This is a genomic window from Streptomyces sp. NPDC005141, from assembly GCF_053599975.1.
Genome location: NZ_JBSFYW010000007.1, coordinates 82,601 through 197,088, shown reverse-complemented (window position 1 = coordinate 197,088; position 114,488 = coordinate 82,601). Strand labels below are relative to the sequence as shown.

At 70.6% G+C, this 114,488-nt stretch carries 94 protein-coding genes and 4 pseudogenes (1 of these 98 cut by a window edge); 50 read left to right on the top strand and 48 right to left on the bottom strand.

The annotated features are described in order from the left end of the window. Positions 1 to 243: the end of an electron transfer flavoprotein subunit beta/FixA family protein gene (locus tag ACWD68_RS08405; RefSeq protein ID WP_451805684.1), read on the top strand. It extends 543 nt beyond the left edge of the window; 243 of the gene's 786 nt are visible here — the last part of the coding sequence; its start codon lies off the left edge, out of view; the stop codon is at positions 241 to 243. 96 nt (positions 244 to 339) lie between these two features. Further along, positions 340 to 1,302, top strand: coding sequence for an electron transfer flavoprotein subunit alpha/FixB family protein (locus ACWD68_RS08400; protein ID WP_451805683.1), 963 nt, complete (start codon positions 340 to 342; stop codon positions 1,300 to 1,302). 73 nt (positions 1,303 to 1,375) lie between these two features. Here the strand turns inward: ACWD68_RS08400 and ACWD68_RS08395 are convergent, their stop codons facing one another. Further along, positions 1,376 to 2,269 carry an endonuclease/exonuclease/phosphatase family protein gene (locus ACWD68_RS08395; RefSeq protein ID WP_451805682.1) on the bottom strand — a complete coding sequence of 298 codons (894 nt, stop codon included), beginning with the start codon at positions 2,267 to 2,269 and terminating at the stop codon, positions 1,376 to 1,378. Between the two features lie 218 nt (positions 2,270 to 2,487). Between ACWD68_RS08395 and ACWD68_RS08390 the strand changes: the two genes are divergently transcribed. Then, positions 2,488 to 3,792: a DUF6986 family protein gene (locus tag ACWD68_RS08390; RefSeq protein ID WP_451805681.1), complete on the top strand. Its 1,305-nt coding sequence runs from the start codon at positions 2,488 to 2,490 to the stop codon at positions 3,790 to 3,792. 148 nt (positions 3,793 to 3,940) lie between these two features. On the opposite strand, the gene ACWD68_RS08385 is transcribed toward ACWD68_RS08390, so the two are convergent. Beyond that, a complete protein-coding gene (locus ACWD68_RS08385; protein WP_451805680.1) occupies positions 3,941 to 5,023 on the bottom strand; it encodes a LacI family DNA-binding transcriptional regulator in 1,083 nt (360 codons plus the stop codon). Between the two features lie 238 nt (positions 5,024 to 5,261). On the opposite strand from ACWD68_RS08385, the gene ACWD68_RS08380 reads away from it, so the two are divergent. From ACWD68_RS08380 to ACWD68_RS08370, 3 genes are all read left to right on the top strand, one after another. Continuing rightward, a complete protein-coding gene (locus tag ACWD68_RS08380; protein WP_451805715.1) occupies positions 5,262 to 6,215 on the top strand; it encodes an ROK family protein in 954 nt (317 codons plus the stop codon). A 355-nt stretch (positions 6,216 to 6,570) separates the two neighbouring features. Then, the gene (locus ACWD68_RS08375; RefSeq protein ID WP_451805679.1) at positions 6,571 to 6,768 is read left to right on the top strand and encodes a hypothetical protein; all 198 of its coding nucleotides are present in this window, start codon (positions 6,571 to 6,573) and stop codon (positions 6,766 to 6,768) included. 129 nt (positions 6,769 to 6,897) lie between these two features. Continuing rightward, positions 6,898 to 7,938, top strand: coding sequence for an NUDIX hydrolase (locus ACWD68_RS08370; protein ID WP_451805714.1), 1,041 nt, complete (start codon positions 6,898 to 6,900; stop codon positions 7,936 to 7,938). Positions 7,939 to 8,399: 461 nt separating this feature from the next. Here ACWD68_RS08370 and ACWD68_RS08365 read toward each other — a convergent pair whose 3' ends face one another. After that, positions 8,400 to 9,755 (bottom strand): M20/M25/M40 family metallo-hydrolase, encoded by a 1,356-nt coding sequence (locus ACWD68_RS08365; protein ID WP_451805678.1) that lies wholly within the window; start codon positions 9,753 to 9,755, stop codon positions 8,400 to 8,402. A gap of 176 nt (positions 9,756 to 9,931) precedes the next feature. Here ACWD68_RS08365 and ACWD68_RS08360 point away from each other — a divergent pair, with 176 nt between their 5' ends. Then, positions 9,932 to 11,212: a geranylgeranyl reductase family protein gene (locus ACWD68_RS08360; RefSeq protein ID WP_451805677.1), complete on the top strand. Its 1,281-nt coding sequence runs from the start codon at positions 9,932 to 9,934 to the stop codon at positions 11,210 to 11,212. Between the two features lie 103 nt (positions 11,213 to 11,315). Here ACWD68_RS08360 and ACWD68_RS08355 read toward each other — a convergent pair whose 3' ends face one another. Beyond that, a complete protein-coding gene (locus tag ACWD68_RS08355) occupies positions 11,316 to 11,765 on the bottom strand; it encodes a nitroreductase family deazaflavin-dependent oxidoreductase (protein WP_451805676.1) in 450 nt (149 codons plus the stop codon). Between the two features lie 227 nt (positions 11,766 to 11,992). Here ACWD68_RS08355 and ACWD68_RS08350 point away from each other — a divergent pair, with 227 nt between their 5' ends. The 3 genes from ACWD68_RS08350 to ACWD68_RS08340 all read left to right on the top strand — a co-directional run bounded on the left by ACWD68_RS08350 (position 11,993) and on the right by ACWD68_RS08340 (position 14,714). Further along, complete coding sequence (locus tag ACWD68_RS08350) at positions 11,993 to 12,721, top strand: TetR/AcrR family transcriptional regulator (RefSeq protein WP_451805675.1); 729 nt, start codon at positions 11,993 to 11,995, stop codon at positions 12,719 to 12,721. A gap of 95 nt (positions 12,722 to 12,816) precedes the next feature. Then, a complete protein-coding gene (locus ACWD68_RS08345; RefSeq protein WP_451805674.1) occupies positions 12,817 to 14,052 on the top strand; it encodes a sensor histidine kinase in 1,236 nt (411 codons plus the stop codon). Further along, positions 14,049 to 14,714, top strand: a complete 666-nt coding sequence (locus ACWD68_RS08340; RefSeq protein ID WP_451805673.1) for a response regulator — start codon at positions 14,049 to 14,051, stop codon at positions 14,712 to 14,714. Before ACWD68_RS08345 ends, ACWD68_RS08340 begins: the two co-directional genes overlap by 4 nt. Here ACWD68_RS08340 and ACWD68_RS08335 read toward each other — a convergent pair. Together ACWD68_RS08335 and ACWD68_RS08330 are read right to left on the bottom strand one after the other, a co-directional pair. Continuing rightward, a complete protein-coding gene (locus ACWD68_RS08335; protein WP_451805672.1) occupies positions 14,675 to 15,007 on the bottom strand; it encodes a DUF6332 family protein in 333 nt (110 codons plus the stop codon). The genes ACWD68_RS08340 and ACWD68_RS08335 overlap by 40 nt on opposite strands. Before the next feature lie 68 nt (positions 15,008 to 15,075). After that, positions 15,076 to 16,575: an MFS transporter gene (locus tag ACWD68_RS08330; RefSeq protein ID WP_451805671.1), complete on the bottom strand. Its 1,500-nt coding sequence runs from the start codon at positions 16,573 to 16,575 to the stop codon at positions 15,076 to 15,078. Positions 16,576 to 16,660: 85 nt separating this feature from the next. Here ACWD68_RS08330 and ACWD68_RS08325 point away from each other — a divergent pair, with 85 nt between their 5' ends. Then, positions 16,661 to 17,074: a MarR family winged helix-turn-helix transcriptional regulator gene (locus ACWD68_RS08325; RefSeq protein ID WP_451805670.1), complete on the top strand. Its 414-nt coding sequence runs from the start codon at positions 16,661 to 16,663 to the stop codon at positions 17,072 to 17,074. Positions 17,075 to 17,229: 155 nt separating this feature from the next. Here the strand turns inward: ACWD68_RS08325 and ACWD68_RS08320 are convergent, their stop codons facing one another. Then, positions 17,230 to 17,988 carry a maleylpyruvate isomerase family mycothiol-dependent enzyme gene (locus ACWD68_RS08320; protein WP_451805669.1) on the bottom strand — a complete coding sequence of 253 codons (759 nt, stop codon included), beginning with the start codon at positions 17,986 to 17,988 and terminating at the stop codon, positions 17,230 to 17,232. 314 nt (positions 17,989 to 18,302) lie between these two features. Here ACWD68_RS08320 and ACWD68_RS08315 point away from each other — a divergent pair, with 314 nt between their 5' ends. Next, positions 18,303 to 19,592, top strand: coding sequence for a tachylectin-related carbohydrate-binding protein (locus ACWD68_RS08315; RefSeq protein WP_451805668.1), 1,290 nt, complete (start codon positions 18,303 to 18,305; stop codon positions 19,590 to 19,592). A 582-nt stretch (positions 19,593 to 20,174) separates the two neighbouring features. Here ACWD68_RS08315 and ACWD68_RS08310 read toward each other — a convergent pair. From ACWD68_RS08310 to ACWD68_RS08300, 3 genes are all read right to left on the bottom strand, one after another. Next, a complete protein-coding gene (locus ACWD68_RS08310; RefSeq protein ID WP_451805667.1) occupies positions 20,175 to 21,362 on the bottom strand; it encodes an aggregation-promoting factor C-terminal-like domain-containing protein in 1,188 nt (395 codons plus the stop codon). Positions 21,363 to 21,474: 112 nt separating this feature from the next. Beyond that, a complete protein-coding gene (locus ACWD68_RS08305) occupies positions 21,475 to 21,648 on the bottom strand; it encodes a hypothetical protein (RefSeq protein ID WP_451805666.1) in 174 nt (57 codons plus the stop codon). 172 nt (positions 21,649 to 21,820) lie between these two features. Continuing rightward, positions 21,821 to 22,129, bottom strand: coding sequence for a hypothetical protein (locus ACWD68_RS08300; protein WP_451805665.1), 309 nt, complete (start codon positions 22,127 to 22,129; stop codon positions 21,821 to 21,823). A 161-nt stretch (positions 22,130 to 22,290) separates the two neighbouring features. On the opposite strand from ACWD68_RS08300, the gene ACWD68_RS08295 reads away from it, so the two are divergent. Then, a complete protein-coding gene (locus ACWD68_RS08295; RefSeq protein WP_451805664.1) occupies positions 22,291 to 23,286 on the top strand; it encodes a helix-turn-helix domain-containing protein in 996 nt (331 codons plus the stop codon). 262 nt (positions 23,287 to 23,548) lie between these two features. Here ACWD68_RS08295 and ACWD68_RS08290 read toward each other — a convergent pair whose 3' ends face one another. Both ACWD68_RS08290 and ACWD68_RS08285 read right to left on the bottom strand, forming a co-directional pair. Beyond that, positions 23,549 to 24,715, bottom strand: coding sequence for an MFS transporter (locus ACWD68_RS08290; RefSeq protein ID WP_451805663.1), 1,167 nt, complete (start codon positions 24,713 to 24,715; stop codon positions 23,549 to 23,551). 333 nt (positions 24,716 to 25,048) lie between these two features. Further along, entirely contained in the window at positions 25,049 to 26,494 is a 1,446-nt protein-coding gene (locus tag ACWD68_RS08285; protein WP_451805662.1) for a glyceraldehyde-3-phosphate dehydrogenase, read from the bottom strand. 469 nt (positions 26,495 to 26,963) lie between these two features. Between ACWD68_RS08285 and ACWD68_RS08280 the strand changes: the two genes are divergently transcribed. After that, the gene (locus ACWD68_RS08280) at positions 26,964 to 28,079 is read left to right on the top strand and encodes a GNAT family N-acetyltransferase (RefSeq protein ID WP_451805661.1); all 1,116 of its coding nucleotides are present in this window, start codon (positions 26,964 to 26,966) and stop codon (positions 28,077 to 28,079) included. Positions 28,080 to 28,517: 438 nt separating this feature from the next. Here the strand turns inward: ACWD68_RS08280 and ACWD68_RS08275 are convergent, their stop codons facing one another. Continuing rightward, complete coding sequence (locus ACWD68_RS08275) at positions 28,518 to 29,297, bottom strand: DeoR/GlpR family DNA-binding transcription regulator (protein WP_451805660.1); 780 nt, start codon at positions 29,295 to 29,297, stop codon at positions 28,518 to 28,520. Between the two features lie 122 nt (positions 29,298 to 29,419). Here ACWD68_RS08275 and ACWD68_RS08270 point away from each other — a divergent pair, with 122 nt between their 5' ends. The 3 genes from ACWD68_RS08270 to ACWD68_RS08260 all read left to right on the top strand — a co-directional run bounded on the left by ACWD68_RS08270 (position 29,420) and on the right by ACWD68_RS08260 (position 33,051). Next, complete coding sequence (locus tag ACWD68_RS08270) at positions 29,420 to 30,301, top strand: SIS domain-containing protein (RefSeq protein WP_451805659.1); 882 nt, start codon at positions 29,420 to 29,422, stop codon at positions 30,299 to 30,301. Positions 30,302 to 30,334: 33 nt separating this feature from the next. Beyond that, a complete protein-coding gene (locus tag ACWD68_RS08265; RefSeq protein ID WP_451805658.1) occupies positions 30,335 to 31,186 on the top strand; it encodes a class II fructose-bisphosphate aldolase in 852 nt (283 codons plus the stop codon). 632 nt (positions 31,187 to 31,818) lie between these two features. After that, on the top strand, positions 31,819 to 33,051 hold the full coding sequence (locus ACWD68_RS08260) for an MAB_1171c family putative transporter (RefSeq protein WP_451805657.1): 1,233 nt from the start codon (positions 31,819 to 31,821) through the stop codon (positions 33,049 to 33,051). A gap of 150 nt (positions 33,052 to 33,201) precedes the next feature. Here the strand turns inward: ACWD68_RS08260 and ACWD68_RS08255 are convergent, their stop codons facing one another. The 3 genes from ACWD68_RS08255 to ACWD68_RS08245 all read right to left on the bottom strand — a co-directional run bounded on the left by ACWD68_RS08255 (position 33,202) and on the right by ACWD68_RS08245 (position 35,796). Then, the gene (locus tag ACWD68_RS08255) at positions 33,202 to 34,599 is read right to left on the bottom strand and encodes an FAD-dependent oxidoreductase (RefSeq protein WP_451805656.1); all 1,398 of its coding nucleotides are present in this window, start codon (positions 34,597 to 34,599) and stop codon (positions 33,202 to 33,204) included. Positions 34,600 to 34,666: 67 nt separating this feature from the next. Beyond that, entirely contained in the window at positions 34,667 to 34,987 is a 321-nt protein-coding gene (locus tag ACWD68_RS08250) for a hypothetical protein (protein WP_451805655.1), read from the bottom strand. Beyond that, the gene (locus tag ACWD68_RS08245) at positions 34,984 to 35,796 is read right to left on the bottom strand and encodes a phytanoyl-CoA dioxygenase family protein (RefSeq protein ID WP_451805654.1); all 813 of its coding nucleotides are present in this window, start codon (positions 35,794 to 35,796) and stop codon (positions 34,984 to 34,986) included. Before ACWD68_RS08245 ends, ACWD68_RS08250 begins: the two co-directional genes overlap by 4 nt. Before the next feature lie 70 nt (positions 35,797 to 35,866). Here ACWD68_RS08245 and ACWD68_RS08240 point away from each other — a divergent pair, with 70 nt between their 5' ends. Then, positions 35,867 to 36,637, top strand: coding sequence for a helix-turn-helix domain-containing protein (locus ACWD68_RS08240; RefSeq protein WP_451805653.1), 771 nt, complete (start codon positions 35,867 to 35,869; stop codon positions 36,635 to 36,637). Here ACWD68_RS08240 and ACWD68_RS08235 read toward each other — a convergent pair. Continuing rightward, on the bottom strand, positions 36,627 to 37,769 hold the full coding sequence (locus ACWD68_RS08235; RefSeq protein WP_451805652.1) for a methyltransferase: 1,143 nt from the start codon (positions 37,767 to 37,769) through the stop codon (positions 36,627 to 36,629). The two genes, ACWD68_RS08240 and ACWD68_RS08235, sit on opposite strands and share 11 nt — an antisense overlap. Before the next feature lie 71 nt (positions 37,770 to 37,840). Between ACWD68_RS08235 and ACWD68_RS08230 the strand changes: the two genes are divergently transcribed. Then, positions 37,841 to 38,500: an alpha-ketoglutarate-dependent dioxygenase AlkB family protein gene (locus ACWD68_RS08230; protein ID WP_451805713.1), complete on the top strand. Its 660-nt coding sequence runs from the start codon at positions 37,841 to 37,843 to the stop codon at positions 38,498 to 38,500. A 141-nt stretch (positions 38,501 to 38,641) separates the two neighbouring features. Beyond that, positions 38,642 to 39,880 (top strand): ROK family protein, encoded by a 1,239-nt coding sequence (locus ACWD68_RS08225; RefSeq protein ID WP_451805651.1) that lies wholly within the window; start codon positions 38,642 to 38,644, stop codon positions 39,878 to 39,880. 3 nt (positions 39,881 to 39,883) lie between these two features. On the opposite strand, the gene ACWD68_RS08220 is transcribed toward ACWD68_RS08225, so the two are convergent. From ACWD68_RS08220 to ACWD68_RS08210, 3 genes are all read right to left on the bottom strand, one after another. Continuing rightward, entirely contained in the window at positions 39,884 to 40,807 is a 924-nt protein-coding gene (locus tag ACWD68_RS08220; RefSeq protein ID WP_451805650.1) for a phosphotriesterase family protein, read from the bottom strand. Continuing rightward, on the bottom strand, positions 40,801 to 41,385 hold the full coding sequence (locus ACWD68_RS08215) for a DUF4865 family protein (RefSeq protein WP_451805649.1): 585 nt from the start codon (positions 41,383 to 41,385) through the stop codon (positions 40,801 to 40,803). Before ACWD68_RS08215 ends, ACWD68_RS08220 begins: the two co-directional genes overlap by 7 nt. A gap of 118 nt (positions 41,386 to 41,503) precedes the next feature. Next, positions 41,504 to 42,079 carry a TetR/AcrR family transcriptional regulator gene (locus ACWD68_RS08210; protein WP_451805648.1) on the bottom strand — a complete coding sequence of 192 codons (576 nt, stop codon included), beginning with the start codon at positions 42,077 to 42,079 and terminating at the stop codon, positions 41,504 to 41,506. 288 nt (positions 42,080 to 42,367) lie between these two features. Here ACWD68_RS08210 and ACWD68_RS08205 point away from each other — a divergent pair, with 288 nt between their 5' ends. From ACWD68_RS08205 to ACWD68_RS08195, 3 genes are read left to right on the top strand one after another with little or no spacing between them, the layout of a single operon-like run. Next, a complete protein-coding gene (locus ACWD68_RS08205; RefSeq protein WP_451805647.1) occupies positions 42,368 to 42,673 on the top strand; it encodes an SHOCT domain-containing protein in 306 nt (101 codons plus the stop codon). Further along, the gene (locus ACWD68_RS08200) at positions 42,670 to 43,428 is read left to right on the top strand and encodes an ABC transporter ATP-binding protein (protein WP_451805646.1); all 759 of its coding nucleotides are present in this window, start codon (positions 42,670 to 42,672) and stop codon (positions 43,426 to 43,428) included. Before ACWD68_RS08205 ends, ACWD68_RS08200 begins: the two co-directional genes overlap by 4 nt. Continuing rightward, positions 43,425 to 45,986 carry an ABC transporter permease gene (locus ACWD68_RS08195; protein WP_451805645.1) on the top strand — a complete coding sequence of 854 codons (2,562 nt, stop codon included), beginning with the start codon at positions 43,425 to 43,427 and terminating at the stop codon, positions 45,984 to 45,986. The genes ACWD68_RS08200 and ACWD68_RS08195 overlap by 4 nt, the downstream gene beginning before the upstream one ends. Positions 45,987 to 46,048: 62 nt before the next feature. Here the strand turns inward: ACWD68_RS08195 and ACWD68_RS08190 are convergent, their stop codons facing one another. After that, positions 46,049 to 46,564: an ATP-binding protein gene (locus ACWD68_RS08190; protein ID WP_451805644.1), complete on the bottom strand. Its 516-nt coding sequence runs from the start codon at positions 46,562 to 46,564 to the stop codon at positions 46,049 to 46,051. Between the two features lie 212 nt (positions 46,565 to 46,776). Beyond that, positions 46,777 to 47,100, bottom strand: coding sequence for a hypothetical protein (locus ACWD68_RS08185; RefSeq protein WP_451805643.1), 324 nt, complete (start codon positions 47,098 to 47,100; stop codon positions 46,777 to 46,779). A 318-nt stretch (positions 47,101 to 47,418) separates the two neighbouring features. Here ACWD68_RS08185 and ACWD68_RS08180 point away from each other — a divergent pair, with 318 nt between their 5' ends. After that, positions 47,419 to 48,543, top strand: a complete 1,125-nt coding sequence (locus ACWD68_RS08180; protein WP_451805642.1) for a PLP-dependent cysteine synthase family protein — start codon at positions 47,419 to 47,421, stop codon at positions 48,541 to 48,543. Positions 48,544 to 48,797: 254 nt separating this feature from the next. Here ACWD68_RS08180 and ACWD68_RS08175 read toward each other — a convergent pair whose 3' ends face one another. After that, positions 48,798 to 49,277 carry an SRPBCC family protein gene (locus ACWD68_RS08175; RefSeq protein WP_451805641.1) on the bottom strand — a complete coding sequence of 160 codons (480 nt, stop codon included), beginning with the start codon at positions 49,275 to 49,277 and terminating at the stop codon, positions 48,798 to 48,800. A gap of 192 nt (positions 49,278 to 49,469) precedes the next feature. Beyond that, the gene (locus ACWD68_RS08170; RefSeq protein ID WP_451805640.1) at positions 49,470 to 50,300 is read right to left on the bottom strand and encodes a DeoR/GlpR family DNA-binding transcription regulator; all 831 of its coding nucleotides are present in this window, start codon (positions 50,298 to 50,300) and stop codon (positions 49,470 to 49,472) included. A 282-nt stretch (positions 50,301 to 50,582) separates the two neighbouring features. Between ACWD68_RS08170 and ACWD68_RS08165 the strand changes: the two genes are divergently transcribed. Continuing rightward, complete coding sequence (locus tag ACWD68_RS08165; protein ID WP_451805639.1) at positions 50,583 to 52,967, top strand: hypothetical protein; 2,385 nt, start codon at positions 50,583 to 50,585, stop codon at positions 52,965 to 52,967. Here the strand turns inward: ACWD68_RS08165 and ACWD68_RS08160 are convergent. From ACWD68_RS08160 to ACWD68_RS08145, 4 genes are all read right to left on the bottom strand, one after another. Continuing rightward, complete coding sequence (locus tag ACWD68_RS08160) at positions 52,937 to 55,366, bottom strand: right-handed parallel beta-helix repeat-containing protein (RefSeq protein ID WP_451805638.1); 2,430 nt, start codon at positions 55,364 to 55,366, stop codon at positions 52,937 to 52,939. The two genes, ACWD68_RS08165 and ACWD68_RS08160, sit on opposite strands and share 31 nt — an antisense overlap. 171 nt (positions 55,367 to 55,537) lie before the next feature. Next, positions 55,538 to 56,143 carry an Rv1733c family protein gene (locus tag ACWD68_RS08155; RefSeq protein ID WP_451805637.1) on the bottom strand — a complete coding sequence of 202 codons (606 nt, stop codon included), beginning with the start codon at positions 56,141 to 56,143 and terminating at the stop codon, positions 55,538 to 55,540. Between the two features lie 184 nt (positions 56,144 to 56,327). Beyond that, positions 56,328 to 57,152, bottom strand: coding sequence for an MOSC domain-containing protein (locus ACWD68_RS08150; RefSeq protein ID WP_451805636.1), 825 nt, complete (start codon positions 57,150 to 57,152; stop codon positions 56,328 to 56,330). A gap of 44 nt (positions 57,153 to 57,196) precedes the next feature. Continuing rightward, complete coding sequence (locus ACWD68_RS08145) at positions 57,197 to 57,625, bottom strand: DUF6643 family protein (protein ID WP_451805635.1); 429 nt, start codon at positions 57,623 to 57,625, stop codon at positions 57,197 to 57,199. 292 nt (positions 57,626 to 57,917) lie between these two features. On the opposite strand from ACWD68_RS08145, the gene ACWD68_RS08140 reads away from it, so the two are divergent. Continuing rightward, a complete protein-coding gene (locus ACWD68_RS08140) occupies positions 57,918 to 59,255 on the top strand; it encodes a TerD family protein (protein ID WP_451805634.1) in 1,338 nt (445 codons plus the stop codon). A gap of 18 nt (positions 59,256 to 59,273) precedes the next feature. Here the strand turns inward: ACWD68_RS08140 and ACWD68_RS08135 are convergent, their stop codons facing one another. Further along, positions 59,274 to 60,449 (bottom strand): glycosyltransferase, encoded by a 1,176-nt coding sequence (locus tag ACWD68_RS08135; protein ID WP_451805633.1) that lies wholly within the window; start codon positions 60,447 to 60,449, stop codon positions 59,274 to 59,276. A gap of 58 nt (positions 60,450 to 60,507) precedes the next feature. Between ACWD68_RS08135 and ACWD68_RS08130 the strand changes: the two genes are divergently transcribed. Together ACWD68_RS08130 and ACWD68_RS08125 are read left to right on the top strand one after the other, a co-directional pair. Then, positions 60,508 to 61,293 (top strand): glutamate racemase, encoded by a 786-nt coding sequence (locus ACWD68_RS08130; protein ID WP_451805632.1) that lies wholly within the window; start codon positions 60,508 to 60,510, stop codon positions 61,291 to 61,293. 211 nt (positions 61,294 to 61,504) lie between these two features. Continuing rightward, positions 61,505 to 62,050, top strand: a complete 546-nt coding sequence (locus tag ACWD68_RS08125) for a hypothetical protein (RefSeq protein WP_451805631.1) — start codon at positions 61,505 to 61,507, stop codon at positions 62,048 to 62,050. A 20-nt stretch (positions 62,051 to 62,070) separates the two neighbouring features. Here the strand turns inward: ACWD68_RS08125 and ACWD68_RS08120 are convergent, their stop codons facing one another. Then, a complete protein-coding gene (locus ACWD68_RS08120) occupies positions 62,071 to 63,135 on the bottom strand; it encodes an O-antigen ligase family protein (protein WP_451805712.1) in 1,065 nt (354 codons plus the stop codon). Positions 63,136 to 63,376: 241 nt separating this feature from the next. On the opposite strand from ACWD68_RS08120, the gene lnt reads away from it, so the two are divergent. The 4 genes from lnt to ACWD68_RS08100 all read left to right on the top strand — a co-directional run bounded on the left by lnt (position 63,377) and on the right by ACWD68_RS08100 (position 68,405). Further along, on the top strand, positions 63,377 to 64,990 hold the full coding sequence (gene lnt / locus ACWD68_RS08115) for an apolipoprotein N-acyltransferase (protein ID WP_451805630.1): 1,614 nt from the start codon (positions 63,377 to 63,379) through the stop codon (positions 64,988 to 64,990). A 55-nt stretch (positions 64,991 to 65,045) separates the two neighbouring features. Next, on the top strand, positions 65,046 to 65,519 hold the full coding sequence (locus tag ACWD68_RS08110) for an NUDIX hydrolase (RefSeq protein WP_451805629.1): 474 nt from the start codon (positions 65,046 to 65,048) through the stop codon (positions 65,517 to 65,519). A gap of 60 nt (positions 65,520 to 65,579) precedes the next feature. Next, positions 65,580 to 66,380, top strand: coding sequence for a 3-hydroxybutyrate dehydrogenase (locus tag ACWD68_RS08105; RefSeq protein ID WP_451805628.1), 801 nt, complete (start codon positions 65,580 to 65,582; stop codon positions 66,378 to 66,380). 99 nt (positions 66,381 to 66,479) lie between these two features. Further along, complete coding sequence (locus ACWD68_RS08100; RefSeq protein WP_451805627.1) at positions 66,480 to 68,405, top strand: helix-turn-helix domain-containing protein; 1,926 nt, start codon at positions 66,480 to 66,482, stop codon at positions 68,403 to 68,405. 46 nt (positions 68,406 to 68,451) lie between these two features. Here ACWD68_RS08100 and ACWD68_RS08095 read toward each other — a convergent pair whose 3' ends face one another. From ACWD68_RS08095 to ACWD68_RS08075, 5 genes and pseudogenes are all read right to left on the bottom strand, one after another. Further along, positions 68,452 to 69,837 (bottom strand): MFS transporter, encoded by a 1,386-nt coding sequence (locus ACWD68_RS08095; protein ID WP_451805626.1) that lies wholly within the window; start codon positions 69,835 to 69,837, stop codon positions 68,452 to 68,454. A gap of 910 nt (positions 69,838 to 70,747) precedes the next feature. Continuing rightward, positions 70,748 to 70,879 carry a hypothetical protein gene (locus ACWD68_RS08090; RefSeq protein WP_451805625.1) on the bottom strand — a complete coding sequence of 44 codons (132 nt, stop codon included), beginning with the start codon at positions 70,877 to 70,879 and terminating at the stop codon, positions 70,748 to 70,750. Beyond that, positions 70,876 to 71,163: pseudogene (locus ACWD68_RS08085) on the bottom strand (transposase); the annotation flags it as partial. The gene ACWD68_RS08090 and the pseudogene ACWD68_RS08085, both read right to left, overlap by 4 nt. 550 nt (positions 71,164 to 71,713) lie before the next feature. Next, positions 71,714 to 72,055, bottom strand: coding sequence for a peptidoglycan-binding domain-containing protein (locus ACWD68_RS08080; RefSeq protein ID WP_451805624.1), 342 nt, complete (start codon positions 72,053 to 72,055; stop codon positions 71,714 to 71,716). 2,025 nt (positions 72,056 to 74,080) lie between these two features. Then, complete coding sequence (locus tag ACWD68_RS08075; RefSeq protein ID WP_451805623.1) at positions 74,081 to 74,221, bottom strand: hypothetical protein; 141 nt, start codon at positions 74,219 to 74,221, stop codon at positions 74,081 to 74,083. 55 nt (positions 74,222 to 74,276) lie between these two features. Here ACWD68_RS08075 and ACWD68_RS08070 point away from each other — a divergent pair, with 55 nt between their 5' ends. The 3 genes and pseudogenes from ACWD68_RS08070 to ACWD68_RS08060 all read left to right on the top strand — a co-directional run. Next, entirely contained in the window at positions 74,277 to 74,531 is a 255-nt protein-coding gene (locus ACWD68_RS08070; protein ID WP_451805622.1) for a calcium-binding protein, read from the top strand. A gap of 1,893 nt (positions 74,532 to 76,424) precedes the next feature. Beyond that, entirely contained in the window at positions 76,425 to 77,537 is a 1,113-nt protein-coding gene (locus ACWD68_RS08065) for a catalase family protein (protein WP_451805621.1), read from the top strand. Positions 77,538 to 78,070: 533 nt separating this feature from the next. Further along, positions 78,071 to 78,258, top strand: a pseudogene (locus ACWD68_RS08060) (SpoIIE family protein phosphatase); the annotation flags it as partial. Between the two features lie 641 nt (positions 78,259 to 78,899). Here ACWD68_RS08060 and ACWD68_RS08055 read toward each other — a convergent pair. Next, a pseudogene (locus tag ACWD68_RS08055) lies at positions 78,900 to 79,127 on the bottom strand (alpha/beta fold hydrolase); the annotation flags it as partial. Positions 79,128 to 79,502: 375 nt separating this feature from the next. Here ACWD68_RS08055 and ACWD68_RS08050 point away from each other — a divergent pair. The 5 genes from ACWD68_RS08050 to ACWD68_RS08030 all read left to right on the top strand — a co-directional run bounded on the left by ACWD68_RS08050 (position 79,503) and on the right by ACWD68_RS08030 (position 84,753). After that, a complete protein-coding gene (locus tag ACWD68_RS08050; RefSeq protein ID WP_451805620.1) occupies positions 79,503 to 80,702 on the top strand; it encodes an acetyl-CoA C-acyltransferase in 1,200 nt (399 codons plus the stop codon). 109 nt (positions 80,703 to 80,811) lie between these two features. Then, positions 80,812 to 81,438 carry an HAD family hydrolase gene (locus ACWD68_RS08045; RefSeq protein WP_451805619.1) on the top strand — a complete coding sequence of 209 codons (627 nt, stop codon included), beginning with the start codon at positions 80,812 to 80,814 and terminating at the stop codon, positions 81,436 to 81,438. A 190-nt stretch (positions 81,439 to 81,628) separates the two neighbouring features. Further along, the gene (locus tag ACWD68_RS08040) at positions 81,629 to 82,321 is read left to right on the top strand and encodes a TetR/AcrR family transcriptional regulator (RefSeq protein WP_451805618.1); all 693 of its coding nucleotides are present in this window, start codon (positions 81,629 to 81,631) and stop codon (positions 82,319 to 82,321) included. Between the two features lie 379 nt (positions 82,322 to 82,700). Continuing rightward, entirely contained in the window at positions 82,701 to 83,969 is a 1,269-nt protein-coding gene (locus ACWD68_RS08035; protein ID WP_451805617.1) for an acyl-CoA dehydrogenase family protein, read from the top strand. Position 83,970: 1 nt separating this feature from the next. Further along, on the top strand, positions 83,971 to 84,753 hold the full coding sequence (locus ACWD68_RS08030; RefSeq protein ID WP_451805616.1) for an SDR family oxidoreductase: 783 nt from the start codon (positions 83,971 to 83,973) through the stop codon (positions 84,751 to 84,753). A 228-nt stretch (positions 84,754 to 84,981) separates the two neighbouring features. Here the strand turns inward: ACWD68_RS08030 and ACWD68_RS08025 are convergent, their stop codons facing one another. Both ACWD68_RS08025 and ACWD68_RS08020 read right to left on the bottom strand, forming a co-directional pair. Further along, on the bottom strand, positions 84,982 to 85,638 hold the full coding sequence (locus ACWD68_RS08025; protein WP_451805711.1) for a TetR/AcrR family transcriptional regulator: 657 nt from the start codon (positions 85,636 to 85,638) through the stop codon (positions 84,982 to 84,984). 5 nt (positions 85,639 to 85,643) lie between these two features. Then, positions 85,644 to 86,939 (bottom strand): PucR family transcriptional regulator, encoded by a 1,296-nt coding sequence (locus tag ACWD68_RS08020; RefSeq protein WP_451805615.1) that lies wholly within the window; start codon positions 86,937 to 86,939, stop codon positions 85,644 to 85,646. Between the two features lie 188 nt (positions 86,940 to 87,127). Between ACWD68_RS08020 and ACWD68_RS08015 the strand changes: the two genes are divergently transcribed. From ACWD68_RS08015 to ACWD68_RS07990, 6 genes are all read left to right on the top strand, one after another. Continuing rightward, entirely contained in the window at positions 87,128 to 87,886 is a 759-nt protein-coding gene (locus tag ACWD68_RS08015) for an ABC transporter ATP-binding protein (protein ID WP_451805614.1), read from the top strand. Further along, positions 87,883 to 88,698: an ABC transporter ATP-binding protein gene (locus ACWD68_RS08010; protein ID WP_451805613.1), complete on the top strand. Its 816-nt coding sequence runs from the start codon at positions 87,883 to 87,885 to the stop codon at positions 88,696 to 88,698. Before ACWD68_RS08015 ends, ACWD68_RS08010 begins: the two co-directional genes overlap by 4 nt. Continuing rightward, entirely contained in the window at positions 88,695 to 89,576 is an 882-nt protein-coding gene (locus tag ACWD68_RS08005; protein ID WP_451805612.1) for a branched-chain amino acid ABC transporter permease, read from the top strand. Before ACWD68_RS08010 ends, ACWD68_RS08005 begins: the two co-directional genes overlap by 4 nt. After that, positions 89,573 to 90,721: a branched-chain amino acid ABC transporter permease gene (locus ACWD68_RS08000; protein WP_451805611.1), complete on the top strand. Its 1,149-nt coding sequence runs from the start codon at positions 89,573 to 89,575 to the stop codon at positions 90,719 to 90,721. The genes ACWD68_RS08005 and ACWD68_RS08000 overlap by 4 nt, the downstream gene beginning before the upstream one ends. A gap of 5 nt (positions 90,722 to 90,726) precedes the next feature. Then, entirely contained in the window at positions 90,727 to 92,004 is a 1,278-nt protein-coding gene (locus tag ACWD68_RS07995) for an ABC transporter substrate-binding protein (protein WP_451805610.1), read from the top strand. A gap of 333 nt (positions 92,005 to 92,337) precedes the next feature. Further along, positions 92,338 to 94,758, top strand: a complete 2,421-nt coding sequence (locus tag ACWD68_RS07990; RefSeq protein ID WP_451805609.1) for a SpoIIE family protein phosphatase — start codon at positions 92,338 to 92,340, stop codon at positions 94,756 to 94,758. 151 nt (positions 94,759 to 94,909) lie between these two features. Here the strand turns inward: ACWD68_RS07990 and ACWD68_RS07985 are convergent, their stop codons facing one another. Both ACWD68_RS07985 and ACWD68_RS07980 read right to left on the bottom strand, forming a co-directional pair. Beyond that, positions 94,910 to 96,526: a sodium/solute symporter gene (locus tag ACWD68_RS07985; RefSeq protein WP_451805608.1), complete on the bottom strand. Its 1,617-nt coding sequence runs from the start codon at positions 96,524 to 96,526 to the stop codon at positions 94,910 to 94,912. Then, on the bottom strand, positions 96,523 to 97,020 hold the full coding sequence (locus ACWD68_RS07980) for a DUF485 domain-containing protein (RefSeq protein ID WP_451805607.1): 498 nt from the start codon (positions 97,018 to 97,020) through the stop codon (positions 96,523 to 96,525). Before ACWD68_RS07980 ends, ACWD68_RS07985 begins: the two co-directional genes overlap by 4 nt. A 272-nt stretch (positions 97,021 to 97,292) precedes the next feature. On the opposite strand from ACWD68_RS07980, the gene ACWD68_RS07975 reads away from it, so the two are divergent. Beyond that, positions 97,293 to 98,300, top strand: a complete 1,008-nt coding sequence (locus tag ACWD68_RS07975; RefSeq protein ID WP_451805606.1) for an NADP-dependent oxidoreductase — start codon at positions 97,293 to 97,295, stop codon at positions 98,298 to 98,300. A gap of 220 nt (positions 98,301 to 98,520) precedes the next feature. On the opposite strand, the gene ACWD68_RS07970 is transcribed toward ACWD68_RS07975, so the two are convergent. Both ACWD68_RS07970 and ACWD68_RS07965 read right to left on the bottom strand, forming a co-directional pair. Continuing rightward, the gene (locus ACWD68_RS07970) at positions 98,521 to 98,745 is read right to left on the bottom strand and encodes a hypothetical protein (RefSeq protein WP_451805717.1); all 225 of its coding nucleotides are present in this window, start codon (positions 98,743 to 98,745) and stop codon (positions 98,521 to 98,523) included. A 774-nt stretch (positions 98,746 to 99,519) separates the two neighbouring features. Next, positions 99,520 to 99,672 (bottom strand): annotated as a pseudogene (locus ACWD68_RS07965) (CBS domain-containing protein); the annotation flags it as partial. Between the two features lie 261 nt (positions 99,673 to 99,933). On the opposite strand from ACWD68_RS07965, the gene ACWD68_RS07960 reads away from it, so the two are divergent. Next, the gene (locus tag ACWD68_RS07960) at positions 99,934 to 101,118 is read left to right on the top strand and encodes a type III polyketide synthase (RefSeq protein ID WP_451805605.1); all 1,185 of its coding nucleotides are present in this window, start codon (positions 99,934 to 99,936) and stop codon (positions 101,116 to 101,118) included. A gap of 169 nt (positions 101,119 to 101,287) precedes the next feature. Here ACWD68_RS07960 and ACWD68_RS07955 read toward each other — a convergent pair whose 3' ends face one another. The 4 genes from ACWD68_RS07955 to ACWD68_RS07940 form a co-directional block, all read right to left on the bottom strand. Continuing rightward, positions 101,288 to 103,441 (bottom strand): SpoIIE family protein phosphatase, encoded by a 2,154-nt coding sequence (locus tag ACWD68_RS07955; RefSeq protein WP_451805604.1) that lies wholly within the window; start codon positions 103,439 to 103,441, stop codon positions 101,288 to 101,290. A gap of 260 nt (positions 103,442 to 103,701) precedes the next feature. Continuing rightward, complete coding sequence (locus ACWD68_RS07950) at positions 103,702 to 104,253, bottom strand: GNAT family N-acetyltransferase (protein WP_451805603.1); 552 nt, start codon at positions 104,251 to 104,253, stop codon at positions 103,702 to 103,704. A gap of 155 nt (positions 104,254 to 104,408) precedes the next feature. Continuing rightward, positions 104,409 to 104,996 carry an aminotransferase class V-fold PLP-dependent enzyme gene (locus ACWD68_RS07945; protein WP_451805602.1) on the bottom strand — a complete coding sequence of 196 codons (588 nt, stop codon included), beginning with the start codon at positions 104,994 to 104,996 and terminating at the stop codon, positions 104,409 to 104,411. Between the two features lie 884 nt (positions 104,997 to 105,880). Then, positions 105,881 to 107,593: an MFS transporter gene (locus tag ACWD68_RS07940; RefSeq protein ID WP_451805601.1), complete on the bottom strand. Its 1,713-nt coding sequence runs from the start codon at positions 107,591 to 107,593 to the stop codon at positions 105,881 to 105,883. 271 nt (positions 107,594 to 107,864) lie between these two features. Here ACWD68_RS07940 and ACWD68_RS07935 point away from each other — a divergent pair, with 271 nt between their 5' ends. Then, positions 107,865 to 108,638 carry a TetR/AcrR family transcriptional regulator gene (locus ACWD68_RS07935; protein ID WP_451805600.1) on the top strand — a complete coding sequence of 258 codons (774 nt, stop codon included), beginning with the start codon at positions 107,865 to 107,867 and terminating at the stop codon, positions 108,636 to 108,638. A 181-nt stretch (positions 108,639 to 108,819) separates the two neighbouring features. Here the strand turns inward: ACWD68_RS07935 and ACWD68_RS07930 are convergent, their stop codons facing one another. Beyond that, the gene (locus ACWD68_RS07930) at positions 108,820 to 109,779 is read right to left on the bottom strand and encodes a TIGR03943 family putative permease subunit (protein ID WP_451805599.1); all 960 of its coding nucleotides are present in this window, start codon (positions 109,777 to 109,779) and stop codon (positions 108,820 to 108,822) included. Beyond that, the gene (locus ACWD68_RS07925; protein ID WP_451805598.1) at positions 109,776 to 110,822 is read right to left on the bottom strand and encodes a permease; all 1,047 of its coding nucleotides are present in this window, start codon (positions 110,820 to 110,822) and stop codon (positions 109,776 to 109,778) included. The genes ACWD68_RS07930 and ACWD68_RS07925 overlap by 4 nt, the downstream gene beginning before the upstream one ends. A gap of 380 nt (positions 110,823 to 111,202) precedes the next feature. Between ACWD68_RS07925 and ACWD68_RS07920 the strand changes: the two genes are divergently transcribed. Beyond that, complete coding sequence (locus ACWD68_RS07920) at positions 111,203 to 114,172, top strand: carbohydrate binding domain-containing protein (RefSeq protein ID WP_451805597.1); 2,970 nt, start codon at positions 111,203 to 111,205, stop codon at positions 114,170 to 114,172. Positions 114,173 to 114,488 lie beyond the last annotated feature (316 nt).

Genomic DNA, 114,488 nt, shown 5'->3' with positions numbered 1-114,488 from the left:
CAGTCGGGCGAGGCGCGTTACCCGTCCTTCAAGGGCATCATGGCCGCCAAGAAGAAGCCGGTGGAGTCCTGGGACCTGGAGGACCTGGAGATCGAGGCGGACGAGGTCGGTCTCGAGGGTGCCTGGACCAAGGTCGACTCCGCCGCTCAGCGTCCGGCGCGCACCGCAGGCACGATCGTCAAGGACGAGGGCGAGGGCGGCAAGCAGCTCGCCGAGTTCCTCGCGGGCCAGAAGTTCATCTAGTCGCCGAGGGTCCGGGCTCGCCCCCGGACCGTTGCAGCGGCCAAGGCCCACCCCGCTTACCGCCCCTCAGACTTCGCAATCCGCAGGAGCATTCCCATGGCTGAAGTTCTCGTCTATGTCGACCACGTGGACGGTGCCGTCCGCAAGCCCACCCTTGAACTGCTGACGCTGGCCCGCCGCATCGGCGAGCCCGTCGCCGTCGCCCTCGGCTCCGGTGCCGAGAACACCGCCGCCGCGCTCGCCGAGCACGGCGCGGTGAAGGTCCTCACGCACGACGCGGCCGAGTACGCCGACTACCTCGTCGTGCCGAAGGTGGACGCGCTCCAGGCCGCGTACGACGCCGTCTCGCCGGCCGCCGTGCTCGTCCCGTCCTCCCCCGAGGGCAAGGAGATCGCGGCCCGCCTCGCGGTCCGCATCGGCTCGGGCATCATCACCGACGCCACCGACCTGGAGGCCGGTGACGAGGGTCCGGTGGCCACGCAGTCCGCGTTCGCCGCCTCCTTCACCACCAAGTCCCGCATCTCCAAGGGCACCCCGGTCATCACGGTCAAGCCGAACTCGGCCGCCGTGGAGGCCGCCCCGGCCGCCGGCGCCGTCGAGGCCCTCGCGGTCTCGTTCTCCGAGAAGGCCACCGGCACCAAGGTCACCGCCCGCACGCCGCGTGAGTCGACCGGCCGCCCCGAGCTGACCGAGGCCGCGATCGTCGTCTCCGGCGGCCGTGGCGTCAACGGTGCCGAGAACTTCTCGATCATCGAGGGTCTCGCCGACTCGCTCGGTGCCGCCGTGGGTGCCTCGCGTGCCGCGGTCGACGCCGGCTGGTACCCGCACACCAACCAGGTCGGCCAGACCGGTAAGTCCGTCTCGCCGCAGCTCTACATCGCCTCCGGCATCTCCGGCGCCATCCAGCACCGCGCCGGTATGCAGACGTCGAAGACGATCGTGGCGATCAACAAGGACTCCGAGGCGCCGATCTTCGACCTGGTCGACTACGGCGTGGTCGGCGACCTCTTCGAGGTCGTCCCGCAGCTCACCGAGGAGATCAAGACCCGCAAGGGCTGATCGCTCAGTGCCGTACGAGGCCCCCGTGACCGCGCACCGGTCACGGGGGCCTTCGTTCGTCCCGGGCCCGGGTTCATCCCAGGGTCAGTGAGGCCTGCACGGGCAGATGGTCGCTCGGGAACTGGCCGTTCCGCGAGAAGGTGCTGATCGACGCCCGGTGCGTGGTGACGCCCGGCGTGGCGAGGATCCAGTCGATGCGTTCGCCGTCCGGCGTCAGCGGTCGGTAGCCGTGGAAGGTCGCGTAGAGCCTGCTCCGCGCGGCCGCCGTGTCCCAGGTGTCGGCGAGTCCGGCACCCAGCAGGATGTCGTAGGCCGCGTTCCCGTGCGCCGCCGCGTTGAAGTCGCCGGTCACCAGACACGGCAGGGACGCGTCGAACTCCGCGATCCTCTCGGCGATGAGTGAGGCGCCCCGCGTACGCGCGTACTGCCTCGCGTGGTCCAGGTGCGTGTTGAGGACGTGGAACTCCCGCCCGCCGTCCCGCAGATCGCGGAAACGCACCCAGGTGGCGATGCGGGGAAGCGTATTGCCCCAGGTCTTCGAGCCGATCTTTCCGGGCGTGTCGGAGAGCCAGAAGGTGTCGTGTCCGACCGGAGCCAGGCGGCGCGTGTCGTAGAAGATCGCGACGGACTCGTCGCGGCTGCCGCCCTCACGTCCGGTGCCGATCCACTCGTAGTGCGGTGCGAGATCCGACTCGATGTCGAGCAGTTGCTGGTAAAGGCCCTCCTGGGTCGCGAGGACGTGCGGCGTCTCGCCGCGCAGCAGCTCGCGCATCACCGGACGGCGCACCGCCCAGCTGTTGGGCTCGGCGGTGCTCGCGTAACGCAGGTTGAAGGTCATGACGTCCAGGCGGGGGCGGGCGCGCCAAGTGGCGGAGGCCAGCGCCGTGGTGAGCAGGGGCATGGCGAGCGCGGCGGCCACCACGGCGCCGAGCCCCACGCGTCGGGTCACTCTGCTGGAAACGGGCACGCGTGCTCCTTCTGTCGCGAGTCAGGATGGGGGTGGGCATCACCGGAGGGGAAGAAGGCGCCGAGACGGACTGCCCGGAGCGACCGAGTCGGGAGTGGCCGCGGTGGGGCGGCGGAGTGTCACGCGGTGCGAGAGGGTGTTGACCCGCAGGAAGCTCGCCGGATAACTTCATTCAACGGATTGTTGATTCCGCACTGCGGAAAACGGGAGGGTACGGGATGGGCCAGGGTCAGCAGGAGAAGGTGGCGACGAGCCTCGCGGGCGCCGTCAGTGAAGCGATCAGCGCCTCTCTCGCCCCCGTCGACGCCGAACTGGAGCGCCTCTATCCAGGAGACCCCGGCACCCGGCAGCCCGTCCACACCGTGTACGTCCCCGGAGACGCCTTCGCCGCCGACACCATCCGCACCTGGGGCGACCGCGCCCTCGCCGCCCTCGACGAACACGCCCCGGACGCCGCGTCCTTCGCCGCGGTCCTCGGTCTCACCGACGAACTCGCCGGGCCCGTGTACGACCGCGTCCGCGCCAAACTGGAGCGCGAACCCGTCGAGGACCTGCGCGTCGACTTCGAGGACGGCTACGGCCCGCGCCCGGACGCCGAGGAGGACGCGACGGCGGCCCGCGCGGCCCGGCTGATCGCCGAGGCGTACCGGAACGGCACCGCGGCCCCGTACATGGGCATCCGCATGAAGTGCATGGAGGCACCGGTGCGCGACCGGGGCATCCGCACCCTCGACATCTTCCTGACGGGCCTGATGGAGGCGGGCGGCCTGCCCGAGGGGCTCGTCCTCACCCTGCCCAAGGTGACCTACGCGGAACAGGTCACCGCGATGGTCCGGCTCCTGGAGGAGTTCGAGAAGGCTCGGGGCCTGGAGTCCGGCCGGATCGGCTTCGAGATCCAGATCGAGACCAGCCAGTCCATCCTCGCCGCCGACGGGACGGCCACGGTCGCCCGCATGATCCAGGCCGCCGAGGGCCGCGCCACCGGTCTGCACTACGGCACCTTCGACTACAGCGCCTGCCTCGGCGTCTCCGCGGCCCACCAGTCGAGCGACCACCCGGCCGCCGACCACGCCAAGGCGATCATGCAGGTCGCGGCCGCCGGCACCGGCGTACGCCTCTCGGACGGCTCCACCAACGTCCTGCCCGTAGGCCCCACCGAGAAGGTGCACGCCGCCTGGCGCCTGCACTACGGCCTCACCCGCCGCGCCCTGGCCCGCGCCTACTACCAGGGCTGGGACATGCACCCCGGCCACATCCCGACCCGCTACGCGGCCGTCTTCGCCTTCTACCGCGAGGGTTTCGAACAGGCCGCCGCCCGCCTCGCCCGCTACGCCGGCCACGCGTCAGGCGACGTGATGGACGAGCCCGCCACCGCCAAGGCCCTCAGCGGATACCTCCTGCGCGGCCTGGACTGCGGCGCCCTGGACATCCCCGAGGTGGCCCGAGCGACAGGACTGACCCGCAGAGACCTGGAGAACTTCGCCGGGCCGCGGCGGGGGGATCTGACGGTTTCGGGGCATTGACATCGCCCGGGCCCAAGGCCCGGGATTCCCGCCTGTTCCCGCACGGGGCTGCGGACGGGCCGGGTGCCGGGACACGGCTCCGCGGATGCGTGCGCGGAGCCGCAGAAGGGCATCGCCCAGAGCGCTCGGGGGTCGATGCGGCACCGGATCAGGGCGCCGGCGGCAGTTCCCCCGATCCCCGGGTGATCAGCCGGGTCGGGAGTTCGATGCGCTCCGGAGCGATGAGGTTGCCGTCGAGCTGGCGGAAGAGGCGTTCGGCGGCGGTGCGGCCGAGGGCGGCGGCGTCCTGGGCGACGACGGTGACGCCGGGCTCCAGGAGGTCGGCGAGCTCGATGTCGTCGAAGCCCACGAGGGCGACGGGGCGGCCGCGTTCGGCGATGACTCGCACGACGGTGACGGTGACACGGTTGTTGCCCGCGAAGACGGCGGTGACGGGCGAGGAGCCGGAGAGCATGTCCTCCGCCGCCTTGCGCACCCGCTGCGGATCGGTGACGCCGAGGGACATCCAGTCGTCCTCGACCGGTATGCCGACGTCCTCCATCGCGGCCCGGTAGCCGCGCAGCCGCTCGGCGGCGGTGTGGATGCGCGGCATGTCGCCGATGAAGCCGATCCGGCGGTGGCCGTGGGCGATGAGGTGGGCGACGCCGTCGCGGGCGCCGCCGAAGCTGTCCGACAGGACGACGTCGGCGTCGATCCTCCCGGCCGGGCGGTCCACGAAGACCGTGGCCACGCCCGCCTTGATCTCCGGCTCCAGGTAACGGTGGTCGTCGCCGGCCGGGATCACCACCAGCCCGTCCACGCGGCGCGCGCAGAGCGCGAGAACCAGTTCCTGCTCGCGGTCCGGGTCCTCCGCGCTGGAACCGTTGATCAGCAGGGCGCCGTGGGCACGGGCCACCTCCTCGACCGCGCGGCTCAGCGGGCCGTAGAAGGGGTCGGCGAGGTCCTCCAGGACCAGCCCGATGCTCGCGGTGCGGCCCTTGCGGAGCACCCGGGCACTGTCGTTGCGGCGGAAGCCCAGCGCCTCGATGGCCTCCTGGACGCGCCGCTCGGTGTCCGGGGTGACCCCCGGCTCACTGTTGACCACGCGGGAGACCGTCTTCAGGCCGACTCCCGCACGCGCCGCTACGTCCTTCATGGTCGGACGGTTTCCGTAGCGGTTATCGGATCGGCGGGCGGTCTCGGCCACGATGTGCTGTCCTGTCCTGTCGTCCACGGGGATGCGTAGGTCCATGGGGTTGTATGAGGATGTGGCGTCGAGCATAGAGCCTGGACAACGTTGTCAGATGCGGGAGACACTGTCCACCGCAATCTCCGGCCTGCGCCTTCCCCAGGGCGCACGGTCCCCGTCGTCCGCCGATGCCCTCCGCGCGGCGCGCGACAGGGCCCGATCCTGCCCGGTTCCCGGCCGGGGACCCCGGGTCCGCGGCGCGGCGGGCTCGTTTCGACATCCCATGGGAGACCTGACTCTGATGCACACCGACCTCGTGGCCGCGCTCGACATCGGCGGCACCAAGATCGCCGGAGCGCTGGTGGACGGCCACGGCCGGATTCTTCTGCGCGCGCAGCGCGCGACGCCCGCGCGGGAGGACGGCGACACCGTGATGCGCGCCGTCGAGGACGTGATCGGCGAGCTGGCGGTCTCCCCGCTGTGGAGCAGGGCAGGCGCCCTCGGTATCGGCAGCGCGGGCCCGGTGGACGCCTCCGCCGGTACGGTGAGCCCGGTGAACGTGCCCGGCTGGCGCGGCTACCCGCTCGTCGAGCGGGCCGCCGAGGCCGCGGGCGGACTGCCCGTCGAGCTGATCGGCGACGGCGTGGCCATCACGGCGGCGGAGCACTGGCAGGGCGCCGCCCGCGGCCACGACAACGCGCTCTGCATGGTGGTGTCCACCGGTGTGGGCGGCGGACTCGTCCTGAACGGACAACTGCACGCCGGCCCCACCGGCAACGCAGGCCACATCGGACACATCAGCGTCGACCTGGACGGCGATCTCTGCCCCTGCGGCTCCCGAGGCTGCGTCGAGCGCATCGCCAGCGGCCCGAACATCGCCCGACGCGCGCTGGACAACGGCTGGCAGCCCGGCCCCGACGGCGACACCTCGGCCGCGGCGGTCGCCAAGGCGGCCCGCGGGGGCGACCCGGTCGCCGTGGCCTCCTTCGAGCGGGCCGCGCAGGCCCTCGCGGCGGGCATCGCGGCGACCGCGACCCTGGTGGAGATCGACATCGCCGTCATCGGCGGGGGAGTGGGCAAGGCGGGCGAGGTGCTCTTCACGCCGCTGCGCAGGGCCCTGGCCGACTACGCGACGCTGTCCTTCGTCCAGCGGCTGACCGTGGCGCCCGCGCTGATGGGCACGGACGCCGGTCTGGTCGGTGCGGCCTCCGCCGCCCTCACCCGGAAGGCCCACGCGCCCGCCGCCCGCGTCTGACCCCGGTGGTCGCGCGGGTGGCACCGCGCCGTGGCGGCTCCCGGGGCGCCGTGGTGGACGCGCCCGCCAGGCCGCGTGTCCTGCGGTGCGGGGTGGCCAACGGTGCGGGCTTGTCAACGGTGCGGGGTGGCCACCGGCGCGGGGTTGCCCACCGTACGGTCCGTGCCGACGGTGCGTCCGTGCCGGTCATGCCAGGTCTGCCCGCCGTGTTGGTGTGCCCACCGCCGGGTCTGCCCGCCGTGTTGGTGTGCCCACCGCCGGGTCTGCCCGGCAGGCCCGGCGTCTCGCGCGCCAGGCCGGATGAAGGTGCCTGATCCACCCGTGACTCCGTCCGGCCTTCGTAGTTGAACCGGGCATGAAGAAGCGCAGCATGCTCGCCATCGCCTCCCTCGCCACCGGGTTCGTCGTCGCGGCGATCACCCCGTCCCATGCCCTGGGCACGGACGCCCTGAGCGATCTGAACGTCAACGACACGCTCAGCACCGTCGATCACATGCCCAGCAGCGACAGCCTGGCGGTGGACGACGGCGCCCTCGGCGGTCAGGAGAGCTGAAGGACCCGCACGCGGCGCCGGTGTCCCCGTCCGGGGCACCGGCTCCGCGCTGTCGGCGCCCTCATCAGCGGCTTGTTTCCGTGGCAGGGTGGAGCGGGCAAGCCTCAGGGGGCCAACAGAAGAGGGGGAATCGTGATCGTCTGGATCAACGGTGCGTTCGGTGCGGGGAAGACCACCACCGCACGGGAACTGATCGAGCTGATCCCGAACAGCACGCTCTTCGACCCCGAGGTCGTCGGGGGCACACTCACGCACCTGCTCCCGCCCAAACATCTCGCCGAGGTCGGTGACTTCCAGGACCTGCCGATCTGGCGCAGGCTCGTGGTCGACACCGCGGCCGCCATGCTCGCCGAGCTCGGTGGCGTGCTCGTTGTCCCGATGACCCTGTTGCGCCAGGAGTACCGCGACGAGATCTTCGGCGGGCTCGCCGCGCGCCGGATCCCCGTCCGCCATGTGCTTCTCGCCCCGGCGGAAACGATCCTGCGGGAGCGAATAGCCGGGCGCGAGGTGCCCCAGGACCTGCCCGACGGCGAGATGCGGGTGCGTCCGAGGTCCTACGACCACATCGAGCCCTACCGTGCCGCGCTCGCCTGGCTCACCGCCGACGCCCACCCCGTGGACACCAGCGCGCTCACCCCGTACGACACCGCCCTGCGCATCGCCGAGGCCGTACGCACCGGGGAGGCACCCGTGTGCGCCATCGTGCAGACCCCCGAACCCACCGCCGAGACGGTCGCCGCGGGGGTGCTCCTCTTCGACGAGAACGACCGTGTCCTGCTCGTCGACCCGACGTACAAGGCCGGCTGGGAGTTCCCCGGCGGGGTCGTCGAGGCCGGCGAGGCCCCCGCCCGCGCCGGGATGCGCGAGGTCACGGAGGAGACCGGCATCACCCTCGACGAGGTGCCCACGCTCCTCGTCGTCGACTGGGAGTCGCCCGCACCTCCTGGCTACGGCGGTCTGCGGCTCCTGTTCGACGGCGGACGCCTCGACGAGCAGGCCGTCCGGGGACTTCTGCTGCCCGGACCGGAGCTGCGTGGCTGGCGCTTCGTCACCGAACACGAGGCGGCCGACCTCCTGCCGCCCGTGCGCTACGAACGGCTCCGCTGGGCCCTGCGGGCCCGCGAGCGCGGCGCGGCGCTGTACCTGGAGGCCGGGGTGCCGCTCGGCTGACCCCGCGACCTTCGACGCAGGCATCCTTCACCAGCCCTGGCACGCGCGACGGGTGCGTACGGACCACGGGTCGCACCCGCGCGGGGCGTGGGTGCGACCCACCGGTCGGCCTGCGGAACCACGGGTTGACCCGCGCGACGGTGTTCTACCGACCTGCCGGTTGGCCCGCACGTCCGGCCAGTTCGCCTGCAACCGGTGTGTACGGATCACCGGTTGCCGCGGACCATCTGCGGGCAGGGCAGGGCAGGGCAGGGCAGGGCACGGCACGGCACCCACCGTCACCCGTGTGCAGCGGCGCGAGGGACGGGTGCCAGGGGTGCCCGGGGTGCCCCAGGCGTCCCGGGCGCTGGGGGTCTCCGGTGTCCCGGCGGGCGTCTCCCGAGGGACCTCCGCCGCGTTCGGGCACCGAACAGCCCAGGGGCCCACGTCCGACGACGTGGGCCTGCCGTGCTGAGGACGGATCAGCTCGCCGCGTAGGTCCGCAGGAACAGCGCCTCCGCGACCGACAGCCGCTCCAGCTCGTCCGGGGAAACGCTCTCGTTCACCGCGTGGATCTGCGCCTCCGGCTCGCTCAGGCCGATGAGCAGGATCTCCGACTGCGGGTACAGCGAGGCCAGCGTGTTGCACAGCGGGATCGAGCCGCCCATGCCCGCCGACTGCATCTCCTGGCCCGGGTAGGCGACCGCCATGGCCTCGGCCATCGACGCGTACGCGGGGCTGGACGTGTCGGCGCGGAACGCCTGGCCCTGACCGATCTGCTCGGTGCTCACCCGCGCGCCCCACGGCGTGTGCGCCTCGATGTGCGCCTGCAGCAGCTTCGTCGCCTGGCCCGCGTCGACGCCCGGCGGCACCCGCAGGCTGACCAGCGCACGGGCACCGGCCTGCACCGACGGCGTCGCGCCGACGACCGGCGGGCAGTCGATGCCGAGCACGGTGACGGCCGGACGGGCCCAGACGCGGTCGGCGACGGTGCCGGAGCCGATGAGCTCCACTCCGTCGAGCACCTTGGCGTCCTCACGGAACGCCTGCTCCTCGTACTGGAGGCCGTCCCACGCGGAGTCGCCCGCGAGACCGTCGACGGTCGTCGAACCGTCCTCGTCCCGCAGCGAGTCCAGTACGCGGATCAGCGCCGCCAGCGCGTCGGGCGCCGCCCCGCCGAACTGTCCCGAGTGCAGGTTCCCTTCGAGGGTGTCCACCTGCACCCGTACGAGGGTCATGCCGCGCAGGGTCGCGGTGACCGTCGGCAGTCCCGCACGGAAGTTGCCCGCGTCGCCGATGACGATGGCGTCTGCGGTCAGCAGCTCAGGGTGCTCCTCGGCGTACCGCTCCAGACCGCCGGTGCCCTGCTCCTCCGAACCCTCGACGATCACCTTGACGTGCACCGGAACGCCGCCGTTCGCCTTCAGGGCGCGCAGGGCCAGCAGATGCATGACGACGCCGCCCTTGCAGTCGGCGCTGCCCCGCCCGTACCAGCGGCCGTCGCGCTCCACCAGCTCGAACGGCGGTGTCGCCCAGGACGCTTCGTCCAGCGGCGGCTGCACGTCGTAGTGCGCGTACAGCAGGACCGTCTTCGCGCCCTCGGGTCCCGGCAGGAAGCCGTACACCGACTGCGTGCCGTCCGGGGTGTCGAGCAGGGCGACGTCCTGGAAGCCCTCGGAGCGCAGCGCGTCGGCGATCCAGTTCGCGGCGCCCTCGCTCTCGCTCCTGGGATATTGGTCGAAGTCCGCCACCGACTTGAAGGCCACCAGCTCGGTGAGCTCCGCCTTCGCCCGGGGCATGAGCGAGGCGACGGTCTCGGCGACCGGATTCGACGACATGGGCACGCTCCTCGTAGGTGCGACGTTGTACTTCTGTGTACAGATGATCGGGTGATGCGTACTGGTGTGCAGTGCGCATACGCTGCCGATCCTCCCACAGCGGCCTGCGGCGATGCCCGCCGTAGGATGCGGGAGACAGGTGCGGCAGACGGCTGGACTGGGAGCAGTAGACCAACGTGAGCAGCGAGAACTCTTCGGCGGACGACGGGCGACGTACGGCGGACGACGGGCAGCAGGTGTGGGACGTCGTGGTCGTCGGCGCGGGGCCGGCGGGCGCTTCGGCCGCCTATGCGGCAGCGGTCGCGGGACGCAGCGTCCTGCTGCTGGAGAAAGCCGAACTGCCCCGCTACAAAACATGCGGGGGCGGCATCATCGGCCCCTCGCGCGATGCCCTGCCACCGGGCTTCGAACTGCCCTTCAGGGACCGGGTGCACGCGGTCACCTTCTCGATGGACGGCAAGTTCGCCCGCACCCGGCGGTCCCGGCACATGCTGTTCGGGCTGATCAACCGGCCTGAGTTCGACCAGCAGCTCGTCGAGTTCGCGCAGAAGGCGGGCGCCGAGCTGCGTACGGGTGCCACGGTCTCGCGTGTCGAGCAGCACGGGTCGGCGGTGCCGGACCGGCGCACCGTCGCCGTCGTCCTGCAGGGCGGTGAGACGGTTCTGGCGCGGGCGGTGGTCGGCGCCGACGGCAGCGCCAGCCGGATAGGAGCGCACGTCGGGGTGAAGCTCGACCAGGTCGATCTCGGTCTGGAGGCCGAGATCCCGGTGCCGGCGACGGTCGCCGAGGACTGGCAGGGGCGCGTCCTGATCGACTGGGGCCCCATGCCCGGCAGTTACGGATGGGTCTTCCCGAAGGGGGACACGCTCACCGTCGGTGTGATCTCCGCGCGCGGTGAAGGTGCCGCCACCAAGCGGTACTTGGAGGACTTCACCGCCCGGCTCGGTCTCGCCGGCTTCGAACCGTCCATCTCCTCCGGCCACTTGACGCGCTGCCGCGCCGACGACTCGCCGCTGTCACGCGGCCGGGTGCTCGTCTGCGGCGATGCGGCGGGACTGCTCGAACCCTGGACCCGGGAGGGCATCTCGTTCGCGTTGCGCTCCGGGCGGCTGGCGGGCGAGTGGGCGGTCCGGATCTCCGAGGCGCACGACGCGGTGGACGCCCGCCGGCAGGCCCTGAACTACGCCTTCGCGATCAAGGCGGGGCTCGGCGTCGAGATGAGCGTCGGCAAGCGCCTGCTCGCGGCCTTCGAGCGTCGCCCCGGCATGTTCCATGCGGGACTCACCGGCTTGCGTCCGGTGTGGAAGGCCTTCACGGGAATCACCCGCGGCTCCACCACACTCGGCGAGATCATCCGGTCCCACCCGATGGTCGGACGCGCCCTGACCGCGATCGACCGCGGGCCGCAGGCTGCGGAGGCCGAGCAGGGCGAGAAGGCCGAGCAGGGCGAGAAGTAGGGGAGGTGGCCGCCGTCGACCGCACTCGATCGTCGGCCACACTCGATCGTCGGGCGCTTCGGCCGTCGACGGCTGGGGGAGGCGGCTGCTGCTGCGGTTGCCGTCAGCTCGTGACCCTGATCCGGAAGACCGGGTGGTCGGGAGCGATGCGCCGCAGTTCCTCGTCGGACGAGTCGGGGCCGACGCCACCGAAGAACACCCCGACCTCGGCCTTCCAGCGCTTGAGGTAGGCGCGCAGCAGCGAGACCTTGTCGTCGTCGGCGACCTCGACGGCGGTGAAGGTGTCGACCTTCTTGCCGAGGCGCAGCTCGCCGCCGCCGGCCGCCCGCATGTTGTGTGTCCACTGGACATGTCCGCGAGGGGCCACCAGGTACTGCTCGCCGTCCAGGATGAGCAGATTGACCGGCGTCGTACGCCACTGGCCGCTCTTGCGGCCCCGGACGGCCAGGACACGCGAGCCCCAGACGCTGATGCCGCGCCTGGTCATCCAGGCCACTGCGCGGTTGAAGACGTTGACGGTGAACCAGCCCGGCTTCTGGACGTGTGTGGACACGGTGACCTCTCGAGATCTGTGATGAGAGCGCCGATCTCTTTTGTGAGCACCGCTCTCGCTTGAGGAGAGTCTGCATCAGATCGGTGATCCAATGCAAGAGCGCTGCTCTCGTTTTTGTGCGCCGATCTCCTTAAGGAGCGCCGATCGCATAGTGGAGCACTGATCCATTTTCGGATCACCGCTCACTTTTGTGTGCACCGCTCTGGAAACGTGGAACACTGCTGCTCATGACTACCGCGCGAGGGGCACGTGCCCGAGCCAGGATCGAGGTCACCGCCGCCATCAAGGAAGAGGCGCGCAGACAGCTCGCCGAGGAGGGCGCCGCCAAGCTCTCGCTGCGGGCCGTGGCCCGCGAGCTCGGGATGGTCTCGTCCGCCCTCTACAGGTACTTTCCCAGCAGGGACGACTTGTTGACCGCGCTCATCATCGACGCCTACGACTCCCTCGGTGAGGCGGCCGAGTCGGCCCACGCCGGAGTGGCCGCCGCCGGCCCCCGGGAGCGCTGGATCACCGTGTGCGTGGCGGCGCGACGCTGGGCGCTGGGGCATCCGCACGAGTACGCGCTCATCTACGGTTCCCCCGTCCCCGGGTACACGGCGCCGCAGGAGACCGTTCCGGCCGCCTCCCGGGTCGGCCTGCTCCTGATCGGCATCGTCCGGGACGCGTATCGGGGCAAGGGGGTGGCCCGCACACCACTGCCCGCCGAGCTGAAGGCGGAGGCGCAGCGGATCTCCGCCGATCTCGCGCCCGATCTGCCGCCCGAGGTGATCGTGGCGCTGGTCGCCGCGTGGGCACAGCTCTACGGGTTGATCGGGTTCGAGCTGTTCGGCCAGTTCAACCGGGTCGTGGAGGACCGTGAACCGTTCTTCCGGCATGCCGTGGGCCGGCTCGCGCACGATGTGGGGCTCGTCCATCCGGAGACGGGCGCGACCGCCGGCGGGCGGCCTTCGTCGTAGTCCCGGCTCGCCGACGCCGTACTCCACGGGGAGTACGGGTGATCACCTCGCCCGGCGGACGCCCCCGCCGTGTCCGTCCGTCTAGCGTGACGGTCATGGAAGAGCAGCACACGCCCGCGGGCCCGACGGGGGGCGGTCCGCCGCGGCGGTGGCACGGGCCGCCCGGGTGGAACCGCTGGAACGACGAGGAGCGCCCCGCGCGCCGGCCGTGGCGTTCCACGCTGCTGCTGACCGCCTTCGTGCTCATCGGCTCCAACTTCGCGGCCCACGCCCAGCACGGCGACCGGCTCGCCCTGGACTTCTTCGCCAGGGCACTCCTCGTGGTGGGCTCCGGTCTGCTGTTCTGGCGGCAGCGGTACCCCGTGTTCGTCGTGTTCGGCACCGCCACCGTCGCCTTGGTCTATGTGGCCGCGGGATACCCGTACGGTCCGGTCTTCCTTCCCGTCGCAGTCGGCTGCTTCAGCGCCGTGGTCGCCGGACATCGCCGCGCCGCCTGGACGGCGGTCGGCCTCCTGTGGGCAGGCCATCTCGTGGTGGCCCACTGGCTGTACCGCGGGCTGCCCCCGACGGGCGACGGCCCCCCTTCCTGGATGCAGGAGATCGGCATCGCCACCTGGGTCGTGGCGGTGCTGGCGCTGTCGGAGCTGGTCCGCGTACGCCGTGAGCAGTGGGCCCGCGACCGTGCGGAGCGCGCGCAGGCCGCCCGGAGGCGCGCGGACGAGGAGCGGCTGCGGATCGCCCGAGAACTGCACGACGTGCTGGCGCACAGCATCTCGGTGATCAATGTCCAGGCGGGTGTCGGCCTGGCGCTGCTGGACTCCGATCCCGAGCAGGCGCGTACGGCGCTCACCACCATCAAGGCGGCCAGCAAGGAGGCGCTGGGCGAGGTCCGCCAGGTGCTCGACACGCTGCGCGCGCCGGGTGAGGTGCCGCGCGCCCCCGCGCCCGGACTCGACCGGCTCCCCGAACTGGTCGAGCAGGCGGCGGGTGCCGGCCTGACGGTCGAGATCGAGGGCGAGGTGCCGACGCCGGCACCCGGCACGGATCTCGCCGCGTTCCGCATCATCCAGGAGGCGCTCACCAATGTCGTACGGCATTCGGGCTCGCGCCGCGCACGCGTGCGGCTCGATCACGCGGAGGGCGCGCTGCGACTGCGGATCGACGACGACGGGCCGGCCACCGGCGCGGACGCGGGCGGCAGCGGCAACGGGCTCGCGGGTATGCGGGAGCGGGCGGCCGCACTGGGTGGCACGATCGAGGCGGGTCCGCGCGACGACGGAGGGTTCCGGGTGCTGGCCGTACTGCCGTGGAACGTCAAGGAGGACCGGTGATCCGCGTACTGCTCGCCGACGACCAGTCACTGGTCAGGGCAGGCTTCAAGGCGCTGCTCGACGCGCAGCCGGACATCGAGGTGGCCGGTGAGGCCGCCGACGGTGAGGACGCGGTGCGCATCGTCCGTGAACTGCGCCCCGACGTCGTCCTGATGGACATCCGGATGCCCCTCCTGGACGGTCTCGCCGCCACGCGCCGCGTCACCGGCGATCCGGACCTGAAGGACGTCAAGGTGATCATCCTCACCACCTTCGAGCTCGACGAGTACGTATTCGAGGCCATCCGTTCCGGTGCTTCCGGCTTTCTGGTCAAGGACACGGAGCCCGAGGAACTGCTGCGGGCGGTACGGGCGGTGGTCGAGGGCGACGCCCTGCTCTCGCCCGGGGTGACGCGTCGGCTGATCTCCGAGTTCGCGGCCCGTTCCAAGGAACCCGAGTCCGCCGCGTCCCTCGCCGAACTCACCGAGCGGGAAAGGGAGGTGATGGCCCTGGTCGGTATCGGCCTCTCGAACGACGAGATCGCCCGGCGCCTGGTCGTCAGCCCGCTCACGGCCAAGACCCATGTCAGCCGGACGATGGTGAAGCTCGGGGCGCGCGACCGGGCCCAACTGGTCGTGCTGGCCTATGAGTCGGGGTTGGTGAGACCGGGCTGGCTGGGCTGAGGCTCCGCATGGTTGTGGAAGCGGAACAGTACGGTGGCCACCCGTAGAGCGAAGAGGACGGCGGCCAGGCCGGCCCCCGCGGTGACGAGTGCCCGTTCCGCGCCGTGCGACAGGTCCAGGAAGAGGGCGGGCCCGCTGACGGCCCCGAAGGCGACCGCCGCGACGAACACCGCGCTGGCCAGGGCGTATCCGATCTCGACGGTGGCCGCGTCCCGCTGTGCCTGAGTGCGCCGAGCGCGCGTCCCTTCCGCGCGAGCGCTGTAACTGGTCCTGCTCTCCCCGTTGCTGCTCATGCGCCGAGTCAACAGGCTTGTGCCCGGCGGGGCAAGGACCCGCCGGGCGCAAGCATCGGAGGCGTCCACTAGTCGCGGACGGCGACACGCTCCGTCTCTGTCACCGACTGCGACTCCGTAACCTTCCGGCCGGACTGGGCGACGACGACGGACTCCTGCGGCCGTCGTGTCCGCAGGCCGGGCAGAGTGATCAGCAGACCCGCGAAGGCGATGCCGGTCACCACCATCAGGCCGGGCCGGTAGCTGTCGAGAACGTCCTGGGGCGAGGAGCCCTCGGAGGAGTTCGCGGTGACGACCGCCGTCACGACCGCGAGGAAGATCGCGCCGCCGACCTGCACGGAGGTGTTGAGGAGGCCCGAGACCATGCCTTGCTCGTGGTCGTCGACGCCGTTGGTCGCCTGGATGTTGAGGGAAGGGAAGACCAGGGCGCACGCGGCGCCGATCAGCAGCATGGTCGGCAGGATGACCGCCGCGTAGACCGGATCGAGGTCGACGCGCAGGAAGAGCGCGTACCCGACGACCATCAGCGCGAAGCCCGTCGCGATGAGCCGGGGCGTGCCGAATCGGTCGACGACGGCACCCACCTTGGTGGAGGACAGCGCCACCAGCGCACCGGCCGGCAGGAAGGCGAGCGCGGTGTGCAGGGCCGACCAGCCCAGCAGCGACTGCATGTACAGCGTCACCAGGAACTGGAATCCGACGTACGAGCCGAAGAACGCCATCGCGCCGAGCTGGGCCCGGATCTGGCTGCCGGAACGCAGTACGCCGAGCCGGATCAGCGGGCTCGGACTGCGTCGCTCGATACCGACGAAGACGGTGAGCAGTACGGCGACGGCGAGGAAGGAGAGCAGGGTGCGGGCCGATCCCCAGCCGGCCTCGGGTGCCTGGACGACGGTGAAGACGAGCAGCAGCATCGAGGCGGTGCCGAGGATGGCGCCCGGGATGTCGTAGCCGCGGTGGTCCTTCTCGCGCTCGCTGCGCGGGATGAGCTTCAGGCCCGCGAACAGGGCGGCGACGGCGATGGGCGCGGGAAGCAGCATGGTCAGCCGCCAGCTCGCCTCGGTGAGCAGACCGGACAGCACCAGGCCCATGGAGAAGCCGGTGGCCGCGCAGGTGGTGTAGATGGAGAGCGCGCGGTTGCGCAGCGGGCCCTCGGCGAACGTCGTGGTGATGATCGACAGGCCCGCGGGCGCGGTGAACGCGGCGCTCAGACCCTTGATGAAACGGCTGGCGATCAGCAGCGGGCCCGAGTCGACGAGCCCGCCGAGCAGCGAGGCGAGCGCGAACACCCCGAGGGCCACCAGGAAGACCTGGCGGCGGCCCAGCAGGTCGGCGGTGCGTCCGCCGAGGAGGAGCAGCCCGCCGTAACCCAGGATGTAACCGCTGACGATCCATTGGAGCGTCGAGGTGGAGAGGTCGAGTTCGGAGCCGATGGACGGCAGCGCGACGCCGACCATCGACACGTCCAGCGCGTCCAGGAACATCGCGGCGCAGAGCACGAGCAGGGTGCCCCACAGGCGAGGGGTCCAGCGTCCCTGGGGCGCGGGGTGGGTGAGCGGAGAGGTCATGCCTCAGACAGTACATGCACATGCATTCAATGCAAGTGCATTTAATGACGGTGCAACAATCTTGATTCTTTGCTACGGTGCGCGCATGGCGGCGAAGAATGCCGAGCAAGGGCTCGTGGACCAGTGGCGTGACATCCTCGCGGTGCACGCCCGCACCCTCTGTGAGCTCGACCGCGAGCTGCATCGACACGGCCTGGGCGCCAGCGACTTCGAGGTCCTCGACGTGCTGGCGGAGGGCACCGCGACGGACGGCGGCCCCTCCTACCGTGTCCAGGAGATCGCCGAGCGGGTCCACCTCAGTCAGAGTGCCTTGTCCCGGCTGATCGGACGCCTGGAGAAGGACGGTCTCGTGACACGCGGGATGTGCCCGGAGGACCGACGGGGTGTGCGCGTGTGCATCACGGCGAAGGGGAGTGAACTGCACGGCGAGGTACTGCCGTTGCAGCGCGCGGTCCTTACGCGGATACTGGCGGAGGGCCCGGCGGCGTCCTCCGAGTGACCGCAGGTCCCGCCGCCCGGCTTGCCCTGTTCAGGCCGCGCGCTGAGCCACGGGCTCGCCCTGTTCAGGCCGCGCGCTGAGCCACGGCGGTTCGTTCCGGGTGTCCCGGCCATGCGCCGGCCGTCTGTGGATGCCCTGGACTCCGGCTTCGCGCGTCAGCTCCAGGTGATGCCGGACTTCTCCCGCCACAGGCCGGCGAGTGCGGCGTCGCCCGTCACGCCCGGGAAGGGCGCGCGGTTCCACAGCGCCAGGTAGAGCCGTGCGGCCGGACCTGTCAGCTCACAGTCCACGTCCGCGCGCACGTCCGCCTGGGCGGGTTCGCCACGTTCGCTGAGCGGCGGCTGGGACGAGAGCCGTACGGTCCACACCGCGTCCGGGCGGTCGGTGGCACGCACCCGCAGCACACGTGGTTCCTCGGTGCGCACCCTGCTCTTCGAGCGCCCGTGGAACCCGCGCAGCAACTCGTCGATCCCGTCGACCGCGAAGTCCGGTGGGATCACGGTCGGCTCCCCGCCGAGCGCCGATTCGGCGTCGACCCGGTGCACGGTGGTCTCGTGCGCCTGCCTGCGCGCCCAGAAGGCGAGCGGCGAGGGAGCCGGAAGGAAACTCCAGCACCGCACATCGGGCGAGGCGCCGGCCAGGGTGTCCACGAGTGTTCGGTGCCCCTCCCTGAACCAGGTCAGCAGCTCGTCGTCGTCGAGATCCGGCAGTCCGCCGTCGGGGTGGTACGAGGTGTGTCCCTCGGCGACGAACGCGGTGGCCCAGCGGTGGACCATCCCCGTGTGCCGTACCAGATCCCTGACCTGCCAGTCGGGACAGGTCGCGACCTTGGCGTCGACGCCGGCCTCTTCGGCGGCCGCGGCCAGCAACCGGCCTTCCCGGTCCAGGGTTTCCACGAATTCCGGAATCTCCATGCCGCGAGTGTGCCGGATGCGGGGCGGTCGGGGGAGTACGGAGCAGACCAGGGCGTGCCGCTGTCCGGGGGTCGCGAGGCGGCAGGGGCACGCACGAGCCGTCCCCCCGGTGCTGCCGACGCCCCGTCAGGACGTAACAGGCCAAGGACGTTTGCGTCCATGCGGCTGCTCTTCCAACCCCCCTGACCTGCGGCGAAAGTAGTTCCTGCCACCGGGCGTCACACCCGAGACATCCTTCACAGCTGCACCTGCAGGGCAGCTGTTTGGGCCGGGGATGTGCTCGCCCGCTCGACTCACATGCCGCAGGAGACATCATGAAGCTGAGCCATGCCATCCGCCGTACCACCGCCGCCGCGGTCGCCGTCGGCGCGATGTCCGTCGGACTGGTCGCGATCACCGGCGGTGCCGCGCATGCCGTCGCCTCGTGCACCGGCAACGTGTCGATGTACGGCACGCTGTCCGACGGCCGGCTGACGTACTCGCAGATCGAGCCGAACACCGGCGACCGGGTCAAGACACTCATCGGCCCGAACCTCGGCTTCACGCCCAAGGCGATGGCGACCCTCAACTTCAACACCGTCCTGGTCACCTCGACCTCCGGAGACCTCTACCGGGTCGACGTGCAGACGAACAACACCTCCCTCGGGGTCGCGGGCGTCACCAAGATCTGGGACGGCGGCTGGACCTTCGACAAGATGGTCTACGACGGTGCCGGCCACCTCTACGGGACGGTCGACGGACAGCTTCACCAGTACTTGGTGTCGCAGGACAAGCCCGCGGGGTCGGCCCACATAGGTCAGCACGTCGTGATCGACACCGGCTTCGTCCTCAAGACGCTGGCCGCCGCGGGCGACGACCGCATCATCGCCTCGACCTCGGACGGCCGACTGCTCAGCTACAAGATCAACGGTGTGAACGACTGGGACCGTTCGGTCCTGAAGTCGAGCGGCTGGTCGGCGGTGGACTCACTCTCCTCGCCGGGTGGCGGCCTCTACTACGGCCGTACCAGCGGCGGCATGTACTGGTACCACGACTCGGACCCGACCGACGGTGACGGCAGCGACATCGCGTACCACCCCAACGACCCGGTGGACGCGTCCGGTTGGACCCAGTCCTTGCTGTCGGCGTACGCGGACAACTGCGCCTACGTGGCACCGGCCCCGCCGAAGTCCGTGCAGGGCGGAACGATCTACCGCAGCGAGGTCATGACCCGGGCCAAGGACTGGTACAACCGCAACGTCCAGTACAGCCAGAGCGCCTACGCCGGCGACGTCGAAGGCGACCACTCCTATCGCACCGACTGCTCCGGCTTCGTCTCCATGGCCTGGCACCTCACCACCTCGCTGACGACCCAGTCCCTCCCCAGCGCGAGCACGCAGATCTCCAAGGCCGACCTCCGACCCGGTGACGCGCTGAACGACAGCTCCGAGCACGTCGTCCTCTTCGCCGGCTGGAAGGACCAGGACGCGGGCACCTTCCACTACTACTCCGAGGGCAGCCCCTCCTCGGACATGAACTACTCGACCGCGAACGTCTACAGCGGCACCATCGACAGCCACCCGGCCTCGTCCTACGTCGCCCTGCGCTACGACAAGATCGCCTGACGCCCACCCACCGCCTCGAAGGCCCCGCCGATCCCCGGCGGGGCCTTCGAGGCGTCCTTGCGTCCTTGGCCGACCTCGGCCTCAGGAGCAGCAGAATCCTCACCACCGCGGCCGCCAGGCCGAGGTCGTACTCCCGGTGGCCGCGCCGGCCGGAGCGGCGCCGTACTCGGCAGACGGGCTCCACCAACTCCAACAAGGCTGGGCTACCACCGTCGCCCGCACCGCCGAGGCCACCGTCGCCCGCACTGCCGAGGCCACCATCGCCCGCATCGCTGAAGCCACCGTTGCCACGCCGCCGAGGCAGGCGTCGGCTTCCCGGCCTGTCGTGTGCTCAACGCAGTTGGTGGCGATGCTCAGGTCGTGCTGGTGGCCGTGCGCAACTCCTCCTCGGCCGGAACCGTTCGGGTCCGGCACCCCGGTTCGCGACCGACGCGAGCTGCTCGTCGTACAGCCCTGGGGATCCACGTCATGGAGGGTCGAACTCCCCTCCGCCCACGCCAAAAGGGCGGCGCCCCCTCGGTCCGAGGGGGCGCCGCCCTGTTCAAGTTCGCTGGCATCAGTACCAGTTGTTCGTCGTGTTCGTCAGTACCAGTTGTTCGCCTGCCAGAAGTTCCACGCGTTGCAGGGGGAGCCGTAGCGGCCGTCGATGTAGCTCAGACCCCACTTGATCTGGGTGAGGGGGTTCTCCTTCCAGTCGTCGCCCGCGACGTCCATCTTGGTGGCGGGCAGCGCCTGCGGGATGCCGTAGGCACCGGAGGAGGAGTTCGTCGCGTTCCAGCGCCAGTTGCTCTCGTGGTCCCAGAGTGTCTCCAGGCAGGCCCACTGCGCGGAGGTGGCCCAGGAGGTGTCCTTGTTGTTCATCATCTGCCTGCCGGCGGCCTTGACCGAGGTGATGTTGTCACGGTCGACCGTCTCCGTGGTGGTGGTGCAGGTGTACGTGACCGGCTGGGCGGACAGCAGTCTCTGCGTCCAGCCGCTGGTGTTGACCGGGTCGTCGAGGTGGTACGAGATGTCGGAGCCGGAACCGTCGGTCGGGTTGGCGTCCTTGTACCAGTACATGGCACCGGTGGACAGGCGGCCGTAGTAGAGGCCGGCGCCTGGCGAGACCAGCTGGTTGAAGCCGGACCAGCCGGAGGACTTGAGGGTGTTGCTCTTCCAGGAGCCTGCGCCCGCTACCGAGTAGTCGAGCAACCGTCCGTCCTCGGTGGTGGCGCTGAGTCGGTCGTCGCCGGTGGCGGTGAGGGTCTTCAGGACGAACCCGGTGTCGATCTCGGTGCGCGCGCCGATGTGCTGGGAGCCGGCGGGCTTGTCCTCGGTCACGTTGTAGCGCAGGAGCAGGCCGGCGGCGGTGGTGCCGTAGAGGTGGCCGTGACCGTCGTAGGTGAGCTTGTCGTGGGTCCAGCCGCTGTCGGCGATCTTCACCGGTGCGTTCAGCAGGGCGAGGCTGGTGTTGTTGGTCCTGATGTCGACGCGATAGAGGGCGCCGGAGGTCGAAGTCACCAGGACGGTGTTGAAGTTGAGGGTCGCCATGGCCTTCGGCTCGAAGCCGAGGTCCGGCCCGACGAGCACCTTGGCGAGGTCTCCGGTGGCCGGGTTGATCTGGCTGAACGTCAGTCTGCCGTCGTCGAGTACGCCGTAGATGTTGACTCCGCCCGAGCAGGTGGTGGCCGCTTCGGCGGTCGGGGCGGTCACCGTGAGGAGTCCGGTACCGAGAGCACCGGCCGTCAGCAGACCAGCGATTCTCCGGCCGTTCTTGCGGATGTTCTTCACTTTCGATCCCCCGGGGGCAGTTGTGGTCGGTCGATCGGGCGGACATAGGACGGTGGCCGACTGGCCGGTGAGTAGGCGTCGGCCGCAACGAGTGGCTGTCGGCGGCGTCGGTCTACTGCCAGCCGGCGTCGGCCGGGGCGACCTGCCAACCGGCGTCGACGGCGAGGACGGAAGAGGTCGGAACCGTGTCCGCCGTGGTGTGGAGCGTGACCACCGGGGCGGCGAGAGCCGCGGCGAGGACGAGGGAGGAGACCGCGGCGACCTTGGCGATTCGGGTGCGAAGCATGGTTGTTTTCGTTCCTTCCAGGAGGTGAGGTGCGATGTCCGGCCTGTCGTCGCGTCCCGCGGTGACGCTCGGCTCGGCCGGTGATCAATAGGTTCGTCGCAGCTCAGGTCCGTGAGAAGAGTTCAGGGATGGACGGAAAGGGCCTTGGACTGATGCGTCCACGCGGGCCGCTTCAGTCCACCGTCTGCGGTGCGAAGGCCAGCGGCATCAGCGGCACCCCCGCGCCCGTCAGTCTTGCCGTGGCCAACTGTGGTACGTCGCACAGCATTCGATGGCAGACCCGGACGGCCCGCTCCTCCGCCTCGTCCAGCGAACCGGCCAACAGATAGAAGCCGAGCGTGAGTTCGGTGGTCGAGACGGGGTGCACGGCAACGTGCTCGACGCGGTCGCGGGGGACGATCGCCGATCGCACCAACGCCCTGATGTTCTGCGGCAGTTCTTCGCCGGAGGGCAGTTCCAGATGCGTGTGGACCAGGTACATGCGCTCCAGAGTCTCAACGGAAGTCGTGAGCAAGTGGCCCTGGGATCTGGACGGTTGAGGCCATGGCCGGTTCCGTCCTGCCCCTGTGACGATCCCTCGCGCCTCTGCGAAGATCATCGTCGAACAGGGGACGCTTTGTGCAGAAAACTGGGGGGAACCAGATGCTGACCGCTCTTGGGCTCGACTCCGTCGCGGAGACGGTGTACCGCGCCATGCTCAGACACCCGGCCGCCGGGGTCGCGGCCCTCGCCGATGCCGTGGGGCTGTCCGGGGAAGAGGTGCGCGAAGCCCTCGACACATTGAGCGAGCTGGCGCTGGTGCGCCCGGCGGCCGGGGACGCGGGCCGGCTCCGGGCGGTCTCCCCGGACATCGGCATGGAGATCCTGATGGGTCGCCAGCAGGCCCAGCTGGCGGCCCATCAGCAGCGCCTCGAAGCCTCGCGGTCGGCCGCGGCCCAGCTCATCTCCGAGTACGCCGAGCTCCGTCCGGCCACCAGCCATCCCGGGGTGGAGCAACTGGTCGGCCTCGACCAGATACGCGACCGGCTGGCCGTGCTCACCCGCGAGGTGCGCGAGGAGTTCCTGACCTTCGCCCCGGGCGGGCCGCAGACCGCGGAGAACATGGCCGCCTCCCGGCCGCTCAACCAGGATCTGCTCGGCCGCGGGGTGCGCATGCGCACGATCTACCTCGACAGTGTCCGCACCAACCGGCCCACCGTCGAACACGCCACCTGGCTGGCCGGACTCGGTGGGCAGATCCGCACGACTCCGTCCCTGCCGACCCGGATGATCCTCATGGACCGGATGACCGCCATGATCTCGGTCAGCAGCGACGACACCGCCGCGGGCGCCGTCCTGCTGACCGGCCAGGGCACGCTCACCGCGCTGTGCGCGCTCTTCGAGAGCACCTGGGAGGCCGCCCAGCCGCTCGGCGAGGTCGTCCCCACCGACCCGAACGGGCTCACCGGCCAGCAGGCGACCGCCCTCCGTCTCCTGGCCGCGGGCCACACCGACGAGGCGATCGCGAAACGGCTCGGGGTGTCGCACCGCACGGCCCGGCGGATCGCCTCCGAACTGATGGACCGTCTCGACGCACGCAGCCGTTTCGAGGCCGGCGTGCGCGCCGTTCAGCAGGGCTGGCTGCCGGTCCGTCCCTGAAGCGCGGTCCAGGGACGAGGCAATGCGACGACTGCCGGGGTGGGATGAATGACCCCAGGAGTGGTTGTGGCAGTCGGGCGAGGTGCTGAACGGTGCTTCCTCGGTAGCCCGCTGAAGCCCCGGGACTGAAGTCGCGGGACTGAAGTCGCGGGAGTCACCCACGTGGTGGTCGCGGTCGGGGTCGTCGTGGACGACGCGGGGGTCCGAGACGTGGACAACGCGGCGGAGGCGCCGGCTGTGGCGACGGAGGATCCGCGTCCTCTCACCCCACCGCGGCCCGGCGCGTCGCGAATCCGATCAGGGCGGCCACGGCCGCCAGCGCCGCGACGCTGGTGAGCGCGGTCGGCAGGGAGTACCAGTCGGCCATGAACCCGATCGCGGGCGGCCCGAGCAGCATGCCCCCGTACCCGAGGGTGGAGGCGATGGCGACCCCGCTCGCTCCGGCGAGCGCCCCGGCGCGTTCGACCGCCACAGGGAAGATGTTGGCGAGGCCGAGCCCGGTGACGGCGAAGCCGAGCAGTGCGGCCCAGGTGGAGGGCGCGAGCGAGCCGAGCAGCATGCCTAGCGCGGCCGTCGTGCCGCCCGCCACCAACGTGCGGGTCCGGCCGAGGCGTTCGAGCAGTGCCGTCCCGTTCAGCCGGCCGATCGTCATGGCGAGGGCGAAACACGAGTAACCGGCGGCGGCGATCCCCGGGTGTGCGTCCAGGTCCTGCTCCAGGTGGAGCGCGCCCCAGTCCGCGAGCGCGCCCTCGCCGTACGCCGTGCACAGGGCGATCAGGCCGAAGACGACGACCAGACCACGGGTACGGCCGTCGAGACGCGCTCGCGCCGGGCTCCCGTCGCTCCGTGGGCGCTCCGGTGCCGTGGGGGCGTCCTGCCGCAGCAGCGCGCGTCCCGCGACGGCGGTCACCAGCAGGCCGATGACGGCGATCCCGAGCAGATGGCGCGTCGGTGACAGATGCGCGGCGACCAGCCCCCCGAGCCCCGCCCCGAGCATGCCGCCCAGACTGAACGCCGCGTGGAAACTGGGCATCACCGGGCGCCGCAGCGTGGCCACGAGATCGACGGCCGCGCTGTTCATGGCGACGTTCATACCGCCGTACGCGGCGCCGAAGACCAGCAGGACGAGGCCCAGAGCAGGTACCGAGTGGGTGAGCGGGGGCAGGACGACGCTCAGGGACAGCAAGACGCCGCAGACCACGGTCACGGGGTGGCTGCCGAACCGCCGGCAGAGTCGTCCCGTCAGCATCATGGTGATCACAGCGCCGGCGGAGACGCCGAGAAGGGCGAGGCCGAGAGCGCCGGCGGAGGCACCGGTCTGCTGCTTGATGGCGGGGATGCGGACGACCCAGCCGGCGAAGACGAAGCCGTCGAGGGCGAAGAACGCGGTGAGGACGACGCGGAGTCGGGTGAGGGAGCGGTCCGGCACAACGCTGTGCGGGATGGTTTTGTTTATTAGCGGCACAAACTCACGTTAGACGGGTGCCCCGCTCAGGGCAAGGGAAGCGTTGGGCGGGTGCCGGGTGCCGGGTGCCGGGTGCCGGGTGCCGGGTGCCGGGTGCCGGGCGGGGGCGAGGGGAGCGGTGGGGCGGCGCGCGCCGGACGGGGCACCACGAAGGAACGGGGCGACCAGGGCCCCGATGAGAGGGGATTCCCGGTCGCCCCGCGGCTCGGTGTTCGCCGTCCCGCCTGTCCGGACGGCGAACCACGCGGTGTTCGCCGACCTACCTGCCCGGACGGCGAACCACGCGCTGCTTCTGGCTCAGACCGCCGGAGCCGGGTACGTCGGGTACTCCACGCCGGAGACGTGCTGGACGACGCGGATGACCTGGCAGGAGTAGCCGAACTCGTTGTCGTACCAGAGGTAGAGGATCGCGTTGTCGTCCTCGACCTTGGTGGCGCCGGCGTCGACGATCGAGGCGTGACGCGAGCCGATGAAGTCGCTCGAGACCGCGTCGGGAGCGCTGATGAAGTCGATCTGGCGCTTGAGCGGCGAGGTCAGCGAGACGTTGCGGAGGTAGTCGAGGACCTCCTCGCGCGTGGTCTCGCGGCCCAGACGCAGGCTGAGGATCGCGATCGAGACGTCCGGCACCGGGACACGGATCGAGCTGCCGGTGATGGGCGCCTTGAGGTCGGGCAGCGCCTTGGCGACCGCGGAGGCGGCACCCGTCTCGGTGATGACCATGTTGAGCGGCGCGGAGCGGCCTCGGCGGTCGGAGCTGTGGTAGTTGTCCAGCAGGTTCTGGTCGTTGGTGAACGAGTGGACGGTCTCCACGTGGCCGCGCAGAACGCCGTACTCCTCCGCCATCGCCTTGAGCGGCGGCACGATCGCGTTGGTGGTGCAGGAGGCGCAGGACAGGATCTGCTCGTCCGGCTTGATCGTGTCGTGGTTGACGCCGTGCACGATGTTCGGGACGTCGCCCTTGCCCGGCGCGGTCAGGACGACCTTGTCGATGCCGGGGCGCAGGTGGTTCGAGAGGCCCTCGCGATCACGCCACTTGCCGGTGTTGTCGACGAGGATGGCGTCCTTGATCCCGTACGTCGTGTAGTCGACCTCGGACGGGTCGTTGGCGTAGATGACCTTGATCTCGTTGCCGTTGGCGATGATCGTGCTGCTCGCCTCGTCGACGGTGATCGTGCCCTGGAACTGGCCGTGGATGGAGTCGCGGCGCAGCAGTGAGGCGCGCTTGACGATGTCCTGGTCGCCGCCCTGACGGACGACGATGGCGCGCAGCCGCAGGCCGTTGCCGGAGCCGGTCTTCTCGATCAGCAGGCGGGCGATGAGGCGGCCGATGCGGCCGAAGCCGTAGAGGACGACGTCGCGTCCCTCGCGGCGCTCGATCTTGTTCTCGCCCGTGGCTCCGGCGACCGCCAGGGCGGTGAACTCCTCGACCGACAGACCGCGGTCATCGGCCCGGTACGTCGCGGCGAGCATGCCGAGGTCGATCTGGGACGGGCCGAGGTCGAGCGTCGTGAGCGCCCGAAGGAACGGCAGGGTGTCGGTGACCGAGAGCTCCTCGCCGGCGATCTGCCGGGCGAAGCGATGGGTCTTGAGGATGCTGACCACTGACTTGTTCACCAGGGAGCGGCTGTGCAGGAGGATCGTGACGTCCTGCTCCCGGTGCAGCCTCCCGATGATCGGGATCATCGACTCCGCGATCTCTTCGCGGGTCTTCCAGTTGGTGAACGCATCGTCGTTGACAGTCACAGAATCATCTTTCGAGCTAGGTGGCGCTCATATGCTAACCGGCCGTTCGTTCTCATCTTTCACGTGGTGCCCCCTTGTACGGAAAGCGGCGTCCGAGGGGGCCGTCGCGACCTCGGATTCCGACCCTCCGCGGACTCGCCGTCAGGCTCGCGGTGTCGGCCATCAGTACGACAAAGCCTTCGTCTTCCGACCTGGACGCATTCGTTGCGGTAGGCACCCTTGACAGCGTGCGTACTGTTTCGCGACGTTTGAGCCCCGCCGATTGGCTCGGATCTCGGTCCTCGACCGGGAGACGAGTCTCTGTGCGGCGCGGGACGGCAAAAATCAGAAGAGTGGCAGGACGCGGACAGCGCGTCATGGGGGGAGCTGTCGCCCATGCGATCCAGCAGCAAGGATCCACACGCCCTACTGGCCTGTGCTGTGACCGGTACGTTCCTCGCAGCGCCCACGGAAGGGTGGTTGATCTGAGGTGGAGATCACGATCCACAGACTCGACGGCTTGAGTGTCCCGCTGTGCGAGGCCTGGCACCGGGCGATGGACGAATCGCCCGAATACGCCAATCCGTTCCTGGCGCCGGAGTTCGCGACGGGGGTCGGCAGATACCGGAGCGGTGCACAGGTCGCGGTCCTGCGCGAGGACGGGGAGCCCGTCGGTTTCCTGCCGTACGAGCGCAACGTGTTCGGCGTCGGCAGAGCCATCGGCCTCGGACTCTCGGACTGCCAGGCCCTGGTGCACAGACCCGGGGTCACCTGGGACGCACCGGAGGTGCTGCGCGCCTGCGGGATGTCCATCTTCGAGTTCGACCATCTCGTCGAGGAGCAGAAGCCGTTCGGCAGATATGTGACGGGGACGTTCGCCTCCCCGGTCATCGACCTGAAGCCGGGGGACAGCGGCTACCCGGAGTGGCTGCGCAGCGCCTACCCGGGCCAGGCGAAGACGACCCTGAAGAAGGAACGGCGTCTCGCGCGTGATGTGGGCGAGGTGCGGTTCGTCTTCGACGAGCGTGACCCGCGGATGCTGAGCACGCTCATGCGGTGGAAGTCCGCCCAGTACCGCAGGACGGGACGCATGGACCGGTTCGCGCGGCCCTGGATCGTCGATCTGGTGAACCACCTGTTCGACGTCCGCGAGGAGCACTTCACCGGCGTCCTGTCCGTGCTCTACGCCGGGGACCGGCCGGTCGCCGCCCACTTCGGACCCCGGTCGCGCACGGTGCTCGCGGCCTGGTTCACCGCGTACGACCCTGAATTCCACCGGTACTCGCCCGGGCTGATGATGCACCTGCGGACCGCCGAGGCGGCCAGTCGGCACGGCGTGAGCCTGCTGGATCTGGGGCGCGGCGACAAGGAGTACAAGGACTGGCTCAAGACCCGCGAACTGCGCGTGGGCGAAGGGTTCGTGGCCCGGCCCCATCCGGTGGCGGCGGCCCACCGGTTGTGGCGCAGGCCCGTGCGCGGTCTGCGGAACACGGTCCTCGCCCATCCGACGCTGCGCGACCCGGCCGACCGGCTTCTCAAGACAGTGGGCACGCTCCGTGCGTCACGCCGCGCGGAAGCCGGCGGAGCGGGGCCCCGGGCACGCTGACCGAGCGGCGCGGCAACCCCGGGGGTGGGAGTTTTCGAGGCCGCCCGGCACGGGTGAGGAGACCCTCGGGCTCGCCCGCGGAGCAGCCGCGCCCATGGTGCTGCCGAGCCCGCGCCCGCAGGGCAGGAGCGGCTGGGCGGTGCGGTTCGGTGATACTTGGCGAGGCTGTCCGCTGGGGCGTGGCCCCTTTCGGCCGGAGAGGAGTCCGCCGGGCCTGCGCGTCCGCTCGCGGTCGTGGCCCGGTGCCAAGTCGGGCCCGGGGAGCGCCGAGACGCGCCGGCGGAACCGCACGCTGATGACGGGGCGCGGGGGATGGCCCCGAGGTCAGGGGATGGCCTCGAAGTCAGGGGATGGCCCCGAGGTCAGGGGATGGCCTCGAAGTCAGGGGATGGTCCAGAAGTCAGGCGACGGCCCCGAATCCGGGGGATCGGCGCGGCGTCATACGGCGATGACCTCGACCCCCGCCTCCTCGAACCGCCCGATCGTCTCCGGCCCGGCCGCCACGTCCGTGACGAGCGTGCCCACCGACTCGGCCGCGCAGATACGGGCGAACGCGCGCTGTCCCAGCTTGCTGGAGTCGGCGGCGACGATCACGCGCTCAGCCCGCTCGCACAGGAGGCGGTTGATCGCGGCCTCAGCCTCGTCGTGGGCGGCGGCGCCGTGCGTGGCGTCGAAGGCGACCACGCCGAGCACCGCGACATCCAGGGTGATCTGGCCCAGCACACCGTCCGCGAGAGGCCCGATGAGCTCGTAGGACTGGGGCCGCGCGACCCCGCCGGTCACCACGATCTTGAACTGGGGGCGCACGGCGAGTTCGTTCGCGATGTTCAGCGCGTTCGTGACGACGGTGAGTGCGGGGGAGCCCGAGGCCAGATCCGGGCGTACGGCCAGGGCGCGGGCCACTTCGGTCGTCGTGGTGCCGCCCGTCAGACCCACCGCCTCGCCGGGCGCGATGAGGTCGGCCACCGCCTTGGCGATGCGCTGCTTCTCCGAAGCGTGGCGGGCGGTCTTGTAGCGCAGCGGCAGTTCGTAGGAGACGCCGTGCACGACCGCGCCGCCCCGGGTGCGCACGAGCATCTGCTGCTCGGCGAGCTGGTCGAAGTCGCGCCTGATCGTCGCCGCGGAGACCTCCAGCCGCGTCGCCGCCTCCTCGACATCCAGGCGGCCCCGCTCCACCAGCAGTTCCAGCAGCGCCTTCCAACGGGCGTCGCGCGACATCCGCACCCTCCAGTCCTCGATCTTCCGCGACCCTAGCGCACCTCACCTCCGCTCAAATGCTTGATTGTGCTCGAAAACTCGCTATATCTTGCAAGAACAAGCATCCGTGGGAGGGGTACGGCATGACCCATGTCGAGGACGAGCTGAGCAGCCAGCCCGAGTGCTGGATCCGCGCCGCGCAACAGGCGGCGGTGCACGGAGCCGCGCTGCCCGCAGCGGGGGAACGGGTCGCGATCGTGGGATGCGGCACCTCGTTCTTCATGGCCCAGGCCGCGGCCGTACTGCGCGAACAGTCCGGGCAGGGCGAGACCGACGCCTTCGCCGCCTCGGAGTTCCCGGCGGGCCGGTCATACGATCGCGTGGTCGCCCTGACGCGCTCCGGGACGACCACCGAAGTGCTCGAACTCCTCGGGAGACTGCGCGGACACACCCGTACGACCGCCGTCACCGCCGATCCGCACACGCCCGTGATGGAGTCCGCGGACGACGTCGTCGTGCTCGACTTCGCCGACGAGCGGTCCGTCGTGCAGACCCGGTTCGCGACCACGGCGCTCACCCTGCTCCGGGCCCACCTCGGTCTGCACAGCGACGCCGTCGTCGCCGACGCGCGCACCGCGCTCGACACCCCGCTGCCCGAAGAACTCGTCGCCTGCGCGCAGTTCACCTTCCTCGGCCGCGGGTGGACCGTCGGTCTCGCCAACGAGGCCGGGCTCAAGATGCGGGAGGCGTCCCTCGCCTGGACCGAGGCCTACCCGGCGATGGAGTACCGGCACGGCCCCATCAGCATCACCACCCACGGCACGGCCACCTGGATGCTCGGCGAGGCACCCGAGGGGCTGGCCGAACAGGTCCGGCGGACCGGCGGACTGTGGGTGGACGGCGGCCTCGACCCGCTCGCCGAACTCGTCCGCGCCCAGCGCCTGGCCGTCGCCGTCGCGGCGGCACGCGGTCTGGACCCGGACCGGCCGCGCCACCTCACCCGCTCCGTGATCCTCAGCGACTGAACCGCCCCGACCACCCACGGAGAAGGAGGAGTTGTGCCCCTCGCAGCAACCGGTGAGCTGGTGGCCCGGGCCGCCCGGGCGCGGACCGCCGTCGCCGCGTTCAATGTCATCACCCTGGAGCACGTCGAGGCCGTCATCGCGGGGGCGGAGTCCGCCGGCGCGCCCGTCGTGCTCCAAGTCAGCGAGAACGTGGTCAAGTTCCGCTACGGCCGGCTGCTTCCGCTGGCCCGTGCCGCGACCACCGCCGCCGAACGCGCCACGGTGCCCGTCGCGTTGCACCTCGACCACGTCCAGAGCGACGACCTGCTCCGGCAGGCCCCGGGCGCCGGGTTCAGCTCCGTCATGTACGACGCGTCGCGCCTGCCCTACGAGGAGAACCTGACCTCGACCCGCGCCGCAGCCGACTGGGCTCACGCCCAAGGTCTGTGGATCGAGGCCGAGTTGGGTGAGGTCGGCGGCAAGGACGGTGAGCCGCCGCGGGACGCGCACGCGCCCGGCGCCCGCACCGACCCGAGCGAGGCCCGCGCCTTCGTGGCCGACTCCGGCGTGGACGCGCTGGCCGTGGCGATCGGCAGCTCCCACGCGATGACCACCCGCACCGCCGCCCTCGACCACGACCTGCTCAAACGTCTGGCCGCGTCCCTCGGCGTCCCTCTCGTCCTGCACGGCTCCTCCGGGGTCCCGGACGACGAGCTCCGGGCGGCCGTCGAGGGCGGTATCGCCAAGGTCAACGTCGGCACCGCGCTGAACATCGCGATGACGGGTGCCATCCGGGAGTTCCTCGCGGCCCGCCCCGAGGCCGTGGATTCACGGAAGTACCTCAGCGTGGGGCGGGAGGCGATGGCCCGAACCGTTGCGGGGCTCATCGGCGTGCTCCAGGGGTGAGCGTCAACTCCGCCCCGCAGCCGCGGTGTCGACCCGGTCGCTCCCGGGTCGGCTCCCGCCCGGCGGACAACCGGTCGGACCTCCGTCGCGGACGTCAAGGGTCCGCTCCGGTCCACTGACCCCGTGAACCCCCGCTTCGCTGAAAGCCGTTCGAGACGGTGGTCCTCCCGCCGGGCCGATCCGCTCGTCGTATACCTGCCTCTACAGCCCGATATGCGGGCCAAAGCGGTCACGCTGCCGGTGCCGGCTCCGTCCGGAGCCGGTCCCGACGCATGTGCTTTTGCACCCACGGCAGTTCGAGTGGGTGACAAGGTGGCTAGTGTGAACAAGTATGAGAAGGCCGAAAGGGCACGGCAGGCTCGCGGGCGAGACATCGACCCGAAGGCCACTCGGGCAGGCGTCCGTATGCCCCTTTGACGCGGGGAGCAGGGGTTGGCGGTGTTTTCGGGGCAGAGCCGGCGCTGGACCGGGCGCGGGACGGTGGAGGCCTTGAGCGGTCAACTTCTGGCTGGAACCAGCACATCGGAGCGCGGCTCGAACGCGTGCGCCCTGGTGAACATCGTGTTGTCCGCGACCGGTCCGCGCCCCGGCGCGCATCGAGACGTCCGCCGGCGATTGCCCCTGGGTCCGATGTGAACGGACTGATCTACTACCTGGCCGCGGCCATCCTGTGGATGGGACTCGCCGCTCAATTGCCGGACCTGCGTCGCCACTGGAGAGATCCGCTGAAGCGGTCCTTCTGCGCCGTCATCCTCCTGTCGGGCCTCTGCTTCGTGCTCGGCGCGCCGCCCACCGTCGCGCTGGTCAACAGCCTCACGGGCATACCGAACGTCGCAGCGCCCCTGACATACGGCGCGGTGACCGCCTTCGGGGCGGCGTCCCTCATCCTCATCGTGCACTGGCGGGGCAGCGACCCCGTCCGGGTACGGCGCACCTCCCGGGCGTGGCTGTTCAGCTACCTGGGAGTGATCGCCGCCGAGGGTGTCCTGTTCACGCTGGGCGACGCGCCGGTCGAGCGCCGGGCCGACTTCGACACCTACTACGCCTCGACTCCGTTCATCCGAGAGATGATCGTGCTGTACCTGGTGGCGCACATGGTGGCCGCGGTGATGACGACCCTGCTGTGCTGGCGCTGGACACGGAAGGTCAAGCGCTGGACGCGTGGGTCGCTGGCCCTGCTCGTGGTGGGCTGGCTGTTCACCAGTGCCTACAGCGTCGTCAAGGCCGTGGCGCTGACCGCTCACTGGCTCGGGCGCAGCTGGGACGGCCTGAGCACCAGCGTCGCTCCACTCGTGGCCGTCGGCTCCTGCCTCGCCTCGGCCGGCTACATCCTTCCTCTCATCGGTCCGCGCATCGACTCCGCCGTCACGTTCGTACGGCTGCGTCCGCTGTTCTGTCTGCTGGCGGGGCCGAACAGCCGTAGGCGCTGCGTCAGGGCACTGTCGTGGCGGACGATCGGCGACGTCGAACTCCAGCTCACCACGCGTGAGACCGCCATCCGGGACGGCCTCAGGCGACTGGCCGGACAACTCGACGACCAGGTGCGGCGCCGCGCCTACCGGGAGGCGCTCGCCGCCGGGTCCAGTGCGGCGGACGCCGAGGTGATCGGGCTGGCCGCGATGGTCGCCGTAGCCGCTCTCGCCGAGGCTCCGTCCCCCGTCGCGGAGACCGGCACCATCGGTATCTCGGTCGGGGACGTCGACGTGGTGGTCTCCGTCAGCGCGCGCGTACGACGTCCCGCCGCCGGTTCGCGGTCGTTGGACACGGGCCAGCCGTCACTGCTGAGCCTGTCCCGGGCGGTGCGGACCCCCATCGTGGATGCGGCGATCCAGTCGAGGAGAACGTCGGTGCGGCAGCTCTCCTGACCGCGCCCGCGGTGACCTTCGGACCGGCTGCCTCGACCGCCGCGCCGGACCCACGCCCGGAGCGCGGACCGCTGGAACGCGTTGAGCGCGGACTCTCGCCCGATCGCCCGGGGCGCGGACGTCGGGCCCGCGCTCGTACCGCGGACGCCGTCAGACGGGAACGGGGCCCAGGGCGTCGAGGAAGGCGCTCTCCTCAGGGGTCAGCGGCGGCCCGGACAGGGGCTCCATGACAGGTCCCTTCAGAGTGGCGAGCAGCAGCCTGGGGTGCACGAGACGGCTCGCGTCGGCCTGCAGTGTGAGGACCTCGCACATGGCCGCGGACACGGGATAGGAGGTGGTGGCCACGCGAGCCATCCGGCCCATGTAGAGGCTGAGGAGCCGGTCGACGAGCGTCGGAGCCCTGCCGATGACCTCCGGGAACCACTGGTCCTGCGAGGTGCTCAGGGTGTACGCGGCCGAGACGGACTTGGCGGCCGCACGCTGGACCCCGCGGGCGAAACCCGGTGCGGTGACATCGGCCTGCCGCAACCGCCGGCTCAGAGCCAGGGCTCCCAGGGCCGCGACGGACATGCCCTGCCCGTAGACGGGGTTGTAGGTGGCGACGGCGTCACCGAGCACCACCAGGCTCTCGGGCATGGCCGCCTTCTCGAAGTCGCGGCGCCTGTTGCGGGTGCTGCGGCTGAGGGACACCTCGCCGAGCGGCTCGGCACCGGAGATGAGCTGCCCGATGAGGGGGTGGCGCAGGCCGAGCGCGAAGCGGGTGAACTCCTCGGGATCAGCGGTGGGTTCGCCGCCGCGGGTACCCGCCAGGCTGACCAGCCAGCGGCCGTCCTCGATGGGCACCAGATTTCCGGAACGCCCCGGCCGGGAGTCGACGGGGTCCGCCTCGACCTGGGTCAGCGGGAAGTTCTCCGCGCCCGGCGGAACGCGGAAGACGCGGCTGGCGTAGACGAGACCCGAGTCGACCTCGTCGGTGGGTACGTCCGTCACGCCGAGCGATTCGAGCCAGTGCTCGACGCGTGATCCCCGCCCGCTCGCGTCGACGACGAGATCCGCCCGCAGGTCCTCCTCGGTGCCGCCGGCGAGGACGCGTACGCCGGTGACGCGCTGGGCGGTTCCCAGCAGGGACACCGCCTCGGCACGGCGGACGGTGACCGGGGTGGTGCCGAGGACGGCCTCGCGGACGGTCCAGTCGAGCAGGTCGCGGCTGCACAGGGTGAGCAGCAGTTCGTCGGTGAGGGTCGGCCAGCGCCGGAACCAGCCCTGCGGGCCGAAGCCCAGCATGCCGGTGAGGGACTGTTCATGAGCTCCCGACGCGAGCAGCCGCTCGCGTACGTCGACTCCGGGAAGCAGCTCCTGGATGGCGTCGCGTCCGCTGGGCAGGAGGATGTGAGCATGTCGTGCCTGCGGAATCCGCCTGCGTGACTGCGGTCCGTCGCGAAGCTCGTCGCGCTCCAGGACGGTCACCTCGTCCATGGACCGGGAAAGAGCCGCGGCGGCGAGCATGCCGGCCACGCTCCCACCGATGACGACAGCACGGCGCGACATGGTTCCCCCAGTTGTCATGGACGAGCGGCCACACTCTACGTTCGTACACGTGGGCGCATACGGGAGATCAGAAAGTGGTGCCGATCCTGTCTCTGGGCTCACTCCCGGGCTCGCTCCCGGCGTCGACCAGCCTCTCGAAGAAGAACTCGTGCTTGAGGAACGACACGTCGTACTCGTGCCCCGGATACGGCGGGATCAGCTGGGCCGCCTGGAACAGCCGCCAGCCGTCCTGTAGGGCGTGCACGCCCGACGTGTACGGGGGCTCGTCGCCGTCGCCGGTCGTGGGCGAGGTGCGGCCGGTGCCGTCGTAGAGCGACCAGCCCACCACGTCCGCGTCCAGCGCCGAGGTGGCCAGATAGAGGACGAGAACCTGCTGACGGAACGTCATGCGATCTTCCCCTCGGGACGGTTGGAGACCCGGGTCACCCAGTGGTCCAGGTCGAAGGAGTCGTCCCCGGTCAGCGAGCGCCACAGCAGGACGCGGTTGTAGACCTCCAGGCGGCCGGTGGCGGGCTCGTACCAGGGGAACGTGGTGGCGAGTTCCTCGGCGACACCCGGATCGGCGAGGTCCGAGGTGTCCCACAGCCGCCGTTGCCGCACCGTCGGGTTGAAGCGGATCTTGAACATGTAGCGCGCGCTGTCGCTGTCGTTGCGCCGTCCACCGTGCCACAGGCCATGGTGCAGAAACACCACGGTCCCGGCGGGGCAGACGAGCCGGTTCTGCCCGCGCAGGTTCTGGTAGCGGCCGGTGTCCGACTCGTTGGTGCGGCGCAGATGGCTGCCCGGCACGCTGAGGGTGCCGCCCATGTCGAGGGTGATGCCGTGCGGGTAGTACATCAACTGGACGTCGAAGGCGTCGGTGCGCACATCGATGATCGCGTCACCGTGCAGGGGCTGGGCCCGCCCCTCGTGCGGCTCGCGGATGTGGACCGCGTGGTGGTCGACGGCGGGGCCGGGGCCGACCAGACTCCGCAACGCGCCTGCCAGCACGGGGAGTTCGAGGAGGCGGCGGACGAACGAACCCTCGGTGTAGGCCTGAGGGACAGGCGTGCCGTACGGCACGGCGGGCAGGCCGTCGCGGAGCACCTCCATGGCCTCGGCGTTCATCTCGGGCGGCACCACGGCGTCCAGCCGCAATGAGCCGTGAGCCACGAAGTGCGCCATGCGCACCGAACTCAGAAGCTTGGCGTCGGTCATGGCCCCACCGTAGGAGCGGCGCCGTCCGCGGCGCGTTGGCCCCATTCACCATCACTGGTAATTTCTCACCATGCGTGAGACGCGCCTGCACCTCGGCGAGCCGCCGGAGGTGGCCGGCGCCGGAGTCGGTGTGCACGGGGTGGCGAATGCCACGGACGTCTTCCGATTGCCGGAACTGTGGCAGCTGCACCTCTACCGGTACGACGCCGAGCTGACCGTCGACGGCACGGCCCACGTCATCCGCCCCGGCCGTGTCAGCCTCGTACCGCCCGGTACCACGGTCCGCTACCGCTACCAGGGCCGTTCGGAGCACCTGTACGCGCACCTGCGCGTCGCCCCCGTCGGACCGTCGCGGACCGTCCCCGTCGTGCAGGACGCGGGACCCGAACTTCCCTTGCTGTCAGAGCTGTTGCTGCACGCCATCGCGGCGGCCCCCGGAGCACCCGAACGCACCAGGTCCGAGATCTGGACCGCGCTGTGGCGCATCGCCGACCTCACCCCGGCCCTCGTCACCCCGGGTCCGCACCCCGCGGTCGGCACCGCGATCGCCCACATCGAGGCCCGGCTGGCCGCTCCGCTCACCGTCCCGGAGATCGCCCGCGCCGCCGGGATCTCCCACAACCACCTCACCCGGCTCTTCCGCGCCGAGACCGGCACCACGGTCGTGGCCTACATCCGCCGCCGCAGACTGGAACGCGCCCACCACCTGCTCCGCGTCTCGACCCTGTCGATCCCGGCCGTGGCGGCCTCGGTCGGCATCCCCGACCTGCAGGCCTTCAACAAGGCATGCAGGCGGGAACTGGGTGCCCCGCCCCGTGTGCTGCGCGGGGCTACTGGCTGACGTCCTTCTTCACGGCTCGCAGAATCACGAACTTGGCGTCACCCGCGACCAGTTCACTGTTGCCGAAGAGCCGGCGCAGCTTCAGGTGGTAGCCCAGGTGGCGATTGCCGATCACCCACAGCTCGCCGCCCGGCCGCAGCGCGCGCCGCGCGTCCGAGAACATCCGCCAGGCGGTCGTGTCCGTCGTCGCCTGGTGGGAGTGGAACGGCGGATTGTTCAGGACGAGGTCGACGCTCCCGGTGGGGACGCCCGCCAGTCCGTCGGCGACACGGAACTCGGCGATCCCGTCGGCGTTCACCCGGTAGGTCGCCTCCGCCGAGGCCACCGCCTGGTACGACTCGTCGGCGAACAGCACCTCGGCGTCGGGATTGGCCAGCGCCATCGCCGTACCGACCACGCCGTTGCCGCAGCCCAGGTCCACGACCCGCTCGGCGCCCCGGCTGCGTGGCAGATGCTGGAGGAAGAAGCGGGTGCCGATGTCGAGGCGGTCGGCGCAGAAGACGCCCGCGTGGTTGACGACCGTGCGGCCGGACACCACACCGACGCCGTCAGGGAGCTCGTAGCTGTACGGCCAGGGGTTGGCTTTCCGGGCGATCCCCTGGAGCGGGGTGCAGAAGATCAGCCGGGCCTTCTTCTCGGCCAGCGAGGTGCGGGTCGGACCGAGGATCCGCTCGAAGAGGTGCAGCGTCGAGGTGTGGATCTCCTTGACCATCCCGGTGCCGACCACGACGGTGCCCTCGTGCACGCCGGGCGCCAGCCGGTGCAGCTGATCCTCCAGGAGGGCGAGGCTCCTCGGCACCCGCACGATCAGCACGTCGATCCGCTCGGGAGGCGGATCCTGGGTCGTGAGGAGCCGGACCGCGGACTCCTCGGCACCGGCCCGCGCCAGATTCGCGCGGGTCGCCTCCTGCGCCAGCAGGGAGTCGGTGATCTGCGTCGGCCGCCGGGACGACAGCGCCGTGGCGAGCGCGCCCCACCGGTCGCCGACGATCACGACCGAACCCGTCAGGGGGATCTCGCTCTCCGCGAGGTGCTGCAGCAAATAGGTGTCGGCGGCGTCCCAGGCGCGCAGCCGCTCGCGAGGGTCCTCGGGAAAACGGGCGAGATCGTAATCGCCCCAGGGTGTGGTCATACCGTCGTTCATCGTGGGTCCAGGCTATGCGACGCGGAGCGGCCCGGGTGCGCGAGGATGGGGGCATGTCGATGGACGCGGAGCTGTTTCCCCGCGGCCGGACGGAGATCGCTCCCGGCGCGGTGCACCTCCCGGACTGGCTGGACGCGGACCGTCAGCGGCGGCTTCTGGAGGCCTGCCGCGGCTGGGCCCGCCCGCCTGCGGGCCTGCGCACGGTCCGCACCCCCGGCGGCGGCACGATGACCTCCCGGCAGGTGTGTCTGGGCTGGCACTGGTACCCGTACGGCTACGCCCGCACCGTGGTCGACGGCGACGGTTCCCCGGTGAAGCCCTTCCCCGGCCTGCTCGGCGACCTGGCCCGGGAGGCGGTCGCGGACACCCTCGGCGCCGCCGCCCCCGGCACGGACGAGCCCGCCCCGTACGACATCGCCCTGATCAACTTCTACGACGCCGAAGCCCGCATGGGCATGCACCGTGACAGCGACGAATCGTCCGACGCCCCGGTGGTGTCGCTGAGCCTGGGCGACACCTGCGTCTTCCGCTTCGGGAACACGGAATCCCGGACACGGCCGTACACCGACATCGAGCTGCGCAGCGGCGATCTCTTCGTGTTCGGCGGCGCGTCACGGCTCGCGTATCACGGGGTACCGAGGGTGTACGCGGGGACGGCGCCTCCGGAGTTGGGACTGACCGGGCGGCTGAACATCACGCTCCGGGCCGGCGGCTTCTAGGGCGTGTCCGGTCCGGAGCCGTGTCGGACCGCATGGTCCAGGTGCGATCCGAAAGCCAGGCCCTGCGCCCGCGTGTCGCCTCGCGCGGGCCGCCGGGACCGGACGGGCCGCGCCGGAGCGGATCATGGGAGACTCGCCCTCATGAACGGCAAGGCGGGCCCCCGGACGGCGGGGGATGGGAACACACGGACACGGCTCGACCGGGGGCGCGGGGCGCTCGGCCCGGCGCTGGAGCTCGTGCACACCGGGCGCGCGCCGACGCGTGCCGTGCTCACCGCCGAACTGGGAGTCACCCGGGCGACCGCGGGAGCGGTGGCCGCCGAGCTGGAGGCGCTGGGGCTGATCCGGGTCGACGCGCGGCCCGGTGCCGCCGCCGGTTCCCAAGGGCGCCCCTCGCACCGGCTGGAGGTCGCCGAGGACGGGCCCGTCGCGCTGGCCGCGCAGGTGCACGCCGACGGTTTCCGCGCCGCGCTGGTCGGCCTCGGCGGTCGGATCGTCGCGACCGCGCCCGGCTGCGAGGCCGTCGACGCCGATCCGGCCAAGGTCCTCGGCTCGGTCGTCGACGCCGGCGCCGAACTGCTCCGCGAGACCGGCCGCCGCTGTGTGGGCGCCGGGCTCGCCGTGCCGTCGGCCGTCGCCGAACCCGAGGGGCTCGCCCTCAACCCACTGCACCTGGCCTGGCCCGCGGGCGCCCCCGTCCAGCAGATCTTCGCCGAACGGGTGCGCGCGGCCGGTATCGAGGGGCCGGCGTTCGCCGGCAACGACGTCAACCTCGCCGCCCTCGCCGAGCACCGGCACGGAGCGGGCCGCGGAGCCCGTGACCTGCTCTGCGTGGCCACCGGACACCGCGGCGTCGGCGGCGCCCTGGTGCTCGACGGGCGCCTGCACACGGGCAGTTCGGGGCTCGCCCTCGAAGTCGGCCACCTCACCGTCAATCCCGAGGGCCGCCCCTGCTACTGCGGCAGCAGGGGATGTCTCGACGTCGAGGCGGACCCGCTGGCCTTCCTCACCGCGGCCGGCCGCGCCCCGGGACCCGAGGTGTCGCTGCTCCAGCAGGCCAACGAGTTGATCCGCGACGAGTACGCCGATCCGTCCGTCCGTACGGCCATCGAGGCGCTGATCGACCGCCTCGGCCTCGGCCTCGCGGGCCTCGTCAACATCCTCAATCCGGACCGCATCATCCTCGGCGGACTGCACCGCGCCCTGCTCGACGCCGACCCGGACCGGCTGCGCGCCGTCGTCGCCGACCGCAGCCTGTGGGGACGGAGCGGCGGGGTGCCGATCCTCGCGTGCACCCTGGACTACAACAGCCTCGTTGGAGCTGCCGAGTTGGCGTGGCAGCCGGTGCTGGACGACCCGCTGACCGCACTGCCCGTCTGACGCTCATGAATGCCAGGCGACGGCGAAGGCGCACCCGGCGTTCTCGGTGAGAATCCGGTCCACCAGGTCCGTGCCCAGGGCGAGTTCGAGCCTCGGGCGGACCCGGCGCAGCAGATACGGCATTCCCGGGCCGCCGTTGACCGAGCGCGCGGCCGCGGTCGTCGTGTCGCCGCCGAGGAGCAGCCGGTGGCCGAAACCGGCGTCGGCGAGGGCGCGTACGGCGTCGGGCATATGCCAGTCCGTGGCGTGGTTGGCGCGCGAGGGGCCGTCGAAGGCGAGGAAGGCGCCCGACTCGGCTGCCTCGCGCTGCACCAGAAGGTCCGGCGAACGATTGACGTGCCCCAGAATCACCCGGTGCGGCGGCACGCCCAACTCGCCGCACAGCAGGTCGAGTACGTCGAGAGCGCCGGTGCCCAGCTCCAGGTGCACGGCGATCGGCGCGCCGGTGGCGTGATGAGCCTCCGCCGCGGCGGTCATCGTCCAGCGGGCGTGCGCGTCCAGGGCGTGGAAGCCGCCCGCGACCTTGATGAGCCCGGCCCGGACGCCGGACGTACCGATGCCCGACGTGAGTTCGGCGACGAAGAGGTCGGCCGCCCGCCCGCGCAGCCGACTCAGCAACTCCGGTGTGTAGTGCGCCGCTTGGTGCAGGCCGGTCGCCGCGACGACGTGGACCTCGGCGTCGCGGGAGATCAGCGGCAGATCCGCGGCCCGCCTGCCCAGACCGTACGGCGTCCACTGGATCACGGCGGCGCCGCCCTGCGCGCGGAACGCGGCCAGTTCGGCCCGTGCGGCGGACGCGTCGCGCAGTTCCTCGCCCGGGAGCCGGGGACTGCCGAAGAAGAGATGGTCGTGTGCGTCGCAGATCCCGAGGTGCTCGGGGAGCACGTCACCCAGGACCGTACGGACCGTGGCGACCGGGCTCACCACTGCCGCCCCCGCGGCAGCCGCTCGCGTTCCGGCTGGGACAGGTGCAGCACCTGGAAGATCTCACCACACGCCTTGGGCGAGTCGTGGTCCCAGAGTGAGAAGAGCACAACCTCCCAGTGGCGCGGATCGACGGCGGCGGCCGCGCCGACGGCCCCGTCCATCGCGGCCAGCCGCCCGGCCTCGCGCACCGCCTCCTCCATCGCCTCGGACAGCTCCACGCCCTCGTCGACGGGCTGCCGGCGGCGGACCGCGACCTTGGCCGGCGAGCCCGCGGCGGCGCCCTCCTCGTACGCGAGGCCGGTCCAGTGCTGCACGACGGGGCGCCCGAAGTCGTTCACCAGGCCCTGGAAAGCCCCTCCCCAGAGAAAGGAGTTCATGCCCTCGGTGGTGTTCCACAGATAGAACGGCGCGTACTGGTCGACCGGTGAGCCGTCCACCCCGCGCTCGCGGATCAGATACGCCTTGAACCCGAGGCCGTCCCACGCGTCGAGCAGATGGCCGATGCGGGAGACCCGATCCCGGATGACGGTCATGTCGTAGTCGGCGGGCAACGTCAGCTCGTACTGCATGGCGTGCATCGGAGGGTCCTTCCTCGAGCTTGCCGGGTCATTCTCGGAAAGCCGCGTCCGTGGCCGCGTCCCGCTGATCCTTCGCGGGGTCGGCGGACGCGCGCCCCGGGGGCTTTGGACGGCGGTGTCAGCGGGCGGGCGCCAGCAGGGCGAGCAGCCCCCGAACTCCCGCGTCGAACCCGGCCGGTGAACCGGAGGCACGCGCCAGGACGTAGCCGCCCTGGACGGTGGCGAGGATCGTCGCGGCGATCTCCGCGCCGTCCAGCGCGGCCGCGAACTGCCCCTGCTCCTTGCCCTCTTCCACGATGGCGGCCAGCCGCTCGCGCAGCCAGTCCAGCGTCTCGTCGACGGGTGCGCGCAGTTCGTCGCTCGCGATCACGTCCGGGTCCATCGTGAGCCGCCCGACGGGGCAGCCGCGCAGGACGTCGCGTTCGCGGCGCAGATAGGCCTCGATCCGCTCGTACGGCGATCCGGGCGAGCCGAGGACGGCCTCGGCGGTGGCCCGCATCTCCTCGGCGGTACGGCGGATCGCGGCGAGCGCCAGGTCGGGCTTGCCCCGGAAGTGGTGGTACATGCTGCCCTGCCCCGCGCCCGCGTGCTCCAGGATCGCCTTGGGGCTGGTGCCCACGTACCCGCGCTCCCACAGCAGCTCCCGCGTGGACTCGATCAGTCGGTCCGGAGTGCTCATGAAGCTACTGTACATACCAGTAGGTACAGAGGGGAGATCCCCTGCTGTCCGGACCGGGACGCAGGTTCCCTGCTGTCCGGGCCCGGACGCGCGGTGAGCGTGCCGGCCGCCGCGCCACCTGGGGGAGGGCCGCCGCACGAAGCAGCCCGTACCCCCCGGCGTACTCCCCGGGGGGTACGGGCACTGCCGCTGGCCGTACGACGACTCGGACCCCCTGCCTGGGCGACTCTCGAGGCATCGCAAAGAGGTCCCGCGAAGACGCGCGATTTCCACCCGCGATTCCCACCGAGGAGATGACTCGAGATGCAGACCCTGGCGAACTGGGACGGCGGCCCCGGCCCGTGGATCCTGTTCCTTCCGCTGATCTGGGCGGCCGTCGTGATCGGCGTCGTGACCGTGCTGCGGCGCACCGCCTGGCGCGGACGCCGTGGTCCGTGGCGTGCGACGGGCGGATTCGGCCCCGGCGGCGCCCTCCCGGCCGGCGACTCACCGATCGCCGTGCTCGGCCGCCGTTTCGCCTCCGGAGAGATCGACGAGGACGAGTACTGGCGCCGGCTCTCCGTCCTCGACGAGCAGTTCGGGCGCACGGGCAAGGGCGGTGCGGCATGACGGCCACGACCGCCCGCCGGGACGCCGCACGCGTCACCGACGCCGTGAAGGTGTACGGCAGCGGCGACACCGCCGTGAGGGCCCTGGACGGGGTGGGCGTCGGCTTTCCGGCCGGTCGCTTCACCGCGATCATGGGGCCCTCGGGCTCCGGCAAGTCCACCCTGATGCACTGCGCGGCCGGCCTGGACACGCTCACCTCCGGGGCCGCGTACATCGGCGACACCGAGCTCGGCACCCTCGACGACCGCCGTCTGACCCTGTTGCGCCGCGACCGGATCGGCTTCGTCTTCCAGGCGTTCAACCTCATTCCGACGCTCACCGTCGCCGAGAACATCGCCCTGCCCATGGACCTCGCCGGAACCAAGGGCTCCCGCGCATGGACCGACGCCCTCGTCGATGTCGTCGGTCTGCGCGACCGGCTCCACCACCGGCCCAGCGAGTTGTCCGGCGGACAGCAGCAACGCGTCGCCGTGGCAAGGGCGTTCGCCGGACAACCTGACGTCGTCTTCGCCGACGAACCCACCGGCAACCTCGACTCCCGCTCCGGTGAGGAGGTTCTGAACCTTCTCGGCAGGGCGGTGCGCCGGATGGACCGGACGGTCGTGATGGTCACGCACGACCCGGTCGCCGCCGCGCACGCCGACGAGGTGGTCTTCCTCGCCGACGGACGCCTCGTGGACCGGATGGAGAAGCCGACGGCCGACAAGGTCCTCGACCGCATGAAGGCCTTCGACGGCATGGGGGCACCGGTATGAACGCCGCACTGCGCCTGAGCGCCTCGTCGCTGCGCTCCCGCAAACGCCGCTTCGCGGGCACGTTCTTCGCGGTGCTCCTAGGCGTCGCCTTCCTGGCGGGCACCCTCGTCATGGGCGACACCCTGCGCGCCGGGTTCGACACGATGTTCGGCAACGCGACCAAGGGCACCGACGCCGTCGTCCGCAGCGCCGACACCATCACCACGCCGGGGGAGAGCCAGGGCGTCCGCGCGCCCGTCGGCACCGAGCTGGCGCGGACGATCGAGCGGACCCCCGGTGTCGCGGCCGCCGCGCCGGACATCCAGGGCGCCGGCCAGCTCATCGGCGCCGACGGCAAGCCCATCGGCGGCCAGGGCCCACCCACCCTCGCGGGCAACTGGATCGACGATCCGAAGCTCAACGCGTACCGACTCGCCGAAGGCCGCGCCCCGTCGAAGTCCGGCGAGGTCGTGGTCAACAGGGGCGCCGCCGAGAAGGGCGACCTGAGGATCGGCGACACGACGACCCTGCGCACGCCCGACCCCGTCCAGGTGACGATCGTGGGCCTCGCGACCTTCGGTGGCGAGGACGGCATGGCCCAGGTGACCTTCACCGGGATGACGCAGGCCGACGCGGAGAAATACCTGACCGCGAAGCCCGGCGAGGCCGCGAGCATCCGCGTGCGCGCGGGCCCGGGAGTCGGTCAGGACGAGCTCGTCTCCGATCTGACTCCCGTGCTTCCCAAGGGAGTCGAGGCCATCTCCGGACAGGAGTCCGCGCAGGAGAACACCGACATGATCTCCAGCCAGTTCCTGACCGTCTTCACCACGCTCCTGCTCGTCTTCTCCGGCATCGCGCTCCTCGTCGCGACCTTCTCCATCCACAACACCTTCGCGATCGTCGTCGCCCAACGCACCCGCGAGAACGCGCTGTTGCGCGCCCTGGGTGCCTCGCGCCGACAGGTCACCGTGTCGACCCTGGCCGAGGCGAGCGTCGTCGCCGTGACCGCCTCGGCCGTGGGACTCGTCGGCGGCATCGGTATCGCGGCCGGACTCCAGGCGCTGTTCCCGGCCATCGGGTTCCCCTTCCCCGAGGGCGACTTGGTGATCAGCGCTCTCTCCATGGTGCTCCCGCTCGGCGTCGGCATCGTGGTCTGTCTCGGCTCAGCCCTGCTGCCCGCCGCACGGGCCGGACGCACCGCGCCGCTCGCCGCGCTGCGCGAGACGGCGGTCGACGGCTCCGGCGCCTCCCGCGGACGTGCGGCCGTCGGCGGGGGACTGGCGGCCCTCGCGGTGGCCGTCACCCTGACGGGCGTCCTGCTGACTCCGTCGCTGTGGCTCGCCGGACTCGGCGCCGTGCTGGCTCTCGCCGCCTTCGTGGTCCTCGGTCCGGTCGCGTCCACGACCGCCGTACGGGTCCTCGGCGCGCCTCTCGACAAGCTGCGCGGGGTCACCGGCGGACTCGCCCGGCGCAACGCGCTGCGCAGCCCCAAGCGGACCGCATCCACCGCCGGCGCCCTGATGATCGGCGTCGCCGTCGTCTCGCTGTTCACGGTCTTCGGCGCCTCGCTCAAGGCCACCATGGACCAGACGGTCTCCCGCTCCTTCGCGGGTGACATCGCCGTCAGCACGCCGTCGTTCGGCGCGGGCGGCAGCGGCCTCAGCCCGGAACTGGCCCCGGCCATCGCACGTCAGCCGACGGTCGAGAACGCCGTGGGGCTCGGCAAGGGAGTCGCCGAAGTCAACGGAAGGGGCCGCGCGTTGACGGTCACCGACCCGGTCACGCTCGGCAAGGTGTTCGACCTCGGCGACGTGCACGGCTCGCTGAACGACCTCGGCACCGACGGCATCGCCATCACCCGCGGGGAGGCCGACAAGCAGCACTTGGTGACCGGTGACACGGCCCGGCTCGCCTTCGCCGACGGGCAGAAGGCCGACTTCACCGTCCGTGCCGTCTACGGCCGGTCGGAACTGGCGGGCGACTACGTCATCACCCGCGCCGGCTGGGCCCCGCACCGGGCCCAGGACTCCGACACAGTCGTCGCCGTCTCCTTCAAGGACGGCGTGAGCACCGCGGAGGGCAAGGCCGCGGTGGAGAAGGTCGCCGAGCGGTACGGCAGTCCCGAGGTGCAGACCCGGGACGAGTACGCGCAGTCCTCGGCGGGCGGCATCGACATGATGCTGACCCTGGTCTACGCCCTGCTCGCCCTCGCGGTGCTGATCGCGCTGCTCGGCATCGCCAACACCCTCACGCTCGCGATCCACGAGCGCACACGGGAACTCGGTCTGCTACGGGCCGTCGGACAGACCCGGGCGCAGCTGCGCGCCATGGTCCGCTGGGAGTCGGTCCTCGTCGCCGCGTTCGGCACGGCGGGCGGGCTCGCCCTCGGTGCCTTCCTCGGCTGGGTGCTCGTCGAGGCCTCCGACGGAGCGTCGGACAGCGCCTTCGCCTTCGCGATACCGCCGCTGCGGCTCGTGGTGGTGGCGCTGGTGGGCCTCGCTGCCGGAGCCCTCGCGGGACTGCGCCCGGCACGGCGGGCGGCGCGCCTGGACGTGCTGCGGGCCATCGCCACCGAGTGAGCCACCCGCGGCCGTACGGCGCCCGCGAACGAGCGGCGTACGAGGCGGGGGTCACCGCCCGGTCAGCCGGCAACGGCTGACCGGGCGGGAGCGTGTTCCGGCCTGCGCACGTCGGCGGTGTGCCTGAGAGTGGCCTCGCAGGCGATCTCGTACGGCGCACGGAGGGCGGCCGTCACCACGGGCGACGACGCCGGAAGCGTGAACCACACGACCTTGCCCGACTCGCCGTCGGGCTGTACGCCCCAGCTCTCGCTGACCGCCGCAACCATGGCGAGGCCGCGTCCGCAGGTGGAACCGGGGTCCGGCTCCCGCACCACGGGAAGCCGGGGGTCGTGGTCGTGCACCGAGACCGTGAGCCGGTCGAGCAGCAGCTCGATCTTCACGGTGCACAGTTTGTCCGGCTGGGCGTGCCGGTGAACGTTGGTCAGCAACTCGGTGACTCCGAGCGCGGCCCGGTCTATCAAGGGGTCCAGATGCCAGTAGCGCAACTGCGCAGAGACGATTCTGCGGACCTGGCCGATCCGCGACGGCAGGGCTTGGAGCTCCACCGTGCAATGCCTGCTTGGCTGGCTGATCACGGCTGCGACTCCCCGAATTGAGGTCCGGAAGAAGACGGAGATCGGATCCAGCAGAGCGGCTGAGTGGAACGGCCGCCTGCTGTGGTTGCCGGCGGGCTGGTTCGCAGCGTTATCGCCGGTAAACCCAGAGTGATGTGACATCAGAGTGACGCAGGGGGCGCGGTCCTGCAACTCGCGGCGCTCCACGAAAGGTAGCGGGCGTGGGGCGCACCTCAGCCGTTGCGTCCCGCCGCCCTGCGGACCGCCTCGATGAAGCGGCGTGCGGAGGGTGGCCCCGGCCGGCCGGGCGCTGGATCGTGCTCGCCGAGCGTGAGGGAGTAGCGCGTGCCGTTGACGTCCGCCGACGCCCGGTCCTCGTGCGCGAACCAGGGCTTCGACGCGCGCACCGCCTGCACCGGCGCGCTGTCGATCTCGCTGCCGTAGCTGGTGAGCAGTTCCAGCCTGCCGTCGCTGATCCGGACCTGTCCGGCCCGGGTGAGCGAGCGCAGCCTCTTTCCGATCCGCACGCCTGTGGCTGTGAACTCCGGCTCCGCCATGATGCCCCGCCCCCTTGTGCGCTCCGGCCGTGTCTTGACGTGACCCAGTGTGCATCCCCGCCGGGGGCGACCGCCCCGTGCGGTGCAGTCTGCCCGCGGGCGGCGTCGAGCACCAGTGCGTATGACGAGGTGGTGGGTGCGGCGGGAGCAAAGGCCGGGATGCGCCCCCTCCCTTCCGGTTCCCCTCCGTCCCCCCAGGGATGTCTTTGGGCTGCTCAAAGGTGTGTTTATGCAGGTGAGAAGCGTGTGGAAGGTGTTTATGATCGAGGCGTCCGACCAGCTGAAGCGGTGTCGGCGCCATGCGTTAGGAGCCTTCCCGTGAGCACTCCCCAGCAGTCCCGGACCGGCGAGACCCTCGATGTCGACCACACGGACGCGGAGTACCGGAGCTGGCTCAAAGAAGCCGTCCGCAAGGTCCAGGCCGACGCCAACCGCTCTGCCGACACCCATCTGCTCCGCTTCCCGCTGCCCGAGGAGTGGGGCATCGACCTCTACCTGAAGGACGAGTCGACCCACCCCACCGGCAGCCTCAAGCACCGCCTCGCCCGCTCCCTCTTCCTGTACGGCCTGTGCAATGGCTGGATCCGGCCGGGCCGTCCGGTGATCGAGGCGTCCAGCGGTTCGACCGCCGTGTCCGAGGCCTATTTCGCGGGGCTCATCGGCGTGCCTTTCATCGCGGTCATGCCCCGCACCACGAGCGCCGAGAAATGCCGCTTGATCGAATTCCACGGCGGGCAGTGCCATTTCGTGGACGACGCGCGCAAGATCTACGAGGAGTCCGCCGCCCTCGCGGTCGAGACCGGCGGCCATTACATGGATCAATTCACTTATGCGGAACGGGCCACCGACTGGCGCGGGAACAACAACATCGCCGAATCCATCTTCCGCCAGCTGTCGTTGGAGCGATTCCCGGAGCCCGCGTGGATCGTCGCCACGGCCGGCACCGGCGGTACCTCGGCGACCCTCGCGCGCTATGTCCACTACATGCAGGCGGACACCCGTATCTGTGTCGCCGACCCGGAGAACTCCTGTTTCTTCGAGGGCTGGACCACCGGCGATCCGGACGTCACCTGCGACTGCGGTTCGCGCATCGAGGGCATCGGCAGGCCACGCATGGAGCCGAGCTTCGTGCCCGGCGCCATCGACCGCATGATGAAGGTGCCGGACGCGGCGAGCGTCGCGGCCGTACGCGCCCTGGAGCAGGCCATCGGCCGCAAGGCGGGCGGCTCGACCGGCACCGGCCTGTGGAGTGCCCTGAAGATCGTCGCCGAAATGGTCGCCGAGGGGCGCAAGGGAAGCGTGGTGACGCTGCTGTGCGACCCCGGGGACCGCTATCTCGACAAGTACTACTCGGACGCGTGGCTGGCCGAACAAGGCCTGGACATCGCGCCGTACACCGCGGTGATCACCTCCCTGCTGGCGACGGGCGTCTGGCCGGCCTGACCCGCCCTCGGCGTCCGGGCATGCCTTTGGGCCGGGCTGTCCAAACCCCGCCCGGGGGAGCGCAGTTGTTCTGGTGGCCGGTGGCCGGATGCTGGACGCCGTCTCGGGGCAGGCAGGCGCCCGACCCTGTGTGGGGGCAGGTCAGACGCCGGGCGCCAGACCCTGTGAGATCAGGCCGGATGCCGGATGCCGGATGCCGGATGCCGGATGCCGGACGCGCCACGCGTGGGGCCTGATTCGGTGCGCCGGCGAATTCAGGCCGGCGCCGGTGTCAGCCGCCGGTCCAGTGCCGTGACCGCGCTGCGGAAGGCGCGACCCAGGCCGCCCCGCCCCACGGTGAGGGCCGCCCGGAAGAGAGCTGTTCCGTCGGCGGCGAAGGTCCACTGAACGCGGGTCCCCTTGCCCGCGGGTGTCAGCCGCCACTCCTCGACCAGGGCGCGTATCCCGGGAGCGTTCGTGACATCGACCCGGTACGTGTACACCTGGGAGGCCTCGGAGACAAGGACGGTCTCCTCGAAGCGTATTCCTCCGCGGAGCCGCACCTCGCGCCCGGAGCCGTCCGCGGTGGGCCGGGCGAGGGTCACGGCCGAGAACCACTCGCTCCAGCCGGACACGTCCTCGGCGAGCGCCGAGAAGACCGCCTCGGGAGGGGCGGTCACCTCCCGCGCGAACACCAGACGCACCGGAGCCGTCTCGACGAAGTCGGGCCCCACCGGACGCGGGCGACGTGCCATGAGCGAACCCCCTTGCGGGAACCGGGTCCTGGCTCCCGTACGTGTACGGAACGCCCGTGACGGGACCCGCCCGGCCGCTTCGCGGAACCGACCCCGGTCGGCGGCCGACGACGACCTGGTCGCACCCGCGCCACGGACGGCGCCGGCTGTGTCACCGGCGGCGCGGGCAGCGTCACCCTAGCTGGCGGACCGTCAGATGTCTGTATCGTCCTCGGGTTCACCGGCCACCACCAGGCGCCGCAGGTGCTCCGCGATCTCCGCGCGGGCCTCGGCGGGCATCCCGCGGTCGGTCACCAGCGTGTCGACCTGCTCCAGCGCGGCGAACGAACTGAGGCCCACCGTGCCCCACTTGGTGTGGTCGGCGACCACGACGACGCGCCGCGCGGACTGCACGAGCCGCCGGTTGGTCTCCGCCTCCGCGAGGTTCGGCGTCGACAGTCCCGCCTCGGCCGATATGCCGTGGACACCGAGGAAGAGGACATCGAAGTGCAGTGCCGCGATGGCCTGATCGGCCACCGGCCCGACCAGGGAGTCGGACGGTGTGCGTACCCCACCCGTGAGGACGACGGTCGCGGCGCCCGGACGCTGACCGGAGGTGCGCTGCGCCGAGTGGAACACGTCCGCCACGCGCACCGAGTTGGTGACCACGGTCAGGTCCGGGACGTCCAGGAGCTGATGGGCCAGCGCGTATGTCGTCGTGCCACCTGAGAGGGCGATCGCCGAGCCCGGCGCGACCAACTCGGCGGCGGCCCGCGCGATGTCCTCCTTGGCGGTCAGCTCCAGGCCCGACTTGGCCTCGAAACCCGGTTCGTGGGTGCTCGCCTCGATCACCGGCACCGCGCCGCCGTGCACCTTCTCGACGACACCCTGGCGGGCCAGCGCGTCGAGGTCGCGGCGGACCGTCATGTCGGAGACGCCGAGTCTTCGCGTCAGTTCGTTCACGCGGACACCGCCGCGTCGGCGCACCTCGTCGAGGATCAGAGCGCGACGCTGCTCCGCGAGGAGGTTCTGATTCTCACTCACGACCGCTCCGGTCCTTTCGCCGCTGCCTGCCCGACACTCCGTCCGAACCCACTCCCACGTGGACATTCTCCTTGTCCGAGGTCTGGAGGACGACCCATCCTCGCACGGGACACCGACAGCCGCGCCACTGCCCGCACGCCCACGGTGTCCCTTCCGTGCCGCCACTTTCACACGTATCGGGGAGATTCCGTGAGTTCGGGTGTGCGCACTGCCCGGAGCGCGCGATCCTTATGCCTGCACATGACACATGCGACGGGCGTGGCGCGGGGGAAGTGCGGAACAGTGGAACGTGCACGGGAACATGCCATCGACGGGGAGCCCGGCAGCCCTGTACAGCGGCCCGAAGCGGCCGGAACCGCCCTGGAACTCCTGGTCCACGGGGTCGGCGGCACCACGCCGGAGGACATGCTGGACGATCCGCGGACGGTCCGGATCACCGGCGACGCGACGGCGGCCGTCTTCCGGCGCGCCGAGGACGTCGACGCCGAGGACCGCCCCGGCGGGCCGGTGCGCGAGGCGTACGTGTGGTGCAACCTCACGTCCGGCAACGGCGCCCGCGCCCTATGGCTCCTGTTACTGCCCTTCATGGTGGTCAACCTCGCGCACTGGATGCGCCCCGCCTCGCTCGGCCGCGGGCGGGTCGTGCGCCTGTACGGGCTGCTCGTCCGCCTCGCCGGACTCACCCTCACGGTGCTGCTGGTCGCCGCCGCCTGCGAGGTCGCCCTCGACCTGGCCGCCTGGCAGTGCGCCGGCACCCGCGCGTGCGTGCGCAACCACTCCTGGCTCGGCTTCCTCTCCCCGGACCGCCCCGACGCGGGCTGGTGGAGCCAGCCGGGCCGCCGTCTCGCCCTGGCGTGCCTGGTGCCCGCGGCGCTCACCGCCCTCCTGTGGTACCTGTCGCACCGCACCTGGAGCGCGTACGAGTCGCAGCAGCCGATGTCCCGAGCCGCCGAGCCCGACGAGGAGACCGACGGCACCGGACTGGGCCGCCCCGGCTTCTGGTACGGGCGCCGTCTGGTGGCCCGGCTGCGCGCCGCGCACACCGCCGCGGGCTTCCTGACCGTCGCCGCGGCCGTCGGCTCCTCGGCGGCCCGCTACGACCGCAGGCCCGGCGGGCCGGTCGTACTGGAAGCGCTGGGCGGGCTCCTGAACGCAACCCTCGTGGTGGGCGGCGCCGTTGTGCTGGGGGTGGTCTGCCGTCGCGGCCGCAGCGAGAACCGGATCGACCGCGGTCGCGACCGGAGCCTGGTGCGGCGACTGCTGCTGGGCTCGGTCGTCCTGCTCGTCCTCGCCCTGGTCTACGCCGGCTGGTCACGGCCGGCCTGGCACTCGGCGGGGCGCCTGCCCGGCGACGCCACGTTCGGCGGCCTCGCCCTCGCGCAGGGCCTGCTCGTGATCACGCTCGGTGTGGTCGCCCGCGTCCTGTACCGCGCGAACCCCCAGGTCCCGGGCTCCGGAGCCGCGCCCGGCACCATCGACACACGCACCGCGATGCGGGGCTATGCGGGGCCCGCCGTCGCCATGCTCGCCTGCGCGCTGGGCGGGGTGATGTCCGGAGGAGTGTCCCAGCGCGTCGCCGACTGGCTCGACGGCACCCGCCACTCGATTCCAGGCCCGCCCGTCCTGCTGACCTGGCAGGCCTCCGCGATCCCTCCGCTGCTCGTCGTCCTGCTCGCCCTCATCGGCTGGCTCGCCCGGCGCACCTGGCAGCTGCGCCGCCGAGAGGCGGTCGCCGTCGAGCGCGACTACCCGAGCGAGGCCAAGGACACCGCCCGCACCCGCCGCATCGCGAGCACCCGCGCGATGGCCGCCCTCACCGACCGGGCGCCGCTCATGGTCGGAGTCATCTCGTCCGTGACACTGCTGCTCGGTGCCGGCGCCCTGGCCGGGGCCTTCGCCACCGGGGACGCCCCGAGCGCGGCCGCGCGGGGGACGTACGGCGTCGTCCAGGGCGCGGCCCAGACCGCGCAGGCACTCGGCTCCTGGCTGATCGGCCTCGGCTTCATCCTGTTCGTCACCTGGGGCCGCCGCGCCTACAGGGACCCCGCCGCCCGCCGCACCATCGGCATCCTCTGGGACGTCGGCACCTTCTGGCCACGCGCGGCCCACCCCTTCGCGCCGCCCTGCTACGCCGAGCGCGCCGTGCCCGACCTCACCTGGCGCATGGCCACCTGGATCCGTGCCACCGGCGGACGGCTCGTGCTCTCCGGACACTCCCAGGGCAGTGTGCTGGCGGCCGCAGCGGCCTGGCAGCTCAAGCCCGCGGTCCGCAAGAGGATCGCGCTGCTCACCTACGGCTCACCGCTCGAGCGCCTGTACGGACGCTGGTTCCCGGCCCACTTCGGCCCGGCCGCCCTGGCCTCACTGCACCGAGAGGTCGCCTGCTGGCGGAATCTGTACCGTCCGACCGACCCCATCGGCGGACCCGTGCGGCTACCCGGCGACTGCGGTCCCGAAGTCGACCACGAGCCCTTGAAGGACCCGCTCGCCTATGGCCGCACCGAGCGACAGCCGCTGCCCGCGCCGGTCCTCGGCCACTCCGACTACCAGGCTGACCCGGCCTTCGCCGACGAGCGGGAACTGCTGCTGGCCCGGCTGCTGCCCGAGGTGCCGGGCCAGCGTCCCCGGAAGGACGCTCACGGCAGCTCCGGCAGATCCTCCGAGTAGAGCAGGGTCAGGTCGTCCGTGCTCGGCTCGTCCACCTGGGCGACCCGGCCCGCGTGCCGCTCCACCATCGCCTCGAACGTCTGCCGTGCCGTGCGGCCGTTGCCGAACGCGGCCCCCTTCGGAATCGCCGTGAAGTACTTCAGGAGCGCCTCGGCCGCGCCCGGACCCAGGCGGTACTCGTGCTCCTCGGCCTGCTGCTCCACGATCCGCAACAGCTCGTCGGGGAGATAGTCGTTGAAGGTGATGGTCCGTGAGAAACGGGACGCCACACCGGGGTTGACCGACAGGAACCGCTCCATCTCGGCGGTGTACCCCGCGACGATCACCACCACCGCCTCCCGGTGGTCCTCCATCAGCTTCACCAGCGTGTCGATGGCCTCGCGCCCGAAGTCGCGGCCCGAGTCCTCCGGCGACAGCGCGTACGCCTCGTCGATGAACAGCACGCCGCCGCGCGCCCGGTCGAACGCCTCCTGGGTACGGATCGCGGTCGACCCGATGTGCTCACCGACCAGGTCCACCCGGGACACCTCGACCAGGTGCCCCTTCTCCAGCACACCCAGCGAGGCGAGGATCTCGCCGTACAGCCGGGCGACGGTCGTCTTGCCGGTACCCGGGGAGCCGGTGAAGACGAGATGGCGCCGGGCGGACGCCGCCTTGAGGCCCGCCTGCTGCCTGCGGCGCCCCACCTCGATCATGTCGGTGAGGGCCCGCACCTCGCGCTTGACGTTCTCCAGGCCCACCAGCGCGTCGAGTTCACCGAGGACGGCCTTCGATCCGCGGGCCGACTGCGCGGGCTCCGCGACGCCGACGAGCGGCTCCCGCTCGGTGCTGCGCTGACCGGGGATCGCCCCCAGCAGACTCGCCGACGAACCGGACGTCTCGACCGCCGTCTCGTGCGCCGGGGAGCGCAGTCCCGTGCTCTCGTCGCTGGCGCAGTCCTCGACGACGGGACCTCCGCCGGGCGCCCCGCCCGCGTCGGCGAACTCGTAACCTCCGCGCGCGCACCGCTCCGTACGGCACTTGCGCAGGGTCGCCCGGCAGCCGTCGATCACATGGAAGCCGTAGCCCCCGCTGTCCGCCACCCGGCAGTTCAGGAAACTGCCCCGCCCGTCGGCGGACACATAGAAACCGGCCTCGGCGGGCGAGGTGACCGTGCAGCGCTCGATCGTCGGATCGGCGCCCTTGGTGACGATCACTCCGGTCTGCGTGCCGTCCACGATGCAGCCGGACAGGTTGCCGCCGCTGCCGTGGTCACGGAACCAGGCACCCGTCGCGGCGTCCCGGATGCGGCAGTCGTCGAGCTGCACGGTGGCGCCGTCGCTCACCGACACCGCGGTGTTGCGCACCTGCGAGATGTCGCAGTCGACGACATCCGCGCGGGAACCCCGGTCCAGGACGAAGAGCGCGTCCGGCACGTCGTGCACCCGGCACGAGTCCAGCACCGCGGTCGCGCCGTCGCTCACCCATACCGCGGGGTAGTCGCCGGTGCTGTCGAAGATCTCGCACTGGTTGGCGTCCACGCGCGTGCCCGGGTCCCAGACCGAAAGGCCGTTGCGCCCGAACTGCCGCACGCTGGTACGTGTCAGTGTCAGCACCGAGCGCGAGCGCAGATCGACCGCGTTCTCCGGGATGTCGTGGATGCGGCAGTCGGCGAGCGTGAGCACCGCGTCCGTGTCGAGGGTGACGCCGTCGGCGGTCGTCCGGTGGACATCGCAGTCGGTGAGATGAGCCGTGGCCCGGCCGGTGATCTGCACCCCGGAACCCTTGACCTCGTACACCTCGCAACCCACCGCCTCCAGCGACGAGTTCTCGCCGGTCGCCGACAGGCCGGCGCCGGAGGTGTGGTGCACCCGGCAGCGCTCGAGGCGCGGATGCGCGCCCCCGCGGACCACGACCCCGGACTGACCGGCCGCGACGACCTCGCACTCCTCGAACACGCCGCCGCCGCCGTCCAGTACGGCGATGCCGACGCCCGCGGGGTTGTCGACCGTGCAGCGGCGCACGGTCGGGCGGGCGCCACCGCGCACCTCGATCCCGGCGGCGGACCGCGTGACGATCCGCACGTCCAGCAGCTCCGGTGTGCCCTCCTCGACGAGCAGCGCGGGCGCGGCGGAGTCCTGGCCCTCCACATGCAGGTCCTGGACCACGGCGGAGGCGCGCACGGTCAGCGGCACGCCGTCGACCGGCGCGATGCGCACGGAGCCGGGGGAGCCCTCGGGGCCGCGCAGCGTCACCGCGCGCTCCACCACCAGGTTCTCCCGGTAGGTGCCGGGGGCGACGGTCAGGACGTCACCGTCGGCCGCGGCCTCCAGGGCGGCGGCCAGCGATGCGTACTCACCCGTGCGGCGCCGCCACCGCGAGGTTCCGGTGTGCGTCACCTGGACCGTGCCCTGTGCCATGGCGCTGTCGTGCCCCCACCTCGTCGTACGCGGGTCCTGCGAGGTCGTACTGATGCCCCGTCGGTCGGGATCCCGGTCCCTGCCGGACAGCCTCTCACGACGGTGCCGAACAGTTCGGCCGGTCCACCGTAGCGTGCGCGGGGACGCCCGGTTGACCGGAGCGGTAAGGCGTCAGCTGCCGGTGCCTGCCTTGCCCCAGTCGGGACCCGCCTTGTCCCACGCCTGGTCCCAACGGGCATAGCGCCGACGGATCATGTGCCCCACGATCAGACGTCTGGCCGCCGCCACGAGTCCCGCCGACAGCACGGCCGCGCCGAAACCGGCCAGAACGGCGTGTGTGGCCGCGGTGGCACTGTCCAGCGGGCGGCCCACTATGCGGCCGTGCAGATCGGTCCAGATCGAGAAATGGTCCCCTGGACGGGGGGACTTGAGGGCGGCGATCACCGTGCCGTGCTGCCGGGTGCCGTCCGGCGCCGTCCAGTCGGCCACGACGCGGCTGCGGGTGTCCCGGGCCGACGACGTCTCGGGGTCCGGCGCCAGCGGGCCCCGGGAGAGCTTCTTGACAACGGTGGCCGCCACCTGGTGGCGGTCCTCGCGCTGGTCCCGTACGGACCGCAGCAGCGCCTCCTGGGCCGAGGCTCCTACGGCCGCTCCGACGAGGGGCGCTCCGACGAGGACGAACAGAAGGGCGGCCAGGGCCAGCCAGGCCTCCACGAGATCCGTCGTGCGGCGCAGCGGATTGTGCCGCCAGCGCCAAAGACCGATGATCGCGCGCACCGTCCCGCACCCCCTTCCGCGTCCGTGATAACCCGCAGCGGAGCCGTTCACTCGAGACGCGGGGGAAGAGAGAGCGAAATCACCCGTCCCCGAGCCCTGCGTGAACATCTCACGCCGACTCAACGATCCCACCCGGGGCCGGGGTTCCCCGTGCCCGGCCTCTGGCGGAATGTGATCGCAGAGGCTAGGCGAGGACCGTGACCGGGTCGCCGACGCGCAGTGTGCCGCGGGACTCGGGCACCAGGTTCTGCCCGAAGATCAGCCTGCCGGCGAAGCGGCGGTGGCGGGCGAGCGTGCGCAGCGGCTCCTTGCCGCGCGCGGCGGTGTCCTGGTCGGTCGTGGTGACGACGCAGCGCCCCGACATCTTGGTCACCCGGAAGGTGACCTCGCCGATGGCGATCCGCGACCAGTCGTCCTCGGCCCAGGCGTCGGTGCCGGAGACGACGACGTTCGGCCGGAAGCGGTTCATCGGCAGGGGACCCTCGTCGGCGTGGTCGCCCTGCGCGATCAAGGAGTTGAGCGCGTCCAGCGAACCGAGTGTGGTGACGAGCAGTGGATAGCCGTCGGCGAAGTTGACCGTCTCGCCCGGCAGGGCGAACTCCGGGTCGACGGGCCGGCGCGTGGCGGGATCGTCCATATGGACGAGGCGCACGTCGGCGCCCAGGTAGCCGCTGCACCAGTCGTGCGCGGCCGGATCGGCGAGGACCGCTTCCACCTTGTCGCCGAAGATCTGCACGGTCGTCGTGCCGAGCGGCTCGGGCACGGGAACGCTCACCGGCTCGCGGCCCTCGGCGGACAGACGAAGGCCGCCGCCGGAGAGAATCTCGGCGGCGGCCAGCGCCATACGCGGCTGCTCGCGTTGCGTGACGACCTTTCCCCCGTCGTCGATCAGGACCCAGCGTCGGTCTCCGGCCAGCCCCCAGGGCTCCACCTCGGCCTCCCGGGGTGACTGGCCCCGGAACGCCTTGACCGGATGGACGTGAATCGAGTGCAGTTGCGCGTTCCCCATGACCGCCATGGTGCCAGGAGCACCGACAATCCGGTTCGGGGCGGTCAGTACCCGCGGTACTGCTGCCCGTTGTAGGGGTCCTGGTAGGGAGCCGGGGCCGGCCGGGGAGCCGCGGGGCGCATCGCCTCGTAGCCCGTGCCGCTCGCCATCGGGCGGGGCTGCTGCGGCTGGGGGCCGGGATAGCCCCGAGGTGCGGCCTGCTGCGGGATGTACGGCGCGGGGGCCTGCTGCAGCGGCGAGGGCTGCTGGGCCTGCTGGTAGCCGTAGGAGGGACTCTGGTACGAGGGGCCGGCCGGCAGCGCGGGGAGCGCGGACGGCAGCGCCGGGAGGTTGCTACCCGAGTCGTAGGCGGAGGGGACCCGGATCGGGGCGATCTGCGGGGTACCCCGCTCGGCGACGAGGGAGTCGTAGATCGGGGTGTCCTGGAAGGCGGAGTAGTAACCGCCGCCATAGGTGGAGCGGGGGGAGGTCATGGCACATAAGTTAAGCCCACGATGTGCTGGTTGGGGAGACCGATAAGAGGGTTGTTTTCCGTGTCGGCAGTGACGCGGGATCCCCAATGCGAGCGAACTCGGCAAAAAAGGACGTCAAAGATGGTTGAGATCGTGTAAAGGCCGAGCTGCGGACGGGTTACCGGCGGTTGACCAGGATCTTCCAGTGCGAGTCATGGGAGTTCGACGGGCCGGGGGATTAGGTTTGGCGGGAACGGAGCCGGCGGTCCGCTCAGGACGCGCACCGGCGCGGAGACACGTGATGGGGGCGTACATGTCAATGCCTAAGGGATCGAATGTTCCTGTCCCGACGACCGCTCTGCGGGTGGAATTGGGGTGGCGTTCAGGGCCGGGGGTGCCCGACGTGGATGCCTCCGCCCTTCTGCTGGTGTCCGGAAAGGTCCGCTCGGACGCCGACTTCGTCTTCTACAACCAGCCGACGCACTCCTCGGGCGCCGTGCGTCACGAGGGGAAGCGCAACGACGGCGGTCAGGTGAGTGACGCGCTGCTCGTCGACCTCGCGCGCGCGGAGCCCGTCATCGAGACCGTCGTGCTGGCCGCCTCCTCGGACGGTGGCTCCTTCGGACGCGTTCCCGGTCTGTACATACGGGTGGTCGACGCACAGCACGGCACGGAGATCGCCCGCTTCGACAGCGCCGACGCGACCGTGGAGACCGCGTTCGTGCTGGGCGAGTTCTACCGGCGCCAGGGCGCCTGGAAGTTCCGTGCCGTCGGACAGGGCTACGGAAGCGGCCTCGAAGGACTGGCCACCGACTACGGGATAACGGTGGACGAGCCGCAGCACGCGGCACCGGCCGCCCCCGCTCCGCAGGGGCCCGCCACCCTCGTCCAGGGGCCGCCGCCCCCCGTGGCGGCGCCGGTCACCATGCCGCCGCCGGTCGCCCCGCCCGTGACCATGCCGCCGATGGCCCCGCCCTTGACTCCGCAGCCGCCCGCGGCCCCTCCGGCGCCGGTCCGCCTGACCAAGGTGACGCTCACCAAGGAGGCGCCGTCCGTCTCGCTCAGCAAACAGGGCGGCACTTCCGGTGCCATGCGCGTGAACCTCAACTGGGAGGTGCGCAAGCAGTTCAAGGGGTGGGGCAGCAAACTCGGCCGGGCGGTCGCCATGCACGCCGACCTCGACCTCGACCTGTGCGCGCTGTACGAGCTGTCCGACGGCCGCAAGGGAGTCGTCCAGGCGCTCGGCAACGCTTTCGGGGCGCTGCACCAGCCGCCGTTCATCCATCTCGACGGGGACGACCGCACCGGGGCCGTGACCAGCGGCGAGAACCTCACCATCAACCTCGATCACAAGCAGAGCTTCCGGCGCATCCTCATCTTCGTGACCATCTACGAAGGCGCCCGGTCCTTCGCCGACCTGCACGCCACGGTCACCCTCCAGCCGCTGAACGGCGCGCCGATCGACTTCTCGCTCGACGAGTGCACGGTGCCCTCCACGGTCTGCGCGCTCGCCCTCATCACCGGCAACGGCGGCGACATGATCGTGCAGCGCGAGGCGCGGTACCTGATTCCCGAGCGCGGCGTGAGCCCGCAGCGCACGGTCGACTACGCCTACGGCTGGGGCATGAACTGGACGCCCGGCAGGAAATGACCGTCGGGCCGCCGTCCCTCAGTTCTCGTCGAGGGCGGCGTCGGGGCGGGCGTAGGTGCGGCCCTTCCAGGCCGCACCGCGCCCCCTGTAGTGCTGCACCGCGGAATCGACCGTCATGAGGAGATAGAGGAACGCCGTGACCGGCAGCAGGGGAGCGAGCCACAGGGGCTGCCGGTAGTAGCGGAGCATCGGCAGATAGGTCGCCGTCATCAACAGCCAGGCGAGCCCTCCGGCCGCCGTCGCCCATGTGTTCCCCGCGGCGAGGCCCACCAGGAGGGCCACCGGCGGCACCAGGTACACCACCGCGAGCCCGGCGACCGTTCCGGCGAGCAGCGAAGGGCTGTGCCGCAGCTGGGCGTACGCACTGCGCGAGACCATGCGCCACAGATCGTGGAGCCGCGGATACGGGCGCACGCTGTCGACCCGCTCGGCGAGGCCGAGCCAGATGTGGCCACCGCCCCGCTTGACCGCGCGGGCGAGCGCCACGTCGTCGATGACGGCATGCCGGATCGCGTCCGGGATCCGCATCCGCTCGGCGGTGTCCGCGCGCAGCAGGACGCATCCGCCCGCCGCGGCCGCCGTCCGCGAGCCCTTCACCGCGATCCGGCGGAAGGGGTAGAGCTGCGCGAAGAAATAGACGAACGCCGGCACGACGAGCCGCTCCCACAGGCTCTCCACCCGCAGCCGCGCCATCAGCGAGACCAGGTCGAAACCACCTGTGCGCGCCGCCGCCACCAGTTCCCGCAGGCTGTCCGGCGCGTGCGCGATGTCCGCGTCGGTCAGCAGCAGATATTCGGGTCCCCGCGCGCGGGCGAGGCCGATGCCGTGGCGCACGGCCCACAGCTTGCCCGTCCAGCCCGGCGGCGGTTCTCCCGGCGAGCCGACGGTGAGCGGCAGTCCGCCGTGCCGGCGCGCCAGCTCGCGGGCCAGCTCTCCCGTGCCGTCCGAGCTCCCGTCGTCGACGAGGAAGATCTCGGCCCGCCCCGGATAGTCCTGGGCGAGAAGCGACGGCAGGCTCTCGGACAGGACGGCCGCCTCGTCCCGGGCCGGCACCACGACACAGACGGAAGGCCAGTCGGCCGGCTCGTGGCGGGCGGGCAGCCGCACGTCCGTACGCCAGAAGAAGCCCTGGCCGAGCAGCAGCCACAGCCACGCGGCCAGTGATCCGACAGCGATCCACACGAGGGCGCTCACCTCTCGCAGTCTGCCCCACCCCGGACTCCCGTCGAGAGGGATCGTCTATGGTGACCGGGTGAAGATCGCGCTCATGGACTCCGGAATCGGACTGCTCGCTGCTGCCGCCGCGGTGCGTCGACTGCGGCCCGACGCCGATCTCGTCCTCTCCTCCGACCCCGGCAGCATGCCCTGGGGGCCGCGCACTCCGGAGGACGTCACCGCACGCGCCCTCGCCGTCGCCGAGGCCGCCGCACTGCACCGGCCCGACGCCCTGATCGTCGCCTGCAACACCGCTTCCGTACGTGCCCTGCCCGCCCTCCGTGCCCGCCTGGAGCCGGATGTGCCCGTCATCGGCACCGTCCCGGCGATCAAGCCGGCCGCCGCGGGCGGTGGACCCGTCGCGATCTGGGCCACGCCCGCCACCACCGGCAGCCCGTACCAGAGGGGACTCATCGACGAGTTCGCCGACGGAGTGGACGTCACCGAGGTGGCCTGCCCCGGACTCGCGGACGCGGTGGAGCACGCCGATCAGGCGGCCATCGACGCCGCGATCACCGCGGCCGCCGCGCACACCCCCGAGAATGTAAGGGCCGTCGTCCTGGGCTGCACCCATTACGAGCTGGTCGCCGAGCGTATCCGCGCGGCCGTTCAGCGCCCCGGCCACCCGCCGCTCGTCCTGCACGGTTCTGCCGGGGCGGTCGCCGCCCAGGCGCTGCGCCGGATCGGCGAGATGCCGGACCCCGCGGCGCCGGCCGATTCCACGGTGACGGTGCTGCTGAGCGGGCGCGAAGGCACGCTGCCCGCGACCGCTCTCACCTACGAGGAAGGCCGCATCCTGTCGGCCGTCAGCCCCGCACGCTGAGCGACGACCGCACCTCCGCCTCTCCCTCGTCACGCCCGCCCGGCACGGCAAACGTCCGTCCCGCGGACACCGGTGGTGAAGGTACGGACACCCGGCGTACGGGCGCGACCGGTCCCCGCTCGGACTCCCTCGACGAGAAGCTCGTCCACCCGGCGGAGTGACGCTCCGCGACCCGGTGCCCGCGCAGCGGAACCTGAGTACTCTCATGAGCATGAGGGACCACCCCCACGGCGAAACCCCCCCGCACCCGGCTCTCTGGACCGGGCACGCGAGGAATCGCGTTCAGTTGCTGCCCGCCATAGGCGGCCTGGCCTGCCTGGCGCTCGGGATCGAGCTGGCCGTCGACTCCGGCTGGACGTCGGGAACGGTCCCGCTGATCATGTCCGTCATCGGATGCATCGCGGCCGGGCTGCTCATCCTCTTCGGCACGCTCGCGTTCGTGCATGTCGCCGTCACCGTGGACAAGGACTGCCTGGAGGTGCGCTGCGGCCACATAGGGCTGCCGCGCCGCCGCATCCCTCTCTCGACGGTCGTCGGCGCCGACTTCGCACCTCAGGTCACCCCGCGTCAGTGGGGCGGCTGGGGGTATCGCTGGCGGCCGGAGCAGGGAACCGCCGTCATCGTCCGGCGTGGTGAGGGCGTGGTGCTGCGCCTGGGCGACGGTCATACGTTCACGATCACCGTGGACAACGCCGAGGCGGCGGTACGGATCATCCGCGGTCATCTGCCCCCGGAGACGCCCGGTGAGGTGCGCTGACGTCCGACTCGGACGTCAGCTCATGACTCCAGGTGATCGTCCGAGCGCCGGGCCGGGACCTGGGCCGGGACGTCGTCCGGCTCGCCCGTGGTGAAAGGGCGTGCGGTCGCGAGTCCGGCCAGCAGCCCGGCACCCGCGGTCACCGTCATGAAGCTCAGCGCGTTGCCGATCGAGGCGATGGCGGCCAGCGCCGTCAGGGCCGCGCCCGTCGTCAGCGCGATCGGCGTGGAACGCGGCGAGCGCAACAGCGCGTACAGGACCCAGCAGAACGCCGCCGCGAGCAGGGCCACGCCGACAAGACCCTGCTCGGCGGCCTGCTGCAGGGGCGCCGAATGCGGTTTGCCGTCGGGCAGCAGCGACTGGGTGACCGTGGGACTGAGCCCTCCGTAACGCCCGGGCCCGACCCCCAGACCGGGATCGGCGCGGGCCATGCGCAGGGCGTCGTGCCAGAGCAGGACCCGATGCTCGGTGAGCTGGCCCTCCAGGGACGCGGTCAATCCGCCCGGCAGCGCGTCCTCGCCGATGGCCCAGGTCGCCCCGGTCACCAGCACCGCGGCTGCCGCCAGGCCCGTGAGCGCGAGGGCGCGGCGTCGCACACGGGCGGCGGCGAGCGAACACAGCAGCACCCCGACGCAGGTGACGAATCCGGTGGTCGACCCCAGGACCGCGGCCGTCACCGCGGTCCCGGCGGCCAGCAGCCGCAGCGCGAGCCGCAGGGCGGGCGGGCGTGCGGCCCAGGCGGCACAGCACGCGGCGCCGGTGGAGAGGGTCAGCAGGGCGGCCGTGGCGCCGCTGTGGCCGAGTTCCAGGCTGATCTGCGGGCCGGGTGTGGCGATCGCGAGGCCGAGTCCGGCCAGCGCGCCGACGCAGGGGGCGGCCACCGGCAGGAGTGCTCCGAAGATCCGCCCGGAGGCGTAACCCGCCGCCACGGCGAGCACCGCCAGCAGCATGCCCTCGGGCCGGCCGTCGTGCGCGGCCGCCGTGATCAGCGACCAGGCGGCACAGGCCGCGAGCACGACCACGCCGACGCCGTCCGCGCCGCTGCGTCTTTCGCCCGTGGCCGCCGAACCGGCCGTGGACACCATCCCCGTGGAACCCACCCCGTCGCCCCCCGACTCCGCCCTGACCCCGGGCGCCGTCACCGCATCAGGTCGCACGTCAGAGGCTCGGGCACACCGTAACGGGTGATGCGCCGGTTTGGGGACATGTTGTGCAGGAACGTTGCGGCAGATGCGTACGAATGCACCTGCCGGGCGGTGTTCCGCCCATCGGGACCCGGGCAGGCCGAGCTGTCGGCCCCCAGGTCAAGCGCCGTACACTCCCCAAGTGACCGCCACCGCAACCACCGTAGACGAGCCGGAACAGCTCGAACCCCAGGCCGTGCCCGCCCCGCGCGGGGCAGCCCTGGTGCGTCGCCTCGTTCCGGCCGCCGTCGCGGCGCTCTCCGGAGTGCTGCTGTACGTCAGTTTCCCGCCGCGGACCTTGTGGTGGCTGGCCCTGCCTGCCTTCGCGCTCTTCGGCTGGACCCTGCGCGGTCGCACCTGGAAGGCCGGTCTCGGCCTCGGCTATCTGTTCGGCCTCGGATTCCTGCTGCCGCTGCTGGTGTGGACCGGCGTCGAGGTCGGCTCCGGTCCCTGGCTCGCGCTCGTCGCGGTGGAAGCGGTCTACGCCGCGCTCGTCGGCGCGGGGATCACACTCGTCTCCCGGCTGCCGGGATGGCCGCTGTGGGCGGCGGCCATCTGGATCGCCGGAGAGGCGGCACGCGCGCGTGCGCCCTTCGGCGGCTTTCCCTGGGGCAAGATCGCGTTCGGGCAGGCCGACGGTGTCTTCCTGCCGCTCGCCGCTCTCGGCGGCACTCCGGTGCTCGGGTTCGCGGTCGTCCTGTGCGGCTTCGGGCTGTACGAGATCGTCCGCCTGGCCGTCGAGGCGCGCGGCACCCGCGTCCTGCGTCGCGGCGCGGCCGCGGTGGCGCTGCTCAGCGTCGCCGTCCCCGTCGTCGGGGCCCTGGCCGCGCGGACACTGGTCAGCGACAAGGCCGAGAACGGCACGACGACCGTCGCGCTCATCCAGGGCAACGTCCCGCGCGCGGGACTCGACTTCAACTCCCAGCGGCGTGCCGTCCTCGACTACCACGTGCGGGAGACCGAGCGCCTGGCCGCCAAGGTCAAGGCGGGCAAGGCCGCCCAGCCCGACCTGGTGCTGTGGCCGGAGAACTCCTCCGACATCGACCCGTTCGCCAACGCCGACGCGCGCTACGTGATCGACGGAGCCGCCAAGGCGATCGGCGCCCCCATCTCCGTCGGCGGGGTCGTCGAGAGGGACGGCAAGCTCTACAACGAGCAGATCCTCTGGGACCCGGCCAAGGGCCCGGTGGACACGTACGACAAGCGGCAGGTCCAGCCGTTCGGTGAGTACCTTCCGCTGCGCTCGCTGCTCGGGGCCATCAACAAGAACTGGACGTCCATGGTGCGCCAGGACTTCAGCCGCGGCACCGAGCCGGGCGTCTTCACCATGAACGGCACCAAGGTCGGCCTCGCCACCTGCTACGAGGCCGCGTTCGACTGGGCCGTGCGCAGCACCGTGACCGACGGCGCGCAGATCATCTCGGTGCCCAGCAACAACGCGACCTTCGACCGCAGCGAGATGACCTACCAGCAGCTCGCCATGTCCCGCATCCGCGCCGTCGAGCACAGCCGCACCGTCACCGTGCCCGTGACCAGCGGTGTCAGCGCCGTCATCATGCCGGACGGGAAGATCACCCAGAGGACCGGGATGTTCGTCGCCGACTCGCTGGTCCAGAAAGTGCCGCTGCGCTCCTCCGAGACCCCGGCCACCAAGCTCGGCATCATCCCCGAGCTGCTGCTGGTGCTGGTCGCGGCGGGTGGCCTCGGCCGGGCCGCGGCGACCGCGGTGCGCGCACGGCGGAACACCGGCGCGTAATACCTGGTCCGGGCCCGTGCCGAGGTGACGGCGTCGCGCCGTTAGGGTCGGGGCCATGGCTACTCCCGACTTCATCCGCGCGATCCGGGCCTCCGCGGGCCACCAGCTCCTCTGGATGCCCGGGGTGACCGCCGTGGTCTTCGACGACGAGGGCAGGATTCTGCTCGGGCAGCGATCGGACAACCACCAGTGGGCGCTCATCTCCGGCATCCCGGATCCGGGAGAGCAGCCGGCGGCCTGCGCCGTGCGCGAGGTGTATGAGGAGACGGCCGTGCACGTCGAGGTCGAGAGGGTCGTCCTGGTCAAGGCCGGGGGGCGGGTGACCTTCGAGAACGGCGACGTCTGCCAGTTCATGGACACCACGCTCCGGTGCCGCGCCGTCGGAGGTGAGGCGCGCGTCAATGACGACGAGTCGCTCCAGGTCGGCTGGTTCGACGTGAACGCACTGCCCGAGCTGAGCGAGCACGCCCTCTTCCGGATCAAGCAGGCGCTGGCTGACGCACCCACATGGTTCGAGCCTATGACCTGAGCCTGAAGTGTGTGCTCTGACCACATCGGTTGGGGCGTGGGTGCTGCCTAGGGTCGAGGCATGACCGCGCCCAGCGCCCTCCCGGGCCCCCACGCTTCCGCACTCGACCTCGGCGGCCGCACCGCCCTCGTCACCGGCGCCGCGAGTGGCATCGGCCGCGCCTGCGCGCTGCGGCTCGCCGCCGCCGGAGCCAAGGTGAGAGCAGTCGACCGGGATGCCGGCGGCCTGGAGACCCTGGCCGAGGAGATACACGGCCTCGCCGGCACCGTCGAGCCGCATGTCCTCGACCTCACCGACCTCGACGCCGCGGAACAGGCCGCGGCGGGCACCGATGTCCTCGTGAACAACGCCGGGTTGCAAATGGTCCGCCCCATCGAGGAATTCCCGCCCGAGGTGTTCCACACGGTGCTGACCGTGATGCTGGAAGCGCCGTTCCGGCTCATTCGAGGCGCTTTGCCCCACATGTACGGGCAGGGCTGGGGCCGCATCGTCAACATCTCCTCCGTCCACGGGCTGCGCGCCTCGCCGTTCAAGTCGGCGTACGTCGCCGCGAAGCACGGCCTGGAAGGCCTTTCGAAGACCGCGGCCCTCGAAGGTGCACCCCACGGAGTCACCTCGAACTGTGTGAACCCCGCCTATGTGCGCACCGCACTGGTCGAGAAACAACTGGCCGACCAGGCACGGACACACGGGATCCCGCGGGAGCGTGTCCTGACCGAGATCCTGCTGCGGGACAGTGCCGTCAAGCGACTCATCGAGCCGGCGGAGGTCGCCGAGGCGGTGGCCTACCTCTGCGGATCGCAGGCGGCTTTCATGACCGGAACATCGCTGACGCTGGACGGGGGCTGGACCGCGCACTGAGCGAGGCCGAAGCCCGCCCCGCATCGAGCCGTATCGGAGCAGGTCGTGAGTTATCCACAGGGCCGCGGCGCCGATCCGCGGATGCGCGATCCTGTTGCCATGTCCCGCGATCACCTGCCATCAGCCGAGCGCTCCGCCGACAGCGTGGAAGCGCCGTTCCTGGAACTCCTGGCCAGAGGAGCGAGCGCCGACGCGTACGAACAGCCGGTGCTGCTCGCCCGTGCCGAGGGCCTGCCCGCCGACCGCGTCGCCGCGCTCGAACAGGCCAAGCTGCTCGCCCTGCGCGTGCGCACGGAGATAGAAGGACGGCGCCGCCGCGAGGCCGAGCTCTCCGCGCTGTTCGAGACCGCGCACGACCTCGCGGGCCTGCGCGACCTCGACGCCGTGCTGCAGGCGATCGTGCAGCGGGCCCGGTCCCTGCTGGGCACGGACGTGGCGTATCTCAGCCTGAACGACACGGCCAAGGGCGACACCTATATGCGTGTCACCGAAGGCTCGGTCGCCGCGCGCTTCCAGCAGTTGCGGCTCGGCATGGGGGAGGGACTGGGCGGGCTCGTCGCGCAGACCGCCCGCCCCTATGTCACCGACGACTACTTCAAGGACGAGCGCTTCCAGCACACCCGCACCATCGACTCGGGTGTACGGGATGAAGGGCTCGTCGCGATTCTCGGCGTGCCGTTGATGATCGGACCCCAGGTCATCGGCGTGCTGTTCGCGGCGGACCGCCGGGCGCGGGTCTTCGAACGGGAACAGATCGCACTGCTCGGCTCCTTCGCGGCCCTGGCCGCGGCGGCCATCGACACGGCGAACGCCCTGGCGGACACCCGATCCGCCCTCGACCGCCTGGGCCGCGCCAACGACATCATTCGGGACCGCAGCGGAGTGATCGAGCGCGCCTCGGACGTCCACGACCGGCTCGCCGAACTCGTGCTGCGCGGCGGGGGAGTCCACGACGTCGCCGCCGCGGTGTCCGAAGTCCTGGACGGCACGGTCGAGTTCGCCGAGCCCGGCGACACACCGGCCAGCGCCCTGGAGGCCGCCCGCGCCGACGGCCACGCCGTGCGGCACGGGGAAGACTGGGTCGCCGCGGTGGCGGCCGGGGGCGAGCTGCTCGGCGCGCTGGTGCTGCGCGGGCATCCGGGCCTGGACCCCGTCGACCAGCGCACCCTGGAGCGCGCCGCCATGGTCACCTCGCTGCTCCTGCTCGCCAGACGCTCGGCTTCAGACGCCGAACAGCGCGTACGCGGCGAGCTGTTGGACGACCTCCTGGACGCCCGGGACCGCGACCCGAGGCTGTTGCGCGAGCGGGCCGCGCGGCTGCACGCCGACCTCGACGGCCCTCATGTGGTGCTGGCGGCCCGACTCGACGCCACGGCTGCCGACGCCGACCAGGAGGCGGATGCACGCAGACGACTGTGGTCGGCCGCGTCCCATCTCGCCACCACCCGCCACGGACTGGCGGCCGCCCGCGACGGCGGCACCGTCCTGCTGCTCCCCCTCCGCTCCGGCGACACCGCGACGACATTGGCCCGCCGAACGGCCAGGCATCTCGGTACCGCCGTCCACGAGGCGGTCAGCGTCGGGGCCTCCGCGCCCGTCGACCGGCTCGCGGCGCGCCCCGAAGCGGTGGCCTCGGCGTACGCGGAGGGCCGGCGCTGCCTGGAGGCGCTGCGCATGCTCGGCCGGGCCGGTGACGGCGCGGCCGCCGAGGACTTCGGGTTCCTGGGACTGCTGCTCGCCGGGGACCGGGACATCTCCGGGTTCGTCGACCGCACGATCGGCGGAGTCGTCGCCTATGACGAACGGCGTGGCACCGACCTGCTGCACACCCTCGACGCGTACTTCGCGAGCGGCATGAGCCCGGCGCGCACGAAGGATGCCCTGCATGTGCATGTGAACACCGTCGCGCAGCGGCTGGAGCGGGTGGGGCGCCTGCTCGGAGACGACTGGCAGAGCCCGGCTCGCGCACTGGAGATCCAACTCGCCCTGAGGCTTCACCGGTTGTCGTCCCATGCACCGCGCTGATCCCCGCACGCGGATCGCGTACGGGGATCGGGGGCGCGGGCGTTGGTCAAACGCTACGGGCGTCCGCCGGGGTCGCGGGAGCGGGCCGCTCGTCGGTCGCGGTCTCGACGTCGGACAGGTCGCGGCTGCGGGTCTCCTTCGCCAGGCCCACGGCGATCAGGGTCAGGACGACCGCCCCGATCACGTACAGGGAGATGGGAGTCGAGCTGCCGTACGAGGAGAGCAGCGCCGTCGCGATGAGCGGTGCGGGCGCGCCCGCCGCGACGGAGGCGAACTGGGCACCGATGGAGGCACCCGAGTAACGCATCCGGGTCGCGAACATCTCGGAGAAGAAGGCGGCTTGGGGTGCGTACATGGCGCCGTGCAGGACCAGGCCGACGGTGACGGCGAGCACCAGATTCCCGAAGCCGCCGGTGTCGATAAGGGAGAAGAACGGGAACATCCACAGGCCGATACCCGCGGCGCCGAACAGGTAGACGGGTCGGCGGCCGACGCGGTCGGAGAGCGCGCCCCAGGCCGGGATGACGGCGAAGTGCACGGCCGAGGCGATCAGGACGGCGTTGAGCGCGGTCTGCTTGGAGACGCCGGCGGAGGTGGTGGCGTACACGAGGATGAAGGCGGTGATCACGTAGTAGCTGATGTTCTCGGCCATGCGGGCACCCATCGCGACGAGCACGTCCCGCCAGTGGTGGCGCATGACGGAGACCAGCGGAAGCTTCTCCGGCTTGTCCGTCCCAGCCGTCTTGCGGGCCTCCGCCCGGGCCAACGCCTCCTTGAAGACGGGGGATTCATCGACAGACAGACGTATCCACAAACCGACGACGACCAGGACGCCGGAGAGGAGGAAGGGGATGCGCCAGCCCCAGGAGACGAAGGTGTCGTCCGACTGGGTGGCGGTGAGCAGTGAGAGGACGCCGGTCGCCAGGAGCTGGCCCGCGGGTGCTCCGGTCTGCGGCCACGATGCCCAGAAGCCCCGCCGCTTCGCATCGCCGTGCTCGGACACCAGCAGGACGGCACCGCCCCACTCGCCACCCAGCGCGAAGCCCTGCACCAGCCGCAGCATGGTCAGCAGCACGGGTGCCGCCGCGCCGACGGTCGCGTGCGTGGGCAGCAGACCGATCGCGAACGTCGCCCCGCCCATCAGCAACAGGCTCAACACCAGCAGCTTCTTGCGGCCGAGCCGGTCGCCGTAGTGCCCGAAGACGAGCGCGCCCAGCGGCCGGGCCGCGAATCCGACGGCGTAGGTCAGGAAGGACAGCAACGTGCCGACGAGCGGGTCGGATCCGGGGAAGAACAACTTGTTGAAGACCAGGGCGGCGGCCGACCCGTAGAGGAAGAAGTCGTACCACTCGATGGTGGTGCCGATGAGACTGGCGGCGACGATGCGCTTCAGGTTGGCGGGGGGTGGGGGAGCGGTGGTTCCGGAGGCCATGTGCGCCACTTCCTCGTGTGCGGTGGGGACGGGTACGTGTTGGCACACGGTAGGAAGACGCACGTCAGGGGCACATGTGGTGGGGCACCATAGTTCGAGGGTTGGCTATGCGTGCGGCCACCATGCCGGTTCGCGGACGGGCGGTTCAAGGGCTCGAAGGTGGTTGAAACGAGCGCCGTCCGGGACGCGTAGTTGGGGGTGATTTGACGGTGCGGTGCTGACTCCCGTGCTGGTTTGGTGTTGGGCTAGAAGCCCACGTCATCGCCCGTCTTCACCTCTCCCGTGCTGACTTGGTGCTGACTACGCTCCGTTGAACTCGGACATCTGGGGTTGATCGACTCAGAGTCGTTTGCGTGGGAGGTGACCGGACTGAGAGGCCGAGCCCGGCCTCGCCGCTCAGCCTCTGCGGACACAGGTCTTCGTACGGAGTCCGACTTTGCCATCCCGTCGCGCACCTTGAGCATCCTCGGGTGCGGATTCGTCCGTTCCGCGGCGCGAGGGAAGTGTCAGTGATGGCGCTTGTCGTGTGAGCACTGTCGAGTGGTGCGCTGTGCTGAGCGTGAGGTTGGGGAGTGGTGAATCATGGAGTCGCCGTGCTTGCCGTGGAGACGGTGGATCCTGCCGTTAGGAAAACGTCCGGAGGCGGACCGGTACGGCTGGCCGCTCTCGGCGCTGTTTGCCGGAGCCGCTCCTGGGCGGTCGTTGGCCGATGAGTGGGCCGTTCCGCTACTCGTCCTGCGCGGCGACCGGGGCATGGGTGGGTTCCACACCGACTGGCCAGGTGATCAGCTCCCTCACGCGATCTCGTACAGCCTCTCCAGACGCTCCCTCGTCCCATCGCTCTTCGGGGTGTACGTCACCATCCGGGCGCCCGCCTCGCTGCCCAGCCACAGGTCTGTGTGTTCCAGGGTCAGGTGGCCGCGTACGGGTTGAGGAACTCCTTGGTCTTGGTACGGCTGCCCACGACCTCGTAGCGCTCCCAGATTTCGCGGAACTCCGGTGGCTTTAGACCGTGTACTACGTGGTGAGGCGGACGAGTCACTTGTAGCAGCAGAGCGCGGCTGCCAGTCCGAGGAAGGCCAGGTAGTTGCGGGGATTTCGTTCGTAGCGGGGGCCCAGGCGTCGGTAGCCGCACACCCACGACATCGTCCGCTCGATCACCCAGCGGCGGCGCCCTAATCGTCCGCTGGATTTGTGGCTCTTGCGGGCGATCCGGACCCCCATGCGCTTGCCGCGCAGCCATCTGCGCAGGTCGGCTCGGTCGTAAGCTTTGTCCGCATGAAGGCGCTGCGGCTTGAAGTACCGGCCTCGGCGAGGGTCGTGTCTCCTTACATTGTTTCTGGGGTTGATTCCGGTCACTCGTAGGAAAGGAATCGAAGGCGTCCTTGGTGCTGTTGACGGCCTACCAAACCCCTGCTGCCCTGCGGGCGGGTCGGGAAAATCCGGCTCGCGACCTGGTTGAAGAACCGCAAGGTCCGTAACTCAAGCCACGCCGGCTGCCGGCCGCGTGTGAGGAACCACCGTTCGCTGTGCACCACGCCGCCTCGGCGGTGCTCGACGACCGGGAACCGTGGTCGGCTGGAGCTTGCGGGCCCAGGAGTTGCTCGGCTACCCGGAGCCCGCAGTGATCGGCTGTCCGGCCTTCGACTTCGTCGCCTTGGCCGAGGAGGTCAACTTCTCGCAGGCGGAGCGCAGACTGCACATGGCGGCCTCTCCGCTGAGCCCGCGGATCAAGGCTCTGGAACGCGAACTCGGGCACGAGCTCTCGACGAGACGCTGCGGGGTAGGTGGCGCCGACCCTGCCGCAGTTGGGGCGCGTTCCTGCAGTGGGACTGGCGCCGACGTTGATCCTGGTACACCGTCCTTCTGTCGCTGGCTATTTGGTCCGCAGCATGAGGGCAAAACGTGTGTTGTCGCCGTAGACCCCGGTCTCATCGCCGCGGATCCCGTACCGCTTCTGAAACAGGGTCACTGCCGCTCGGACCTCCGCGTCGTAGCGGCCGTCGATCGGCCCACCGTCGTAGATGCCGGGTATCTGCAGAAGACGCACCTGCAACTCGTAGACGCCATGGCCGCTGTCGTCTTGGCGCAGGACGCCCGTGCCCGGGATTTCGGGGAGCGGCGGGTCTGATGTGCCGTGCGGCGGGCGGTTCGACTGCCCTCCAGTCGGGAGGGAGGGGTCCTTCGGCGCGGGAGTCGCCGGCAGTGGGGATTCCATGTGCCGGGGAGGCGAAGAGGAGGTCGCAGGGTCGGCGTTGTGGTGGGTCAGCAGCCAAGTGGCGAGGATCAATCCGCTCGCCGCGCCCAGCCCGAAGATTCCGGTGATTCGCAGGTCCCTGCGGCTGGTGAATCGCCGCCGTCTGCCGCCGGTCTTGCTCCCGTGTGCGCGGGCGGATGGCGCAGATCCCCTTAAGGGCGCCGTGTCGAGCTGGTCGAACGGGACGGCAGGACAGTGGGGGACGTCCGACCAAGCGGTGTCCGGCCGGGGGCTCCTACTCGACGCGCTTTCCTGCCAGGGAGCCGGAGTTGGGAGAGCCACGGCTGGTGCGACAGCCTCCGGGTCCGGTCCACCGGCCGTCGGCGGCTTTCCCATCGACGGGGGCGGGACGGCCTCCAGCCCTCTGGGCAGCCCCGGTGGCTCCGCCACGACAGACTGCGGGGTGACCTGGCGCAGGCCGCCAGTCGGCAGCGATTCAGTGGCAGTTGGGCGGTGGGGCCCGGGACGCTCTGGTTGCGTGCCTGACGACACACGTCTGACTGGCAGTGCCCGGCCGGATGCGGAGGAAGCCGGGGTCGACGGGGACGAGGTCGGCTGGGGAAAGGGGGCATCCCCGGTCGGGTGACCGTGCCAGCTCTGGGGCTGAGAGGGGCCCTCGACGTGTTCCTGGTTCTCGTCGCGCAGGAGGTCGGCGCGTGCGGCATCCAAAGCGTCCAGCACGGCTTGGAAGGAGTCTCTGATCCCTTGCGCGATGTCAGGGTCCGAGCCGGGAGTCCGCTCAGGGTTGGCGTCGTTGCGACCCACCGGGTCCTCCTCAGTTTGTCTTGTTTCTGACGGCCCATTTCTTTCATCAGCGGCGGTCAGGTGCCAGGTGTGGGGTGGTGATCACTGCGAGGGCCGCTGCGCAGGGCGCTCCGGTGGCGGGTTTCCCTCTTCTTCTCAGGGAGGCAATACGTAGGCCGCGCGGCTTTGTCTTCATCCTGTGGCCGGTATGTAACCCACGCCTCATTCAGAGCCCGGGCGGTGGTACAGCCGCACATCTCGTTCTGCAGAGCCCCGAATTCGCCGAACTGTGGATCCGATCACCGCGTCCGCGCCTGCGACACGCCGTGGGGGAACTGCGCGACCCTTGGATCGGTTGGGTGACCATCACCCAAAGATGCTCGACCCTCACATTCACCGGATCACGCCCTCGTTGTGGCCACCACCGCACCGGGAACCGCCTCAGACGCTGCGCTCACCCTGCTTGCTCATGCCACCACCGGCTCTCACGGCCAGTGAGGTGCCGGCACATCACATACCGCGGCGCATACCTGGCCCGGTGAGGCCGCCGCAGTGGACCTGGAACCGGACGGCGAACAGAAGCGTCTCGGCCATCCGGCAGGGATGATGAGGCAGACGTGGTCAACACGCCGTCTCCCGGCCGTATCGGGAGGGACGTGGGCGACAGGCAGCCGATCGACGGCACACCGGAAGAAGGGGCAACCGTGGCAGTACCTCGGGGCTGCCCTTCGAACTGTCCCTGATCGTCACCGGCACAACGTCAACGAGGCCGCCGTCATACGACGCCTGGCCGAGCGCTACGGGTACGCGCTTAGGGGTGCACGAGGGCGGGCGGCTATGGGGATCGGCGCTGGCCGGTCCCCGATGGCCGCCTCACAGCGGCCGGCGAGGCTGCGCAGTGCTGCTGGCACGCGGTATTCCACTTCCCGAAAGCTGCCGTTGATCACCCTGCGGTGACCTTTCCACCGCCCGCCTCGTCTCACATGCCTGGAAAGATGGTCGGACACCACCTGGAGAGCGAGCGCCGGTGGGTCTCACGCCGCTCGCTCCAGGCGATGTCAACTGCCTGCGCACCAGGGCGGCCGACGGCGGGGCGACCGAAGCCGAGGGTGCGCCTCTGGCCGGCCAAGCCGCTGACGCGGGCGACGGCGGGGCTACAGGGCGGCGATGACGTCGGCAGAGCCCATCGGCAGCGAGAACATCGAGAAGTCGTAGGCGATGGCGTTGTCCTGCTCCTCCCTCCTACGAGGCGGCGGCGACGCAGTCGGTCAGAGTGATCACCCGGAAGCCGTGCTCGTAACCGGTGCGCATGGTCGACTCCACGTTCAGCGCGGCTTCCCACCCCGGCATGCTCGGGGTGCCCAGGCGGCCCAGTGGTGACACCGGCTGAGTGTGGGCACGGAGACGGGCGTTGAGGGGAGGCCATGGCTGAGGACCGGTGAAGGTTGCAAGGGCATTCAGACTGGCCGGCAACTACACCATCAACGGCAATGCCGGCAACGACACCCTCAATGGCGACGACGGCAACGACATCCCCACCGGAGGCAGCGGTAACGACACGCACAACGGTGGTGAAGGTAACGACACCCTCAACGCCATGGACAACCTAGTCTTCAATGACACCGTCGACGGCGGCCTCGGCTTCGATACCTGCAACCGTGACACAGGGGACGCGGCCGTCAACTGCCCCTGAACAATTGCCCTTCGACCGGCACCGCTGGATGGCCGGAACGTGCCGGGCAGTGCGGCTGCGCGGTCCGACCCCCTGACCCGGGTGCTCGCAACCTGGCCGCGTGCTGCGTGATCAGGGTGGTGTTCCGCAGTGTCGACGCTGATGCGACCGCTGTCGCCGCGTCGGCCCCGGCAGTCTGGCGCGCCTCACCTCCTTGCCGGTAAGTGCTCAATTCAGGGTGCCCTCTCGCGGTCTGGCAGGTCTCGAAGGTGGGAGCGGACTCGGCGGGCGCCAGGAATGAAGAAATTGCGCGCAGGGGACGTCGAGCCGTGGGAAGTGAGCAGCACTCGGCCCGGATCGAGCCGCAACCGTTCGGCTCGTACGCCGAGGCTGCCGCGCTGTCCCGGTCATCAACGTCCCTTCCAGCAGAGTTACATACCCCACTTTTCAGCCTGCGGGTGAGCGCTCATTCGATGCGCCCCGTTGAACCCGGTAACCGGTGACCCACCTGCAGACCGGTAAGTGAGGTTCGTACATGTCAAAGATCGGTCCGAAACAAACCAAGCGGCGTCTCCCCACCGCTGACTGCTGCCCGGGTTGGGTGCACCTTTGCTCCCGTCAACTCAAGGACTGAGGACGGTCGCTTCATGGACTACTGCATCCCGTGCAGCCGCACGCTCAACGGCGCCGTTACCTGCCCAGAGTGTGGGGCATACGACCCCGGCATGGCACAGCTGAGCGATCGGAGAGGCGGTGCTCCGGCCGTCGAGGTCGCGATGCCGGAGGTCCGCTTGAGTAGGGGACCGAGCTCCTCCGGGTCGCCCCTTCCCGGGTCACCGACTGCCTCGCAAGACCTGTCGGCTGACCGGTACGACCGTCCGGCGCGGCTGAAGAAGTATGCCGTCCGGTCTCTTGCCGCAGCCGCCTTCACCCTCCTCGGAGGCCTGGCCACCGCATCGGTGTTTCCCCAGTCGACGGCCCCACGAGCAGCCTCGATCCCGGAACAGCCGTCCCCCGAAGAGCCCGGGGTCCGCGTTCCCGATTCACAGGCTTCACCGGAGCGTGTGACCACGCATCCGGCCCGAAAGGGCGTCCGGGACCGAAACGGTGACGGGATCCGGCGTCCTCTGCCAGCGGCGACTCGCAGCACGTCACCGGTCTCTCGGCCTCCCGCCACCACCAGTGCACCGCCACCAGTGAAGGCGAAGCCGACCCCCCGAGCCTCCAGCGGTCGCCGCCCCAGCTCGCCCTCGCAGGCTGCAACCCCTTCCGCGAGGCCCTCCGCCAGTCCTTCCGGCAGCATCAGCGCCTCTCCTACCGGTTAGTGGCTCACCGAGCAGCAAAGGGGAAGACGGTGGCTGAAACACTGGCAGGGCTCCCCAGCACAGAAACCCCTGGTCCGCGCGCGGCATCCGTCTGATCGGCAGCGGGCTTGCCAGCGCCAGCAGAGGCCACAACCACGCACCCGTTTGCCGTCAACAACGTGCGGCACGTGGACTGTGACCAGGAGTTCGACGGTGGCGATGGCGTCACCCTCACCGGCCCGGGCACCGGTGACGAGGATGCGAACATCGGCAATTCTGAACGGTGATCGGCTGACGTGGTGGTGCCGGCCGGCCAGGATCGGCTTTCGAAGTGGTCCAGGCCCAGGCCGTGTTGAGTTCGCGGTAGTCGTGCTCGATGTGCCGGCGGACCTTGGCCGGACAGGCCAGGTAGTGACTGGACCGCTTGTGGGAGCCGTTCATCTTTTGTCCGTTGTCCCTCTGAGCCGCATCCCACGCACTGGACACCGACGAGTAGCCAGCACCGACGATTCGGTGCGGGGAACGTGCGATCGCCCACAGTTATGTTGTGCACAATCAAATTGCGTACTAGCGTCTGTGCGCAGTACACACACGAGAGGGAGGCGGCACAATGAATCCTGTCCGCTACGAGGACTACCGATCCACCGAACGCCCTTCCTACCAGGAGGAGATGGAAGCAGTCATTGCCCAGGTGGCACGTCGTACTCGCGCCTCGGTCGAGCGCGAGACCGTCGGCCGCGCTGTCCGCACGGCCCACGGCAAGACCTACGGCCTCCTCAAGGCCACGGTCACGGTTGGTGACAATCCTGGCTCCTACCGGCAGGGAATCTTCGCACGGCCGACCGAGTACGACGCCGTCGTCCGCTACTCGAACGGCTTGGGCCACGACCGCCCCGACCACCAGCTGGGCGCGGCTTGCGGAATGGGCATCAAACTGTTCGGAGTTGCCGGCCCCTCGCTGCTGGACGACGAACGAGACAGCGGCACCTTCGACCTCAACCTGATCAACAACGATGTCTTCTTCGCGAACACGGCCTACGACTACATGGTGATCGAGGATTTGTTCGCCGAATTGCCCGAGGCCCTCGTGGACCCAGCCCGCCGCAAGACCTGGATGGCGGATTTCCTGACCCGCCGGCTGACGCTCACCGATCCCGACAGCTGGCTGTGGGACGAACTGCTGGCCATGCTGTCGTTCACCGGTGTCCCGCGCAGGAACCTGCTGTCGTACACCTATAACAGCATGGGCGCCTTCCGGTACGGCGACCACATCGCCAAGATCCGCACCGTGCCGACCGCCGCGTCCCTGGCTTCCATCACGCAGCAGATCGTGGACGTGCGCGCGGACAATGAGGCATTCCGCCGCACCCTGGTGGCCGAGGCCGCGGAGCGAGACCACTCCTTCGAGCTCCAGGTCCAGCTCAACACCGATCTGGCCCGTATGCCGGTGGACAACACGTCCGTCAAGTGGCCCGAGGACCTGTCCCCCTGGGTGACGGTCGCCCGGGTGGATCTCCCGCGCCAGGCTATCGGCGGGTACGACAACCTGGCGGCCGCCGACGCCACGTCGATCACGCCGTGGCGTTCACGCGAGGACCACCGGCCCATCGGCGAGATTCAGCGGGTGCGGCAGGAGGTGTACCGGCGCTCATCCATCGAACGGCACCGCATCAACGGGCAAGAGCGGCGCGAACCGGCCGGCAGCGCTGAGCTGCTGGGCTGAGCTGCCTCGGTCGCGCCCGCCGCCGCGCAGGTCAAGTGGGCCCGGCACCGCCGTCCACCGGCCCGCTGGGCACCCAGGGGCGCGCGGCAGCCAGGTGGTGGCTGGTGGATTGGATGGCCGGCAGGTGTGTGGTGCCCCGTAGGCCGGCGCCGACTTCCGCGGCTCGGACCGGTTGAACCCGTGCACGAACCGCTCGTGCCCAGCATCCAGTTCACTCGCCCACAACCTGACATCAGCAAGGTCCCCATCCATGACCACGCATGTCATCTGCAAGCACCTGCGACTTCAAAACCCTGGGCGTCGACTTCGCAGGGCCGCCTGTCTTTGACCGGATCGGGCTCGGCCAGTCAAGTCTGACCTACGTAACTGGTACGGGACCAGGAGGGCCGAAGGTGGGTGCTGCGGTGCCCACCCGCTGGGTCGCCTGCTGGCGTCGGCGCACGACGTGGCCCGCGAGGCGCGGTTCTGGCCGCGCTGGAGGGCGCTGCCGTCTCAGCCTCGTGGATGCTCGGGCCGACCGACGGTCTGTAAGCGAGCAGGTCGTCGGCGCCACCTGCCTGTACTCCGTGTACGACCCGGTCTCCCGGCGCCGCTCCGTGGCTCGCGTCGGCCACCCGCCGCCGGTGGTGACCGCTCCGGATGCACGGGTGGCTCCGTCGACCTGCCCGCCGACCCACCGCTCAGCCTGGGCGGGCTGCCGTTCGAGGCCCGGGAGATCGACAAGCTGTGACCTCCAGCGGCCTCCAGATGCCCTTCCTCTCTGCCTCGAGCTCCCGTCCGCCGCCCCCGACCAGCACGGTTGAGCTTCGGTGCTCGGTGCGCGCTGACTCCATGGCCACCCATGAGGTAATACCGCAGGTCCTAGCTCCGATCGGATGAGTTGTCGTACCGCTCGACCTGATCGGCCCACAGCCGCTGCGCAGTACGCGTGTGGCAGGTCTCCGCCGCCGAGGAACTGACCACACCTCTTGCACAGTGGTCCCCATATTCACCCCCGACCCACTGCCCGCTCGGTCGGGATGCTCACGGCCGGGGCGTTCAGGTGGCGGCCGACGGTTTCGGCGATCAGGCGGACCGTGACGCCCTCACTGTCCTGCGGTCTTTCCGGCGTAGAGGTCGCGAAGCTCTTGGGCGTCGTGGGCGAGCAGGCGCTCTTCGGTCGTGGGTGTTTCGCGCCAGTCGATCATGTAGTGCGAGCGTTTGCGCTGATCCTGGTCGGTGCGCAGGGTGGTGGCCAGAGCGCCGGGGTGCGGGGTCGAGATGGTGTTCTTGGGCAGATTCCAGCTCGTTCCGCTCGTGCGAAACCGTCAGGGTGCGTACGCGGCCGGGGTGGGAGTGAGCGGTCCACCGAGCCACCGCGCCTCCCCAGTCATGGCCGACCAGGTCGAACGCCGCCCAGCCCAGTTCCTCGGTGATCGCGATCACATCGTCGACGAGAAGGCTGATGCGATAGTCCTCGGGCCGCTGGGTTCGGGCGCCGGGGGACTACCCGCGCCGGTCGGGTGCCACCACCCGGTAGCCGTGCGCGGCCGAAGCCGCGATCTGTCGTTGCCAGACCAGCCCCGTCTGCGGGAAGCCGTGCAGCAGCACCTGGCGGCCTCCGGGCGGACCCGCCACGATCGCGTCGAACACGCCCGCACCCGTGGAGAGGCTCAGGCAGGTCGCGATCCCCCTTCATACCGACTGGTCGGTAGCCTTCAGGTGAGATGGCGGCTGCTGTCAAGACCTGCCCGCCATTGAACATGACGCCGAATTCAACTATAACGATCGGAAGGTCGACTCCCTGTCGCCGCTGCGGCCATGACTCACGTCGAAGGCCGCTCAAGGAGACGGTCAATGAGCCATCTCCGCACGACAGTTGGCGTTCGGCGCCCCCTGTCGGCGATCGAGCCCGGCTCACGGCACTCGGAACCCCGGCCCCGAAGCTCCCGGACGAACCGGACCAACAGGAAACAGTGAGGCGACATGAGGGAAGCAGTCATCGTTTCGACGGCACGGACGCCGATCGGAAAGGCTTACCGCGGCGCGTTCAACGACACCCAGGCGCAGGAGCTTGCCGCTCATGCCCTTTCACACGCGGTGCAACGCGCCGGGCTCGATGGAGGTGAGGTCGAGGATGTGATCTTCGGCTGCGCCGTGCAGCAGGGGGCCTCGGGTTTCAATGTCGCGCGTCAGGCTGCTCTCCGTGCCGGACTTCCGGACGTCGTGTCGGGGATGACGATCGACCGGCAGTGCTCGTCGGGCCTGATGGCCGTGGCGACGGCCGCCAAGCAGATTGTCACGGACGGCATGCAGGTCGCTGTCGGCGGCGGTGTCGAGTCGATCTCCCTGGTGCAGAACGACCACATGAACACCCACCGCATGGAGGATCCCTGGCTGGTCGAGCACAAGCCGAGCATCTACATGCCGATGCTGCAGACGGCGGAGATCGTCGCCGAACGCTACGGCGTGAGCCGGGAGCGTCAGGACGAGTTCGCGCTGGTGTCACAGCAGCGCACCGCGGCGGCGCAGGAGGCCGGCCGGTTCGACCGGGAGATCGTCGCGCTCGCCGGCACCAAGAAGGTTCTCGACAAGCAGTCCGGGGAGGTGCGGGACGAGGAGTTCACCCTGGCCCGGGACGAGGGCAACCGCGCGTCGACGACGCTCGAAGGCCTGGCAGGGTTGGCCCCGGTGCTGCCCGACGGTCGGGTGAGCGCGCGTTCCAGCGTGACGGCGGGCAACTCCTCGCAATTGTCGGACGGGGCTTCGGCGTCGGTGCTGATGGAATCGAGGGAGGCCGAACGCCGCGGACTGGAACCGCTGGGTGTCTACCGGGGTATGACCGTTGCCGGATGCGGGCCGGACGAGATGGGCATCGGCCCGGTGTTCGCCATTCCGAAACTGCTGAAGCAGCACAACCTCACCATCGACGACATCGGTCTGTGGGAACTCAACGAGGCGTTCGCCTCCCAGGCGTTGTACTGCCGGGACGAACTGCACATCGATCCGGAGCGGTTCAACGTCGATGGCGGCGCCATCTCGGTCGGTCATCCGTACGGAATGACCGGTGCCCGGCTGGTGGGGCATGCCCTCGTCGAGGGGAAGCGCCGGGGCGTTCGGTATGTGGTGATCTCGATGTGTGTCGGCGGCGGAATGGGCGCAGCCGGACTGTTCGAGGTCGTCTGAGGTCCCCATCCCTGCTGGAGAACGTGGCTGCTGGAGAACGTGGCTGCCGTCGCATTGCACGGCAGTGGGCCGACCGTGAGAGAGAGGCGTGGAGACCGTGTCGAAAGTGGTGGCAAAGCCCCGAACCGCGATCCTGGTGGATTTCGGAGGGGTCATCACCTCCAGTGTGCTGCAGGCTTTCACCGACTTCGGCGCCTCACTCGGCGGCGATCCGCGCCTGCCGCTTGACCTCCTCGGCCGGGACCAGCGATCACGTACCCTCCTGGCCGATCACGAGTGCGGCCGTCTCGACGCCGAGGGCTTCGAGAAGGGATTCGCCGAACGCCTCCGCGTCCACGGCGCAGACGTACCGGCCGAGGGGCTCACGGCCCGGATGCAGGCGGGCATGTCGATCGACCAGGACATGCTCGCGCTGCTCGGTGATCTTCGAGCCGCCGGCCGTCCCGTTGCGCTCGTGTCCAATTCGTTCGGTACCGGAACCTACGACGGCGTCGACCTCGCCGCCGTTGCCGATGCGGTCGTGATCTCCGCGGAGGTCGGGATCCGCAAGCCCTCCCGGCGGATCTACGCGATCGCATGTGAACGCCTGGGCATCGACCCCGAGGAGGCAGTCATGATCGACGATCTGCAGCAGAACCTCGACGGAGCGGCACGGATCGGAATCGGGGGCGTACTGCACACCAGCGCCGCCGATACTCGCCGCCAACTCGCCGAACGCTTCGGGATCACCGCCTGATCGCTGATTCGGCGAGGATGAGACCCGCACGGCCACCTGCTCGCATCCTCGGCAGGCGCCGCCCACGATCAGCGATGTCGATCCTGCGTGCCGCCACGGGCCGTCACTGTCGACACCATTGCGCTGCGCGGCGCCAGGGGTCAGTCCCACGTTTGTGACTATGGCGTCGGATTCAAGTACCGTTTCCGGAATGGACACCACTGCGCCCGAGGAGATCGACGGCGAGTACGCACCCCCCATGGCGCCCCTCTCGAACCTTCGCGAGCCGCCTGCGACGAAGCGCGGAGCGCGGACACGGGCCGCATTGGTGAAGGCCGCGCGGAAGGTGTTCGAACGGGACGGCTATCTCGACACTCGCCTGACCGACATCACCAAAGAAGCTCAATGTGCGGCGGGATCCTTTTACACCTACTTCGCCAACAAGGAGGAGGTGCTCGCCGCCGTCCTCCTGGAGGCCCAGGAGGACATGATGCACCCCGGCATGGGCCGGGTGCAGGGTACCGACGATCCCTATGCGGTACTCGAGGCGAGCAACCGCGCGTATCTCGAGGCGTACAAGCGGAATGCGAAGCTGATGGCCCTTCTTGAGCAGGTCGCACAAGTGGAGCCGGAGTTCCGCGAGTTCCGAAGGCGGCGCGCTGACGCGTTCATCCGCCGCAATGCCCGCGGCATCGCCGACCTGCAGGCGCGGGAAGTCGCAGACCGTGGGGTCGATCCGGTGATGGCCTCCCGTGCCCTGTCGGGCATGGTCAGCGTCTTGGCCTACAACGCCTTCGTGGTCGGCGAACGGCAAGAGGAAGGTGCACCGGTGGACTTCGAGGAGCTCGTGTCCACGGTCACCCGTCTCTGGGCGAACGCCCTGCGGTTCCCCGGCCACCGCTGACCCCGGCAGCCTGGACCGCCTGGCTCACCGCACCCGGTATTTGCCGGGTGCTTCTCATTTCGCGTCTCCCTTTGTCGTCTCCTCCGCGGGAGGTGGGCGGTCCTCTTCGCGCGCTGCCGTGCGCCCTCACTGTTGAACTTGACGCCAGATTCAATTATAAAGTTCGACAAGAGCATGGTCACGCCGGCTCGCGGCCGTGCCCCGGCTTCGCACGCCCCGTCACGAGAGGGGTCGCTGTGACCGTTGCCCAAGGAGCGGCCATCGTCACCGGTGGTGGCGGCTGCATCGGCAGCGCGCGAGAGGTGTCGGAGCGAGTCCACGCCGTCCATCCGGGAAGCGCCGTCAGCGCAACTTCCCTTCCCACCCGTCAGGAGTCCAGATGTCCCTGTTCGAGATACGGGATCGCGCCAAGAAATACCAGGCGGATCTGCTCGAGTTCATGGATGCACACGTCCACCCCGCTGAGGCGGTGTACCACGTGCAGATGCGCGCGTCGGGTGACCCGCACTTCCACCCGCCGATCATCGAGGAACTCAAGGCGGAGGCGCGAAGGCGCGGACTCTGGAACCTGTTTCACCCGCACCCGGAGTGGGGCCCCGGGCTGACGAACCTCGAGTACGCGCCACTGGCGGAGATCATGGGGCGCAGTCACATCGCCCCCGAAGCGTGCAACTGCAACGCTCCCGACACCGGGAACATGGAGGTGCTCACGCTGTTCGGCAGCGACGAGCACAAGGAGAAGTACCTCAAGCCCCTGCTCGACGGCACGATGGCCTCGGCCTTCGCGATGACCGAGCCGCGTGTCGCCAGCTCCGACGCCACCAACATCGAGTTGCGGATGGAGCGCGACGGCGACGAGTACGTGCTCAACGGCCGTAAGTGGTTCGCCTCCAATGCCCTGCACCGCAACTGCAAGGTGCTCATCGTCATGGGGAAGACGGACCCTGGCGCTGCTCCGCACAGGCAGCAGTCGATGATGGTCGTCCCCATCGACGCCCCCGGGATTACGGTGATGCGCGGCCTGCCGGTGTTCGGCTACCAGGACCGTGAGGGGCACGCCGAAATCGACTTCGCCGACGTACGGGTGCCGGTCAAGGACCTCCTCAAGGGCGAGGGCGAGGGTTTCGCGATCAGCCAGGCCCGGCTCGGGCCCGGTCGTATCCACCACTGCATGCGGGCCATCGGCGCGGCCGAGCGGGCGCTGGAGCTGATGTGCCGGCGCGCGCAGTCGCGGGTGACATTCGGTAGTCCGGTCGCCGAACGGTCCAACATCCAGGACTGGATCGCGGAAGCGCGCATCGACATCGAGATGATCCGGCTGCTCACGCTCAAGGCCGCGTATCTGATGGACACGGTCGGGAACAAGGAAGCACGCACCGAGATCGCGGCCATCAAGGTGGCCGCCCCGAACATCGCTTTGAAGATCATCGACCGCGCGATCCAGGTGCATGGAGCAGCCGGTGTCACCGAGGACTTCCCGTTGGCGATGATGTACGCGCAGCTGCGGACACTGCGGCTGGCGGACGGTCCCGACGAGGTCCACAAGCGGGCCATCGCCAGGCAGGAACTGCGGCGGTACCGCGACGGGGCCACCACGGCGGCGAGCGGCACGGACACCCCCGGCGGCCACAAGGCAGGGGTGAACTGAAATGGCAGGGCTGGACCTCAGCGGTCGCACCGCCGTCGTCACGGGCGCCTCCCGCGGTATCGGGTTGGCGATCGCCCAGGCCATCGCCGCCGCCGGCGGAAACGTCGTCCTCACCTCCCGGTCCCAGGAGGCGGCGGACGCCGCCGCGGCCCAGGTCGGGGGCACGGCGATCGGCGTCGGTGTGCACGCGGTCGACGAAGAAGCGGCCCGGCGCTGTGTCGATCTGACGCTGGAGCGCTTCGGAAGCCTCGACATCCTCGTCAACAACGCGGGGACCAACCCGGCCTTCGGACCCGTCATCGACCAGGACCATGTCCGGTTCGCCAAGACCTTCGACGTGAACGTGTGGGCTCCTGTCCTGTGGACGGGGCTGGCCGTGCGGGCCTGGATGGGCGAGCACGGCGGCGCCGTCGTCAACACAGCCTCGGTCGGCGGCATGACCTTCGAGGCGAACATCGGGTTGTACAACGCGTCGAAGGCCGCACTGATCCACCTCACGAAGCAACTGGCCCTGGAACTCTCGCCCAAGGTTCGCGTCAACGCGGTGGCGCCGGGTGTGGTGCGCACGAAGCTGGCCGAGGCTCTGTGGAAGGACCATGAGCAGGCCCTGTCCGCCGCGACGGCACTCGGGCGCATAGGGGAGCCGGCAGACATCGCCTCGGCGGTCGCCTTTCTCGTCTCGGACGCCGCGAGTTGGATCACCGGCGAGACGATGGTGATCGACGGCGGCCAGCTCCTCGGTGACGCGCTCCCGTTCAGGCAGGGAGCCGACACCGGTGTCTAGCCAGGACCTGGCCGGCCGATCACGCCGCAGACGCAGCGCTGGACAGGCGCCGTCCCTTTCCTGCAACGGCCGGACAGGTCCTGGCCTGGACAGCGTCGTGATCGACGCCGAGGCGTACACCCCCGTGCCCGCTGTTGCCCTGAGGCGGCGCTCGGCGCGGGGTGTCCGGGGAGTGAGGCGTCGTCGTGCTGGGGCCGGTCCTGTCCCCTCAGCCCGGCGCCGGGCGTTTCAGCGGGGCGCTGCCGACAGGTGGATCAGGATGCCGCACACCTCGTCCACGATCTCCCGGGCTTCCGTCTCGTCGCCGCAGTCGCCCAGCTCGCGCGCCGTCCCTCCGATGACGGTGGTCAGCACGCTCACCCGGACCCGGCCGGCGCGTCGCCGCTCGTCGATCTCCAGGAGCCGGGCGTTGCGCCGTACCCATGCGCGGTCCCACTGGCGGCGCAGCGCGTCGAAGCCCGCGGGGCCGTCGTCTTCCACGAGGAGTCTGCCGAGCCTCCGGTGGTCCCAGGCGCCCTCCAGGTAGGCCCTGGCTCCCGCCACGAAGAGGGCGACGGGGTCGTCCACGCCACGGTTGCGCTCGGCGGACAGCGTGGTCGCGGTCAGACGCTCCTGCTCCTCCCGGAACTCCTCCCACAGGGCGAGGTACAGCCCTCGCTTCCCGCCGTAGTGCTGAAAGAGGCTGCCCACCGGGATGCCGCAGCGCGTCGCGATCTCGGTGAGACCGGCGTCGGCGTAACCGCGCTCGGTGAACACCTCCAGCGCGGCGTCAAGCAGCCTGCGCCGGAGGCTTCCGTCCTGCCCGGCGTATTCCTCGGGCAGACCCGTGCCCGCCTGCCCGGCGGGCAGCTGACGTGCCGCTTCGGTCCCGGCAGACTCCACCATGCCGCTCACTCGCATTCCCCACCTTCCTCGGCCCCGTCGCGGATGGCGAGGGCGACCAGTAGTTCCAGGAGGTCGGCGATCCGGCGCGGATTGCGGCCGGTGCGTTCCTCGATCCGGCGCAACCGGTAGTGCGCCGTGTTGTGGTGCACCCGCAAGCGCTCGGAGGCCAGCCGCAGGTTGAGGTCCGCCTCCGCGAAGGCCCGTATGGTGGCGGCCAGCGTGTCGCCACGTCTGCGGTCCTCCTCCAGCATCAACCGCACCCGGGGATCGACCAACTGGCGCGCGAGGTCGTCGGCGCGCAGCGCCAGGTAGTCGAACGGGGACAGCCGCGGCAGCGCTGCCACCCCGCCCCCGCTCGGCACCAGGTCGAGGGCGGCCCGCGCCTCCTGGTATGCACGCGGCAGTTCACCTGTGCCCTGGGCGACCGTACTGATCCCCATGGAGAGCATGGTCCCGGCCCGCGCGAGCCGCCGCTGCACGGTCTCGAAGTGGGCGCATATGTCCTCTGCGTCCATGCCGGCCCGGACCACGGGCACGGCCACCACCTCGCCGTGGCGCACGACGACCAGAGTTCTTCCGGCCCAGGGCCCGGCGACGCTGATCGACGCGCTGGCGGCATACCCGTTCTCGGCCGAGGTCGGGTCGCCGGTGCGGGTGTCGCCGACGCACACCGCCACGACCGCCATCATCGGCGAGCGCGGTCCGATGCCGTACGCCTGAGCCGCGGCCATCAGCGGACCGCGCGTCGGTGCCACCCCGGCCAGGAGCTGGTCCAGAAGATCGCGGCGCTCCCGGTCCGCGTCCGCCACCACGTGCTGCTGGTACTCGACGTATGCCTGCGCGGCATGGGTGCTGGCGTAGTCGACGTACCGCATCAGAGGGGTGACGAGGGACAGCGCGGCCTGCTGGGCCTCGGCGGACGTGCCCGCGCAGTCCAGCAGCGCGTCCCACAGCACCTGCCGGCCGACCCGGAAGGCACTGATCCAGTCCTCGAGGGCAAACCCCGCGCGTGCTCGGCGCAGCGCTGCCGCGCGGCTGAAGAGCAGGTCCTCGGGAGCCATGTCGCGATCGCCGGCCAGCGCCGCCAACTGCATCCGGTAGTGCTCGAGCACCTGGTCCCGTACGTCGCCGAAGAACCGTTCGTCCTGCAGCGCGTACGACGGGATCTCCGTGCGCATCACATCGACGGCGGTCTCCGCCACCTCCTCGACCCGGTCGTGGACGGCGTACAGGATCCGCCGCCGCTCCCGGCGGAGCGGTTCGGAGAGTCGGGGAGTGCCCAATGCAGGACCGCGAGGCATGGCGCCGATCGTCGCCGCACTCCTCGTGCTTCGTCAACAGGTTCGGCGTGAGACATCTCCCGGCACTTGTGCGCGGCGCACAGTTCGGCCACCGAGAAGTTGGGTGCCCACACCCAATGTGCGCCTGCAACGTCCCCACCTACTGTGACGCTCGCCCACCCCCCAGCACCTCGAAAGGGGCGTCACTCATGCTCGCGGTCGAAGACATCACCGTGCGCTTCGGCGGGATCACGGCATTGGACGGTGTCGCTTTCACTGTCGAGCCGGGCACCGCCGTAGGGCTCATCGGGCCGAACGGAGCCGGCAAGACCACCTTGTTCAACTGCCTCACCAGGCGCTGCACTCCCGACGGGGGAGAGGTGCGGTTCGAGGGCGAGGACCTGCTCGCCCTCCCTCCGCACGCCGTGGCGGGGCGCGGCATCGCCCGCACCTTCCAGAACCTGGGCCTGTTCCCGCAGCTCACGGTCCGGGAGAACGTCATGGTCGGCGCCCACAGCCGGGGGCGCACCGGACACCTCGCCGCGGCGCTCCGGCTGCCCCGCGTCCGGCGGGAGGAGAGGGCACTGCGTGACCAGGCGGACGACTTGCTACGACGGCTCGGCCTGGCGGACGTCGCCGACCATCCCGCCTCCGGACTGCCGTTCGGCACGCTCAAACGCGTCGAACTCGCCCGGGCTCTCGCGGTACGGCCCCGGCTGCTGTTGCTCGACGAACCCGTCAACGGGCTCAGCCACGGCGAGGTGGACCAATTCGCGGATCTGGTCCGCTCGGTGCGCCAGGAGTTCGACCTCACGCTCGTGGTGGTCGAACACCACATGGCCTTCGTGATGGGCCTGTGCGACAAGGTGGTCTGCCTCGACTTCGGCCGCAAGATCGCCGAGGGCACGCCGGAAGAGATCCAGCGCGACCCGGCGGTCGTCGAGGCGTACCTGGGGGTGGCCGCATGAGCGAGCCCACCACCGACAGCACCGAGGCCGCGGCGGGTGAGGGGCGGGACTTCCTGAAGGTCTCCGACCTGCACGCCGGATACGGCCAGGCCCGCGTGCTGCAGGGCCTCGACTTCTCCGTCGCCCGAGGTGAGGTGTGCGCGATCCTCGGACCCAACGGCGCGGGCAAGACCACGACGCTGCGGGCGCTGTGCGGCATGGTCCGCGGCCGCGGCTCGGTCACCCTGAACGGCACGGAACTCCTGGGCCGCTCGCCCGAGCAGGCCGCCAGGCTCGGCGTGGCGCATGTGCCCGAGGGCCGAGGCACCTTCAACGACCTGACCGTCGGGGAGAACCTGCGCATCGGCGCCCACCTGCGCACCGGCCCACGGAGGCGGGGCCGCACCGAGCGCGCGGCCGTGGCGACCGACCTGGAACGGATCTACGACTACTTCCCCAAGCTGCGCCAGCGGTCGCGGCAGGCCGCCGGGAGCCTCAGCGGCGGCGAGCAGCAGATGCTCGCCGTCGGCAGGGCGCTGATGCTGCGGCCCTCGCTGCTGCTCCTGGACGAGCCGTCCCTGGGGCTCGCGCCGCTGGTCACCCGCGAGCTCTTCGAGATCGTCCGTGCCGTCAACGAGGAGGAACGCACCACCGTGGTCGTCGTCGAGCAGAACGCCCAGCTCGCGCTGGATATCGCGCACAGGGCCCACGTACTCGAGGCCGGCCGCCTGGTGCTGTCCGGACCGGCCGCACAGATCCGCGAGGACGGGCAGGTCGCCGAGGTGTACCTCGGGGTCTCCGTCCTCTCCCGAAAGGCCGGGTGCGCGCCGTGACCGATCTGCTCCAGCAAGTGGTGGAAGGACTGGGCTCCGGCGCCGTGTACGCCAGCTTGGCGCTGGCCCTGGTACTGATCCACCGGTTCACGGGGATCGTCAACTTCGCGCAGGGCGAGCTGGCCATGCTCTCGACGTACGTCGCCTGGCAACTGATGGCGTCCGGGATGCCGTACTGGCTGGCACTGCCGGTCACCCTCGCGGTGTCCTTCGTCGGCGGCATGCTGCTCGAACGGATCGTCATCCGCTCCGTACAGGGCGCGCCCGAGCTGACGGTGGTCATCGTCACGGTCGGCCTGTTCATCTTCGTCAACGCGCTGGCCGGCCTGATCTGGTCGTTCACCGTGAAGGACTTCCCGCAGCCCTTCCCCGACGGCGGACTCGACCTGACCGGTGTGCGTATGGACTGGTCGACGCTCGGCATCATCGGTGTGGTGGCCGTCGTGATGGGCCTGCTGTACGTGCTGTTCCAGCACACCTCCATCGGCCTGGTGATGCGGGCGGTCGCCTGCAATCCGGCCTCCGCCCGGCTGTCGGGCATCCGGGTGGGCTGGGTGCTGATGCTCGGCTGGGGCCTGGCCGCGACGGTCGGCGCTGTGTCGGGCGTGCTCGTCGCCCCGGTGCTGTTCCTGGAGCCCAACATGATGGGCGGGGTGCTGATCTACGCGTTCGCCGCAGCCACCCTCGGGGGCTTCGACAGTCCGGTCGGCGCGGTCGTCGGCGGCCTGTTCGTGGGTGTCGCCGAGACCCTGACCGGGGCGTACGTGGACGTGATCGGCGCTGATCTGAAGGTGGGCGTCCCCCTGGTGATCATTTTGGCCGTGCTGCTGGTGCGGCCCCAGGGCCTCTTCGGACGGGCGGCGGTGGAGCGCGCATGAGCACCACCACAGCGGCACTCGGCACCGACCGGGTCCGGTGGCTGCGGGCCACGCTCACCGTCCTCGTCGCGGCGGCGGTCGCCGTCGGCGCACCGTTCTACCTCGCCCCCTTCCAGGTCTTCCAGCTGACCATGGTGCTCCTGTACGCCGTGGCGCTGTCCGGCCTGAACCTGCTGGTCGGCTTCGGCGGGCAGATCTCACTTGGGCACGGCGCGTTCTTCGCGGCGGGCGCCTACACAGCGGCGGTCATGCTCGACCGGTACGACACCGGCCACCTGGCCACGCTGCCGGCCGCGGCCGCCGGATGCTTCCTGCTGGGCCTCGGGTTCGGAGTGCCCGCGCTGCGACTGCGCGGGCTGTACCTGGCCCTGGTCACCCTCTCGTTCGCGGTGTTCCTGCCGCCCCTGCTCAAGCGGCTCGAGCCGGTGACGGGCGGCTCCATGGGGCTGACCGTGAACAAGCTGCAGCCGCCCGCGTGGAGCGGGCTGGCCGAGGACCAGTGGATGTACTTCGTCGTCCTCGCCGTCACCGCGGTGGCCCTGGTACTCGCCCGCAACCTGCTGCGGTCCCGGGTCGGCCGGGCACTGCTGGCCGTGCGGGACAACGAGAGCGCCGCCGAGGTCATGGGCGTGCGGCTGTCGCTGCACAAGACCCTCGCCTTCGCTTGGAGCGCGATGTTCGCGGGTGTCGCGGGGTGTCTGTACACCTGGGTGATCGGCTTCGTCTCGCCCGACTCCTTCAGCTTCGTTCTGTCCATCACCCTGCTGGCCGGCCTGGTGGTCGGGGGTCTCGGCTCGCTGTACGGACCCCTGTTGGGGGCGGCGTTCGTGATGTACGTGCCGAGCGTGTCCCAGGACGTCAGCGAGGCGGCACCGGGAGTCGTGTTCGGCCTGCTCATCATCACGGTGATGGTCGTGGCCCCGACGGGACTGGCCGGTCTGCCGGCCCATGTCCTGGGCGCAGTCACCCGTCGCCTGCCTCGCACCACCGCTGCCCTCGACCGGACGCCAGAGGCCGAATCCGCGCCCGATGCGGAGCCGGAGTCCCAGGCACTGTCCGCTCCCTCCGAGACCCACACTCCTGCGGACCCCGCAGTTGTCGACGCCGAACCCGTGGGCGCACCGCCCCGCACGGAAAAGGAATGAACCACATGCGCAAGACGACCGCTCTGCGGGCGGCCGCGGCCGCGACCGCCGCCCTGCTCACCGCGACCGCCTGCAGCAGCCAGCGAGGTCAGGACGCCCACGACACCACCGCCGGTGGCGCGTGCAAGGGCCAGCAGACCACCGGCATCACCGACAAGACCATCAAGCTGGGTGGGATCTACCCGCTGTCGGGACCTGCCTCCGCGTACGGCACGATCAGCAAGGGCGTGGCCGCCTACTTCAGTCACGTCAACGACAAGGGCGGCATAGACGGCCGCAAGGTCGAGTTCGTCGTCCGCGACGACGGCTACCAGCCGCCCAAGGCGGTCGAGGAGGCACGCAGACTCGTCGAGCAGGAGAAGGTCTTCGCGGTGTTCCAGACCCTGGGCACCCCGTCCACGGCAGCCGTGTGGGACTACCTCAACAAGCAGAAGGTGCCGCAGCCCTTCGTCGCCACGGGCGCCTCCGCCTGGGGCACGGGCGACCAGCACCCCTGGACCATCGGCTGGCAGCCCAACTACGTGGCCGAGGCACGCGTGTACGCCAAGTACCTCAAGGACGCGAGGCCCAAGGCCAAGGTCGCGGTCCTCTACCAGAACGACGACTTCGGAAAGGACCTGCTCGGCGGGTTCAAGAAGGCCGTCGCCGGCAGCGGCGTCAAGGTGGTCGCCGAGGAGAGCTACGAGGTCACCGACCCCTCCGTGTCGGCACAGATGACGAGCCTCGCACGCTCCAAGGCGGACGTGCTGCTGGATGTCGCCACCCCCAAGTTCGGCAGCCAGGCCCTGGCCGCCGACGCCAAGAACACCAAGTGGAACCCGCTGCACATCGTGAACAACGTGGCCTCGTCCGCCGCCGTGCTCAAGCCGGTCGGGTTCAAGAACGTCCAAGGAGTGGTCTCGGCCACCTACTTCAAGGACCCCGCCGACCCGCAGTGGGCCGCCGACCCGGAGATGAAGGCTTACAAGGACGCGCTGCACACGTACGCACCCGACGCCGACCCGGCCAACCAGTTCAACGCCTACGGCTGGGCCGTCGCCTCCAGCCTGCACCAGGCCCTGGACGCGATGAAGTGCCCGACCAGGGAAGGGCTGCGGGACGCGGTGCGCAGCCTGAAGGATGTGAAGGTGGGCATGCTGCTGCCCGGGGTCACCATGTCCACCGGGCACGGTGACGCTTTCCCGCTGGAGACGATGCAGTTGATGCGGTTCAAGGGCGAGCGGTGGCAGCTGTTCGGCAAGCCGGTCGACACCCGCAAGGAGTTCGGCCCGGCGGCGAAGTGAGCCGGCGGGGGCGGTCCGCGTCGAGGCCCCCGACGCCTGGGACCGCCCTCGCCCCGTCACGGGAGCCCGGAGCCGTGCGTGCCGGCCGGTACGTGGACGACCCGACGTCTGCCGGGTACGGCGGCGCGGGACCGGGCCGCCGGCCGTGGAGGAGGCCCTCGCTGTCCAGCGGACGCGAAGGAGCCACACCAGGCTCGGTGCCCGCGGGCCGCCGACAGCGGCCCGGCGGGCCTGCCGCGATCACCCGCGCCGGCCGCGGTCGGCGCGCGCGCGGCCCCACCGGGTTCACTAGGCTTAGGCGTATCAGCGGGTCAGCCGACTGTGGAGATGCGGATGACGGAGCTCAGCGGAAGCTACGACGATCCGTTCGCCCCGCGCCTCGCCGCCCTGGCGGTGCTCGACGACCGGGGCGCCGTGGTCGGATGGAACCGGCGGGCCGAGGAACTGCTCGGATATCCGGGCCCAGCCGTGATCGGTCGTCCGGCCTTCGAAGTCCTCGTCGATCCGCGCGATCTGCCGGCCGTCAGGGAGGCCGCGGCGAGCTGCCGGAGAGCCGGCGGCTGGTTCGGGGTGCTCAAGGTGCGGCACCGTGACGGACGGTTTGTGGAGATGGGTCTCAGGGCCCAGACGTTCTCCCGCGACGACAGAGTCCGTGAGTGGCTTGTCGCCGGGGCACTCGCGGCCGACGTCCTGGACTGGCAAAGGGACCGCGCGATTCTCGACGGGTTGTACCACCAGTGCCCGATCGGCCTCGTCGTCCACGGCCCCGACCTGAAAGTTCTCCGGGTCAACCGTGCCGTCGAACGCTTCACCGGCGTCCCGGCAGCGGATTTTCGAGGTCTGCCGACCGGCTACATGCTCCTTCCCGACGACGCGCGCAGGGCCGTGGACCGTGTGCGTCAGGTGATGGAGACCGGCAGACCGTTGATCTACTCCGAGCAGTTCGCTCGCCTCGAGGCGGATCCGGCACGAGAGCGGGTCGCGTTGGTCTCGGCCTTCCGGATGGAGGATCCCTCCGGACGCGTCCTGGGCGTGGCCGAGATGATCGAGGACATCACCGGACGCCACCGGGCCCAGCGCCGGCTCGCGCTCCTCGACCAGGCCGGCAGCCGTATCGGAACCACGCTCGACGTGGCGGAGACCGCCCGGGAACTCGCCGAGGTGATGGTGCCGCACCTCGCCGACCATGCGTCGGTGGACCTTCTTCAGCCGGTCACATGCGGTGAGGAACCGGCTCGGGCACTGGCGGGACCTGTGGTTCGAGTGGGGGCCCGCGGCATCGGAGCCCGGCAACCAGGCCCGCCCCACGGCCAGGGCGCGCCGGTGGAGTTCACACCCGGCACACCCCAGTCAAGATGCCTGGCCGAAGGGCGGCCCGTCCTGGAACCGGTTCTCTCGTCCGACTCGTTCTCGACCGAAAGCCGCCAGGGGGCCCACGTCCCGGACCTGGGCGCCCACTCGCTGATCGTGGTACCTCTCGCCGCACGTGGCCTGGTGCTGGGTGTGCTGACCCTGTGGCGTTCGAGCCGCCCCGATCCCTTCGAGGCGGACGATCTCACCCTCGCGCAGGAACTCGGCTCGCGCGCCGCCGTCGCCATCGACAACGCCCGGCGCTTCACCCAGCAGCAGCAGACCGCATTCACCCTGCAGAGCAGCCTTCTGCCCCGGACGGTTCCGGACCAGTCGGCCGTCGAGGTGGCCCTGCGCTACCTGCCGGCCAGCGCGGCCCCGGGCCTGGGCGGCGACTGGTTCGACGTCATTCCCCTGTCCGGGGCTCGGGTCGCCCTCGTCGTCGGCGACGTGGTGGGACGCGGCATCCACGCCGCTGCCACGATGGGACGGCTGCGTACCGCCGTACACACGCTCGCCAGCCTCGACCTGGAACCGGACGAGGTTCTCTCCCGCCTGGACGACCTGGTCACCCTGCTGGCGGCCGAACAGGAAGCAACCGGCGAACGGCCCGTGGGCGAGCAGGTCGTCGGTGCCACCTGCCTGTACGCCGTGTACGACCCTGTCTCCCGTCGGTGCTCCGTGGCCCGCGCCGGCCACCCGCCGCCGGTGGTGACCGGTCCGGATGGGCAGTCGGCCCTGCTCGACCTGCCCGCAGGCCCACCCCTCGGCCTGGGCGGCCTGCCGTTCGAGGCCCGGGAGATCGACCTGGCCGCGGGAAGCCTGCTGTGCCTGTACACCAACGGAATCATCGGCGAACGCAACATCGACGCGGACATCGGCCTGAGCAAGCTGTGCGCAGCGCTCACCCGCCCTGCGGACGAGCTGGAACGGACATGCCAAGCCGTGGTCGACTCGCTCGTGCCCGCACACCCCAGCGACGACATCGCGTTGCTGATCGCCCGCACCCGCATGCTGCCACCGGAGGATGTCGCCTCCTGGCAGCTGACGCTGGAGCCTGCCGGCGCCGCCCGGGCTCGGGCATTGACCTCGGCCAAGCTGACCGAATGGGGCCTGGAGCACTTGGCGTTCAGCACCGAGTTGATTGCCAGCGAACTGGTCACCAACGCCTACCGTTACGCCAGTGGCCCTGCGACCCTGCGGCTGATCCGCGAACGGTTTCTGGTGTGTGAGGTCAGCGACACCAGCCACACCGCACCACACCTGCGCCGGGCCCGTACCACCGACGAGGGCGGGCGCGGCCTGTTCCTGGTGGCCCAGATGGCCGAACGCTGGGGCACTCGCTACACCCGCGAAGGCAAAACGGTGTGGACCGAACAACCACTGGCCGGCACGTTCACCTGACCGTCGCCGGCCGTTGCGGTCGCCGCCTCACACAATGGCGCGCGTGTCGGCGTACCGCTGCCATGGGGCCCCGTGCGTGCGGGGCCTTGTGCCCCTGGGCGGACCGCGGCGGCAGCGAGGCCGCCTGCCCGGTCCGCCCCCGGCACCTTGCCTATTCGGCTGCGGCGAGCAGACGTTCCTCGCTGTCCTCGTACAGCCGTCGGCTCTCCCGGCTGTCAGCGGCGCGGCGCCTGTGGTCCAGACGGCTGCCCAGCCAGCCCGCCAGGTAACCGAACGGGATGGAGACCAGTCCGGTGGACTGCATGGGGAACCAGTGGAAGTCGGCGTTCGGGAAGACGGCGGACGGCGTGCCCGAGACGGCCTTGGAAAAGAGCATCAGCACCATCGCGCAGGCCGCGCCGCCATAGAGGGTGGCGAGCAGGCCGGTGCGCGTGAAACCTCTCCAGAACAGGGAGTAGGTCAGCGCGGGAGCCACCGCGGATGCCCCGATGCAGACGGCCAGAGTGGTCAGCACGCCGACGTCCCATTTTTGGACCACGGTGGCGAGCCCGATGGCCACGGTTCCCACGGCCACGCTCGTCCACGCCGCCACCGTCATCTCCGTATGCGGCTCCACCTGTCCCCGTCGCGCCGCATGGGCGAACAGGTCGTGGGCGAGCGACGAGGCCGCGGCCAGGGTCATCCCCGCGACCGAGGACAGCAGAGTGATGAACACCATTCCCGCCACGGCCGAGTAGAGAATCGTCGCACCCGCGGAGGCGGGGGCCCCGCCGAGCACCTGCGACAGCATGAGCACCGACGTCCTGCCGTGCGGGTCGGCCGCAGTGATGGACTGCGATCCCACCAAAGCTGCCGCGCCCGTACCCAAGATGATCACGAGCAGGCAGAAGGTGGTGACCGTGCCGACGGCCCATGACATGGAGCGACGCACGGCCGGTACGTCCTGCGCGGAGAACAGACGCATGGTGATGTGGGGCAGGCAGGCCACGCCGAGGACCACGGTGATCTGGAGACCGGCGAAGTCCAGTCGGTCGCCGGCCGAGGTGCCCAGCTGAAGGCCCTGCTGAAGGAAGGCGGGGCCCGTGCCGCTGCCGTGCTGGGCAGCCCGGAGCAGCTCTCCGGGGTTCCAGCCGAACCGGTGCAGGACCAGGGCGGCGACGACGACGCTGGTGCCGAGCAGGATGACAATCTTGATCATCTGAAGGAGCGCGGTTCCCCGCATACCGCCGAGCGCCGCGTAAATGATCATCAGGCTGCCGACGATGACGATGCATGCCGTCCTGGCGCCGGCCCCGTGCGGGATGTTCAGGATGAAGGTGAGCAGCGACCCGGCCCCGGAGAGCTGGACGACCAGAAAGGGCAGGGTCGCCGAAAGCGTCACGACGCAGGAAGCGATACGCACGGCCCGCCCGGGCATGGTGCGGGCCAGGACGTCGCCCATGGTGAACCTGCCGGCGTTGCGCAGAGGTTCGGCCAGCAGGAACATCAGCAGCACCAGGGACAGGGCGGTGCTGACCGTGAGGACATAGCCGTCGTATCCGGCGAGCGCGATGATGCCGCTGGTACTCAGCACGGTGGCCGCGGAGATGTAGTCGCCCGCGATGGCCAGGCCGTTCTTGAACGGGGTGAGCGAAAGGTAGCCGGTGTAGAAGTTCGTCAGGTCGTCGCGGTCCGGTCCCGTCATCACGCACATCAGCAGCGTGACGGTGACCAGGGCGGTGAAGAGGACGAGGACGGTGGCCTGCGACCCGGAGTCGAAGTCGGTCATCTCGCCACCCCCGCGGGCCGGCCGGCCGCGCGCTCCCTGACGCCGCGGGCCAACGGGTCCACCGAGCGTTGTGCGCTGCGCTCGTACGAGAAGACCGCCGCGAAGGTGACGACGAGCTGAAGGATGCCCAGGGCCATTCCCAGGCTCAGCTCCCCGGTGATCCTGGCCCCCATCAGCTCCGGTGCGTAGCAGGACAGCACCACGTACACCACGAAGGAGCCGAGCGCGGTGATCGTGGAGACCCGGCGGAGCACACGGTAGGCCGAGCGAAGGGCGGCGAGGTCGGCGCCGTGCTGGTGCGTCTCGTCCGCGTACGATTCCTGCCGGGCGGCTTGCCCGTACCAGTCGTACGGAGCGTCGTCGTATCCGGACGGGAAGGGCTCCTGCCCCGGATCCCGCCCGTACGACTCGTACCGAGGGGCACGGCCGTACGGCTCGGTCCGCGGCTGCGGCCATTCCTGCTGCGGGTAGCGGTCGTCATGGGGATATGTCATCGCGTGGCCTTCCGGCTCGGCTCGGTTCCGTGGAGGGCTGGGGGAGGGGTGTGGCGGCGCACGATACCGACTGGTTGGTATGCCGGATAGGCCTGTGGAGCGTCACGATTTGGGATCGACGTAACATCCGAACAGGTCGCTGCCGGTCGACGGCTCGACGGCCTGCGCACCATAGACACCTGAGGGGCGGAGTGGTCTGTGGTGAATGTCACGGCAGTCGACGTACCTACTGGTCGGTATGGTCGGGGGGAGAAGCGACGACAGGAGGCGCGATGTCCGCGACCAACCGCCAGATCCGTCTGGCAGCCCGCCCCGTGGGCGAGGTCGACCCCCATGACTGGGAGCACTGTGCGGGGCCCGTCGATGAACCGGGCCCGGGCCGGTTCGCGGGCCGCACGCGCGTCATTTCCCTGGACCCGGCGATGCGGGGCTGGCTGGACGACCGTCCCTCGTATCTGCCGCCGGTGGCCATCGGTGAGGTGATGCGCGCCGGATCGGTCATCGAGGTCACCGCCTCCAACCACCCCGACTTCCAGCCGGGCGATCACGTGGTCGGGACCTTCGGCGTCCAGGAGTACGTGATCTCCGACGGCAAGGGCGCCATGAAGATCGACACCTCCCTCGCCCCGCCCTCGACGTATCTGGGCGCACTGGGCATGCCCGGGATGACCGCCTACTTCGGCCTGCTGGACGTAGGGGCACTGAAGGACGGCGAGACCGTCGTGGTGTCGGGGGCGGCCGGCGCCGTCGGCACCATCGCGGGGCAGATCGCGAAGGCCAAGGGCTGCCGGGTCGTGGGCATCGCCGGAGGGCCGGAGAAGTGCGCGTTGCTCACCGACGAACTGGGATTCGACGCGGCGATCGACTACCGCGCCGAGGACGTCAGGAAGGCGCTGCGCCGGCACGCCCCCGACGGCATCGACGTCTACTTCGACAACGTGGGCGGCGACATCCTCGACGCCGCCCTGACCCGCCTGGCGATGCACGCGCGCGTCGTGGTCTGCGGTGCGATCAGTCAGTACAACAACGCCACCCCGGTCAAGGGCCCCTCGAACTACCTGTCCCTTCTGGTGCGCCGCGCCCGGATGGAGGGATTCGTCGTCTTCGACCATGCCGAGCGCTACCCACAGGCCGCGCAGGACATCTCCGCCTGGATCGCCGACGGCCGCATCAAAGTCAAGGAACACGTCGTGAGCGGGAGCGTGGACGACTTCCCCGAGACGTTGCAGATGCTCTTCCGTGGCGAGAACGTCGGCAAGCTCGTCCTGGAGCTGGCATGACGGCCGCCGGGAGCGGGGCCGCGCTGTAACGGTCGGCGAGGCCACTGCGGTGGCCTCGCAGCAGTTCGACTCTCTGCAGTGGTCAGCAGTCGGGCCGCTCACCCTGGTCGCGGACGGCTCGCTCACGCAACTCGGCGGGGTACTTCCAAGGCCGCGTAGTCAAGGCGAGTTCACGGTTGTCAGCGCCCCGGAGACGGGGTCGTGCCGGCAGCCGGACGTTTCACTCGTCGTCAAGCGCGCAGACGCCCCAGGCGATCCTGCGGAGGATGCCCCCGTGGACCCACCGGCCGAGTTCGGCACGTAGTCCGCGTTCGTCGTCCAAGCCGATCCCCAGGGCGATCTCGCAGGCGCGCCAGGAACGTGCCGGGTCGGTCCGCATCAACCGCAGCGTCCGCTCACGTCGACCCACCGGGGCCTGTTGACTCTGGTCCACGGTGATGGTCACGACGCTGATGCGGGCCGCGCCGAGGACCTGGGCCTGGTCCGGCGGTGACGCGTACCGGGAGGTCGGGCACTTGGCGCGGCGCGGGGCGATTCGCGGCCGACGCGACGGCAGCAGGTTCTCCGGAACCGCCTCTCCAATCCGGCCTGGTTCTCCGTCAGGCAGCACGCCCGCAGCGGCGATGACCTGGTCCTTGGCGGATTCCAGGGTGACGGTGAACGAGGTGCGGGCGGGTCGGTTCCGGGCCTCGATCCGGCAAACTCCGCCATGGTCCGAGGCACAGCCTGACAGGCGGCCAGGTGTGCTCGTAGCTCCTGCTGGACACCGGCCGGGTCCTGGGAGCGAGCCGGACCAGCAGCTGGGCGGGCGACCGACCTCGATCGGTGGGCCATCTCGACCATGTCCGAGGGCCTTTGCCCCTGTGGCCGAGAGGCCGGCCGACAGTAGGTGGGGCCGTGGGCTCATGCCCCGCGCAGCCAGTCGTCGGCCATTCCGTGTTCGGTCGTCCGGTGGCCTGTGTGTGCCTGTCGTCGAAGCGGTAGGTGAGGTCGTCCACGACGTCGACGAAACCGTCCAGCGGGCGCGTCGGACCCACCGCGACGGCGGCGCTGTGTCGGCTTCCAACTGCCCGGTGAGCGTGACCGCACCGTCGTGGACGGCGACTTCGGAGATCTGCGGGCTGGGCCGGAGCGCGTCGTCACACCTCACGTTGCGCGGCCTGCAGGATCTCCTCGGCCTGGCGCAGGAAGACCTGGAGCAGGTCGCGGCGGTGACGATGTCGACGAGCCGGTCTTTTGTGTCGACCACTGGGAGTCGTCCGATGCCGTGTCGCGTCATCAGCCGGGTGGCCTCCGGCAGGGCCGCCTCCGCGGGACCGTCACGGCGGGCGCCGGCACCAGCCCGCCGGCGGTGCGCGCCCGGACCAGGCAACCCCCCGGCTGACGGTGAGTCGGTCAAGACCTGTGGAACCGCTCTGATGGCCTCTCTGTTTCAGCGGTGTGTGCCGTATCACGCCCTCCAAAGCCCGCCCAAGTTGGGTTAGTCACAGCGGAAATGTCCCTTTCGCGTCCATGCTCGACCTGCACAGCGACTCCCGAAGTGGAGCCCATCGGCATGGGCGCGACGTTCCAAAGCGGCCCATGACGCAGCCCTCGTGACGTTCCTCCTTGTTCCCCTGGAAAGGTGCCCATCATGGCCGCTTACCTCTGTCCTCCTGCCGTGATCCACGGCGAGCACGCCGTGGAGACCAGCCAGATCGTGGCCGAGGTGCGCGACCGGCACCCGCATGCGGCGTGGGCGCCGCGGATCGACGGCATCGCGGCCAGTACGGGCATCGAGACCCGCGGGTGGATGCTGCCGCTGGAGACCGCCGTCGCGCCCGGCGACGGCAGCGGCCTGCAGGCTGTCGGCATCGGGACCGCCCAAGAAGCGCTGGCACGCGACGGGTTCACCCAGCAGGACGTGGACCGCGTGATCGCCGCCCTCGAGGCGATACCCGCGCCGCAGACCGTCCAGGAGCGCACCGCGCCGGCCTGGGAGGCCGTGCAGTCCTACGGGGAGCGTGCGGCGCGCGGGGCCCTGCAGATCGCCGGGCTCGACGCCGCAGACATCGACTGCCTGATCACCAGTCACTCCACCACCCCGGCGCTGCCCGGTCTGGACATCGCCCTGGCCAACAAGCTTGCGCTCCGCAACGACGTGATGCTGCTGCCGGCCACGCAGTGGGCCTGTGTCGCGGGGACCCGCTCCCTGGCCCTGGCGGCTGATCTCGTGGCCGCGGACCCCGATCGGGTGGTCCTGGTCGTGATCGCGGAGGCGCTGAGCACGACCTACCAGCCCGCGGACGACACCCTCGAGTCCCTGATCGTCCGGTTGCTGTTCGCGGACACCGCGGTCGCCGCGGTGGTCACGGGCCGCCCGAGGCGCGAGTCGGTGCTGCGGCTGGACGCGGCCTGGCACCACACCGTGCCCGACACCCAAGACCTGCACTGCCTGGAAACGCGGGCGGACGGCACCCACTTCGTGATGGACCGGCGCGGGCCGCGCGCCGTACAGGAGACGGTCACCGCGATGTGGGAGTGGCTGCGCCTCCGTTACCAGGACGACCCCGACTCCTGGCACCCCGACGTGCTGCTCGCGCACCCCGGCGGGACCCGGGTGCTGGAGTACATGGAGCAGACGATGCCCGACGCGTGGCCGTCCGGGCTGCTGGACTACAGCCGGGACAGCTACACCAGCGGCAACCGCGGAGGCGCCGCCGTGTTCGACATCCTGAGGCGGGCGCACGACGCCGGACAGAAGTCGGGCAGTCGCGCCGTCCTGTACGCGGCGGCACCGGGCCTCACCGCAACCGCCCTGGAAGGGGAGTGGCTGTAGTGCGAGCCCGCGCCACCCGTAGCAGCGAACGGGCCGCCCGCATCACCGGTCACGCCACCGGTACCGCTGAGGGCGCCGTCCGTACCGTCGGTGGCGCCGGCTGACGCGCACGCCGCCGCTGCCCTCGCCGCGCTCACTCGCGTACGCCCGGCCGCGCCCCGCAGCCGCTTCATCGTGCGACTTCCGCCCAGACCACCTTGCCGGTGTCCGTCCACCGCACCCCCCACCGGGTGGTGAGCCGGTGCACGATGTGCAGGCCACGCCCGCCGTCGTCGAGGAGGCCGCCCCGGCTCAGACGAGGCCTGCCGTTGCCGGTGTCGCCCACCTCGCACAGCAGGCCGTGGCCACCACCGGCCCTGATCAGCCGTATCGTGATGGGACCGGCGGCAAAGCGCACCGCGTTCGTGACCAGCTCGCTGACCAGCAGCGGCACGTCGTCCTGGGTGTCGCTCCTGGTGTGCCATTGCCGCAGCAGTGCGGAGACGTGCGCGCGGGCACGGGCGGGCGCGTCGTCGCGAGCGGGAAGCCGCCAGGTCGCGGTGTCCCCCTTGTGGTAGCCGATCATGCGCGCGAGCAGCAGGGTCACGTCGTCGCGCTGGCGCACGGGCGCCAGCGCGGAGACGACGTGCCGTGCGGCCTGCTGCAGGGCATCCCAGGGGTGCACCGAGGACACGGCATCGGCCAGCCTGCTGATGCCCTCGTCGATCGACAGGGCCGGATCCTCCACCAGGCCGTCGGTGTAGAGGGCGAGCAGGGAGCCCGGGGGCGCGCCGAACGTGTGCACGTCGAACGGCTCCCGCAGCGCGAACTCGGCGCCCAGGCCGGGGTGAGGGCGGACAGCGAGCGGGCCTGCGTGCCCGTTCGGAAGCACCAGGACCGGTGGGAGGTGGCCCGCGCTGGAGAGGGCCACGTGGTGGCTGACCGGGTCGTAGAGGGCGATGCAACAGGTGGAGCCGAGGGCGCTGTAGCCGGCCGCCAGCCCGGACTCCGCGTCGTCCAGCAGCGTCACGGTCTCGTCCAGGTGCTCCAGCACCTCGTCGGGTGCCAGCCCCGCGGACAGCAGCGCGCGGGCCTCCATGCTCAGCTGGCCCATGGTTGCCGCGGCTCCCAGGCCGTGCCCGACGACGTCACCGACTACCAACGCGGTACGGCCGTCCGGCAGCGGAAAACTGTTCACCCAGTCGCCGCCGACGCCCGCGCTGTCGGGGGTGGCGGGCTGGTAGACGCTGGCGATCTCGATGGTGCGGCCGCCGGTCCGGGGCAGCAGCCGGCGCTGCAACGCCAGCACCTGGGTGTGCTCGCGCTGGTGTTGACGGGCCAGGTCGACGTGATGGGCGGTCCTGGCCACCAGTTCCTGCAGGTCGAACAACTCGCTGTCGCGGAAGGGGCGGTCCGCCCGCCGCCAGATCTCCGCCACGCCCAGCACGACGGGTGGCGCGCCGTCCAGGACCAGCGGTACGCACGCCACACTCGCCGACCGGTCACCGGGCACCAGGGCACGGATCACTCGCTGACTGCCGAGAAGCCGCTCGACCGCCTCCCGGTCGGGTATGACGATGGGCTGCGGGGCATCGTCCCGCCGTACCGCCTGTGCCAGCAGGCGACTCGCGTCGCTCGGAAGATCGCCGCCCGGAGTCACGTAACCCTCGGGCCACGCCCGGTCCGGCACCAGGGCTGCCCGCCGTAGCCGGATGCGCCCCTGTGCCTGCTCGGTGACTCCCTCGCCCGTCCACACGGCGAAGTCGAGGTCGACGGCGGCCACGTCTCCCCAAGCCAGCAGGGACTCCGCCAGCGACTGTGCGGTCTCGCCGATGTCCAGCGAGGTGCCGATCGCGGTCTCGGCGGCGTACAGGTGCAGCCTCCTGGCCATGGCGATCACGGAGACGGTCAAGCCCTCCTGAGGTGCCGCGGCGGGCAGGATGCTCAGCGAGACCACCAGCTCCGACCCGTCGCCGCGCCGCAGGCGCTGGATCCGGGCGACGTGCGCCTCACCGATCTCCAGGACCTGCCGCAACCGCCGTGTGACCGTCGGTACGTCCCCGGCGGGCAGGAGATCGGCGAAGGGACTCCCGGCCACGGCGTCCAGACCCGCGAATACGGGAGCGTCCAGATTGCAGCGGGTGATTCTCAGATCCCTGTCCAGGTTGAGCACGCCGAGAATCTGATCCTGACGGTCGGCTGCCGGGTTGTCGGGTACGCGTTGGCGGGTGGTGCGGTCGCCCTGAGCGTTCACTGCCGCTCCGCCGCGCGGGATGTAGCGCCCCAGGGCACTGCTGACCAGGTCAAACGGTGAAGAGGGCGAGGGGGAGGGTGTGGAGTCCATGCGGCTCTCTCAGCAATCCCCGGCGCAGCGCCGGGGCTGTACTCGACCCGTGCGTCGGGGCACCGAGATCCCTGACCGCACACCTCATTGAATAACACCGCGGGTCGCTTCGCCCACACCAGCAGATCGCGCGGTGAACGCTGACCGTGAGGGAGTGCCGCGACCGGTGGGGCCGTGCTCACCTTGCCGCGGGCGTCGCCCGCCAGGATGCGACGACCACCGGGCGCCGGCGTGGCTCGCACCTTCCGGCAGTGCCTGGTTCACCGGCTCCGAGGGCTCTGGCGGATCTCGCCGGGTGCCCTGGCCACGTCAGGCGGGATGCGGAACTCGAGCACGGGACGGTCCCACATCACGGCGGGTGGGTTCGCGGACGCGGTCCCGGTGTGCACCGCGCCCACGCTGCGGTAGAAGCCCTCGGCGGGAGGGTGGGACACCACCCGGACGTGGTCGAGCCCGGCGGCGCGCGCCTCGGCCTGCATGTGCGCGACGAGCAGCCGTCCGATGCCACGTCCTTGCGCTTCATCGGCGACGAACAGCAGGTCGAGCTCCGGTGGGACGAGGACGAGCGAGTAGAACCCGAGGACACGGTTTTCGTGCCCGTCGGCGGCGACGGCCACGAAGACGCGGTGGGTCTCGATGTAGTCGGGACCGACCCGGTAGCCCGCGACCATGGCCGAGTACTGCCCTTCGTAGGCGCGTGAACCACGCACGAGCCGAGTGAGCCGTTTGGCGTCGCGCGCGACGGCCCTGCGTATCGTGGTGGGCCCACTCCGGGTCGTAACGCCTGAATCCATTGGGCGAGTATTACGCATACCGGGAAACATCGTCATGTGGGGCGGGTGCGGCTGAGTAGATCTGCCGTGGAAACGCCTGCCCCGGGGTCGCTTTTCGACGTGCCGCGTAAGCGCGCTCGGAAGGGCCGCGCAGAACCGGGACGGAGACGTCTCAGGTTCATGGACCGACTGGCTCAGTTCCCCAGGGACGACAGCGCCGCCGCCACCCGTTCGGACACCTCCGGCGGGGTCGAGGCATGTGGGGAGAACCTGAGTGAGTCGGTGCGCACCGTCGGTGTGACCCCCTCGGTGTGCAGCGCCTTCGCGACGACGGACGGATCGTGGTCCGGCATCGTGAAGGAGAGGATGCCCGCGCGGCGCGCCGGGTCGGTGGGGGAGAGGACGCGGCCGCCGTGCCTCTTGACGACCTCGGTGAGTTCGGCGATCCGCGTGCCGATGGCGGCCTCGATCGCCGCGACGGTGTGCCGCTCGACGAGGTCCAGCGCGGCCGCGAACGCGGCGGCCGTCACCGGGCTGAGATTGGTGATCGACCAGCGTTGCGCGTCCGCGGCGGGCGGGTGCTCCGCTCCGTCGAAAAGGCCGACGTCCTCGACGCCCGTCCAGCCGGTGAGGACCGGCTCGAGAGACTCCAGCGCGCGGTCGGACAGGGCCGCGAAGCCGGTGGCCCATCCCGCGCGCAGCCATTTCTGACCGCCCGCCACCACGACGTCGGCCGCGTCCCAGGACATCCCGGCAACACCGAACGCCTGAATGGCGTCCACGATCAGCAGCCGGTCCGGTCCCGATCGCCTCGCGCAGCGCCGCCAGGTCGGCGCGGAAACCGGTGCGGAAGTCCACGGCGCTGACGGACACGGCGACCACGTCGTCGGTCAGCGCGGAACGGACCAGGTCGGGCGTGACCCCGCTGCCGGGTGCCGGCTCGAGCCAGCGCGGTGTGGCCCGGCCCAGGTCAGCGGTGCGGCGCCACGGATAGTGGTTGGCCGGGAAATCGGTGCTCGGCGCGAGGACCACACCCTCCCGGATGCCGAGAGCGGCGTGGAAGAGGCCGGTGGACGCGTTCGGGAGCAGCACGGTGTGCCGGGCGTCGGTGCCCGCGAGGCGGGCTGCCGCGTCCCGTGCGGCCGACTCCGCGCGCATCAGGCCGTCCACGGTGGTGTGATCGGCGCGGGCGGATTCCTCCATGGCGCGCGCGGTGGCGGCCACGGCATCCCGCGACGGCGGACCGAGCCGTGCGAAGTCGAGGTACCCGGCGGGCGTGTCGAAGTGGGCTGCGTACGACGTGAGCACGGGGCTCGTCCTTCCGGGACGGAACGGGTCGGGGAGTGGGCCGGTCGGGCTGTTCGGGCGGGTCGGGCTGTTCGTGCGTGTGACGGCGGGTGCGCCGGGTGAGGAGCGCCGCGTGGACGAGGGACCGGCGTCCGCCTGTCGCCGCTACGCGCGTCTCCACCCGACCGCACGGTACGCGCTTCCCGCCCCGCGGCCCGGCCCGGGTGCCCACCAGGGATACCGGCCCGTAGCTGGTACGGGTGCCATCGCGGATGCCGCTCACCCCCGCTGAGGTGGCGCTGCTGGAGGGACGGGACGACCGGGCACCCGCTCGGGGGTGTCCGGCCGTCCTGTTCGCCGATGTCGGCGCTGCCGGGGCTCAGTGCCCGGTGGATTCCTCGGGGCGCGCGTGGCGGGGCAGGAGGAACGCGAGGAGGAAGGTCAGGGCGAGCATGCCGTCGACGATCCAGAGCAGCGTCTTCATGACGGAGCCGAACCCGCTCTGGAAGGCGGACGACGCGGTGGCCCCCAGCGCGGCGGAGATACGGGCGCCGGCCTGAGGCGAGGTCGCGGCGGACCGGGTGTCCTTCTCCAGGCGCGCGCAGGACGCCGGGGTCGCGGCAGGATCCTTGGCGACGGCGCGGTCCGAGGCGCACGTACGCAGGTCCGCCACGACTCGCTCCTGAGCCGCGGGCGAGACGTGCGCGGCGGCCAGCTGCCCCCGCAGGCCGTCCGAGCGGTGGTCGACGGCGGTGGCGATCCCGCCGCCCAGCAGACCGAAGAACACGGTGCCGAGGATGGCCACGCCGAAGGCGCCGCCGAGCTGCTGCACCGCGGTCATCGTGCCGGACGCCGAACCCGTCTCGTGCTGCTCGACGCTGGCGAGCACGATGTCGAAGAAGGGCGCCATGAGCAGGCCCATCCCGATGCCGGTGACGAGCAGCGACGGCAGGAGCTGCCAGGGGCCGACACCGGCTCCCACCTGGTCGAGGGTCAGCCACACGCCGAACACGCCGACCGCCATGACGAGCGCGCCCGCCTGAAGCACGGCGCGTCCGAACCGGACCACCCCCTGCGCTACGCCGAAGCCGACGATCATGCCGCCCGACCAGGGCACCATCACCAGTCCCGCCTTGAGCGGCGAGTAGCCGAGGCCGATCTGGGTGTAGAGGTTGAAGACCAGCATGAAGCCCTGCATGGTCGAGAAGAAGACCAGCCCGAGGATCATGCCGCCGCTGAAGCCACGCTTGCGGAAGAGGCTGGGAACGACCAGCGGGTCCCGGCCCGCCTTGCTGCGGTGCGACTCGTACCTGGCGAAGACGACGAAGGCGACCACCGCGGCGCCCATCATCAGGAACGTCCACACGGGCCAGTCGTACTCACGGCCCTGCACCAGCGGGAAGATGATCAGCAGCGCGGCCAGTGAGACCAGGAGCATGCCGGGGATGTCGAGGCGTGGCTTGCTGTCGGACCGGTTCTTCGGCAGATAGCGCACGGCACCGAGGAACGCCGCGGCACCCAGCGGCAGGTTGATCAGGAAGATCATGCGCCAGCCGGTGCCGAAGTAGTCGGCGTCCACCAGCCAGCCCGCCAGGATCGGCCCGCAGACCGCGGACAGACCCATGACCGGGCCGAACATGCCGAAGGCCTTCTGCGACTCCTTCGGCGGGAACATCTCCTTGATCATGCCGAGGCCCTGCGGCAGCATCACCGCGCCGAACAGTCCCTGGACGACGCGCGCGCCGATCAGCATCTCGGGCGACACGGATATCGCGCACAGCAGCGAACCCAGCGTGAAGCCGGCGGCTCCCACCAGGAACATGTTGCGGCGCCCGTGAATGTCCCCGAGCCGCCCTCCGGTGACGAGCCCGACGGCCATCGAGAGGGTGTAGGCGGCGGCGAGCCACTGCAGGGTGGAGGCACCGCCGCCGAGGTCGGCCCGCATGGAGGGACCGGCGATGTTGGTGACGACGGCGTCGAGGAGGTCCATCACCTCGGCCGCCAGGATCACGAAGAGCGCGGCCCAGCGCCACCGGTACGGCGCTGGCGAGTCGATGGGCGTCTCGGCGGACGCGACACCGGTGGTGGACATCGGAACTCCTCGTGAAGAGGCCGCGCCGCGGTGTGGACCGGCGGGCGCGGTGGGTGGATGCGACTGCCCGGCTCGCCGGCACGGAGCGAGAGACGGGCGACCAGACGATGGAGAACACTGTTCAATCTAACAGAACAGTGCTCACCGAGAGAACAGCGTTCATTAAGATATAGCGCAACTCGGCGGCCCGGACAAGATATATCGCGTTCGGTCGAAGTGAACGCCGCTCACCCAGAGAGAACACCGCTCTCCAGACGCCTAGACTGTCCTCATGAGCGACGCGGCCGCCGGCACCCCCGCACCACCTCCGCCGTCTCCCTGGGAGCGCGAGCGCCCCGTCCGCACCCGCGTCGCCCCCGACCGCGCACCGCTGTCACGCGAACGCGTCGTCGAGGCCGCCTTCATCGTGCTGGACCGCCAAGGGCTCGACGGGCTGTCGATGCGGCAGGTGGCGGCCGAACTGGGTGTCACGGTCTCCGCCCTCTACGCCTACGTCAGTTCCAAGGACGACCTTCTGGAGCTGATGTACACCCGGCTCTTCGACGGCTTCGCGATTCCCGAACCCGACCCGGAGCGGTGGCGGGAGCAGGTGCGGGACTACGCCCGTTCGTGGCGACAGCGCCTGTCGTCCCATCGCGACATGGCCAGGATCTCCATGGCCCACGTCCCCTTCACCGCCGAACTGCTGCCGCACGTCGAGGCGTTGCTCGCCGTGTTCCGCACCGCCGGACTGCCCGACCGCATCGCGGCCGAGGCCGGCGACCTCATCTCCACCTACATCGACGGGTTCGTCCTGGAGGAGGGCATGTGGCAGGACCGGGCCGCCCAGCACAGCGTTGACGGTTCCTCCCTGGCCCGTCCGGACTGGCGTGAGATGGCCGACGAGATGCAGAACTACTTCGCGTCCCTGCCCGCGGCGGACTTCCCCCATCTGCGCGCCCTGTCCGGGGTGATGGTGACGGACTCCTCCGACGAGAGGTTCGACATCGGTCTGGAGATCATGCTGCGCGGCCTGGCGAGCTATCTGCCTGACCCGGCGACCTGAGCGAACCTGACGCCCGTCGGGTCCCGGACCCAACGACGACCTGAGCGACCCCGGACGCCCGTCGGGCCCGGGCGCCGACCGATCCGCGACACCTCCGTCCGGGACGGCCCCGCCCCGGACGGCGCCGCGGAGCGCTGGGACGGGACAGGCCGCCGTGGACCTGCCTCGCCGGCCCTTGTGATCAGTTGTTCCAGCTCTCGTCGTACGGATCGCGCGGTGACGCGACCGGCCTGGCCGCGCTGACGTCGAGGAACGGGATGATGCCGCCGTTGACCGGGTCCTTCGCGCGCTTGCCGGTGTAGGTGCCGGTGACCTCGAGCCAGGTGTCGGGCCGGAGGACGGGAGGAATCCGCCCGGTCAGGCCGATCTTGACGGGTTGGGCGTCTGCCGCGCAGCAGTTGAGGGCCATGCGGACGAGATAGGGCCTACCGGCGTGGTCGAGTGCGAGGAAGCCGGTGATCTTCACGTGCCGGCCGCCGAGGGAACGGCCGTGGTCGTACGCCGCCCGGCTCGCGTAGTCGACCAGGCCGAGCTGGACCGGGTCGCCGGCGGGCAGCGCGGCGTAGCCGAAAGGCGCCTGCAGGGCCGTACCGGTGCGCATCGCGCTGTAGGAGCCGAGGGCGGGCGGGGCGACCAGGATGAGGGCGAGCAACGGGAGGACGAGGAGCCACGAGATACGCGGTTCGCGATGCGTGTGCGCGTGACCGTGCGCGTGGTCCGCAGTCCCTTCCCCTTCCCCGTGCCCTTCCTCGTGATCTTCCCCGTGCCCGTCCCCGCCTGCGTGCCCGGGCGCGGCCCTGTGCCCGTCCGTGTCGGCGTGCCCCTTCGCGTTCGAGTCCGTGGCCGCGTGCCCGTCAGCGGCCGCGTTTGCGTTCGCGTCCATGGCCCCGGGCCCGTCCTCCCGCCCGTGCGCTCGCTCGCCGTCCCGCTCGGCGCCGGCACGGTCGAGGGAAGCCGTTCGACGCTCGCGCACCTCGTACCAGACCGTGGCGAGGGCCGTGACGATCAGCACCACACCGGCCGCGAGCAGCAGGGGCTGCAGACCGGCCTTGACGTACCGCAGATAGAGGTCCGTGACGCTCGCGTGCAGCACCGCCGCCCCGACGAGGAAGAGCACGGCCGCCTGTGCCTGCCGGTTCACAGCAGCACCGCCCCGATGAGAACGGACATGAGGATCGCGAGGGCGAAGGTGGTGGGAGCGAACCGCAGCGCGAAGCCGCGGCCGAACGTGCCGACCTGCATGGCGAAGAGCTTCAGGTCGATCATCGGTCCGACGACGAGGAACGCCAGCCGGGCTGTGAGCGAGAACTGGGTCAGCGAGGCGACCACGAACGCGTCGGCCTCCGAGCAGATCGACAGCAGCACGGCCAGGATCGCCAGGGCGAGGATCGACACCACCGGATTCCCGGCAGCGGCGTGCAGCCAGCTCGCCGGGACGACGGACTTGAGGGTGGCCGCGGCCATCGCGCCCAGCACGAGGAACCCGCCCGCGTGCATCACGTCGTGCCGCACCGAGCCCCAGAACGCCGCCCCCTTGCCGAGGCCTTCGTGCGCGGGGCGGCCCGGCGGGCGCAGCCAGTCGGTGCGGCCGAGACGCTGCCACAGCCAGCCCATCGTGCAGGCCACGAGGAGACTCGCCACGAAACGGGCGAGGACCATCTCCGGGTTCCGCGGGAAGGCGACGGCCGTGGCGGTCAGCACGATCGGGTTGATCGCCGGGGCGGACAGCAGGAAGGCCAGGGCCGCCGCCGGAGTGACACCGCGGCGCACCAGCGCTCCGGCGACCGGCACGGAGGCGCACTCGCAGCCGGGGAGGATCGCCCCGGCCATTCCGGCGACCGGCACCGCGAGTGCCGGGCGCCGGGGCAGCGCGCGGGCGAAGAAGGACGGCGGGACGAACACCGCGATGACCGCCGACAGCAGCACACCGAGCACGAGGAAGGGCAGCGCCTGGACCACCACCGCGACGAACACGGTCATCCAGCTCTGCATCACCGGTGTGGACAGCGCCCCGCGGATCGGCCCCTGCGACGCGATGACCAGCAGCAGGAGCATCGTCAGGGCGAGCGGGGAGTTGATGTTCCAGCCCTGCCGGCCCTGGCGTTCGCCTCCGTCCTGCCGGCCCTGGCCGTCGTTCCCGGCCTGCCGGTGAACCGGGGGCGGGGCTGCCTTGGTCATGGTCACGCTTGAGGTACCTCCGGTCGGGGAAGGGCTCGGGCTCGGGCTGCTGATGCCCCTCCGCCTTGAATACGCCGGTTCGGCCACAGCTTCTCACCGCGTGTCGCCGGGATTGCCTCCGCCCGGGCGAATCTTGACCTGCGCAGGACCGGGGAGCCTCGGCTCACCCCCTTCGGCCGTCGTGAGCGGCCGGGCCGTCCTCGGTACGCGCGTGGGCGACCAGTACCACTCCTGCTCCGATTTCGCTCCGCGTTGCGGTCGTTGCGAGATCTCTTTACGTCGCTGTCATGTACCTGTAGCTTCCGGCTCCGCAAGGGCTTTCAGGAACTTGCCGGTTCCTCTTGCAATGCAACTCCCCCTCCCCGGACCCGCATTGGAGACGCCCCATGAGACGCAGACCCCAACGACCGCCGCTAAGACCGCTGGTGGCGCTCGTCGCGGTGACCGGACTGTTCGGACTGACCCCGCCGGACGCGGCCTCCGTCCCCATGGAGAGCACGGCCGCCACCTCCACCACGGCGACCGTCTTCTACTACACGAAGAGCAAGAACTGGCCCACCACATACCTGCACTACGCCCCGGACGGCGGCTCCTGGACCACCGTGCCCGGCGTCCGGATGGAAGCGGCCTGCACGGACTGGGTGAAGAAGACCGTCGACCTCGGCTCCGCCGCCGGACTGCAGGCCACCTTCAACAACGGAAGCGGCACCTGGGACAACAACGGCGGCAGCAACTACGCGCTGGGCACCGGCGCCATCACCGTCAAGGACGGAGTGATCGCCCACAGCGACCCGTGTGCCGACACCGGCACGGGCAGCGGCAACCAGGCCACGGTCTACTACTCGACCGCCACGTCCGGCTGGACCACGGCCAACATCCACTACGCCCCCACGGGCGGCTCCTGGACGACGGCCCCCGGCGTCGGCATGGAGACCGCCTGCACCGGCTGGTGGAAGAAGACCCTCGACATCGGTACGGCGGCCTCGCTCAAGGCGGCCTTCAACAACGGCAACGGCGTCTGGGACAACAACAACAGCGCCGACTACACGATCCCGGCCGGCACCACGACCGTGAAGGACCGGACCGTCACCGCCGGCGCCAAGGACCCGTGCGCCGCCGAAGAGCCCGACACCGAGGCGCCGACCGCGCCCACGAAGGTCACGGCGACCGCCACCAACACCTCGGTGGTGGTGAGCTGGGACCCGGCGACCGACGACACCGCCGTGACGAAATACCAGCTCACGCGGACCGGCGGCACGAAGGGAACCGTCGTCACCGACGTCGGCTCGACGGTGTACTCCGACACGGGACTCGAGGAGAAGACCAGCTACACCTACACGGTGAAGGCCGTCGACGCGGCCGGAAACACCTCTCCCGCCTCCGCCGGGGCCACCGTCACGACCGGGGAGAAGGCCCCCGCCCCGGCCTCCGGGACCCCGCTCGGCACCGACCCGCGCAAGGACCCGATCTACTTCGTCCTCACCGCCCGCTTCTACGACGGCGACAGCTCCAACAACCGCGGCGGCAGCCAGGACGTCAAGTCGGGCAACGCGGCCAACAACGACCCCATGTTCCGCGGGGACTTCAAGGGTCTCGTCGACAAGCTCGAATACATCAAGGCGCTCGGATTCTCGGCCATCTGGATCACCCCGGTCGTCCTCAACCGCTCGGACTACGACTACCACGGCTATCACGGCTACGACTTCTACAAGGTCGACCCGCGGCTGGAGTCGGCCGGCGCCTCCTACCAGGATCTGATCAACGCGGCCCACGCCAAGGGCATGAAGATCTACCAGGACGTCGTGTACAACCACAGCTCCCGCTGGGGCGCGAAGGGCCTGTTCACCCCGACCGTCTACGGCGTGCGGGACTCCCAGTGGAGCTGGTACTACGACGAGAAGAACGAGGGCTTCGAGTACGACGGCCTGACCGTCGAGCCCAAGTCCGGGAAGTCGTACTACAACGGTGACCTCTGGTCGACCGCCGAACCCACGGGGAACACCTGCCTCAACTGGGGCAAGCCCACCGGAGGAAAGAGCGCCGAAGGCTACACCGTGTACAACTGCCAGTGGCCCAGCCCTACTTCGGGCATGTTCCCGAAGGCGTACGACCACCAGTGCTGGATCGGCAACTGGGAGGGCGAGGACTCCCGTTCGTGCTGGCTGCACGAGGACCTCGCCGACTTCAACACCGAGAACGCCACCGTCCAGAACTACTTGATCGGCGCGTACGACAAGTACATCGACATGGGCGTCGACGGATTCCGCGTGGACACCGCCGTCCACATTCCGCGCGTCACCTGGAACCGCCGCTTCCTGCCCGCCATCTACGACCGGGTCACGCAGCGGTTCGGCACGGAAGCGGCGAAGAACTTCTTCGTCTTCGGCGAGGTGGGCGCCTTCGTCAACGACAAGTGGAACCGCGGCTCGGTGAACCACTCCGCGCAGTTCTTCACCTGGAAGGAACGCAAGGAGTACAGCGCGGACGACGTGACGGCGGCGATCGAGCAGTACAACTACGAGGAGCAGCTCGGCACCGGCAACCAGCCCACCTCCGCCAACGCCTTCCTCAGCGGGAACAGCTATCACACGCCGGACCGCAGCCAGTTCTCCGGCATGAACATCATCGACATGCGCATGCACATGAACTTCGGCGACGCGCAGAACGCCTACAGCAACGGCAAGGACTCCGACGACTCCGTCAACGACGCCACGTACAACGTCGTCTACGTGGACAGCCACGACTACGGACCGAACAAGTCGAGCACCCGCTACAGCGGCGGCACCGACACCTGGGCCGAGAACATGGCGCTGATGTGGACCTTCCGCGGCATCCCCACGCTCTACTACGGATCGGAGATCGAGTTCCAGAAGGGCAAGCAGATCGACTGCGGGCCGACCTGCCCGCTGGCGACCACCGGACGCGCGTACTACGGAGGCCATCTCGCGGGCAGCGTCACGGCCTCCGACTTCGGCAAGGTCGACTCCGCCGGCGGCGAGGTCGCGACGACCCTCGCACAGCCGCTGGTCAAGCACCTCCAGCGGCTCAACCAGATCCGCCGGGCGATCCCGGCCCTGCAGTCGGGCCAGTACTCGACCGACGGCATCAGCGGCTCGATGGCCTTCAAACGCCGCTACACCAGTGGCTCGACCGACAGCTTCGCGCTCGTCACGGTCACCGGCGGCGCTACCTACACCGGCATTCCCGACGGCACCTACACGGACGCCGTCACCGGTGACGTGAAGACCGTGTCCAACGGCACGCTGTCGGTGGCCGCGCCGGGGCAGGGAAACCTGCGGGTGTACGTGCTGAACGGGCCCGGCAAGATCGGAACGGACGGCCCTTACCTCAAGTAGCCACCGACTCGCACAGTGCTCGACTCAGGTGGCCCGCGACGGGTGCGCGGGTGTCAGGAGCGGCGGTCACCGTGGTCACGCCGGGCGCCTCACGCCCGAGCTTGACACCGTGATCGCCGTTCCGACACCGGGCACGACACCGTGATCGCCGCCTCCGGCCCCGGGCACGACACCGTGATCGCCGCCTCCGGCCCCGGGCACGACACGGTGATCGCCGCTCCCGGCCCCGGGCACGACACGGTGATCGCCGCTCCCGGCCCCGGGCACGACACGGTGATCGCCGCTCCCGGCCCCGGGCACGACACGGTGATCGCCG

What these genes read in the sequence shown, in the direction of transcription:
- ACWD68_RS08080 (WP_451805624.1), bottom strand. Translation starts at nt 72,055, where the DNA reads ATGGAATCCCCACTGCCGGCGACTCCCGCGCCGAAGGACCCCTCCCTC.
- ACWD68_RS08320 (WP_451805669.1), bottom strand. Translation starts at nt 17,988, where the DNA reads ATGGAGATTCCGGAATTCGTGGAAACCCTGGACCGGGAAGGCCGGTTG.
- ACWD68_RS08350 (WP_451805675.1), top strand. Translation starts at nt 11,993, where the DNA reads ATGACTACCGCGCGAGGGGCACGTGCCCGAGCCAGGATCGAGGTCACC.
- ACWD68_RS07950 (WP_451805603.1), bottom strand. Translation starts at nt 104,253, where the DNA reads ATGCGTAATACTCGCCCAATGGATTCAGGCGTTACGACCCGGAGTGGG.
- ACWD68_RS08175 (WP_451805641.1), bottom strand. Translation starts at nt 49,277, where the DNA reads ATGGCACGTCGCCCGCGTCCGGTGGGGCCCGACTTCGTCGAGACGGCT.
- ACWD68_RS08305 (WP_451805666.1), bottom strand. Translation starts at nt 21,648, where the DNA reads ATGCTTCGCACCCGAATCGCCAAGGTCGCCGCGGTCTCCTCCCTCGTC.
- ACWD68_RS08335 (WP_451805672.1), bottom strand. Translation starts at nt 15,007, where the DNA reads ATGAGCAGCAACGGGGAGAGCAGGACCAGTTACAGCGCTCGCGCGGAA.
- ACWD68_RS08380 (WP_451805715.1), top strand. Translation starts at nt 5,262, where the DNA reads ATGCACACCGACCTCGTGGCCGCGCTCGACATCGGCGGCACCAAGATC.
- ACWD68_RS08025 (WP_451805711.1), bottom strand. Translation starts at nt 85,638, where the DNA reads ATGGTGGAGTCTGCCGGGACCGAAGCGGCACGTCAGCTGCCCGCCGGG.
- ACWD68_RS08400 (WP_451805683.1), top strand. Translation starts at nt 340, where the DNA reads ATGGCTGAAGTTCTCGTCTATGTCGACCACGTGGACGGTGCCGTCCGC.
- ACWD68_RS07990 (WP_451805609.1), top strand. Translation starts at nt 92,338, where the DNA reads ATGACGGAGCTCAGCGGAAGCTACGACGATCCGTTCGCCCCGCGCCTC.
- ACWD68_RS07995 (WP_451805610.1), top strand. Translation starts at nt 90,727, where the DNA reads ATGCGCAAGACGACCGCTCTGCGGGCGGCCGCGGCCGCGACCGCCGCC.
- ACWD68_RS08160 (WP_451805638.1), bottom strand. Translation starts at nt 55,366, where the DNA reads ATGGCACAGGGCACGGTCCAGGTGACGCACACCGGAACCTCGCGGTGG.
- ACWD68_RS08250 (WP_451805655.1), bottom strand. Translation starts at nt 34,987, where the DNA reads ATGACGTTCCGTCAGCAGGTTCTCGTCCTCTATCTGGCCACCTCGGCG.
- ACWD68_RS08385 (WP_451805680.1), bottom strand. Translation starts at nt 5,023, where the DNA reads ATGGACCTACGCATCCCCGTGGACGACAGGACAGGACAGCACATCGTG.
- ACWD68_RS08375 (WP_451805679.1), top strand. Translation starts at nt 6,571, where the DNA reads ATGAAGAAGCGCAGCATGCTCGCCATCGCCTCCCTCGCCACCGGGTTC.
- ACWD68_RS08105 (WP_451805628.1), top strand. Translation starts at nt 65,580, where the DNA reads ATGACCGCGCCCAGCGCCCTCCCGGGCCCCCACGCTTCCGCACTCGAC.
- ACWD68_RS07975 (WP_451805606.1), top strand. Translation starts at nt 97,293, where the DNA reads ATGTCCGCGACCAACCGCCAGATCCGTCTGGCAGCCCGCCCCGTGGGC.
- ACWD68_RS08330 (WP_451805671.1), bottom strand. Translation starts at nt 16,575, where the DNA reads ATGACCTCTCCGCTCACCCACCCCGCGCCCCAGGGACGCTGGACCCCT.
- ACWD68_RS08145 (WP_451805635.1), bottom strand. Translation starts at nt 57,625, where the DNA reads ATGACCTCCCCCCGCTCCACCTATGGCGGCGGTTACTACTCCGCCTTC.
- ACWD68_RS08225 (WP_451805651.1), top strand. Translation starts at nt 38,642, where the DNA reads ATGAACGGCAAGGCGGGCCCCCGGACGGCGGGGGATGGGAACACACGG.
- ACWD68_RS08050 (WP_451805620.1), top strand. Translation starts at nt 79,503, where the DNA reads ATGAGGGAAGCAGTCATCGTTTCGACGGCACGGACGCCGATCGGAAAG.
- ACWD68_RS08230 (WP_451805713.1), top strand. Translation starts at nt 37,841, where the DNA reads ATGGACGCGGAGCTGTTTCCCCGCGGCCGGACGGAGATCGCTCCCGGC.
- ACWD68_RS07985 (WP_451805608.1), bottom strand. Translation starts at nt 96,526, where the DNA reads ATGACCGACTTCGACTCCGGGTCGCAGGCCACCGTCCTCGTCCTCTTC.
- ACWD68_RS08195 (WP_451805645.1), top strand. Translation starts at nt 43,425, where the DNA reads ATGAACGCCGCACTGCGCCTGAGCGCCTCGTCGCTGCGCTCCCGCAAA.
- ACWD68_RS08020 (WP_451805615.1), bottom strand. Translation starts at nt 86,939, where the DNA reads ATGCCTCGCGGTCCTGCATTGGGCACTCCCCGACTCTCCGAACCGCTC.
- ACWD68_RS07980 (WP_451805607.1), bottom strand. Translation starts at nt 97,020, where the DNA reads ATGACATATCCCCATGACGACCGCTACCCGCAGCAGGAATGGCCGCAG.
- ACWD68_RS08270 (WP_451805659.1), top strand. Translation starts at nt 29,420, where the DNA reads ATGACCCATGTCGAGGACGAGCTGAGCAGCCAGCCCGAGTGCTGGATC.
- ACWD68_RS07935 (WP_451805600.1), top strand. Translation starts at nt 107,865, where the DNA reads ATGAGCGACGCGGCCGCCGGCACCCCCGCACCACCTCCGCCGTCTCCC.
- ACWD68_RS08035 (WP_451805617.1), top strand. Translation starts at nt 82,701, where the DNA reads ATGTCCCTGTTCGAGATACGGGATCGCGCCAAGAAATACCAGGCGGAT.
- ACWD68_RS08040 (WP_451805618.1), top strand. Translation starts at nt 81,629, where the DNA reads ATGGACACCACTGCGCCCGAGGAGATCGACGGCGAGTACGCACCCCCC.
- ACWD68_RS08100 (WP_451805627.1), top strand. Translation starts at nt 66,480, where the DNA reads ATGTCCCGCGATCACCTGCCATCAGCCGAGCGCTCCGCCGACAGCGTG.
- ACWD68_RS08150 (WP_451805636.1), bottom strand. Translation starts at nt 57,152, where the DNA reads ATGGGGAACGCGCAACTGCACTCGATTCACGTCCATCCGGTCAAGGCG.
- ACWD68_RS08345 (WP_451805674.1), top strand. Translation starts at nt 12,817, where the DNA reads ATGGAAGAGCAGCACACGCCCGCGGGCCCGACGGGGGGCGGTCCGCCG.
- ACWD68_RS08000 (WP_451805611.1), top strand. Translation starts at nt 89,573, where the DNA reads ATGAGCACCACCACAGCGGCACTCGGCACCGACCGGGTCCGGTGGCTG.
- ACWD68_RS08255 (WP_451805656.1), bottom strand. Translation starts at nt 34,599, where the DNA reads ATGTCGCGCCGTGCTGTCGTCATCGGTGGGAGCGTGGCCGGCATGCTC.
- ACWD68_RS08390 (WP_451805681.1), top strand. Translation starts at nt 2,488, where the DNA reads ATGGGCCAGGGTCAGCAGGAGAAGGTGGCGACGAGCCTCGCGGGCGCC.
- ACWD68_RS08315 (WP_451805668.1), top strand. Translation starts at nt 18,303, where the DNA reads ATGAAGCTGAGCCATGCCATCCGCCGTACCACCGCCGCCGCGGTCGCC.
- ACWD68_RS08185 (WP_451805643.1), bottom strand. Translation starts at nt 47,100, where the DNA reads ATGGCGGAGCCGGAGTTCACAGCCACAGGCGTGCGGATCGGAAAGAGG.
- ACWD68_RS08325 (WP_451805670.1), top strand. Translation starts at nt 16,661, where the DNA reads ATGGCGGCGAAGAATGCCGAGCAAGGGCTCGTGGACCAGTGGCGTGAC.
- ACWD68_RS08215 (WP_451805649.1), bottom strand. Translation starts at nt 41,385, where the DNA reads ATGCACGCCATGCAGTACGAGCTGACGTTGCCCGCCGACTACGACATG.
- ACWD68_RS08015 (WP_451805614.1), top strand. Translation starts at nt 87,128, where the DNA reads ATGCTCGCGGTCGAAGACATCACCGTGCGCTTCGGCGGGATCACGGCA.
- ACWD68_RS08240 (WP_451805653.1), top strand. Translation starts at nt 35,867, where the DNA reads ATGCGTGAGACGCGCCTGCACCTCGGCGAGCCGCCGGAGGTGGCCGGC.
- ACWD68_RS08275 (WP_451805660.1), bottom strand. Translation starts at nt 29,297, where the DNA reads ATGTCGCGCGACGCCCGTTGGAAGGCGCTGCTGGAACTGCTGGTGGAG.
- ACWD68_RS08030 (WP_451805616.1), top strand. Translation starts at nt 83,971, where the DNA reads ATGGCAGGGCTGGACCTCAGCGGTCGCACCGCCGTCGTCACGGGCGCC.
- ACWD68_RS08110 (WP_451805629.1), top strand. Translation starts at nt 65,046, where the DNA reads ATGGCTACTCCCGACTTCATCCGCGCGATCCGGGCCTCCGCGGGCCAC.
- ACWD68_RS08065 (WP_451805621.1), top strand. Translation starts at nt 76,425, where the DNA reads ATGAATCCTGTCCGCTACGAGGACTACCGATCCACCGAACGCCCTTCC.
- ACWD68_RS08300 (WP_451805665.1), bottom strand. Translation starts at nt 22,129, where the DNA reads ATGTACCTGGTCCACACGCATCTGGAACTGCCCTCCGGCGAAGAACTG.
- ACWD68_RS07955 (WP_451805604.1), bottom strand. Translation starts at nt 103,441, where the DNA reads ATGGACTCCACACCCTCCCCCTCGCCCTCTTCACCGTTTGACCTGGTC.
- ACWD68_RS08205 (WP_451805647.1), top strand. Translation starts at nt 42,368, where the DNA reads ATGCAGACCCTGGCGAACTGGGACGGCGGCCCCGGCCCGTGGATCCTG.
- ACWD68_RS08210 (WP_451805648.1), bottom strand. Translation starts at nt 42,079, where the DNA reads ATGTACAGTAGCTTCATGAGCACTCCGGACCGACTGATCGAGTCCACG.
- ACWD68_RS08095 (WP_451805626.1), bottom strand. Translation starts at nt 69,837, where the DNA reads ATGGCCTCCGGAACCACCGCTCCCCCACCCCCCGCCAACCTGAAGCGC.
- ACWD68_RS08200 (WP_451805646.1), top strand. Translation starts at nt 42,670, where the DNA reads ATGACGGCCACGACCGCCCGCCGGGACGCCGCACGCGTCACCGACGCC.
- ACWD68_RS07940 (WP_451805601.1), bottom strand. Translation starts at nt 107,593, where the DNA reads ATGTCCACCACCGGTGTCGCGTCCGCCGAGACGCCCATCGACTCGCCA.
- ACWD68_RS08140 (WP_451805634.1), top strand. Translation starts at nt 57,918, where the DNA reads ATGTCAATGCCTAAGGGATCGAATGTTCCTGTCCCGACGACCGCTCTG.
- ACWD68_RS08010 (WP_451805613.1), top strand. Translation starts at nt 87,883, where the DNA reads ATGAGCGAGCCCACCACCGACAGCACCGAGGCCGCGGCGGGTGAGGGG.
- ACWD68_RS08245 (WP_451805654.1), bottom strand. Translation starts at nt 35,796, where the DNA reads ATGACCGACGCCAAGCTTCTGAGTTCGGTGCGCATGGCGCACTTCGTG.
- ACWD68_RS07960 (WP_451805605.1), top strand. Translation starts at nt 99,934, where the DNA reads ATGGCCGCTTACCTCTGTCCTCCTGCCGTGATCCACGGCGAGCACGCC.
- ACWD68_RS08120 (WP_451805712.1), bottom strand. Translation starts at nt 63,135, where the DNA reads ATGGTGTCCACGGCCGGTTCGGCGGCCACGGGCGAAAGACGCAGCGGC.
- ACWD68_RS07920 (WP_451805597.1), top strand. Translation starts at nt 111,203, where the DNA reads ATGAGACGCAGACCCCAACGACCGCCGCTAAGACCGCTGGTGGCGCTC.
- ACWD68_RS08235 (WP_451805652.1), bottom strand. Translation starts at nt 37,769, where the DNA reads ATGACCACACCCTGGGGCGATTACGATCTCGCCCGTTTTCCCGAGGAC.
- ACWD68_RS08365 (WP_451805678.1), bottom strand. Translation starts at nt 9,755, where the DNA reads ATGTCGTCGAATCCGGTCGCCGAGACCGTCGCCTCGCTCATGCCCCGG.
- ACWD68_RS08125 (WP_451805631.1), top strand. Translation starts at nt 61,505, where the DNA reads ATGAGGGACCACCCCCACGGCGAAACCCCCCCGCACCCGGCTCTCTGG.
- ACWD68_RS08295 (WP_451805664.1), top strand. Translation starts at nt 22,291, where the DNA reads ATGCTGACCGCTCTTGGGCTCGACTCCGTCGCGGAGACGGTGTACCGC.